The following is a 115,343-nucleotide window of genomic DNA, read 5'->3' as shown; positions in this document are numbered from 1 at the left end:
AATCTATGGCTTAATTCAGTTGAATTTCGCAAAATTGAACAGCAATTACGCACGCATTTAAAACCTTATGAAGAAATCCGCTTCATTGTTGAAACAAATGACTATCTACTACGGCGATTACCCTGGCATCTGTGGAGTTTCTTTGATGATTACCCGCAAGCGGAAGTGGCTTTAAGTGCCTCGGAGTATCAACAACCGTATAGATTCCATGCAACAACTAAAAGAAATAAAATTAGAATATTAGCAATATTTGGTGATAGTCAAGGAATCGATATTAGTCAGGATAGGACTTTTTTAGAGAAATTATCAACTGATGCCGAAATTAAATTTTTAGTAGAACCGAAACTAGGCAAATTCAATGACCAGCTTTGGCAACAAGGTTGTGATATTCTCTTTTTTGCTGGTCATAGTTGCACTCAAGAAAAAGGTTACCTACAACTCAATCAAAAAGACACAATTACCCTTGACCAATTCAAGTATGGTCTCAAGCAAGCCATAAGCCGTGGATTACGGTTGGCAATTTTTAACTCTTGTGATGGCTTGGGGTTAGCACAGCAGCTACAGGAATTGCACATTCCACAAGTCATTATCATGCGCGAGCCTGTGCCGAACGTGGTAGCTCAAGAATTTTTAAAGCATTTTCTAGCTGAATTTTCCCAGGGACAGTCTTTGTATACTGCGGTACGTTCTGCACGCGAAAGACTGCAAGGATTGGAGGGAGAATATCCCTGCGCTACTTGGTTACCCGTCATTTGCCAAAATCCTGCTGAACCGCCGATGGTTTGGCATACTGAACGTCAGACTGAACGTGTATACAAAGTAGGCTCTTTAGTAGCGTCTTCCATAACCAAACAGCCCACATCTCGCTACTTTGGAAGCCATACTTTTTCCAGAACAGCAAAGCCGAAGTTGTTCGTTAAACATCGCATTCCTGTTACAGCCACCCGTCGTCTCTTAACCTTAGTGCTAGCAAGTGTACTGGTAGCTGCCAGTATCATGGGAGTGCGCCATTTTGGGATACTACAACCTTGGGATCTGCATTCTTATGATTATTTAATGCATCTGCGACCAGCAAATGAAAAGCCAGATCCACGCCTATTAATAGTCACTATTAACGAGTCGGATATTCAGTATCAAATCCACAAAAAGATGAATATGCGTTGGTCGTTATCAGACCAAGCACTTAATCAACTCTTGCAAAAATTGGAGCAGTACCAACCAACAACTATTGGTATAGATATTTATCGTGATTTCCCCGTTGATCCCAACCATCTAGAGTTAGCCACTCGTATGCAGCAGAACCAGCATATATTTACAGTGTGCAAAGTTTCTGCTCCCAATGATGGCGCACCTGATGGTGTTTCCCCCCCTTCTGAAGTCTCAAAAGAACGCCTAAGTTTTAGTGATTTTGTGGCGGATGCAGATAGAGTTGTTCGTCGCCAACTTGTGCAATTAACCCCTCCTTTGGAATCTCCTTGTGTAGCAGAATATGCTTTGAGCTTTCAGCTGGCACAGCACTACCTAAATACACAAGGTATAAAATGGGATATTAATCCAGAAAAAAACTTGCAAATTGGCAAGACTGTTTTTAAGCCCTTACAACCCCATTCAAGTGGCTACCAAAGAGTGGATGCAGCAGGATATCAAATCCTACTCAATTATCGTTCAGTGCCCTCTCTTCTCAATATTGCCCAGAAAGTCTCTCTCAAGGAGGTTCTCAATGACGAGATTATTCCTGAGTTATTGCAGAAGTTGGTGAAGAATCGAATCGTCCTGATTGGCGTTACCGCCACCAGTTCTCCTGATGATTGGGAAACTCCATATACTGCAACAGCACCAGATACAGAAAAGCAAATCCCAGGCGTGTTTGTACAGGCGCAGATGGTGAGCCATATTCTAAGTGCTGTTTTGGATGGTAGACCTCTGATGTGGTGGTGGTCTGGATGGATGGAAGCACTGTGGGTATGGGGTTGGTCATTGCTGGGAGGTATTATAGCTTGGCGGATTATACAGCCACTCCATATAGGATTAGCTATTGTAATGGCGCTTTTGACACTTTTTAGTATCTGCTTTGGTCTATTTACCCAAGCAGGGTGGATTCCGCTGGTTCCCTCATCATTGGCATTGGTGTCATGTGCGATTGTATTGAAGATACAACCGTGCTCTCATACAAGCAATAGCAAAAAACGCAGGATCTCTCAAATATGAGCAAAAATAAGTTGCCTCAAAGACACCATAAACTAGCTTGCGCTCTTCCTTTGTTGGTTACTGGGCTTGTGAGTTACCCACTAGAAGTACAAGCAAACGCAGCGCAATCATTCCGTAACAGAGTCACTAACACACCAAACCTTTTTGTCCGAAAATTTCCTGATAACGGCGCTCCCACTGGTCGCCGTCGAGGAGGGACAAGCCGTCGTTCTGGATGTCCACACCTGAAAACCCCCATAACAGCTTTAGTCCCTGGTGAGGAAAATAACAATAAATCTTTTTTGGGATTAACAGTTGCTGAGTATCCAACCTTTTGGGTTTATGTTCCTGATTTACCCAGCAACGTGCGTTCAGGAGAATTTGTATTGCAGGATGAACAAGGTAATGATGCCTACCGAAAATCTCTCACATTATCAGGGAAGCCCGGTGCCATAAGTATTAGCTTACCATCAAGTTCACAATACGCTCTCAAGCAAGACTTGAAGTATCACTGGTTCTTCCGAGTTTACTGTAGTGACCCACAAACTCAACCCGAATATTTTTTTGTTGATGCATGGCTGCAACGGGTAGCGCTAACTCCTGACCTTCGGCAACAGTTAAATAGTAAAAAATCACGGGAATACACCGTCTATGCTGCCCATAATCTTTGGTACGATGCCATAACAAATCTAGCTGAACTGCGCGGCACTCATTCGGAGCTTAGTGTGTTCGCTGAAGATTGGATGAGCTTGTTTAAAGCTGTTGGCTTGGGAGAACTTGCCCAAGCGCCCATTGTGCAACATTATCATTTGCAAAATTGATACTCTCAGAAATCCGGTTTCTCAAAAAAACCTGATTTCTCCTTCTAGAGCCAATTCCCTACTAACACAAAAGGTGCCCAAAAATATGGACTTTTCTCCTGAGCAAAAATAGCTAGTTGGGCACGCTGGAGTGCTTCGGCTTTATTCACTCCAGCGTTTAACTGTTGGTAGAACTTACTCATCAAATTGGCAGTAGACTCATCATCCACTGACCACAATGTTGCCAGTGTACTGCGTGCGCCAGCCTGCACTGCAACCCCAGCAAGTCCCAAGGCGGCTCGCTTGTCTCCAAGAGCTGTTTTGCAGGCACTTAGGACGAGTAATTCAATACTTCTAGACCTATTGGTATCACTGACTCGCAGTAAATTATTAAATTCCTTCACCTTCAGTAGTTTATCCCAAGTCAGAATAAAGGTTTTTTCTGGGTCGGAACTAAACTCACCGTGAGTTGCTAGGTGAACCACTGAGAAGGGAGCAGATCCCAACTTGTTTTGCAGGTTGTTTTCGGTGAACTGGTGATTTAAAAGTTTTTCACTTTTGGGGACTTCTGACTGGATTTGTTGCAATTCCCGTGGTACGTGCTCAAGCGGAGGAAACTCTCGGTCTTCAATAACTCGTTCTGCCGCGACTCCAGCAGCTAAAGTGTTTAACTTGACCTGTTGCAACGGTTTGGGATCAAGGAGTTGCATACCAGGGCTTACGGCGATCGCATACTTTTCGACCAAATATTTCTGCTGTTGTTTGTCATAGAGAATTGCCATTGGTATATTTCGCAACTCTCCATCTAGTACAAAAACTAGAGTTTTGATGCCACTTGTGCTTAACTCTGCTTCAGCAGGTCGGATTAACCAATCGTATATCTGTTGCGACAGCTGCTTGACCTGAGAAGTCCGGGTTACATCCCGTAAATATCCTCTCAGTTCTTCGACAACACGTTCTACTTGATCTTGGGTTATTAAAGTTTTGTAGTGGCGCAACTTCTGGTTAGGCAACTTGAGAATAACATCTAGACGGTCTGGCAAAATAATTGGATAGAGAACAGCTGCTTGTTGGTCTTTTTTATCAATCACTGGGTCAAGTTCCTGCTTGGGAGTTAAACAAGCTGAACGAAAGAAGTTGTCCAGTTCTGCTAATTGCAGAGATTCCATCACCAAACGAGCTTGCCGTAAATTCTTTTGACTTTCTGGGTATTGGACATTGAATCCTTTTACTCCCCCCTGTGTGCTCTGTTCCCCGTTCTCTGTTTGCAACAGCAATGCCACTAACTCCCGATACACGGGTTCTACACTTTCCCGGAAGGAAAACTGAATGTCTGGATTGACAGCAACTAAATCACTACGTAGAGACTGGAGAGTGTAGAATGCTTCAAAATAGTAGGCGATTGCTCCTTTTATATCTCCCTGTAGCTTGCGTATACGCCCTAGTTGCCATTGCCATTGATAAACGATGTCCGATGCATGAATACTTTTAGCTATAAACAAACTTCTCTCAGTCACCTTTTGGGCATCAGTGAACTGCTGATTGATTTCATACAGATTACCTAGAGTACCAAGGGCATAAGATTCTGCTCGCTTGTCAAGCAAGCTTTGCGCCTGCTGGACTGCGATAGCTAATATTTGGGCAGAGCGTCCCAACAGAGAGGGAGATGTTGCTTTATCTTCCCCTTTTCCATCTGCCAGTTTCATCAAACTTTCAGCAAAGTTAATTTTGGCATCAACTGTCATCCGGCTTGGGGGCAAGTTGTTGATTTCCGACTCGATTTGGGACGACAGTACCAATGCATCTGCAAATTGCTTTATCTGTATAAGTAGGCTCAGTTGATTAAGCTGTGCCTGAGTACGCGTGATTGGTTCAACAGATGCAGTTGCAGCCTGCTGGTAGTAATGTAGCGCAGTTTTCGTATCTTGCTGGGCGTGGGTTGTGGTGCCAAGGCTGAAGAGAATTGCACCAACAAATTGATGGAATGACAAGGCTTTTGCAAGTGCTAAACTTTGCTCCAACACATATTGGGATTCCTTTAAATCACCGACAACTTGTAGAATATTGCCAAGGCTTAGTAACCCTGAGGCTTTCATAGGTGAATCTGGTTGGTTTTTGAGGGTTTGTAAAACCTCAGTTAATATCTTCTTTGCCTGACGGTATCGCCCCAAAACTTGCAGAGCTTGAGCCGAGTTAATGCGGTTACGGGTTAATGCAGCACTTTCTTTTATTTGTTGATAAATGTCAGCAGCTTGTTGCCAAGTGATGAGTGCTGTCTCGCCTTGTCCCTGCGACAATTGTAAGCGTCCTCGCACATCTAGGGCTTGTGCCAGAATTTTAGAACGCTCTTGAGAATTATTCATATCATTTAATAAACTGAGACTTTGAGCGATCGCTTTTTCTGCTCGGTTCCATAAACCCAAATGCTGAAGAGCTAACGAGAGATTACTCAACGTCATAGCTTCCCACAAGCTATCTCCTTGAGTTCTAAAAGCAGCAGAAGCCTGTTGCAAAAATTTAACTGCAAGGGTGAACTGTCCAGCCTCATAAAGTTTTTTACCCTGTTGCACAAGGTATTGCGTCTGATCCTGGCGAATTGTGGAGTCTTGTGCAGCAAAATTGACAGGGGGAGCTTGTGCCAATACGGGTGATATGATCACGCACAGAAACACAGCTATTAGCGCCAGTAAGGGTTGACCTTTCCAATCCCTACCTGAGTACTTAGAGGGAAAAATGGATTTTAGAATACGGAAAAATACAGGCTTTTTTCTCGCCACGCTCTTTCCCCTCAGCTACAACTCAAAATCTTCTTTCACCTTGAGAGTCTCTCCTAAACTTAATTCAACACTGAAGCGTTTTCCTGATTCCCCCTTGAAAGGTTTCAGTTGAATGTAGTTATCTTGAGATCTTGAAGCGACTTGCTGAAGAGTTTTCCCGGCTTTAGATAGTAAAGTCAATTTCAACTGAGACGGCAAATATCTTTCTCCGGCTGTAGGATGTAACTGGATCAAAACAGCCAATTTATCCTCAGATTCCTGTGTGATATTTACCAGGAGCGCTACATTTTGATGACCTAGTTGCACTCCCAAGTCAATGAGTTTGGCTTTCTTAGGACCTTTGTGTGTAATCCTGGTACTTAAAGCTAAATTGGCTTGTGGATTGATCAAGGTGTCAATAGTCTGCCAGCCTTCTTCAAAGACTCCCTCTAACCATTGACTCAACTTGGTTTTGGTCTTGTGCAAAGATGTCTGGAGTGAAACAGTCGAAGACTCGATTGAAGCTACAGGTAAAGGGATAGCTGAGGGTTCTGAGAAATGATGATAGAACAACAGGTGATTGAGTTCTGCATCAAATAAAGACAGCGGTAGCTGATAATAACCATCACGTAACGTTTGTAAATTGACTTGACTGTGAGAATCAAGAAGTTGGTCGTAACGTAGCAAGCCTCGAAGAATAACTTGTTCTTCCTCTTCTAAGACCTCAACCACAACATAGAAATGAGCTGCCAAATCTGGTTGTTCAATAGCATCTCTTGGGATATTTACCACTTCATCTAGCAGGTGCTCTGTGGCAATTGGACAAATCTTAAATTCACCTACTTTGAGATGACAACTAGTTTTAATAATATTCGTATCTCGATGGATTGGTTGCTTTGGCATACGTGTACTTAGCCATTTTTCACAGCCAAGTATTGCCAGTGTATTTAGATAGGTTTGCCACTGTTGTGCTTCACCAGTCACCCGTTGGCTAATATTTCTTGCCTGGTCAAAATCTTCTGGTTCTAGCCAAATAGCTTCTGAGAGCAGAAGCCTTATATCAGTTGAATTCACTGAGGAATTAAGCATTATTTTACTCCTTATACCTTATATGTGTTTAGCTCTCAGTCCCCCTTTGTCCCCTTGGAAAAGAGGCAATAAGGGATCTGTATGTACGTTCTATTGCTGTCTTATGTATTCGCGTAGTTGTTGAGCATACAAGCTATTCATCGAACGGCTCTTCCCCACTCTGATTTCTTCTGCTGCTTCTCGAAAGATTTCGTCATCAGCAAAAGCTTCTATATACTCAGCCAATGTTTTGAGATAGTCTGGTTCAGGAGGCATTTTGGTCAAACCCTTCTCAAGAGCCTTCTTTAAAATGCTGTCAAGAAGTTGTTGAACTGTTAAAGTGCGTATCTTACTGAGCAGATCTCCTGGATTCAATACTCTTCTGGCTTGGTCCCAACTCGTCATTCCCAACTTAGGAGCAATATCCTTAAGAGATAAACTCTGACCATAATAGAGGTGCAAACCAGGAAGAAATTGTTGAGCAAAGGCAGCATATTTTTTGCTTTTTTCCAAGCTAGTAATGCGATCGCATATTTCTTCGTCTATCGCATTGGTCAAAGCTATGCTAAGTTGCTCATGCAAGAAATCTAAAATTTCCTGTTGTTCTATATCTAACTCATCGAGATTATCAACAGATAAATCTGATCTAAAGGTATAACCTCCACTATCAGGGTCATGGATTTCTAAAGATTCTCGATAACTCCAGATATCATAGTGTCTCAATTGTGTGGCTACCTGTTTGAGTTCTTTCATCAACTCTACGCTCGAGTTAATGATGACATCTCTTTTTCGTAAACCGTTAAGCATTTCTTGAAGTTGAGCGCTTGATGGATCTGGGCATTTTCTTCCTCCCTTACGGTTCCCTTGAAGTCTGTCACGCCGATAGACAGCATGAAAGACTTCTAATAAATGGATATCGCGCTTTGATAAACGTTCAATTTGTTTATTTCTAACTCTATTGAGAAGTGCCCAGTCGCTAAGATGCTTAAATCCAAATTCTGATAAGTAATTTTTTAGTTCCGGATTTTGTCTAGTTTGTAAGTAGACCCAATTGTCTAAGCTCATTTTAGACTTGGAGTCTGCATTAAATGTTTGCAAAATCCTCACAGAAAAGAATTTGTAAGCTGTTGTCTTAGCTTCACCATTGCTATCTACAATGAGTTGACTTTTCCCATCCCGGTCTATGATAACGAGAGTTTGTCCATCATCATTCAGGACATAGGATAGCAAATCCTGGTAGGTGAAATGCTTTTCACCACTAAATAGACCGTCAATTTTTTGACAGGCTTTTAGGATGGGTTTAGAAACGTAGCATCTTAGACAAAGTCCCGCCTGAGCGCGACTTGTAGCATTAACAACAGAATTTTTAGCGAGAAAATAAGACAGCAGAACAGCTTGCGTGTCTTTATAAGCAGGATTGCGAACCTGTTGGTTTAGGAACTCCTTTGCTGGAGGAACTGAACAGTATTCGTATCCTACCGTTTGACTGGCGCTGATTCGGCAAATTTTCCAGTATCTCAATGATACATCCATGGTAACTGTCACGCCCCAGAATAACTAATCTTTTCAGATAGTTGCATTCAATATCTAGATGCCAGCGTTTTCAACTTATGCAGTTCTCCCAGTCTGCTTGGAAGTTGTCACTCTAAGCAACATATTTTCTGGAAAAGTGCATAAGTTAATTTCGCTTACATCTACTTATAGATAGAGCAAGGCTGGTAGGTAAGCTAACACAACCAGCAGTGAGCTAACTTTGTTGTTTCACCATTACCTATTATCTGACATCAAGTTTTCATGATGCAAGATTAGGGAACCGAGTGGAATTTAGGTGTAAAAATTATCTTCTTTGAATAAGAAATATAGCTATGAGAAAAAATATTCATAAAACGGTAGCAGTCTTTGCTGTCATAGCAGCTTTAACTAGTGGTTGTCGTTCTAGCGCGGAGTACAAAAAACTGACACAAGCTGGAAATGAATATGCTGATGCTGTTAATAAGCTACTAACCTCTGCTAGTGACATGAGAATCGAAGCCACTTCCGAGATGCTCTTAAAAGATGATCGAATATCAAATCAAAGTGTTGATAACTATACTACGCTTTCTAAACAAGATGAAGAAAGGTTAAGGATTATCGACGACATTCGCAATCACAACCAACTTCTACAGGCTTATTTTTCCAAAATGCAAGAGTTGGCGACATCTGATGCACCTGATCAGGCTAGGACAGAGATTGACGGTATTGCAGACAACCTCAACACTATTGGTAATAGGCTTTCTGGAAGCGATTTGATTACTGATAAAAGTCTACTTCAAAATGCCACCAATCTCGTTATTAACTCTCGAATTCGTGGTGCGTTAAGAGAAGAGTTAGAAAAACGCCACGAGGTTCTTCTTAAGGAGTTAACAATCCAAGAGAAGGTATTACATGCACTGAGTGATTCTCTACGGGAGGATGTGAAATCGATAAAATTAGCGCGAGAGTTGCGCCTTGTTATTCGACCTCTCACTCAGCCTGAACAAATAAAAGATGAGGATGAATGGATTCAAAACCGCAAAAACATTCTTCTCATGGATGCAAAGATAGAAGAAATTCAAAAGGCAAGCACAGCCTTACAAAAATTTAGAGAAATTTTTCAGGCTTCTGTAGAAGGGAAATTAAACATAGCACGTCTTAATAATCATTTAAAAGATATTGATTCATTTCTTGCACTTGTAGAAAACGATAAATAAGCTGATTAAGGAGTATTAACATAATGGCTCAAAATCAATCTCTTGAAGAACTGCTCAAGAAAATTAGAGAACAAGAACAAAGACTCGATTCAACAGAAATTCAACTTGCTTTTGAAAAGGAGCCAGACCAAGCGAAAAGAAGGGCTTTTATTAAAGACCGAGGAAGTTATAGAAATGCCCGTATACAGCTAGAGAATAAAATCCTAGAAAAGACTGCCAAAAACCTGAAACCTCTTGAATCTCAGCTTGAAGAGGGTATTAAAGATTTAGAAATTTCTTTGAGAAAACTTGACAACACAGTTGCGATTTTGTCAAAAATCGAGAACGTTACCAACATCTTGGGAAGCATTGTTACAATTCTTTAAAATTGGTTCCTGATTGGCACTCTAAAAAATCAAAACCCTAAATCTACAGCAATGCGATGGGCGCACGCAAACCCCGAAAAGGCCACTGCATTCAACCCCTGACCTGGAAACGTACTATCACCCAAACAATAAAGTCCTGGGATAGCTGTTCTATCTTGGATGTCGCAAGAGGACTCCCGTTACAGGCTTCGCCTTAACTTGTGACTATAGAGTCCCTTCCGGATCTGCCATCCTTTCCCAATCTTCTAAGATAATGTGATGACACTCCGTCCCCTCAGGCAGAACTTCTGCCTTCACTCCCATGTGTAAGCTGAGAAAACTGGGCGACTTTTGATAGCGTTGCTGCCACTTTTTTTCATTAATAGGAATTGCTTGTTGACTAAGTAATTTCTCAAATGTGTCCCAGCGCGTAGCATTTGAAACGATACGTTTGGCACGGTAAATTTGACCGTTTGCCAGTTGTATACCTACAGATCGTCTATTTTCATAGCGCCTTGCCACATCTGCGGCATTTTGGGGCAAATACTTCACCAAACCAAGACACGCTAAAGGATGCTGAAAAAATACACGCATTAAATATCGGGGTTCTTCTAGAGACAGCAAGTCTATGCTGTTAAGACAATGAAATACTTTCTGTGCTTCATCATAAAATCTACGAATCCCTTGGCTCTGATTGGGAAAATAAGCAGTCAGATTTTGCAAAAATTTATCATATACTCGGTCAACTTTCAGGTCTAAGCCATTAGGCAGATGATAGTGAATCTGCACTGAATCAGGAATCACTTCTAAGCTAACGTTGACAGCTTCCAAGGCACGAGAAAGTAAGTTGGTGGTGCCGTTCTGTCCGAACCCAAAAATCATCGACGCCCCAACATCGAAGCGATAGCCTTGCCGTTCAAAGTCACCGGCACTGCCTCCTGGAATGAGATAACGTTCCAATACCAGCACTTTAGCACCTTTTGCTGCAAGGGCGATCGCTGTCACTAAGCCGCCGATACCAGATCCAATGACGATAACATCACTCTGCATACATTTTGTTAGTTGGGAGTTGGTAGTTGTTATACCAATTCCATTTAAGGCTGCAAAAACTCTGTTGCTCAAACCCTTAATCAATAAGGATTGCCAGCGTCGAGCAAACTTTGTAGGTACAGAGAAAATTGGTATTAACTACTATCTACTATCCACTAACCACTAACTAATTACAAAAAAGAGGGACAAGCCTGCTACCGCTGGCCAATCCCGTCTGCCGATCCTTAAAGAGAGGAGAACACTGACCAATAATATAACCCTGATTGAGAATAAATGTCAACTATAACTGCAAACTATTATCAATAATTTTTAGTTAGTACCAATTTTAGCTGTCAGCCGCATCCAGGAAGTATTATTATGTTTCAGTTGTTATACGATATGGAAAAGCCTATTTCCGGCTATGACGCTACAATTGCGTGTTTATGTCCCACCCCATCCCCTCATTAAGCACTGGTTGGCAGTCGCCCGTGATGCTGGCACACCCTCAGTATTATTCCGCAGTGCAATGACTGAGTTAGGACGGTGGTTAACTTATGAAGCAGCTAGAGAGTGGTTGCCAACTCAAGAGACAACCGTGCAAACTCCCTTAGATTCATCTCCAGCGACTTTAATAGATCCAACAGTTCCAGTGGCGGTAGTGCCAATTCTGCGGGCTGGGCTAGGATTGCTAGATGGAGCGCAGACAGTGTTGCCTTTGGCGTCGATTTACCATCTTGGCTTGGTGCGAGATGAAAAAACACTGCAACCCTCTTGTTACCTAAACAAACTACCAGAAAAATTTTCACCACAAACGCGAGTGTTAGTCACCGATCCGATGTTAGCAACGGGAGGGTCGATGATGAGTGCAATGGCAGAATTAACACAACGAGGTGTTGACCCAGCCCTCACGCGGATTGTTTGTGTAGTAGCAGCTCCGCCAGCTTTACAAAAACTGAACGATGCTTATCCGGGTTTAATAGTTTACACTGCTACCATTGACGAAACGGTCAACACTCAGGGGTTTATTGTACCGGGATTAGGAGATGCAGGCGATCGCATCTTTGGGACATAAGCTAGTATGCAGCTAAGACAGCATAAGCGACAAAAAAAATCCTAGAGGTGCAGCGTTTCTTCAAGGCGGTAAAGATATGAGTCAAAGAGATGGTTTTGCAAGCGGTTTTTTTGCTGGAGCAATTTTCGGTAGTGTCGTTGGTGGTATTGTCGGTGCGCTAGTTGTAACCAGACGAGATCCAGAACAAGCAATAGAAGAAGAGGCTCAAATGACCACTAACTCAGTAGAAGCTAAAAAAGCAGCGAAAAGGCGTCAGATAAAAGCCTCGGAAAATGAGAGCATGGAAATGGAAATAGCGCGGCGATCGCTTGAAGATAAAATTGCCCAGCTCAATGCCACAATTGATGAAGTGCGGCAGCAGTTAGGGAATGTGAATAGCAATTCGGATCAGATCAATCACGAGCGTTCCTCGCGCAGTGAGGAGTTACGCTAACAGATAGTTTCGGATTTTAGCAAGTGCCAACTACAAGCGTGAGATTGGCACTCATGGGGTAGCAGAATCCGCACCCGTGATGACAGAGGCTAAATTAAAATTAATGATAAGACCGCATTTAACACTTAGCAGGAAATCAACCAATCCATGAATCTACTGATTACCACACTGCTTACTTTCATACAGATTTATAGCACTCTACTGATTATTAGAGTCCTGTTGTCATGGTTCCCCAGTATTAACTGGTATAATCAACCATTTGCTGCATTGAGCCAGATTACCGACCCCTATCTGAATATGTTCCGTTCCATTATTCCCCCATTAGGCGGCATGGATTTTTCCCCGATATTGGCGTTTCTGTTACTCAGCTTATTGAGTACTTTGCTCTCCTCCCTCAGTGCTGTTCCATTACTTGGCTAACTCTAGACCAAAGATATAGCAAGCTTTGTAGAGACGCTCGTAGAAAACGTCTCTACAGGTTCATAACGTCCAACTACTTACGCACTGCAGCACCAAATCCAGCCGCCTTGAACTGTTTCAACTTCAACGGTAAAGGCTGGTTTGCCGGCACAGAAATTCTCAATTCAAAATCACTCACACCAGGTGGGATTTCCTCGATAGAACCAAGACGGGTACGGTTTTGCATCACTGAGTCATTGTTGGCATCATAAATCCGCCCAAAAATATCTGCATCGTAGACGGTTTTGTTAGTGCCATTTTGAGCTTTGCCTGTGACAATAAAACAGTTTGCTGCCATCGTTGTACCACCACTCGTCACGGCTCCTTGTGCTAGTTCTTGTGGACACTCATGATAGGAAACATCCGATAGTTTAATCTGTGTCAGCGCCCTAGCGCTTGGAGGAAACACCCACGATAGAAACCCAATGACACAGGAGATGAAAATAACCTTAAGTAGTCCTGAATACTGAATCCTGAGCCTTGAGAAGTTCATAATAGCTAAAGGCAGGGCGTTTAACAACGTTAGTAGGGTATTTTTCTTTTCCATATCTTAAATAACAAGAAATAAACAGACTATGTAACAACAGAAGGGCTGCGGCTAACTCAGCGCTGGCGAAAAGCTTCTCATAACTCTTTTCAACCTCAGCTTACCTGAAATTCACTCTCAAGGTATTAGCGCGTTCTTTTTAACTTTTGTAATATTTATTAAATATTAAACCCTAAATTGCTACGTCACTTATGAGTCCAGATGAGATTAAAGTAGCCTTGCAAGCAGCGTTTTATCGTTGTGATGTGGCAAGCTGCCCTCTCACTGATACACAAAAAGAGATATTATTGCAAGTCTTGGAGCAAGTTAAGGGAAATCCTCCTGCTGAGGAGGACATTGCCAATCCCTTAGACGAACTGACGCCAGAGGAATTGCAAGCATTTTTAGAGTTCGTCGAAGCACAAGAGGGAAAAAACTGCTCTTGGAAAGTGCAATTACTTAACGACTGGCTGCATGAAAATGACTCTGGAGCAGTACAATTTATCCGCGAGCGCTATGGCTTGCTGTGGTTGAATCGTGTTGAACCATATCATTTTGATAAGTATTCTGCTAAGGATGTACTTAACCTGAAAGTAGGCGATCGCATTGAAATTTGCAATGCTCTTTGGGAATGGGTACAAGATAATGGTCCTTGTCCCCGGGAATGGTATTCCTGCATTGTCATTAAAGTTGATGAAATGAGCAATGGTGATCACTCCTCAACCAACTGCATCATCCGCTTCAACAACGGCTCTGAGTTTGAAATTCAAGGTATCTATGAATGGAACCGCTTTAATTGGCGAAGACCCCAGGGGTGAAGAGGAAACGGGGAGGGGAAGAATGGGAGAGGCGGGGAAGAAGAGTTAACTCCTCCACTCCTCCACGCCCCACTCTCTTGTCTTCCCTCTACTCCTCTAGACCCAAATGCTGTCGCAGCGCTTGGCGCATCACGTCTACAGGAACTGTGTCCCGTTGCAACCAGATTTTTAATGCTGCTGCGCCTTGTTGAACAAGCATTTCTAGTCCATCAATGGTAATGGCACCTACTTGTTGCGCCTGCTTAAGAAATTGCGTTGGGTTAGGGGTGTATATCAAATCGTAGGCGATCGCTTGCCGTGGCAAATGCGCCATTTCCTCTGCACTCAAAGGCGACTCCTCAACTTTGGGATACATCCCGATGGGGGTTGTGTTTACCAGTAAGTTTGCTTGGGGAATGAGTTTTGGCAATGAATCCCAAGTGTGGACGTGCAAATTCTTGGCTTCGCGCGAATTGCCCCAACTGTTGCGAAATTCTTCTAATTTTTGGGTGTTGCGTCCAATGACCAAAATCTTGGCACAACCTAATTCAGCACAACCTGCGACAACTGCCCTGGCTGCACCACCATTGCCTAAAATGACCGCTACTGTCTGGCTCCAATCTCGGTTATACGTTGTTAATAGAGGAGCAAGGAATCCTTCAACATCGGTGTTTGTCCCTACCCATTTGTTGTCTTTACGACTTACTGTATTCACAGCCCCCACGGCTTTGGCAATAGGTGAAATTTCTGATAGCAAAGGTAGTATCGCCTGTTTGTGGGGAATTGTGACGTTAAAGCCAACAACACCAACAGCGCTAAAGCCTTGAATAGCTACTTCTAAATTCTGTGGTTCTATTGGAAAAGGGACATAGACACAATCTAATCCCAACTGGGCAATAGCAGCATTATGCATCACTGGTGATAGCGAATGTTCTACCGGATACCCAATCACTCCAAGCAGTTTAGTTTTGCCTGTAATCATTTGTTTGTCATAAGTCCTGAATTATTAGTCATTATTCACTGATACACAGGACAAATGACTCCGTTAGAATTATTAAAAGGTACTTAACATTTCTTCAGATCATGCAGGCAACGACAGCCCCCTCTAGAACCCCAATTCCTGGTCAATATTGGCAGTGGCGAGGGCATAGCATTTATTATGTAAAAGCGGGAGAACCACAGCCCCATCGACCTCCCTTATTGCTGATACATGGGTTTGGAGCTTCTACCGACCACTGGCGTAAGAATATCACAGGACTGTATAACGATTTTGAAGTCTTCGCCATTGACCTTTTGGGATTCGGACGTTCCGCAAAACCTAAATTAGAATACAGTGGCGACTTGTGGCGCGACCAACTTTACGACTTTATTACTCAGGTAATTGGTCAAAAGGCAGTGTTAGCAGGCAATTCCCTAGGAGGGTATGCCAGTATGTGTGTTGCAGCACAACGCCCTGACGCAGCAGCAGGCTTGGTATTGCTTAACAGTGCTGGTCCTTTTAGCGAAAATCAGCCTTCAGCTGAACCGGAAGCTTTGCAAACTCAAATTGAACCTCCAAAGGCGAACGATCAGTTGCAAAAACTACTAGGTGATGTTACCAAGTGGATTTTTCAACAGCCTTTAGCCCAGTTTCTCTTATTCCAATACATAAAACAACGTTGGGTGATTCGCCAAACTTTAGAGAAGGTTTATCTTGACAAAAGCGCGATTACAGACCAATTAATAGAAGAAATTTATCGCCCTGCTTGCGATTCGGGTGCTCTTGATGTGTTTTCCTCTGTGTTTAGCACTCCTCAAGGGGAAAAAGTTGATATGCTACTGAAGCAATTAACTTGTCCTCTGTTGATGTTATGGGGAGAAGCTGACCCTTGGGTGAATGCTAGAGAACGTTCAAACAAGTTTAGGCAATACTATCCTGAACTGACAGAATACTTCTTGCGGGCGGGTCATTGTCCCCATGACGAAGTACCAGAACAGGTGAATCTTCTGTTGCGGGATTGGGTTTTATCAAAAGTGATAAAATAAGAGTTATGAGTGAGGAGTACCTAGAGTTTAAAGGTGTCGCTTCTCTCAAGCGGATATGTGGGACAACACGCTTATCCTCAAGGTCTAAAAAGCTTTAAAAAACGCGAAAACCTGGTCAAGGGGACCAGGTTTTTCTAAAAAAGTTTGTAGTGATCAAACTGCTTTTATGGTTCAGAAAATATCAACGGTCAACAACTAGGGTGGACAGAAAAACTAGCAAACTCAACATATCTTTGTTTTTCCGCTTTAGGATTTGGCTTCGCCTCTCAAATTAAGGGTTGAGCCACATATCATCACGCTTATGCCGACGTTTGCTCGGGCTTGTGACGGGAGACACCGAGTCATTTGCCCTTCTCAGTTTGGTTATGCCTTGTTTGGTGTCTTATCTATTAAGATATCACCCCTTTAAGGAACCACAAGCAGTTCTTAACCTAAGTTAATAAGTTGTAGAAGTTCTCAATAAGAGGGGTGTAGCACAATTCAAAATTATCAAAACCGCTGTAAAACCGTTAACCTAAGCATAGGAGTCACCCTCCCCAAAGAAGCACCCATGACGATTTCTCAACGAGGAGTTCCATAGGCAGACTCATGTGGCAGCATGGCATAAAGCCTGCTTAGGTTCTCTACATCGTGCTGAAACCAATTATGAATCCACTGACAATAATGTTGGGTCGTTTGTGCAGGGGTGAGATAATCCAAGAGTTGGGCTGCAATCAAATGTCCAGCCATCATCCCAGACATGATTGCTTTGAGCACTCCATGACTTGATGCCGGGTCGAGTACCATCGCTGCATCGCCAACGATGAAATAACCAGATCCCGCCGGTTGCGAAACGATACGCCAAGTCACATCCGCCGCCTGCATTTTCCGGTGAATCTTGAGTTCGTGGAACTCTTCGGGGAGCCAGTCTTTTTGGATTTTTTGACCAATCAACGATAAGCGCGTCCACTGGTAAAGTTGGGGTTGCACTCTAGCAGTCCACGTCCAGCCACCAGAGTCAGCAACGATCGCTGGAGCATCATCTCGCGTCGGACATTCTCCAGTTGCGTAACCGTAGTATGCAATCAAACGAGGAGAGTGATAGTTAATTTGCAATCCTAATTGTCGAGCTAACCAATGATGACTTCCCGTAGCATCAACCACTTGAGATGCCCTGAAAGTTCCTTGGCTTGTCTCAACACCCACCACTGTGCTCTCTTCCACAAGCAGGCGGGAAGCTTGGCAGGGTTGAATAACCGTCACACCAGTCACTCTTGCTTGATTAAGCAAAATTGCATCAAAATCGGCTCTCCAAGCTTGAAATCCTAACCACGCTCCCGAATCATCTCCTCCAAAGGGGACAAACTGTCTCTCGGTTTCCCACTGTACCCAATTTCCCATGTGGCGCACAAAGCCAGCTGCTAACACTGGCTCAAGCACGCCTAACTGCTTCAAAAGCGGTTCTACACCAGGGTGCAAAGTTTCACCGGGGTGAGAGCGAGGAAATAAGTCTCGCTCAATTAAGACAACTTGTAAACCCCTTTGAGCGCATGCGATCGCAGTAGCAGAACCAGCAGGTCCGCTACCTATGACAAGCACATCAGGATTAAGCACGTTCCCAGATACCATTGTTACGTTTCAACAAAATGTTCAGCGGTGTGACAAACAGCGTTGTGGTTTCTTGAATTTCAACCAAGCGTTTTTGAGAATTATCTGGATTTAGGAAAGAATTTCCATGACGATAGATTTCAAACCGATAGATGCTGCCAACAAGCGTCATTCCTGTTTGAGTTTGTGCCTGTTGCAATTCTGAATCAGTTGGCTGCACTTGACGGAATGAAAATACGCTCCACTCTCCTCTCTGGTTAGGAGTAATATTTAAAACCTCATAAACCTTTGCCATTGTTAAAACTCTGGCTTCATATTCACGCACATCAACCCGACCCGTTAGCGATAGCGAGAATTTGTTCTGCAAAGAATTCTCTACATAATCCGCATGAGCCAAATCTGCATATTCTATAAAGGTTGTGCCATTCCTCGTCACTCTTTGAGGACCTGCGATTCCGTCCCAAGGTAAATTACCAACCTGACCAATTTCTTCATCCGTCAAAGGACTGACAGTGGGCCATGCGGGATTTGGCTCAAATGTCCGTGCGGCATCGGGAGCAACTGCGGGCCAAAATGTACTCAGAGCAGCACACAGTTTGGAATCTTCAGGGAAAGGACTGCCTAACCTGTAAGTGGCTAAATGTTCCTCTCCACTTTCCGAAACAACTGTACCGACATCCCAACCAGGAGCAAATAATCCAGCAGCCGCATCTGGGAGATAGGCATGGCGTATTGTTGGTGATCCATTCAGCGGCATTTGTCGCACCGCACCTTTCAGGGGTAACGAGACAATTGCAGTGACGGTTTTATCTTCAGGACGGAAATTAGCACCTTTTAACTGAAGGTTAGGAGCAACGCGATTGTCCGATAGCGTCTCTGGCGGAATTCGCCAGAGATTCTCCCTTAGTGTCTGAGGGACTGACTGCTCTGTCCACTCCAGTAACTCTCGCTGGTCACAGTTGGGGAAGAAATCTGGCGCTGTCACCAGGGAATAAGCAGGTATACGGCGAGGAATTGCCACAGCTAACTCTGGACATACCGCTTCAACCCAGCCATCGCCTGTAAAATCGATGTAGTGTACGGCATCATAGCCACCTATTTGTACCGCACCCTCTACATCCTTTTGATTGTTGAGATTTTCTACTTGACCATTCTCTGATACTTTGTGGCGAACATGAACATATTCAGGACCATTTGCAGGAATTCGCAGGCTGGAGGATAATCTCTCACCTTCTTCCTCCCTGTTATTCTGTGGCACCCTAAAGGTTAGCACTTGTCCTTTGTACGTTGCTGCTTCCACTAGATTGGATTGAGCGACTGGAATTAAAAGCCCATTGCCAAAATCCGGCTTGGTTGTGAATTCAGCAATACCTTCTGTAAGAATGAACGGGGGATTGCTAAGATCCGGCTCACTCCATCCTGTGTTCCATCCCGTTTTTCTCAACTCCAAATGAATTCGCCGCAGTTTCTCATTGACATGACGGGCATTGAGTGTCACCTGTAAATTTAAATCGCGAATGCATTCTCTACCGTTGAACAGTTTATGGAGAGGAACCCAGAACTGGTTGCTGTTATCTCCTGGCTGAAAACGCATAGGACCGAAAACACTACGATTACCTCTGCGTTGAACTGCAATATAGGCAGAATATTTAGCTGGTAAGACTCGAAATGCATGGACATCTCCCTCAACAAAGGGTAAAAATCCGCGAAGTTGAGCGTCATACAGTGGTTCAGAGGTTCCGACTCGCGCTACACCAGTACGCGAAAAGCACATATCAGCGTGCTTGCGGTGAACAGTTTCTGCACCAGGGCGATACTCTGAGGCAAACACGACGATCGCCAAACGTTGCCCTTGTGCGCGAACTTGTAAATCTTCCCAAGAAGGAGGTTGCACACCGTAAACGAAGTTTTCAATGATTTCGAGTTCTGCTAATGTCGGATATGCTTGTGAATTTGTACTTTGAGCATTTAGGACAACATTAACTGAAGCAAAGGCATGAAACAGCAAGCTCCGAGCCGGATTTCCGGCTTCTATTCCTCTTGTGCCTTCACCTGCAAAATCTTCAAATCCTGGAATATTACGATTAATATTTGGCAGTTCCTTGGTTAATTCCTGCTTGAGGTTGGTTGCAGTAATGTCAAGTCCATGTGCTAGCAGTAAGTCGCGCCATCCCAAAGGAGCAAGGCGATCGCAAACTCTTTTGACTTCTTCAATTAAGGACATAACTTACAATAAACTCCTTTTTTTAGAGAATATTAGGACTCATTTCTTGACAAAACATCAAATTTGTGTAAACCCAGCACTTGATTTATGGAATGGAAGTTAAGCTGAGAAAGCTTAACTTCTACTCAGTAGGTATAAACAGAAGCAACTTATGCACTTCCGGATAGGAATGGGAAAGAATGCTAGCAAATTGTAAACATATGCGGCTTTTGAGATTATCCAAAACTACCTGAACAAAAAAGAACTCAGGAGTCAGGAGCCAGAATGGCAAGTGTACGACTGGCAGATGAGTAGAGGGTATAGCCCATATCCGGAATTGCATAAGCTCATTGTGTTTCCACTTAATTAGAAGGCACACAGCTTTCTAAGCTGAGTTTCGGTGTTGCAAATCACTAAGACTTTCGTGCACATAATGCGATTTATGTCAATCTGTAAGTTCTATTTGAATTAAAAAGGGAAGCAAGATGTTTGCATACGCAGACCCAACAGGGTCAGATTTTCTCAACCGCCAAAATGCGCTCGAAATCTATAGATCTGAAATTGATATATTCTACAGACGCTCTGCTCTACAACGTAATTCTGCTTTTACCTTCTTAGAGGCTTTTGAGGGACTGACCCCGGAAAAAGGGCTACGAGTAGTCACAATTCCTTGGCTTGCTTTTCCTAAACTAGCGAATAGACCATTTGAAGTTATTGATGCTAATAGATTTGATTTACAAGATGAATATGTTGAATGGCTTACTGAGACTAGAGATGGCAAGGTTACTCGCGTAACTTTCACCACTGAGTTTCCTGAGTATTACCAAGCCTTAGCAAAAGTGAGTGCTGATGCTCTCATTGCAGGTATTCAAGACACTATTGCGGGAGCAAATCCCACAATTGAAGAACTATTTGGTTCTGGATTTAATCCTAGAACTGCCTCACCACAAAGTCGTTCAGATCAATTCCGCAGGCATTTAAGACAAAATCCCTGGAACAATGGGCAGAAGGGAATTCTTTGCTTAACTCAAACGAACAACACAGCGGGCGCATTATTTGGCTTAGTCGAACCTTGTGCAATATCTAGACTTGACATCCCTGCAGCAGCAGTCTGTGGGCAGGTTTCTTGTGTACCTGAACGTAACTCAGATCCAGCTATTTGTCAAGAGGCTCAAAATGCAGCCCGAAACTCTCTTGGTTTAAGCTTGCAAGACCCGGTAGGCATCAAAATGCTCAGGCTGGAAGGTCTTTGGAACATCAAAGGACAACAAATCGATATCAACGATCCCAGCGAAAATCAAGGTGCTTGGGTTATCAGTCGCAATGGTCGCCGCGCCGTGCTTGATGTGACTCAAGAGGTAACGATTGAAAACACAACAATCACCACTGGAGCGCAAGTAGCAGCCAAATTAACAGTTGGTGCAGATGTGATTGCAGCGCCAGAGTCAGTGCTTCCTGATTGGGCACAAACAGGGGAAGAATCCTCGCGGTTAATAAGCCAAATTTAGGAGATTAACAATAATGCATAAACTTATAACAGCAGCAATCATTTTTCTACTCAGCTTTATGATGTCTACGAAACTTGCGTTAGCTCAAGCAGCGCCAGTTTCTCTATTAGAACAAAGAAGAGACGGGGGAAGAGTTCAGCAGATATCACCAACAACCATTACCTCTTTAGGCGATCCGTTTTTTAATCTCGTGCTGAAAGACCATGCAGATGCCGTCAATCTTGCTGATATAGAACAATTCATTAAGGGTGAACGAGGGCAAGAGCAAACCTTCGTTGTAGATGAGACTATTGTTGATACTAGTCCAACAATTGGCACTCAACCAGCCTCCAGAAGAGCAGTGTTAAGCTTTACAGGAAGGAATCAAGAAGAACAGCTAGATCGCAATGTCATGCTTTCTGTGTTCTTTACCTCAGAAAACTTTCCCGATGTACAATCTATTGAGGCTTTGGGCTGGGATGGTCAACGAGGTCGCTACAATTACTACAAGCTCGATCAGCAAGGAACACCAGGAAGATTGTCTTGGAAGTTTCGCAACTCATCCGTTGAAGCCGATTTACTACAACCAGCGCAACGCACAGGAACTTGTCTGCAATGCCATATCAATGGTGCGCCAGTTATGAAAGAACTGGCTTTTCCTTGGAATAACTGGCACTCTATTGCATTTAACGCAAGTTACTTAAAGTCAAATTGGAGGGTTGGTACAAATTCTTCCAGAATTGCCCAAAACTTAGGAGGAGCAGAACGGCTGGAAACAAACTTCATCCTTCCAGCAATTAACCAATTTAATGAGAAAAAGATGGATGAGAGCCTTGCTCGTAATAACGGTAGCCCAGTCATTAATCCTGATGGAACTCAACAAGTCATTAGAGGAAAACGGCTTTTACGCTCCCTATTTGACACCACCGAGTTTAACCTGATTAGTAGCAATCAACAGGTAGGCAATCTTCATCCTTTTTCCAATACTCCCACATCAGGACCTTTTGCTAACGTTCAAATTCCCAATACTTTCTTTCTCAACGCCAATTTAATCAGTGGTAGCACACCATCCATAGCACAAGGCTTAAATATTGCTGAAGGTTTGAGATTTAGCAATATAGCTCAGGTTCAACCTGATGAATACAGACAACTGTTGAATCAATCGGGAGTTAAACTTGATGGCAAGCCAGGAGATGCCAATTTTGCCTGGTTTGTGCCAGAACCCAGTCATGTTGACAATAGTATGGTTGAACAACTCATGAAAAGAGGAGTTGTCACACCTGAGTTTGTCGCGGCTGTAATGGCGATCGATTTGGAAACACCAGTCTTTTCAGAAGAACGGAAAAAAATGTTAGAGTTTATTCCAGAGCAATTTAACTTCCAGCCCCTACAGTCAGGTACAAATCCTCTAACTCTCACACGACACCCAGACGATTTGACTCAAAAAGTCATTGCTGCTTTGGAACAACAAAACCCAGCAAGTGATTCAACCGCAGGTCAATTCTTAGCAATTCTTAAGAGTAACAATCCCCTGCAAGTCCTCCAGGAACGGGTTCAAGCTTATAGTAACAGCATTGATCAAAAGCTGAACAAGAGCGGTCAACAAACTCGTCAAGCTGAACTCAATCGGCTTTATGATTTAGCGATCGCCAGAAGGAGGACAATTATCAGCGATCCAGTATTGGCAGCACTTAATGAAACAGGAAACGAACTTTTCCCTGTTCCTGATGTAGGAATCGCATCTGCGACAAGCAGTCAATAAGCGTGAAGAAATCCAATAGTTAGGAATTAAAAATCCCTGGCTTATTTATGTAGAGACGCGAAATTTCGCGTCTCTACAATCTCATTTCTGCATCATTTGACTTTGGCTTCATCTGGTGAAGTTGGTTTCAATGACCCTATATTTTTTGGGCAATGTGAAAAGCTGAGAGATATGAAACCTGGATATTCCTTGAGCAGTTCCTCTCAAGCGCTTCCCGCAAGCCTTCAAACAAAGAATTCCTCTTCTGCGGCTCTAGCGCTATGTAGGGCGAGTAAGTACTTAAAAGCCTAAGATAATCATCAATGCTATAGGTAACTTCACACGCCAACTGTTCGGACACTAAGTCCTTGAACTGACCTGAGTTAATGACATTTTGTCCAAACCTTCTGAGGCTCTGTTCCTGAGTTGCTCTGTCTTCATATCGTCCAAGCGACGGAGCCAGAGTTTGATAGACCTCATTCAACACTTGGTAAACTTCATACTGAGGTTGAAGTGTCATGTTCCACAGTAAAATCAGAGAACCGTTGTCTTGCAGGGCAGCAGCAGCTTTTGGATACCCAATCTCAGGTGTAACCCAATGAAAAGCAGTCGCAGACAAAACGGCATGGAATCTCTCAGTCTCTAGCTCCCACTCTTCAAAGGTGGTATTCCTAATCTCTACATTTGGATACGGCGCACAGTTCTGTCGCGCTAGCTGGCAAGCTTCCTGGCTTGGCTCAAGGCAGACCATTGAGAAGCCCAATTGAGCAAACGATGTAGTTGCAGTCCCAGGACCGCATCCCACTTCAAGAATGATTGCGTCCTTTGGGAGTTGGGCTAACTCTACAGCACGACAAATTAGCTCTTGAGGATAACGTGGTCTTACCTTGTTGTAGGCGTTTGCTACTTCACTGTACCAGTTTTTTCTTTGTTCCAAATCTTTCATGATCTGTATTGAAAGTAAGCATGACTCCCTGTACACCGAAAAAAGCTATATCAACTGGATTGTTGCTGTTTGCGGTATAGAAGCTCTATTTTACAAAAACTAGGGGGGTAAGGGTGTGAGGAACAGTGAACAGTGAAGAACTGATAACTGATAACTGGTAACTGATGTGTGAGGGGGTAAGGCAAAGAATTCTTTTTTAACTCGTGCATTAAAAACACATTCTACCCCTACACCCCTTTGAAAATCTAGGTGTATGGCGAGGCTGTACTGCACGGTTAAACAATCCATCTTATACTACAAATTGTCACTCATTCAGACAAAACCATGCCAACGAACCTCATCATTCTCATTGCTGCAGTCATTGTCGCGTGGGTAGTGTTCCGGGCTTTGCTCAGTCTGCTGAAAACAGCTATTAGTACGGCGATCGCCATTTTTGTCATCGTCGTTATCTTGATGGTTTTTGGTTTTAGTCCCCAAGACCTTATGCAAGAAGTCGAGAAGCTACCTCAAATTCTGAAGCAATTTATAACAGAGGTGAGAAAAATACTAGGCTTATAATTTTCGACGATTTTCAAACTTCATCGGTTTTAGAAACATTGCTGCTAGTCTTTCAATTCGCACTTGCTTAAATCCTTGTAGCAGCCAAATTAAGATTTCTACATTTCGTCACTCATTCGCACTTAGTTAATTTTGAAAACAAGTGAGATAAAATTGAAATAGTATTTTAATTTTGTCGGTATTGTTGACAACAGCAAGCCGAGATTTTTTTCCACATTGCACCCCCATCCTTTCACAAAAGCTTTCTTTTTGCTTGTTATCCCATCCGAATAGCCTCTGAAAACTTATAATTAAATACTCCAAATAATTCAAATACGACTTTTATGAAATTTCCTTCTTCAGATAAGGTTAAAATTTATTAACTTATTTCTTTAGGATGATTGGCTTATTTAATTAGGAGTTGGAGAATATTGATGACTGGCACGATTAATTCAACATTTGCTAATCACTAAATGTTAATCGCTTTGAGCCATTAATCATTTAGTCACTAGCAACCTTATAATTTATTTTCATTTTGCCAGCAGATTTCCTTATATCTCAATCTACTTCTATGGCAAAGCCAATTGAATTTAATTTATTCGCACCCTACAACGAAGCCGCTGCTGTCATTGGTTCTTTTTCCGACTGGGAACCAATCTCAATGGAAAAAGGTGATGATGGTTATTTTCGCACAACTGTTGAATTAGAAGACGGCGAGTATCAATATAAATTCCGCGTTCAATCAAAATCTTGGTTCTTTGAACCAGATCAATGGGTTGATGTTACAGATCCCTACGCCACTGATATTGATGAATTGAGTGGAAAAGATAATGGTATAGTACGGGTCAAAGATGGAGAGCGTATTGTCGATACCTACGTTTGGCAACACGACGATAAACCCTTACCCGCAGACCACGAATTAGTTATTTATGAATTGCACGTTGCAGACTTTTCTGGTGGTGAAGATGACCCTTATGCACGCGGAAAGTATAAGCACGTAGTTGAAAAATTAGATTACCTTTGTGAATTGGGAGTCAACGCCATTGAGTTGATGCCACTCAAAGAATACCCAGGTGATTATAGTTGGGGTTACAATCCACGTCACTTCTTAGCCACAGAATCAAGTTATGGATCTACACAGGAGTTGAAAAAACTAGTTGATGAGTGCCACGCCAGAGGTATTCGCGTTATCATTGACGGTATTTATAACCATTCAGAAGCATCAAGTCCGTTAACACAAATTGACCACGATTACTGGTATCATCACTCTCCCCGCGACCCTGATAATAACTGGGGACCTGAGTTTAATTATGAAAAATACGATGAAAATTTAGATACCTATCCTGCTCGTAGATTTATTGGTGATACGGTACGTTTTTGGATTAGTGAATATCATGTTGACGGTATTCGTTACGATGCGGCGCGGCAAATTGCTAACTATGACTTCATGCACTGGATTGTGCAAGAAGCCAAAAAAACTGCTAGCATGAAGCCTTTTTACAACGTAGCCGAACATATTCCTGAAACGACCAGTATCACCAATGTCGATGGACCGATGGATGGGTGCTGGCACGATAGTTTCCGTCATGTGATTACTGTACACATTTGCGGTGACACTTTTGATTTAGAGCAACTTAAAGATGTCATCGACTGCAAGCGCCAAGGCTTCATAGGTGCCACAAATGTTGTGAATTACCTCACAAACCATGACCATGATCGCCTAATGGTGGAACTGGGGAACCGCAATATTTTTGACGAAGAAGCTTTTAAGCGGCTTAAGTTGGGAGTCGCTATTCTCATGACAGCCGTTGGTGTACCTTTGATTTGGATGGGTCAAGAGTTTGGCGAGTACAAACCCAAAACCCAAGAGTCATCCAAAATTGAATGGGCATTGCTAGGCAATGACCTAAATCGCGGCTTGTTTGAATACTACAAGGGCTTAATTGAGCTGCGTAAAGACAATCATGCTCTCTACACGGAAAACATTGACTTCATCCACGAAAATCCAGAGGCAAAAGTGTTCGCTTACAGCCGTTGGAATGAAGAAGGTTCTCGTGTTGTGGTTGTGGCGAATTTCTCAGAAAATTTCCTTGCTGGCTATCACGTTCCTAATTTCCCTAATGGTGGAACATGGCACGAGTGGACTGCCAATTATGATGTGGAAGCTGGCGATGATGGAATTATGACTGATTTAGGACCGTACGAAGCCAAAGTGTTTGTTTGGCATTAGTATAATCTAGTTCCTCGGAAACATCCCAGGAATTAGGAAAAGGAACCACTGATAAACACAAATGAACACAGATAATGAATCATCTGTGTTCAATATGCTCAGATAAGCAAGATATTTTGCCGATGTGATAATTTGTGTAGAAACGTTGCAGCTTAACGTCTCTACACATATGAAATTGTCACAAATAACCCTTACCTGAAGAATATTTCATCATCTGTGTAAATCTAGTGTGCATCTGTGGATTAAAATTGCAGATTGCATCGCTGCCTACAGCATATCACAAAACTGTTCCGATTTCTTTCAAATAAACCCGTGTAAATGGTTCATCTGCTCCAAGAGTGTACTCTTCAATCAAACCTTGGCGTCTAATGGAAATATGGTCTCCATTTCTAATAACAACAGTTGAGTTATCAAAAACGTCCCGCGCCAGCATCATCTCGGTTTCTGAGGGATTATCTAAAACGACCATGTTACTCCCGTAATAAAACATTCCCTCCTTTTCCAGGACATCTTCTTCGTATTCAGTAAGCAGCAGGTCAAGTTTGGGATTACGCAACAAAGAGAGGACGTTGGTTTTGTAATCGTTACTCAAGATTTTTTCTGATCGATTGATGAAAATAGCATCACCACACACAGCGCCTATTGTCCAGTCGGGGTGTTGTAAAAGAATATGGTCAATTGTTTCTTGAAGTTCGTGAACTGATATGTGGTTGAAGGTGATTATTGGTATCCTGGCGTCTGTACCCGATTTATAAAAGGTTTCTAAAATATGTGAGGGGACATCAACGCTTTCACCTATTGCAGGGTTAAGATGCATCAAAATTCCTGGTGCAGCGTTGATTTCCAAAATGGAAAAGTCGCCAGACTTCCAAGATTCGTTAAGACTTCGAGCAATGACATCGATCCCTAAGCAAACGAGGCGGAAGTGTTGGGCAATATCTTGCGCCAAGATAATATTGTCGGGGTGAACAGTGCGGGTTGCATCAATACTCACACCTCCAGCTGAGAGGTTAGCAACTTTGCGAAGATAAACCTTACGCTCTTTCTCAATAACGCTATCTAATGACAAACCCTGTTGTTCAAGATACTGTTCCATCGCCTCGTCACACTGAATTTTGGTCATAGGCGAGGTCGGTGTATCCAAACGTCCAGGTTTTCGGTTTTCGTCTCGGATTAACTCTTTAATGGTTGAGTAACCATCACCCACAACCCATGCAGGACGACGTTCGGTAGCAGCAACAAATCTGCCATTGACACACAGCAAGCGAAAATCTGACCCAGCGATGCTTTTCTCTACAATGACTCGCGTTGGCTCGTTTTCTGGAATTGCCTCAAGTGCTCTTCCGAAAGCAGATTCCAATTCATCCTCGTCTCGCACTTCAGCAGTCACTCCAATTCCTTTGTGACCCGCGACAGGCTTGACTGCGACTGGGTAGCCAATATCTCTTGCTACTACGAAGGCTTCCCTTTCTAGAGCGACAATATCACCTTTAGGCACTGGGAAGCCTAAGGTTCTTAAAAATGCCTTACAGTCATCCTTGCGGGTGGTAAAGTCCGAATCTACATGGCTATCACAGTCAAATGTGGTTGCTATGCCACGAACTTGTTTTTTTCCAAACCCATACTGCGTTAGTCCTTCGTCCCACAAATAGAAGGTGGGAATACCTTTTTTGTATGCTGTACGCAATAAAGCATAAACTGTAGGACCACCGTAGACAGATTGCCGAAATCTACTTTGAAGGATCGAAAGCTGCTCCTCAAAGGCAATGTCTTCGTCTTGAGTTATGGCTTCAAACCAATCCCAAACCAAGTAAAGTACACCTCGATTCGTACGTTCATGAAGTGATTGCACAGCACACGTCGCAGAATTTTGATAGGGCTTGACACTCCAACGGTCGAGGTGCAAACCCATATCTAGTTTTCCCACTTCTGACACAGTGCGAGCAAACAGATGAGCATGGGAATCGTATGTTTCATCGCGCAGGTGTGGGTAGCGATCGCTAATGATGGCGATGTAATCCTCAATAGGCAGAGGTCTAGTAAACCCAGTTAAAGCAAAATCAAATACTAACGCCCCTGTCTCCAAGTAAGCATTCGATCCAATGTAATGCTTAAAGTTGAAGACGTCGAATGCATCATTTTTTCTTGCATTGATGCGGATTGCATCATTAATTTTTTCTTGCACCATTGACTATAGACCTTCTGCTAAACACCCTGGAATCTAAAGGCAGTGCGTTGCAAAGCGTAACCGCCTAGAGGCTTTCCCTGTTAAAGCAACTGCCATAACGCTTATTTACTTTTCCCCAGACGTATTTACTGTCTATGAACTCAAGTATTTTTTGGCAAGCGTGGGCTAAAACCTACACTTCGCGGTTAACTTAAGCATCTATTCTAACCGTTACTATCGGATCTGTTTAGCCACCACAAACATCATATCACTGAATATCTCCGCAATTCTCTAGAGATTTGCCCAGATATGCAGAGTTTTTAGTGAACAGCAGCCAACCCTTATGCTTACTGAGTCTAACTCTATTGCAAAGCATTTTCAGCTATCTAAAGGTATAATCATGTTAAAGTGCCAAGTCAGTAGCCAAAATTATAGATGAATTAACTTGGATCCTTGACGATTGACTAAATAGATAAATATATAACTTTTGAAAGGTGTAATTAGACATTAGCAGCTTTTATAAATAAATAAATATTATGAAGAATTTAAGGAGACAGCAAAGTATGAGTAGCACAAAAGCTGTTCTCAGAAAAGAAGTTCAAAATCTAGCTGAGGAAGCTTTTCACCATAAGCTTATTTCTGGATATGGCGACGGTCCAGAAACTAACGAGTACCAAATTGTACTTCAGGGCAAACCTAGACATTTCCCTCTAGAATACGCACGTTCTTTTCTACGTGACCTACTCTTTAACAGTCAGGTTGGTAAATATTCGAGATTTCGTTTTTAGCGTCAGATGTAGAACATTGCATTTTATAGATAGTCAGCAGCACTTACTCAGATAGTCCTCCCGATAAGCCAAATGAAATCGGGAGTTTTTTTGTTTGAGGCTCAAGCATTTTTGATTATTTTATATTAAATGTACTGTTTTTTCAACTTATTTTTACAGCACATTGTAAGTAAATGAAGTACAACGCGCTTTGTATAAAAGCCAGACACAGAGCAAATTTTACTTCTGTGCCTCCTACGGAGGAACTGCGTTAACGCGCAGCGTATCCGGGGGGCATATTATGACTTCTGACGGATGTCTTCAATAAGGTAAGCTAAAGGGGATCGTTATATTGTAAACATTTGCTGAGATGATGTATCCTGAATAGACTCGGTAGTATACTTTTTCAAAAAGATAAATCAAAACTATTTAAATATATTCATCTACCTGTGGATTTATTTATTTTTTTAAGAAATGTTGAGAAAAATATCTCAAAAGGGGGATGTGACTAATTTAACACTCGCGAACAATACAAAGGACACATTAATTCAACAACAAGGCAGTAATTATGCTTAATGTTGGCGATTGTGCAATTCACCAAAAAACAGGCGAATTTGGCGTAGTGATTGGTTATGGTCATGAACTCGTTAATAATGCTTACCAGACAACCCTCAAAGTACTAGTTTCCAATCAGAACAACAATAATCAAACGAGTTCAATTAAGGAAGATTTGTATTCGGAGTGGAGCAAGACTGATGACAATGGACACGTAGTCCATAATTAACACTCTTCTTTGTTTAGTTTCAAAAATTATTCAACACAATAGCGCCTTTCGAGAACTTCTTTAGAGGCTTGTAAATTACAAACGCTGCACTAAAGACCAATAAAAAAGTGGATAAAAACCCTCTCTAAGTCAAAAGTTAAAATTTTTTTAACTACTGGGACTTTTGACTTTTTATTTGTTTTTATTTTGTTTTTATCTCAAGTGATGAAATAACTGTTGTTTTTACTCTTTTTTATGTAGCGCTGTTGAGTCGATGAACTCTACTATATTACATATTTCGTTTTTGTATTTTACTCTACCAAATGGGAGTTTTTCTATTTTTAATTATGATGTTTTATATAAATAAATAAATCTTATCAGGAGTCTGTATGGTAGCGAGTGAAATCAAAAGGCAGCTGGTAATTATTGGGGGAGCGGAAGACAAGGAAGGGGATTGCCAAATTCTTCGTGAGTTCGTTCGACGCGCCGGAAGTACCAAAGCTAAGATTGTCATTATGACAGCCGCAACGGAGCTGCCTCGGGAAGTAGGAGAGAATTATATTAGAGTCTTTGAACGGCTAGGAGCCGAGGATGTTCGTATAATTGATACCGAAACCCGTGAAGATGCGTCTTCATCTACTGCGTTAGACGCGCTTAATAAAGCAACTGGTATATTTTTTACTGGAGGAGACCAAGCCCGCATAACTAGTATATTGAAGGATACTGATATTGATGCTGCTATCCACAAACGCTGCTCAGAAGGCATAGTTATAGGAGGCACAAGCGCTGGAGCCGCTGTGATGCCCGACATAATGATTGTAGAAGGCGACTCAGAGACAAACCCTCGGATGGAAATTGTGGACATGGGTCCTGGTATGGCTTTCCTCCCTGGGGTGGTTATTGATCAGCATTTCTCGCAACGCGGACGCTTGGGACGCTTAATTGCAGCTTTGGCGCAGCAGCCTGTTGTTTTAGGATTTGGGATTGACGAGAACACGGCGATGATAGTAACCGATAGCCAGTTTGAAGTGGTTGGTCAAGGTTGTGTTACTGTTGTTGATGATTCAGAAGTTATTCACAGTAATGTTGATGACATCCTCAAGGATGAGCCTTTGGCAGTTTGCGGAGCAAGGCTTCATATTTTGCCAAATGGTTATAAGTTTGACCTGAAAACCCGTAAACCTATCCTAGATAATCGCACTGTGACAATTGCTCCTGCGCCAGCTGCTTAAAAAAACACTTATCTTTTCATAGACGCATCTCAATAGAGTGGGAATGAGTTGATGCTAGTTCCCACTTTTTTATAATTTAGTATTTCCTTGGAAGTAAGAAAAATAAAAATTAATACTCTTATTACAAAATTTATCATCTACTATAGCAATACTATTACTACTCCCGAGGGATCTCTAGATGCTTGTTGGCATGAAAGTTTTCATTATTTTGTGATTCCGCATATTTGCGGTGAGATGTTTGAACCTGAAAAGCTTAAGGAGGTTTTAGACCCAAGGCGACAGGGTTATGAGAGGACTATCAACGTCATAAATTACTTGGCAACTCACGATCGCGAACGTGTTTTCCGAGAACTAGGCGATCGCGGTATCTTTGACGAAAATGCATTCAAACGAGCTAAGTTAGGAGCAGTGCTTTTAATGACAGCAATGGGTACACCTATGCTGTGGATGGGAGAAGAATTTGGGGAACACAAACGTAAAAGTGAAACTGTAACTCAGCCGAAGAAGATTGCATGGTCTTTGTTGGAGAGAGACCTGAATCGTGATTTATTTGAGTACTATAAAAAATTTATTGCCCTTCGCCAACAAAATCCTGCTTTGCAAAGTGATAATATCGACTTTTTCCACGAGAATAGAGACACAAAAGTGCTAGCGTATGTTCGCTGGAATGAAGAAGGTTCTCGTGTTGTCGTTGTGGTAAATTTCTCAGAGCAAAATCTTAGTGGATATGGCATTCCTCACTTTCCCTGTGCTGGCAGGTGGCATGAGTGGACAGGAAATTATGATGTCGAAGTTGAGGAAGATAGCATTGTGATTGATATAGAACCAAACCACGCTAAAGTATTTGTTTGGCAGTAGGAAAAATTTTTGATTTTGCTTGTGAATTTTTTGTCTTATGGGGTACGCGTTTCGCCTTCCCTGTTTCTACTGAATTTATGCCCATCTCCTTATCAACAATAAACTGTAACATCCTCACCACATTCATCTGCAAGATAGGCTAAAGACTTGAAGCGAAGCATAACTAATTGTTCGTAGAAAGGATTCAGTTTACACAATGGAGGAATGTCCAAAATGGTTCGATTAAAAAGTTTAATCTTCCGTTCAAAGGGACATTGAGATGGAATAATTTTGCATAATAGTTGAGCCACTTTGTAGTTACGAATTTCCAAAGATTCAAGCCATTGGCGTAGTAAGTGCAAAGGATTTATTCCGAAATTTAGCAAATTTTTGAGTTCCATAATCGAGATTTTCCAAAAATGAAGAACAACTTTTTATTTCCTACAAAATTCTTCGTGGTTTCACCATTATATTGAATTAGTAAAAGACCACTTGTTCATTCACTTGAATATTTTCTTCTATCAGAATTAAATCTTTATGAGAAAGACTTTGAAATAATGCAGATTTCGCTTTCTCATTAATCAGTATCTTACCGTCAGCAGTGGCACTAAAATCTTGACCTAAAACGAAACCTTGGCTAATTAATTTTTGTATGGCAAGCGCAGTTAGATATTCATTTAATGAAATGCATGCCTCAAGATAAGTGAAATTTTGCCAAATCCATAGGCAAGTTTCAGGAGCAGATTCAGCTAGCTGAAACATTGCTGCATTCATTATATTTGTTGTATATTTTAAACCCAGTATACTTATTAATGTGTGCTCACAAGTTTCGACTAATGCTTTATCTCTAAACTTGAAAATATATGCGAACAAAGCGACAGCAGAATTAAATTCCTGATATTCTTTTTCAAAATCCTGGTCGTACATGAATATTTTCCCTTCTCTAAAAATTCTTTCTTGTCTTAAAAAAGCTGCAATAATTAACTACCAAAGCTAAATTCAGTAAATTCACTGTTGTCGTTAATTTATTGCAGTTGGTGATTTTCCAAACCGAGTTCACCTGATACTTTTAAAGTTAAAGTCTAAAAATGAAGAACCCGTGGAGAAGAGAAAATTTTTTCAAATACCTAATACCAACCCAAAGCTTTTGTCAGCTGGTCAGTTAAAGTCATAGGGTCGAAGGGTTTTGCAATCATCCCCGTCACGCCAAGTTCAGCAAATCGGCGCTGATCAGTAGACTGTACTTTAGCAGTCAGTAAAATTACGGGGATATTTTGGGTAGCAGGGTTTGCTTGCAGTCGCCCAAAAGTAGTAATACCATCCATATCCGGCATCATTACGTCTAGGAGGATAGCGTCTGGTTTTTCAGCTTCAGCTAACTGCAACCCCTCAAAACCTGATTCAGCAGTAAAGACTTGCCAACCGCCTACGGCTTCTAAGGTCAGTTGAGCGACTTCTCGGATATCTTCTTCATCATCAATTATGAGAATGCGTTTGGCTATCACTACCGTTGCCTCCCTTCTTGGCTGGAATAATCTGGTTAAGCAGATTCATCACACGCTGTTCAAATTCCTCTGGTGTCACGCGACCTTTTGTCAGGAATAGAGTTTGTCCAAGTTTTAGTCGTTCCCGGTCAAAGTGGTTCAGGTCTTGAGCGCAATACACAACCATTGGCACTAGGCACAAGCGCCTATGGTGTCGTAGCCAGTCCACTACAGCAAAGCCATCAACCTCTGGCAGTCCTAAATCTAACACCAATAAGTCAGGGAGAAGTCGCTGGCTCAAATGCAAGGCTTCTCGTCCTGTCCTGGCATGGTATGTTTCAATGTTGTAGCGCTCGAATATGGCAATCAAGACCTGTGCTAGGTCTAAATCATCTTCTACGATCAAAACTTTAAGGCTCTGGCTATGTTCTCCTGCCAACGCCCGCTCCAAAGCCTGAAACAACAACTCCTCATCCGGTGGTTTAACAATCCAATCGCTTACCCCAGGATGGGGAGTAACTCTAGCATCCGGCATTAAACCGCTAAGAATGATAACTGGAATATCTTTAGTATGCGGCTGTTGCTTCAAAACGGCTAGAGTTTCCCAGCCATGCATACCAGGCATCATCAGGTTAAGTAAAATCACGTCAGGCTGTAGTTGTTCTATGACTTCTATTGCCTCTTCCCCCGAAGCCACGCTGGTCACTCGGTAGCCTCGTTGTTCAAGCATGGTTTGCATGACAGTCCGAACTGAAGAGTCATCATCGCAGACTAACACTAATGGATAATTGGAATTAGACTCAGTTGGCGGGGCAATAGGTTCCTCTTGTTCTTGCTGTATGGGCAGCAAAATGTAAAAAATACTCCCTTCCCCAAAAGTGCTTTCTGCCCAAATGCGTCCACCATGATGTTGTACAATACTGCGACAAATGGTAAGTCCCAACCCAGTACCACCTTTCTTACGTGCATCAGAGGCATCAACCTGCTGAAAGCGTCCAAATATAGTTTCGATTTTATCAGCTGGAATACCCCGTCCTTGGTCGCGGACTTGAAACAGGATGTAGCATTGCGATGATGGGGAAGTGGAGGGAGTGGAGGAAGACAGAAGAGTATTTTCTTCCCCAACTCCCCCAACTCCTCTTATCCCCTTTTCTTCGATAATTTCAGCACTCAACCAGACAGTACTACCTGGGGTTGAAAATTTAACAGCGTTGCTCAGTAAGTTGGTGAAAGTCTGGACAATCCGGTCGGGATCTGCCCAAAGCTTAGCTGATATGGGACAAACAGATAAAGTCACCTCTGCCTTATCTGCCATAGAACGCATTTCATCTGCTGATTGAAGCATCAAGCTGGCAGCATCACAAGTTTGTTTTGTCATTGTGACTTTGCCTGAATCCATGCGTTCAATATCAAGGATGTCGTTAATCAACCGGATTAAACGGTCACTGTTATTGACTGCAATTTCTAGCATCCGTTGAGCCTTTTCGGGTTGGGTATGCAGTACACCACTAGCTACCAAGCCTAAGGAACCGCGAATAGAAGTGAGGGGAGTCCGCAATTCGTGACTGACGACAGAGACAAATTCATCCTTGAGCCTTTCTATTTCGCGGCGATCGCTAATATCCTTCATGAAGCAGTAATGACCGATGTAATTCTGCTGTGGATCGTAGGCTTTGACCATAACCACTTGCGTATCAAACACCGAACCGTCTTGACGCACACCCCTAGCTTCTACTTCTGCCCTACCGTTATTGAGCATTTTTTGATGTGCTGCCATTACTTTTTCCCGGTCTTCTGGATGGATACTCAGTTGCCATTCCAGACTCACCATCTCCTCTGGCTGATAGCCCATCATGCTGGCATATGCCTGGTTGACATAGATGTAATGTCCTTGTTCATCCATCCGGGAGACGCCTTCTACCGCACTTTCCAAAGCAGAACTCAGGTTACTTAGTTCTACTTCTGCTGCTTTGCGTTCGCTAATATCAAAAACTGTACTCCGACTCATGAGGTACTGACCTGCCGCATCTTTGATGGCAGTTGCACTCAAAAGCACTGGCACAATTGTGCCATCCTTGCGAAGGATTTGGAATTCCAAATCATTTACCCAACCGCGCCGCTTGAAAATAGGGAAACATTCTTGGAAAGTTGCTCTGCTAGACTCGGTTAGCAGGTCGGAAAACTTTTTCTTTCCAATCACTTCGTCTCGTGTATAACCCAACAAATTGAGTTCGGTATTATTGATGCGAATGAAGATACCCTCTGCGTCTACAGAGTGATAGCCGCAAGGTGCGTTATCATATAAGTCTTCAAATTCTGCCGCATATTTTTGTAATGCCGCTTCTGCCTGCTGGCGTTCGGTGATTTCATGGGCTAATTCCTGGTTGATAGCCCTTACTTGCTGGGCATAGCGTCTGGACTTCTGGTTAAGATAAACTCCCCATGCCAGTAACATAGAGGTTGCCAAGCCCCCACCCAACACCACTGTGGGGAGAGGGGAGCGTTCCTGAGCTAACAATGTTGTCGTTGGCGAAACGCGCACATCCCATGTGACCCCACCCATTGTGATTTCTGTCTTGTGTGCCCATTGAGTTTGAATCGGGCTGTTAAGAGGTTCTTGATGAGTAGCGTAGATTTGTTCGCTGCCATCAAAAATAGCAATATTATATTTCTGCGTTAGATTCTTGTCTAAGATACTATCGAGCAACGACTGGGTGCGAAAAATGCTGACTATGAATCCATCAAAGTCGTTGTTTGAAAACAAGGGTACCACCACCAAAAATCCCTTGCCTCCTTGAGCCAGGGTTAGTGTGCGTGTCATTGTTATCTTCCGGCTTTGCTTCGCCTTTTCCAAAGCAGTTCGACGGCGTTCCTCAAAAGTCAAGTTGAGATTTTGTACTACTTCATTTCCTACTAAAGGAACAATCCAACGCACATAAGATGATTTGTCTACCCATTCAATGCCTTGGAAACTAGAAAAATCCTGATAATAGTTTAAGGCATCTGCTTCCCACTCTCTTTTAGGAGTCTCACCTCGTACCTCCCAGCGTTTAGCCATGCGATCCAATGCCTTTGTACGAGTTTGAATCTGAGCTGTGATGTCATGACTAACATTTGCTACTGCTAATTCAACATTTCTCCTAATATGAATGTCTTCTTGAGAGAGTAACTCCTGCCAAAATAACAGAGTGAGAATGAAAACGCTGATGCCTACTAGTACAGGCATAAATAACATTTGCCAAAACTTTGTTTTATTTGTGCTCCTGTATGGTTTCATGGCTAGATGAACGCCCCATTGATTAATAAGTTTTGAAATTGGGTATGGGGTGTGGTGAGTCCCCACACCCTGTCCTCTCGAATTACTGAGTTACTTCGTATTGAGTGGCGATTATTTTGTACGAAGTTGCGAGTGGTAACGGGAATTTCCACTGCTCCGATTTCTCTGTGATAACACACGATTGCATCTTGCCAATGCTGCTTGATACATTGATGGCAAGTCAATACCATCGTAATTATACTGAGAAAATCCACTACTGAGTACTACTTGAAATTGTTTCCCATCAGGGGCTAAAAACTTCTCTTTACTTATCCTTTCTAATATTTCCTCTACCCACTGCTTCCCTTCTTTTTGTGTCATTCCGTACATTGCCACAATAAACTCAGCACCACCCCAGCGGCAAAGAATTTCACTTTGAAAGTTTCGGCGTAACAGTCTTCCAAATCTGGACAATACTTCATCTCCCACAGCATGACCGTACTGTTGGTTAATTTGCTGAAGATGGTCGATTTTGAGGACAGCAAAGCACAAAGACTGATTGTGGCGATGAGCTAAGCTCATTAGCTGGTTAAGTTCTTGAGTTGATTGGCGACGATTAGTAACTCCAGTCAAAGCATCGATTTCAGACAGACTCCGTAGCATACGGGTTCTATCTAAACGGTTGAGGATGCGAGTCACCAGTTCTGGACCGACAATAGGCTTGCTGACATAATCATCCGCACCAGCAGCAAACACGCGGCGCATCGTGTCTGCATCAGTGTGTGCGGTCAAAAACAGCACTGGCAAACCACAATGGCGGGGATCATTACGCACGACTTGGCACAGGTCAATCCCGTTCATTTGGGGCATTTCCACATCTAAAACCAGCAAATCTGGTGCTGTGGCTTCCAAGCTATCCCAGAAATTCAAAGGATTTTCCAAAGTAGAAACTTTCAGACCCCAAGGTTGTAATAAAGAAGACACAGCTGATAGTATCAGCGGGTCGTCGTCCACAACCATCACTTTAGCTGTAGCCTTGCGCGCTCGCTGTAGCAGATTTGCGACTGTTTCTAGCACCAGATCTGAAGCCACGGGTTTTTGTAAACAACCCTGTCCACCCAGACGGGCTATTTGTACTCTGTCGAGTAAACTATCTTGATTTGTAAGCACCAATACTGGTACTGGAGGTGTAGAACAGTTGAGTTCTGCTAATAACTTCAAACCTTCCTCAGTTGTGTGACGACAAAGGTCAAGAACTACCGCATCGGGGCGATTGTTAACAAGCTGCTCCCTAGCGAGCACTGGGTTTGAAGCTATCTGCGAACACATTCCCCCATTTGCGGCTGACCTAACCAACTCCTCAGCCAATGAGTTATCCTGGCTGACTACCAACAAAAAGGGACGTTCATCAGCTGATGATGGTTCGGGGGTAGGGTTTGTCATTGCAAGTTGCAACTCCCGGCGCAGCGCCACAACCAGTTCTGACAAGTGCAGTTTTTGCTGTTGAACCAACGGTTCCTCAGCTTCGAGCAACTCTTCTATTTGTTGAGCTAGGTGCGAACCATAGCCAAAGCCAAATAAACCTAAGGAACCCGCCAACTTGTGAGCTTCTGCGTGTGCTTTGAAAAGCAGTTCATCCTCAAGTGCATCTTGAAGCAATGCTGTCGTAGCCTGTTCAATGACCGTAACTCGGTCGCTTAACTTGTCTTTGGTACGCTCCCAAACGCTAGCAGTTATTCTCTGAGTATGCTGTTTGATCTCTTCGGGTGTGAGGGATGAGGGCGATGAGGGCGATGAGGAAGTATTTTCTCCCCCTGCTCCCTTTACTTCCCCTACTTCCCCTACTTCCCTCTCTCCTGCTGCTTTCAGGCGGTAGCCAATACCATACACCGTTTCAATTGGATCGTTGGTAACTCCCGCTTTTCTGAGTTTCATCCGTAACCCTTTCAGGTGTGTCCTAACCGTATCTTCTCCTGGAGGTTCTTCAAAAGACCACAGATGGTCTATGATTGCGCTACAGCTAAATATGCGGTGGGGGTTGCGAAGGAAAAGCTCTAGCAAACCATACTCTTTTGGAGTCAAGTGTAACTGTTGATTATCGTAAGTAACCTCACAAATACTGGGGTCTAGCCGCAAGTTTTCCCACTTTAGAAGTGGAGGTAAGGCAGAACTTCCTCGTCGCAGTAAAGCGCGGATACGAGCCAGTAACTCTTGGAAATCAAAAGGTTTAGTCACATAGTCGTCGGCTCCAGCATCTAAACCAACAACTTTGTTGGTACTGCTATCCTGAGCTGTCAACAGGATAATCGGTACTTGTATACCGTGCGATCGCACTCGCCGACAAAGGCTGATGCCATCTAGCTTGGGTAGCATCACGTCTAGTACAATTAGGTCATAAGTGAAGGCTTCTGCTAGCTCCCAACCAGCTTCACCATCACACGCAACATCGACAGCATAGTGCTGGTCTGTAAGCAATTGGGTTAGGGGATTGGCTATTAGCTCATCGTCTTCAATGAGTAAAATTCTCATAGCAGCGTGCGGACCTCGCGCTCCTCTAAAGAATTGACTGTAAAAATGAGAACTAACTGAACTGCAATTAGCCGCACACACTACCATAACCTACCTTAAGGAAGATGGTAGTTTTCTGTGTATTTAGTAAAAAAAATCCGAATTTCTACGTAGAAAGGTCTAGGAAAATACGGTTCAGATAAGATTTGTAGGTGCGATCGCCTATATATAGACGCTTCAAGTGCAACATCTCTATATGCATAAAATTGTCCAATCCCATTTAGTTAATGGGATTGGACAATAGGGGGTGAATAAAGAAAAGAATATCCCTTACAGCGTTATCCCACATCCCACACCCTAAAAATGATGGCTATGATATTATTGAAAACTGCTGCATAAATTAGAAATTAATTAATTAGGTCATGACTTTAACGCAACAGCGCAAACAAGAGATAATCTCACAGTACCAAGTTCACGAAACCGATACTGGCTCCTCTGATGTCCAAGTGGCTATGCTAACGGAGCGTATTAACCGTCTTAGCCAACATCTGCAAGTTAACAAGAAAGACCATTCTTCACGACGGGGATTGTTGAAGCTGATTGGTCAACGCAAGCGTCTTTTGTCTTATATTCAGAAGGAAAACCGGGAACGTTATCAAGGTTTGATTGGTCGTCTCGGTATTCGTGGATAGAGAATACTGCTTATGTCTGCTGAATCTGAACGCAGTCGCTTGCCTTTTGAACCAAACAAAAAGCGCCAAAAATCAGCGAAAGCAAAAAGCAAACAACTAGATACCAAGCAGGAATCTGGGAAAAAGGATGAAAAGCCTCGTTTGACCAAACAAGAAATGGCAATCCCCCAGGTCGTTAGTCAGCGAATGATTCGCCGAGTTGCTGGTTTCTGTGGTATACCAACAGCTTTGGGTATCAGTAGCTTAATTGTCAGCTACCTGCTGTTAACCTACACTGGTATCAAATTACCTCCCATCGCCGTGTTACTGATGAACATGGGACTTTTTGGTTTGGGGGTGTTGGGGATAACTTATGGTGTTCTCTCTGCTTCCTGGGATGAAGACAGAAGCGGAAGTCTACTGGGCTGGAATGAGTTCACAACTAATTGGGGACGAATGGTGGCAGTTTGGCGAGAAACTCGGCAAAAAAACGTTTCGTGAGCAGCGCTCAGATAGCAAATAACTGCGGTGTTGGGTAGATTTGAGAAAAAATAATGTTGAAGTTTAAATTTTGTAACTTCAACATTACTCATTCAAAATTTATGATTTTTTATAAACCCAATATTTCAGTTACAAAACTGTTGAGCGCTCTATTGAAAAATTAATTTTCGTTGCTAGTGGAGTTATTACAAATATTTCGGCTTTATGATTTTGAACCACAGATGAACACCAAATTTTGTCTGTGGCTTCATTTCTTTTAAAAAAGACTTTGTAAAAGGTCTGATAACGGATTGCCATTTAGCAATTTTTTCTAAAATAGAAATCATTTAAGCAGGAACTTTAGCATGATTATAGTCATGAAAATCGGTTCCCCTGAAGCGGAAGTCAACCGCATTGGTGAGGAACTAGGAACTTGGGGGCTGACACCAGAAAAAATTGTCGGTAAGCACAAAGTAGTCATTGGGCTTGTTGGTGAAACCGCCGACCTAGACCCGCTACAAATTCAGGAAATTAGCCCTTGGATTGAGCAGGTATTGCGGGTAGAAAAGCCTTTCAAACGGGTTAGTCGCCAGTTTCGTCATGGGGAAGCTTCTGAGGTGGTGGTCAACACTCCCAACGGAGCAGTTGTTTTTGGTGAACATCACCCTGTGGTAATCGTTGCTGGTCCCTGCTCAGTAGAAAATGAAGAAATGATAGTGGAGACAGCGCGGCGAGTTAAGGCAGCTGGGGCACAGTTTTTACGAGGTGGCGCATACAAACCCCGGACTTCGCCTTACGCCTTCCAAGGACACGGCGAGAGTGCTTTGGATTTGTTAGTAAAGGCGCGGGAAGAAACCGGACTGGGCATTATCACAGAAGTCATGGATAGTGCAGACCTGGAGAAAATCGCCCAAGCAGCGGATGTGGTCCAGGTAGGGGCAAGAAATATGCAGAATTTCTCTCTATTGAAGAAAGTGGGAGCGCAATCAAAACCAGTTCTTTTAAAGAGAGGAATGGCTGCAACCATTGAAGATTGGTTAATGGCTGCTGAGTATATTCTGGCAGCAGGAAATCCAAATGTAATTTTGTGTGAGCGGGGAATTCGCACCTTTGACCACCAGTACACCCGGAATACCCTGGATTTATCAGCAGTGCCAGTGTTGCGAAACCTGACTCACCTCCCAATTATGGTTGATCCCAGCCACGGCACAGGCTGGTCTACACATGTACCTTCCATGTCTCTAGCAGCCATCGCATCTGGATGTGACTCTTTGATGATTGAGGTTCACCCCAACCCAGCAAAAGCTTTATCTGATGGTCCCCAATCTCTGACTCCAGAACGTTTCGACCGCTTGATGCAAGAACTTGCAGTGGTTGGTAAGGCAGTTGGGCGTTGGCAGAACCCAGCTGTTGCCATAGCATAAATGAATGATCTAGAGACGCGCCATGATGGCGAGCCAGCGCTGCAGGAGGGTTAGCCCGACCCAGGCGACTGGCGTCGCGTCTCTACAATTATCTACGTCTACCAAAACCAGTTGAGCGTGGGGTTCGAGAACGACCGCCACTACCAAAACTACTACCGCCAGGACTGCGTCTGGTCGTGCTGCTACCAGAGGGTCTTAGGGTACTGCCGCCATAACCGGAACCAGTAGCGCGGCTGCCCGTATTGGTATTTGGGACAGTGCGCCGGACAGTGGAAGAACCACCAGGATATGACCTTCTAATTGTCCCTGTACTGCGGAAAGCTGTGCGGTTTCTCTCTACTGTAGGCGGCGCATTATAGCGTGTGCGATAACTTTGAACCGCATCTCCATAGCTGCGACCATAGCCACCGTAGCCAGTTAGGACTCCACCAGGCTGATATGCAGGAGGTACGTAGTATTGGGGTCTAAACAACATACTACCAATCGCCTGTCCAGCCAAAGATCCGGCAACAGATCCGGCAAAGGGTGCCCAGAAGCTATTTTGTTGACGGACGACAACAGTTTCCTGTTGTCCGGTTTGGGGATCGGTTCTCGTCTCAGTAACGTTGTGGACGTACTCAATTTTGAAGTCTTCTGTTAGGTATAGCGCGGGCTGTCCATTCTCTACCTTCAGGTAAGTTTTCTTGCCTTGCTTGATTTCGTCATCGGTCAGCCGCGCCATTTGTAAATTTTGGGTTCTCAAAGTTGGGGGTGTAGCGTTGAGTAAAAACACCGTGTACTCCCCATCAGCATCGTTAAAACTTGCTTGCTGCACCGGATACTGACCATCAGCTAGCTTGGTAGTAGCGTTCGTGGTAGCAGTAGTTTGATTGGTGTTGCTAGCTTGAGGTGTCGTTTGGCTAGACCCACCGCCACCACAGGCGACAGTGGTCAAGGACAAACTTAAAGCTAAAAAAACGGCTGTGAATTTACGCACGATTGTCATTAACATTTGACTATCATCCTATCTCCGAGCTTAACAATTTCTCAGTTGGGTGGTAGGTGCGGACGACCCAACCAATTACAAGGGAATTAATTCCGGGTAATATTGTAATAGCTGGTCGTTGGTGAGTTCGTCACCTAAGCGAGCTGGTGAAAAATGCACCTGAATTGCTCGTAGTTTATGTTTGTAGTGTAAGCTTATTAAAGCTTTAAAGCCTTCTTTGAGTGCAGTAATGTTCGCCAGGTCAGCTTCCAAATCTGGGACTTCTCCTTCATAAGCCACTGTAATCATCACAACGACATTGCGCGTGACAGGAATAGATAAAGGTTCATCATATCCGGAGTCAGAACCAAAATCTGGTTCACTGAGATAACGTTGGGCAGAGTCTGTAAATAATTCATTCACATAATCTCCCGCTTCCCCTTCGCTCCAAAATACATCGCCTTCATTAGCAACAGAAAGCCAATATTCATCGTACTGTAGTAGAGTTTGGCAGATTTCTACCAATCCTTCTCCCAAAACTTCTATGTCACCTTCGGTATCTATGGCTTCCCTTGCAGCACGATTCAAAACTCCCAGAATTGGTGCTACCTCAGATCCACCTAAATGCAGCATAATGCGACAGACCACATACCGAGTCCGACCCATCATTTTATTAAAGGTATCACGCATCTTTTTCCTCCTTTTAAAAGGTGTGAATTATGAGTTTTGGCTCACTAAATAGATATTAGTATTATCAGAGTTATTAATAAATTGTTTACCCAAGTTAGGATAGTCATAAAAAAATAAATTCTGATGACTAGAATTAGTTAAAATTGTTTATGTATATATTTGGAAAAACCTGAATTAATCTGCTGTATTCCAAATTGTTTCGTTTCTTTTATCATAGCAGCGTTATTCCTTACTTGCTCTACTAGAAAGCTGAAAAGCCGCATAAGTTGAAGAGCTTTTAGACAGAGCTTAGAAATATCTTCGCCAGCCACCATTTTCAGTACAGGACAAAATATTTTTCTATGTAGTTCCCCTGCACCTTTCAATGGAAGAATAATTATATAAGCTATGGTAAATAAACTTTCGTCGCTATTTAGTCGGAAGGTAAAAACCATTCGGCGACACCCAATTTCTATATTAGGAGGTTGTTACACTTGCGGGTATTGCTTGGCAAAAGAGAATTGAAATGATGAGATTTGGTACAGTATGCAGAAATTATGTAACAGACGGAATGTCACAATTAGATGAATATAGGTATTTTAGGACTTGGACTGATAGGCGGCTCTTTGGGTTTAGATTTGCGATCGCAAGGATATCATGTCTTAGGCGTTAGCCGTCGTGAATCAACCTGTGAGCGGGCAGTAGCCCTAGGCAGCGTAGATGAGGCGTCAGTTGACATAAGCCTGCTAGCAAAAGCAGAGGTGGTGTTTATTTGTACACCTATAGGGCTGATTATTCCCACTTTTAAGCAACTCATCGCTCATCTGCCTTCCAATACAGTCATAACTGATGTTGGTTCGGTAAAAGCACCAATTGTTAATGCGATCGCTCCCCTGTGGGCCAATTTCATTGGCGGGCATCCAATGGCGGGTACAGCCGACAGTGGTATAGAAGCAGCTATGAGAAATTTATTTAAAAATAAGCCCTACGTCCTGACACCATTGGCATCAACACCAACTGCGACAATGACAGTTGTAGAGAAAATAGTACGCGACCTTGGAGCTACTCTCCATCATTGTTCCCCAGAAGACCACGACCGAGCAGTTAGTTGGATTTCACATTTGCCCGTCATGGTGAGTGCTTCATTAATTGCTGCTTGTATGAGTGAAACTGACCAGAATCTATTGCAACTAGCCCAAAAATTTGCTAGTTCTGGTTTTCGAGATACGAGTCGTGTGGGTGGTGGCAATCCAGAGTTAGGAGTGATGATGGCACGCTACAATCGAACAGCATTGCTCAACTCGCTTCAGCAGTATCGCCATAACCTCGACAAATTGATGAATTTGATTGAGCAAGAAGACTGGGCAGCTTTAGAACAACAGCTACAGTCTAACCAAAAGGCAAGACCTGAGTTTGTTGACGGGTGTTAACTTTCTAGTTTGTAAAGTGCAGTGAGATGAATTCAGCCGAAAAGTGAGAGGTTCGCTGACAGAAAGATACGGGAAAACAAAGACAAAAATTTGCCCTCCTCTGTCTCTACATGTCTTCACAACCTTGCTCTTCATCCCTTCATCGCCCTATTCTCTTACTAGCTTACGGGTGCTAATTTATCAACGATGAGGGCTTTATCAACTATCTAAAGAATGATTTTAATATTAAGATTTTATGTAATTATTAACACTAGGGAGTACAAATACCCAATTTTTGTCTACCCTACTTGATCGATAAGGATTTGCATTTATGCAATCTTCTCAGCGTCGTCGAATATTGGTTGTGGATGATTTTGCGCTCAATGTATTTTTGCTTCAAACTGCTCTAGAAGCAGAGGGTTATGAAGTTGATACAGCAACAAATGGGAGTTTGGCTTTAGCTAAGATAGAGGCTTCGCCACCAGATTTATTGTTGGTAGATGTGATAATGCCTGGGATGAACGGTTATGAGTTAACCCGCAACATCCGCCAGAATGAGAAGTTACCTTTTATTCCCATTCTGCTAGTTACTGGGACTGAAGAGGCTAGTGTTATAAAAGAATTGGACATAGGATCAGACGATTTTATCCGCAAGCCCATTAATTTTGATAAATTACTGGCACGAATTCAGGCGTGCTGGAACTAAAACAAATCAAACACAAGAGTGCAGCGCAGTCTGTTTTCTGTGCTTTTTTGTTTATAAAATTCCCAATATAATATTTTGATCGTTCCCTAACAGAAAATTCTTAGAAATTTGTTAATTATTTTTACAGAATGGCTTTATCCTTCCTCCGACAGATAAAAATAAAGGGACTAATCCAATAAAGTTCGGATAAGATAATTTACCCAGTGCCAACCTTTACCCAAACAGTATTGGGACTAATCTAGTTTTATTAAGTGAGCACACCAAACAAATGAACGCTCATCTAAGTCACGTTTAATGTTTGCGATTCATATTTCCGAGATCAAGTATGAGGGCTAGAAAATTGTCAGTATAATTGTAGCCTAGATAATTCCAGTTATAAGAATTAACAAGGCTTTTAATATATGGAAAATTTGCAGAATTTGGATGGGTTGCAGTTGTTGGTAGTAGATGATGATATCGATTCTGTTGAGTTAATTAGGGCTATTTTTACATCATATTATAATGTGCAAGTCCTGACTGCAACATGTAGTGAAAAAGCATTTCAACTGATTACACAGTTTAAACCAGATATTCTCATTAGTGATATTGCCATGCCTGACGAGGATGGTTATGTACTAATGCGTAAAATTAGGACTCATTCAGACGAACAAATCAGACAAATTCCGGCTGTCGCTTTAACAGCGCTCCCACCAGAAGAGTCATATAATTTAGCACAAGATGCAGGCTTTACTGCACATATGCCAAAACCTTTTGATACTGATGATTTGATGACAACTGTTAGTAATGTTGTTCAATACACAAGAAAATGTAGCACCATCAGTGATATCTAGCACAGCTTCTGAAAAACACCAGACTGGGTGCTTGTTTAGAATCCAATATGAGTCACAAGTGTCAACGCATATTACCCCAAATATTTTCTGTTTTCGGGATAACACTGCTCGCACTTTTCATACCAAGCTGCGAACAGGCTATTGAGTATTTGCCACCTTTGCCTGAACTGCCAACAGGCAAACCTCAAAAGCCCCCAGTTCTCAGCCAAACTTCTGCAACTGCCAAAATTGAGGCAGCAGTTAGGCAAAACATTAACGATGTGCGCGTTAAATACGGATTGAAACCCCTACAAAATAACGATAAGCTAGCAGAGGTTGCCCGGAGATACAGTCGGCAGATGGCTGAAAAAAACTTCTTTAGCCACACTGGCGCAGATGGCAGTACCCTTGTCCAACGAGTACACGCGAGGGGCATTTCTTACTGGGTGGTGGGTGAAAATCTATTTAAAAGTACGAATATTCCTCAACCTGTACCTGCAGCGGTGGAAGGCTGGATGGAAAGCCCAGGACATCGAGAGAATATTCTGCGTCCTGTTTTTCGAGAGACTGGTATAGGTGTTTGGCGCACTGGTAATACTTACTACATTACACAATTGTTTTTGCGGGGTTAGTGATATTTTGATTTTGTAGATAAATCACCCTATCACCCCTTCTTCCTTGGATACCTGGGAACACAGGGATTTCCCCAGCAAACTTGCCCAGAGGGCATGTCACTAAAGACACTACTACGAGCGCCAATCACGGCATTAGCTCGAATTTGCACTCCCAATCCAATAAAGCAATCTGCAGCAATCCAAGCTCCATTGCCAATGGTGATACTTGCCGTTTTCAACCTAAAGGCTGGGTCTGTTATATCATGGCTACCAGTACACAGGTAACTCTTTTGAGAAATGACGCAGTGTTCACCAATGTTGATATTATCAAGACTGTATAAAATGACATCATCTCCAATCCAGCTGTAGTCGCCAATTGTGACTTTCCAAGGATAGGTGAAGCGGGCAGTAGGTCGAATTAATACACCTTTACCAATACGAGCGCCAAACAAACGCAGCAGGGCACAGCGCAGATTATTGAATGGGTGAGGAGTCAGGGGAAAGGCGATCGCCTGTATAAACCACCATAACAAAATATACCAACCTGCTCGCCCTCGGTCAAACCAGGATTGGTCATATTTACGTAAATCTACAAAAGGTTCGTCATTCGTCATTTGTCGTTAGTCATTTGTCATTAGTTGTAGAGACGTGCTGAATGAAAGCGTCTCTACTCCCCTAAAGCACCGTCTGCCCTACTTCTTGAGAAAGAGAAGGTTTTTCAGCAACGGGGGTGGATGTGGACGTGGATGTGGTATTAAGCTGTCCACCATATTTGCGTAATTCGTAGAGTTTGACGCCTATTTGATACTCATATTGACTTAAAAGCCGTGCATAAATATATCCTGCTTTGCCATCTAAAAAGCCACGTTGAATAATGTAGAACAAAACAAACCGCAAAAATGGTTTAAATGGCAGTCGTACCCATAGTTTTTTCAAAAAACGCTTGCGTTGCACGGCATCACCAAAAGGATTCGCGCCAATGGTACCGCTGTCATCTTTACCTGTAAGCAGATTAAGATAGACACGAGCCTCCCAATTGGAATAACGATTATGCCGTTCTATCCAGTGATAAAGGTCACGGAAATCCTCATGTATCATATCATTTTTCAGATATCCCACTTTCCCATCTAAAATAACGTGTTCATGAACTTCGTTATCACCAGTGTTGGGAATATCCTCAGTGTTAAGGTTTTCGTAGCGACCTTTTTTGTGTTTAAACAAACGCAAATTCCAATCGGGATATTTACCGCCATGGCGAATCCATGTCCCTAAGAAAAAGACTTGGCGGTTGAGGTAGTAACCATTGTATTCAGGATTTTGAATTGCTTGGGCAATTTCATCCCATAGTTCGGGTGTAATGCGCTCATCGCAATCAACAATTAACACCCATTCGTTGCGGAAAGGTAAGTTTTCTAGAGACCAATTTTTCTTTTTAGGCCAGCGTCCATTAAAGTAGAATTGCACGACATTTGCACCGTAACTTTTAGCAATTTCGACGCTTTTGTCACTACTTTGAGAATCTACAATAAACACTTCATCAGCTCTTTGGACGCTTGTCAGACAAGCAGGCAAGTTTGCTTGTTCGTTTTTTGCCGGAATGAGTACGGAAACTGGTAATTTGGAAGACATATAAGTTATTATTTGTTATTCTTTCTGAGACTTGAACAGAAGACCCTGAATAGCGGCATTTAAGTAACCAATTTGACCATATGCATACACAAGTTTATCAAAGCGTTCCGCCGGGTCACTAAAATACTGTAGTGTTTTATACAAGCCACGCAAAAACCGTTCACTGCCACGCTGCAATTGACCTAAACCAGCTTTGCCGGCAAGTTGTTCCCGATAGCACTCACTAATACCTTGCCACCAACCTCGGTTGAAAAACCAGGAGCGTTTGAGGCGTTCTGGGGCGACATTGTGAGCAACAAGGGCGTTGGGAAGATAAGCAACTTGCATTCCCCGTTGGAGGGCAAGTTCGGTCATTTGCAGTTCTTCATTTGACAATAATTTTGTACCTACTCGACCAAGATGGATATCAAAACCCCCTATTTCTTCAAGAAAGCTGCGGCGTATAGAGTAGTTCAAACCTCTGGGGGTTTGTCCTGGGTTGTCGATGTAGACAATACTCTCGCCTAAGTCATATGCCCCTAAATTGGCAGCTAATCCCGTTGATAGCCAAGGTGGGGGTTGAATTCCTTCGGGCCATAATAGAGTCACTTTGCCACCCGCAATCACGAGTTTAGGGTTATCTTGATAAGCCGAGTACAAAACCTGTAACCAGTTGGAGTTTGCCTCTGCATCGTCATCAAGATATGCCAAAATTTCAGAACTAGCAACTCTCGCGCCAGTGTTGCGGGCAACAGATAAGCCAATGGCTGGTTCAAAGACATACTTAAGGCGAGGATTGTGGCTTCTATGTTCTACAACTTCGCGAGTGCGATCGCTCGACCCATTATCCACGACCACGACTTCAAAGTCACCGACAAAATCCTGCGCCAAAAGGCTATCTATAGCAGCGCCTAAATAAGTATCTCGATTGTGAGTGCAGATAATGGCAGAGATTTGCGTGTTTGGCATAAGCTTTAAATTTGGGTTTTTGGACTTTATTCGTCGTTGGTTGTTAATTATTGGTTATTTTAGGAACCATAACCATTAACTACTAACCAATAACCAATAGCAAAGTCCAAACGTAGCCTGCTCTTCAGCTAATCTATACCAAAAATTTCCGACTCACCAACCGAGTTTTTTCGGAAAAAGGAAATTATATTAATTTTTTATACAATATTTTTGTAGAAGAATTCAGAACTCAGAATGTCCCTAACGTACAATGCAGAGGATTTAGCAACCTCACAATGATTGATATCTTAAATCCACAAAGAGGCTGTATCTCGACTCAACACCGAGTTGCAAAAGAACCATAGCTGGTTTGGTGACTCCTGAGTTCTGTGTTCTTTCTTAGTCAAATTTCACTGCAATTGAATGTGACCATGCAAAATCACAAGAGTTTCTGCCAGTTGAGTGAGACGGGTTTCTAGATATTGCTTTCGCCCCAAGAGTTGACGCAACTTTTGGTAACGCGCAATTGCCATACTTACGCTAACAACCTGTTCGGGTGGACACGGACGCGACCACACTTTACCAGAAGCATCCAAACCATACAGATGATACCCAGCACGGGGCGATTGGCAGGATACTTTGCTATCAGGCGCGCAAATTTCTTCTACGTAGTCCATCAGGCGGTCAACTTCTGCATGGCGCAGTGTTGCCGTTCCTCCTGATTCTAAACCATGTTCGTGGGACTCTAACCAGCCATTAACAATCGGTCCTTCTAAATAAATATCTTGAATCTGCCGCACGATTTTTTGCAGTTCTCTTTGCCACGAGGCAACACTTTCCTGAATTTCTTGCAACAAATTCATCGCCAAGGCAGGATTTGCTCCGTTGCGATGGCTAGTAAGGCTAGGAGTTTTGAACTTGGGTAGGCTTGGTGCTTTGCAATCGCTCTCTTGTGCTGGAAAAGTCTGCACAGAGGTATCGTGGATGGCTGAGTTTTGTTCTGATTGGGTAGAAGGTTCCTCCTCAGACGGCTCAGGATGGGTTGCTGAGCTTTCCGTTCCCCCAACGCTGATCCGAAACGATAGAGACCGCTTTGTCGAACCATCCAATTCCTCAGATCCAGCAGTGTTGCGAGTCCCTAAATCGTGTAGAGTTGCCTCTATGCGTTTTATGCCTGCTTTCATAACGGATATCTCAAAAGTGTGCTGTGCCTTGTGGTGTTCAAGGATGAAGGCAGCTATGCTGAAGGATAAAGGATGAAAAATTAATGACACTTAATTACTTCATACTTTAGACTTTTTGCTTTATACTCACTTTATACTTCTGCCTTCTGATGATGCTGGTACTAGTCTTACTATTAAAAGTTATTTTGGCGACAAGTTGCCAGCCTTATAGTGAAAAATTTTAGTCAAAAACTTTCTGCACTCAGCGTTTAGCCGTTACTTAACTCAATAGCTAATAGCTGATAGCCTAGTAGAATTGCAACCCCTCTCAATTCAACATACTTGGTAAAGAGCTTTGAGTAAAGTCATATTAGTGACCGGACCAGCACGCTCTGGCAAAAGCGAATGGGCAGAAATCCTGGCAATGCAGTCACAAAAAGAGGTTATTTATGTGGCAACGGCAGTGGAAAGCTCAGATGATAAGGAATGGCAGCAACGTATTCAACAACATAAACGACGCCGTCCTCAAGATTGGGTGACATTAGAAATGCCATATGAATTGTCTGCTGCTCTTGCTGACGCTAAACCAAACATCTGCCTTTTGGTAGATTCTTTAGGCACTTGGGTGGCAAATCTTTTGGAACAAGACGAGTTGACCTGGCAAAACATCGTCCAAGAGTTCTTAGAAACAGTCCAGTTAGTTGCTGCCGATATAATTTTTGTAGCTGAAGAAACTGGTTGGGGCGTCGTCCCAGCTTATCCTACTGGTCGAACCTTCCGCGATCGCCTAGGTCAGTTGGTGCGTCAGTTGGGAGTTATCTGCCAAGAAGTTTACTTGGTCACTGGGGGTCACGTTCTCAATTTGAGTATGCTGGGTTCCCCTTTGCCAAGCCCAAGAGAGTAGGGAAGTAGGGAGAATGACTAAAAATAGTTCACAACTAATAACTATTCTTAATTGTTTATTTAATATTCCTTATTTAAAAACCAGAATTTACAATCTAAGATTTTAGTATGGCATCACAAAAAGACGTAAAAAAATACTTAGCTTACTGGTTCCAGCTGGGTAAGAAAGTTGTAATTAACAACGGTACGGCAACCTTACAGCCGCAAGAGATCATCAAAAGTGACCGTTACAGCGATGAGTTTGAAGAGTGCTGGCAGAAAATTATTTCACCTGAATCGGGGGATTGCTACCTGGAAGGTACGCAAGAAACCATAGCAGAATTGCTAACTCCTGCTTGGGATCTGTCTCCTTGCGCTCGTTGCAGTATGCCAGTACCTGTAAGAAATGTGGGCATGCCCCCGTTACTATGTCCCTGCTTTGATTTAACCAACTGGCCCAATACAGAATTGCCGGCACCGCGATCTCCAGTCAACAACCAAGAGCAGCTGATGGCAATTCGTGCTCGGCTTTTGAACAATCTCTGATGAACAAGCAGTTAAATACATAATCAATAATCTCATGCAAAGACGTTAAGAAGCAAACTTTTCTTAGCGTCTTTGCGTATATACGTATGTCAAAAAGCAAGTTTATTTACAAAATCGGCTTTCCACCTATTCTTTTTATGTATTTTCCGGAAATAACTTGCTTGGTCAGCCTACAACTTTTTCTTCTTGTCATTTTCCTTAGATTTGCAGATAATCTTGCCCTGAGAAAAAGAGACTTTCTGCCAAAAGAATTTTGCTTTTTTCCGTGCCACTATAGAGAATAGAGAGCCAAATTCAGTAAGAGGAAGGCAGAATAAGGCTGTGCAGATAACATTTCTAGGGACAAGTTCCGGTGTACCTACGCGATCGCGCAATGTTTCCAGTGTCGCTCTAAGATTACCACAACGAGCTCAGATGTGGTTATTCGATTGTGGCGAAGGTACTCAGCATCAAATTTTGCGGAGTGACCTAAAAAGCAGCCAACTCTCCCGAATTTTTATCACCCATCTGCACGGCGACCATATATTTGGCTTGATGGGTCTTCTTGCTAGTTGCGGTTTAGCTGGAAATGTACAACGCGTTGATATTTATGGTCCACCTGGATTAAATGAGTACCTGCAACTTGCCTCGCGCTACTCCCATACCCACTTTTCCTATCCTGTTAAAGTTCACGTCGTACAACCAGGGGTGGTTTACGAAGATGATGAATTCACTGTCACCTGTGGTCCTTTGCATCATCGCGTGACCAGCTTTGGCTACCGGATTTGTGAGAAAGACCGACCAGGACGTTTTGATGTAGAAAAAGCTAAGGCGTTGCAAATTCCTCCTGGTCGTATTTACGGTCAACTCAAACGTGGTGAAGTCGTGACCCTTGCTGATGGGCGAGTGATTAACGGTAAGGAACTATGTGGACCCACGGAAATTGGACGCAAAATTGCCTATTGTACAGACACAATTTATTGTGATGGTGCGGTGGAATTAGCGCAGGATACAGATGTGTTAATTCACGAAGCAACTTTTGCCCATCAAGATGCAGATATGGCTTTTCAAAGGTTGCATTCCACAACCACAATGGCAGCGCAAACGGCTTTAGCCGCTGGAGCACATAAACTGATCATGACACATTTTAGTCCCCGCTATGCTCCTGGAAATGTAATAGAGTTGAAGGATTTGCTTGAAGAAGCTCGTGCTATTTTTCCCTACACAGACATGGCATATGATTTTATGACTTATGACGTACCAAGGCGGCGGGATAAGGAGTTAAATAAGACGGAGGCTGTAGTTTAAATACAGCCCTTATAACCAACTTTACATCTAGTCCCTTCAAATGACATCTTGCACCAGATGTAATAGCCGCTTACCAAAGCTTATAAAGCCTTAGCTGATAGCGAAAATCCTCGCGCATAGAATTTACTACTGACGCCGTAAGAATTTCAGTCCATTTTAAGGAACTTGATACTAGAAATTCCCTCCACACAAGCGTATTTGTTTATTTTCCGCTCATTTTCTGTCATCTTTATAAAATCTTTAATTCTCAGAATCAAGAGAATTAAAGATTTTTCGGTGTTTTATCTCTTCTTAAGTAAGCTAATACACAAAACTACAAGTTTAGACTCACAAAGAGGCAGCTTCTAAGCAGCTTGATATCAAACATATTGTATACAATTGTTATTTTTATCAAAATGTTACTTACAAAAAAATCAGGCACAACTTACTTAGGACTCTTGAACCACTAGTTCTATTTTTGTCAAAACATAAACATTCAAGGTTTTCTCTTTACTTATCTTGTTCTCATAAACGTTGAGAGTTAATAACTACCTAGAAAATTATAGATACGTGTTTGTAAAAATAGGTATTTTTCTACACAAAGAAATATATCGTCCTACAAAACTTAGTGTTTTAGTTACCTATAACCGTAGCAAGATTTATTACCTACTTAAACTCAGCCGAATCCTTGGATAAAAAGCTTACCAAATTAGCACAAAGTTCAAAGAACTCAACTATTAACGATATGGTAAAGATAGACGGACAGGGTTGACTATCTCAATAGTGTCATTTAGCTTGAAAAGAAACCGAAAAAACTCAAAAGATGTTAAATCCTGTAAATATTGTCGTCTTAAACCAATTTTTCTTCCTATGGTTAGATATTTTTTAAAATATGAGTCATCAGTCATCTATGTCTAACTTTTTAACTCATGAATGAAAACTAAGCTGAATCTTATCCCCAAGTTGGAATAGTGTATGATGTAGGGATAAAAGAAAAAGTTTAGAAGTTATAGAAGTTCAAACTCAATTTGTTGTCTTTTAACGAACTCCCTGCTGTAGATGCTCGTAGGACAGCTTGCCGTAGGGTACTCCCTTGAACTCCAAAACGCCTCAAAAAAGTTTTTTCACAATCTTGTAGGAAAAGTCATTCAATATAATTTAAGAGGGCTTGAATTGTGGCTGACATGAGTCTGGAGCATAAGCAAATAGTTATTGCTTCTCCACAAAGCAAGGTTAAGGGCAGAAAACTCTCTACAATTCTGCTTCGCCGACGCTTACAAATTCTGGGTATTTCTGGCGTAATCATGTCGGTTACTAGCCTTCTAACTTTAACTGCAAAACCGATCCACCAGAGTTCTATGCAGATACTGGTCAGTTCCAAGCTCTTTGAAGGGGTAGGGTCAAATCATATCCAAGAAGGTGCAGACAGCAAGTTTAGTGATCCTAATTTTGAGAGCGTTGACTACACTGCTCAACAAAAGCTGATGCTGAGTTCCAATTTGATACAAAAAGCAGTTAATTTGCTTCGTTTTGAGTATCCATATTTGACAGTAGAACATATCAAAGGCAAGAAGGGTCAACAAGAACCTTTGGTGATCACTCCCTTAGAGCGGCAGACAGTAGGTCATAAAGTAATCAGTCAAGTCTTTGAAGTTTCCTTCAAGAATGACGATCCAGTAAAAGCACAAAAAGTTCTGCAAGCCCTACAAAAAGTCTATCAGGAACATAATATAGAGTTGAGAAAACAGAGCCTTTCTAGAGGGCTTTCTTTCATAAACGAAAGACTGCCCAAGGCCAAAGACACAATGATTCAAGCTGAGAAAAATTTAGAACAGTTTCGTAAAACACATCATTTACTCGACCCAGAAGTACAAGGCAAAATTCTTCTGCAATCTCTTGCTGACATTAAGAAACAGCTGAGAATCACTCGTGCTCAACTTAAAGACTTACAAGCTCGTTACGACAACTTGAAACAAGAATTGTCATCTTCACCCAAGAACGTACTCCTCTCCTTTCATGTGAGTCAGTCAACCCAGTACCAAACACTACTTAATGAGATTCAAAAGACCGACCTAGCTTTAGCTCAGGAGCGATTACTCTATACAGATGACTTCCCAACAGTCCAAAAACTGATACAGCAGCGACTTAGTCAAGTGGCGCTCCTACAAGAAGAGATTAAACGAGCGCTGGGAGACAAAGCTGTGCAAGCACTCTCGGATACTTTGTTCAAAGAAAAGCCGTCGGGAACAGAAGTCTCATCTGATACAGAAGAACCTCTACTGACAGGAGGACAAGTAGCACAGATTGACCTGAAGCTTTTGGAAGAGTTAATTCAGATGCAAACAGCAGTCTTGGGACTGCGTGCCAATGAAAAGAGTCTTGCTGACTCAGAAGTGCAAATGCAGGAGGAACTCACTAGATATCCAAGTTTGATAGCAGAATACAAACGTCTGCTGCCAGAGGTGGAAACAAATCGCAAAACACTTGAGCAACTGATGGCAATGCAACAATCTTTAGGATTGATGATTGCTCAAGGAGGGTTTGATTTCCAAGTATTGGAAGAACCTCAACGGGGAACTTCTCTGGGTGACAATAAGCTATTCATATTACTTGGAGGAGTGCTATTGGGACCGATTTTAGGTGTTGCCGCAGCCTTGATATCGGAAATCTCTAACGATGTTATCTCTTCTCCAGAAGAGTTACAGAGGCTAACAAACCTCCGTTTACTAGGAACAGTCCCAAAACTTTCACTGCTTAGTACGAAAAAGAAGTTGTTCCGCCTGTCTTTGCAACGAGTACTCGCTGGCTTCTCATCAGAAGCAATATCTGGTGAAAAGCAGCTTAACGTCTACGCCTTATTGCCTTCTCACGAAACGCTTGATATGGCGTACCAAAACATTCAGATATCAAAGTCTTTTGTTCCCTACAAATCTTTGATGTTCACTTCAGCATTGCCAGGAGAAGGGAAGTCAACCTTGGCGCTGGGACTGGCGATGAGTGCTGCTCGTATGCATCAACGGGTTCTATTGATTGATGCCAGCCTGCGACAACCCAACCTACACAAAATCTTGGGTTTAACTAATGATTGGGGACTATCCCTATTATTAGTAGAGGAAACAAATTCCTCAGTTAAGGAATACATCCAACCCATTCATCCCTCTATTGATGTTTTGACTGCTGGACCTACACCTGAAGATACAGTTAAGCTATTAACCTCTGCGCGGATGAAAGAACTGCTGAAGTTTTTTGAGCAAACTTATGACGTTGTGCTCATAGATACTTCTCCTATTCTTGGCACAGTTGATGCCAGAATTATGGCATCTCTTTGCAATGGCATTGTCATGGTAGGGCGCATGAATCGAGTGACTCGGAATTCCCTAATTCAAGCGACAGAAATTTTGAGTAACTTGAATCTGATTGGGATTATTGCTAATGGAACGAACCGTTCCCTGTAACTATCTCAGTCCAGTGGTCAAAAATTGTTACAAGCCAGGGATTTCATTCCTTGGCTTGTAGCTTAAAGTCCAATACGGTTCAGATAAGATTTTTTTAGGTGCGACACTTAATGTAGAGACGTGCCATGGCACGTCTCTACACGCATGAAATTGTTACAAATACCCCTTAACTGAACCGTATTGGCTTAAAGTCTTAAGTTGCCTTTTTTTCCACAAATGCAAGCTGTCCTTCCTTGTAAGCTTGCCGCAGAGCTACAGCTTCAGCCACAATTTTCTGTGCGCTCAACCCCTCCTCATCCATCATCTTTTGCAGAGTCGTTCCAGTCCGGTCATCTGTTTCGTGAATCGGCGGAACTTGGCAGTACCTCCCTCCATTCTTTGTGCGCCGCCAAATACTTGGTTTTTCAAGTTTTAGTTCCTTAGGAACGCGCTGTTCTTTAATTAGGGAACGCACAGCTTCTTGGGTGATTGCAGTTAAGTCTAGCAGCCTATCTATGACTTGCTTGTACTTCTTGCTATTCTCCGCTAGCTGATATACGGTACTTGGCTCAATTTGTGCTAACTCTTGCGGCGAAAACTTTTGAAATGCTGCTGCAACCTTAAGATATCTTTTTTCCTCACCTTTCCAACCCTGAGCAGCAAGGAGCTTTCTATACTCTTTGAGTGAGCGCTGCTGTTTTTGCTTGGCTAACCAAAAGGCATGAAGCAGAATTGTTTCGGTGGCATCAGCAAGCATTTGAAAGGAAATACTGTTGTCAACAAGGCTTTTGACAGCAGTATTTCTTTTTTCTAAAAATTGTTGCTCAAAATCTGATTTTGCAATTGCTTGTTTGTCATCTTGGGCTGCAATTGCGCTCTTTACTTGTGTCATCATGGTGTTAAATACTACTATATTTTTATCTGTTCCTTGTTCCCTCAGACCCTTGCTCTTTGACTTCTTTGAGGGCTTGCTTAACTCAATTCTGTGGTTGTTCTACCAAGACATGAGTGTTGCCGTACAAGCCTCTCGTTCTACTAGAGAAGAGCCTCATTATAGTCTTTCACAAGCACACTAACGTGGGTCAAACGACTGAGCATTTGGAACTCCTATCCTAATTAAGGGCGATTGCGCGGAGCGCAGCGCCGCAAGCGGCGAATCGCCAAGATTCAAAGGTTTCTTACTAGAACAATTGTACTACTTTAGATAAAAGAAGAACCCCCAAATATACTCGATTTTTGGGAAATATTATGAAACCTATTTGACATTCACACTACGGTCATCCAAAGCTGTCGTTCTGTTAGGGAACTTTAATGTTTCTTTTATAAGTCTTTATTATTTCCTTACATTCTAAAGCGACATCATGATTCTGTCTGTTGCAACTCAATTCCCGACAAAGAGACCAACCCTACAATTTGGTGCCTGTGGTCAAATTGTCAAAGAAATGCAAAAAGCCCTAAACCAGCGGCTCGTTCAATTAGATACCGTATCAGCATATCCTTTATCGGTTTCTACCACAGGTTACTTTGACCGAGAAACTAGGGATGCTGTAAAATATTTACGTGTCTTACTTTCCTAACGATAGACGGAGTTGTGGGAGAAAAGACTTGGGCATATTTGTGCCACGGATCTGCTAGCTTACCAAAACTTTGTGTTGGCAGTAGTGGAACTATAGTGAAAGCTGTTCAAGAAGCCCTTAACGTTGGTGGCTACTACTTTGGTGTTATTGATGGTGTTTTTGGAGCAAAAACTGACGAAGCAGTCCAGGCTTTTCAAGCAGAACACTATCTAGTAAGTGATGGCATCATTGAACCACTGACTTGGTATGCATTGAGCAAGTTAGATGTCTATGCCTCTCGTTGCAGCGTCAATATATTTCGTGAGTATTGAATGTTGCCGTTGCTTTAATTTCAGTTAGAGACAAAGTTAGAGACATGAATAATCAATCGCGCCATGGGACCACAGGGGCGGGCGCTGTGCGCCAATGCCCTTTGGGCGGCTCCTTCAGCCCATCATGCCAGTGTTTACTGTAGTGTAACTCACTAATTTAACTGTTAATTAACCTTTTTTAAGGAGAATTCAGAACACAGTACGCAGGACTCAGAATAATACTCTTTCTCCTGAGTGCTGAGTTCTTGAGTGCTGAGTTCTTTTTGTTTATACAACAGAGTGGAGTATATCAAGCAGTAGTGTTGTCTCTCCAATCTAAGTAGCATAAGCAAAACTTAACTTTGATTGTAGTAGAAATGTCAGCAGTTTATCTGAAAAAAGGAGGTTCATTCAGATATGAATTAAAAAGCACTTTTTAACAAAAAACTGATGCTAATGAAAAATTTTGCTTACGGCGTAGTGCTAGCTTCTTGCTGGCTGACATCATGGGTTGTATCTTCTTTAGCTGTCAATGACATTGTATCTTCCGAATCAGTCAATACTAAAACGATTTCTGTTAAGAAAACGGAGTTTGGGGTTTTAAGAGACGATAGTAATGGTAAAGTAACCTTTATCCCTACAACTAACGTGCCACACAAAGAGGGAAATCGGTACGGATGGCGAATTCAGCTTAAAGACTCTCAAAGTGAAGTGACATGGAGAGAAGTTCTTCGCTTACCCAAACTCCCAGAAACTTGGAGTACTGCGAGTGGTGAAAATTTTTCAATATCAGCTGATGGCATGGAAGCAGTGACGAAGCGTACACAGGTGGCAAAAAAAGGAGTGATTGAAAATTTTTGGACTATTGCTTCTGGCGACCCTACTGGTAAACATACGATCACAGTCTATATTAATGATCGTCGCATTAGTTTTTTTGAGTTTGAGGTTGTTCCTACTAAGAAGTAACAGTTAGTTGATTGCGAGTAGCGATCAATATTTTGTATAGGAGTTCATAAATTTTGACTGTTGACCTGGGGCAAAGCAAAGCGTAAAGTAATAGCGAGTTACGACCTTGCACCAGGTCGCATCTATATTAAATTATCTTGTATGTCACCACATCTTACTCCTCCAACAACAAAACCACGAGTTCCTCATTTTTCGTCTGGTCCTTGTGCGAAACGTCCGGGTTGGTCTGTTTCCAAATTAGAAAACGCTTGTGTAGGTCGCTCTCACCGTTCTGCGGATGGCAAAGCTCGGATAAAGGAAGTCATTGAGCGCTCCAAAAAAATTCTCGGTGTTCCTGCTGATTATCGCTTGGGTATCGTTCCAGCTTCCGATACAGGCGCAGTGGAAATGGCATTGTGGTCATTGTTGGGAAAGCTCCCCGTCGATATTTTGGCATGGGAAAGCTTTGGTTTGGAATGGGTTAAAGATGTCGTAGATGAGCTGAAGTTGTCTGATCTCCAGATTCTCAAGGCACCTTATGGCAGTTTGCCAGACTTCGACCAAGTTGACTTTAGTCATGACGTAGTGTTTTTGTGGAATGGCACGACATCAGGTGTTAGGATACCCAATGGCGATTGGATAAAAGGCGATCGCCAAGGTCTGACTATCTGCGATGCCACCTCGGCTGTTTTCGCAATGGAAATACCGTGGGAAAAGTTGGATGTTGTCACCTACTCTTGGCAAAAGGTTCTGGGAGGAGAAGCCCAGCATGGAGTTATCGTACTTTCACCCCGCGCTGTCGAACGCCTAGAAAGCTATCAACCTGCTTGGCCCCTACCTAAGCTCTTTCGCTTGACACAAAAAGGCAAATTGATTGAAGGAATTTTCCAAGGGGACACCATTAACACGCCATCAATGCTGTGTGTAGAAGATGCGCTTGATGGATTAATTTGGTCAGAAAGTATTGGTGGGCTTCCAAGCCTGATTCGTCGTAGCGAAGCGAATCTAGCAACAATTGCCCGCTGGGTTGAGCAAAGTGATTGGGCAGCCTTCCTGGCAGAGAAGCCAGAAACTCGTTCTTGTACCTCCATTTGTCTCAAGATTGTTGATGATTGGTTTACAGCCTTAAGTCCGGAAAAGCAAGCAGAATCTGCCAAGAAACTGGCGAAACTTTTGGAAAAGCAAGAAGTGGCTTTTGATATCGCATCCTACCGCGCCGCACCGCCTGGGATCAGGATTTGGGGTGGAGCCACAGTAGAAACAGCGGATATTGAAGCGTTGCTACCGTGGTTGGATTGGGCATACGCTACTGTGAAACAAGAGTAGGAATTTTCACAGTTTCAAGAATGCTGTTGTGCCCATTTTTCCCACAGAGGATGCACATCCTCTGGCTGTCCTTCATAATTGAGCATCTCGTCTGAAATCATCACCCAAGGTTGGGCGCTACGTGTCCAAAGGTTACCCACGGGACGTAACCAACTTGTGTCATCTAGCGTTCCGGCTTTGACGTTGATGGTTTCTTGACTGTAAGTCCGCTCATGGAACAGCCGTGTCCCACAGTCATCACAGAACAGACAAGTCACCTCACGTCCACTATCGGCTTTACGTGTCCAAGCTTTCGGTTGTCCTTGGACAATGACAACAGTATCTCGTGGCACAGTGAGGGACATTCCAAAAGCACTGGAAGATTGTTTCTGACATTCTTTACAGTGGCACAGATAGAGAGTTAACGGTTCAGCACAGATTTCATAACGAATTTGTCCGCACTGACAGCCTCCGGTGTATGGAGCGCTCACAGCTTTTCTCCCCTTTGCAATTTGGTGCTGCCTGATTGTACCTGAAGCTGCTTTGATTTTGAATCTAAAAATTCTCTGTTGACTTTTCCGGAATTGGCATGCCTCTTGTGGTAGTTTTTATTAACGTAATCACTTATATCTAATCTCTTATAATTAGCCAACCGAATATAACCCCTCTGTCTATTATTGAAGCCCAGTCACAACGACTGGGCTTTTGGCTATGGGCTGATGCATCGGCTTCCCTTGAGGGACACGCACCGGATGTGGAAGTCGATTTCATTTGAGAGATTGCAAGCCTGACAAGTTCAACCCGATTTTCCAGATAGGGACTTCCAGTCTAGTTGCTTTATCTGGCATGAGCGTTTTGTTAAACACGCTATGCCTTCTTCACTCGGCAGGCAAAGCACTTAAATGCTTGCTGTCCTGAAAGATTGTCATAGTACTGGTTGTCTATCAACTGGTTAGCTGCTTCGTAGTAGGGGGTACGGAGTTCTTGGGCCATTTTCTGCTCTTGACCGAACCAATTAGGCACAAAAATTGTATCCTCTCGAATCCCCTCCCAAATCAAAGCTGTACCTCTGATAGACCCTCTGGGGCTTTCGACAATGATTTCATCAGCGTTGTTAATACCTGCTGCTTGTGCTACTTTCGGGTGGATTTGAACGAGGCGAACACCGTTCATTTGTTTGCCCGTATAAGTCCAGTGTGTAACCGAGTGAAAATGAACCACACTGGATCTGCCAGTCATCCCCATCAGCGGATACTGCCGATGAACCTCGCCAGAGGAGACCTTCCCTAATTTGACCTTGTGGGTGAATGCCTGCGGGTTCACCGGATTTTTCACCAGTTGCTCTGTATACTCGATGGTCGGATGGCGACCAGTAACTTCCGGATGGGTGTAGAAGATGGGTAGGGCGGCGTGTCCAGCACTGGCTAGCTGCTTTTGCATCTCGGGCGTATAAATCTCTACCTTCCCACTGGGCGTGAGGAATCGCTTGCCTTTGTTCTGAGGATTGAGCGCCTGTGCTGCACTATACCAAGAAGCATGATCCAGGTAAAGAGTACTGACACCGGGATGATCCACTGATGGGCAGGGCCAGCGCAAGGGTTCTGAACGCTTGGACATCCGTTCGGTCGTCATACCGCCCATACCGGGAGTGTTTGCCACGAAAGTTGCCCAAAGATTGCCGTAATCTTTCCATGCTAGAGGAAAGTTCTCTGTCCAGTATTGAGGTCGATTGCGTTTATCTAACTTTGCTGTGGCGTGTGCCAGATCAATCCAGATGTGCCAGTCTGGTTTGGACTCTCCCACTGGGGGAACAACTTGCTTTTGCCAACGGATTGCGCGGTCATCTCGCCGCATATAAACGGTTTCCATTTCAAAGCCACTGGTAACAGGTAGGATGATGTCGGCATAGTAGGCAGACTCCTCCATAAACAATCCGGTGTAGACGTAAAAGTCCAGTTTGCGGTAAGCCTCCTGTACTTTACCTGTCTGCGAGGAGGCAAGAAGAGGATTCCCCTGGGTGACAATGGCTTTTAACTGGTATGGTTTGCCTGTGAGGATAGATTCAGCAAAATAATCTGGTCCTACGGGCAGCGCAACATCTTTCTTTGGTGTCTTGCCTTTGATTGATGGCAGATTTAGACCACCGGGCCAGGTGTTGTGCATGAAGTTGCAACCCCCACCATTGATGCCAATGTTACCTGTGATGGCGGCAAGGAACGCCAAAGTGCGGTAGGTGTCGAAGGCTCCCAACTGGTGAGAAATACCAGCATTGCAGAAAATGGCAGCGGGCTTAGTTGTGGCGTAAGCCTTAGCAAGGCTCTTAATTTTAGTTGCAGGAATATCCGTAATTGCCGCAGCCCACTCAGGTGTATAGCCGTTACTGACAAGGTGCTTTTTTAGTTCATCAAAGCCCAGTACCCATTTTTGCACAAAGGCAGCATCGTACAGGTTGTTGGTGACAATGTGGTGAAGCATTGCCAACACGAGAGCCAAGTCAGTGTGCGGCTTAGGTGCAATCCATTCATCTGCTTGCGCTCCCGTAGGAGTTAAGCGGGGGTCGATGACGACTAGCTTGGCTTTGGTAGTCGCGCGGCTTCTAAGAAGATAGGCGAAGGTCACTGGATGAGTTTCCGCCTGGTTAGTCCCCAAAAAGAGAAAAAATTTGGCAGACCCTAGGTCTTCTTTGCCAGTTGCGCCATCGATACCGTAGCCGTTCGTGAAATTCCCTAGACCAAAAGTCCATGCCAAGGCATTTCCACCTGCATCATTGCAGACAGGACCCACATCGGTGTCGTTGGGACTGCCTAGGAGAGTGAAGTAGCGTCCGACCAGAGAACCGGTGCCGCGTGGTAATCTGCCTGAGGTTTTATTGGCGATCGCCCTAGCATCTCCTGCATCCCTCAACGCCAGAAACTTGGCGGCGATGGTCTCTAACGCTTCCTCCCAAGAAATCGGCTCAAATTGAGAATCGGGTGAACCCTTTTCACCTGCAACCCGCTTCATCGGGTGAGTGAGGCGGAAGCGGTTATAGACCAGTTGGGTCATCATCGGACCCTTGACACACAAGCCTCCTGCCTGTACTGGATCATCCGGTTCGCCCAAGACATTTATAATGTGTCCGTCTTTTACATGAACCTTTAAACCGCACAGAGAGTTGCAGAATTGGCAGGCACTATCCACAATTTTGTCTGGCTGGAATGCAGCGGATTTCTGGGTAAAATCAAATTCAGTTGGTTGGAGATTGACTGCGCTATTGTGATTTTCCTCAGCAGCATCTGCCTCCTGTTTTTTCAGTAACTCTGCTGTGGTGACAGTGGCTGCACTGACTGCTACCCCTGTGAGAAAACCGCGCCGTGAGGTCTTTTTCCTGCGTGACATCATTGGGATGCTCCCTATGAGTTAGTAAGAGGGTGTTGATAATCTTCTTATTAAGTACTTGTTGATATCCTTATACAAATGGAGCCAGCAACACCAGCTGCTTGTCCAAACTCATCTCCATGTTTTGCTCCAAAGTTGAGAAATATCTGCTCCATCCTCTGCCGTTTTGCAGCATTCGCGTCTTAGGAAAAGTTAACTATGATTCTCTATTACCTTGTCGGTTCTAAATTTGAACTCTAGCTGTGGAATTCGCCAAAAAAGCCGCTTGAGTTGTAGCTATCGTTTTGACACCACTTGCAAGTGGTGATATATTAATTATGACACCACTTACTGTGGTTACACAAAAAGTGGGAATTGCAATAGGTATTTAGCAGTGGTGGAAAAGCAAATTGCACTACTCAGTGAACTGGGTTTAACTGGATATGAAGCTGCGGCTTACCTAGCACTGCTTGGGCGCAGCAGCTTCACCCCTACAGAACTGGCGGCGCGTGCGAAGATTCCACGACAACGCATCTACGATGTCCTGGAATCTCTTGAAGAAAAGGGGCTGTGTATCTCCAAAGACACCTCCCCACGCTCCTATTTCGCCAATGCTCCCGATTTAGCGCTGGAAGCACTCAGTGGACAGCGTGCAGAGGCTCTGGAGCGCGAGCGGCAACAAATGGTTGCTCGCACAAAAGAGCTGATTGAGGATCTATCTCCTGTTTATCAAGTTGGGCGCGGTCAAAATGACCCCCTGGAGTATATTGACGTGCTTGGGAATCCATCTCGAATCGCTAGCAAGGCGCTGGCGCTGGCGCAAACGGTTCGTGTTCGGGTCAATTCCTGCATCAAACGCCCCCTTATTGTCACCCAGGAGCAGAATTGGCGTCTCATTCGTGAGCCGCTCTCGCGCGGAGTTTCATACCGCGCCATCTACGAAACATCTGCCCTTGAAGACGAAGAACTTCGCATCTGGCTTGCCACTTTTCATGCGTGGGGTCAACAAATCCGTTTAATTCCCGAATTGCCCATTAAGATGCAGGCGTTCGACGACAATATTGTACTCATTTCCATGCAAGACCCGGTCGGGAGTCCACCTAGCTTCACCGCTCTTGCTATTAGGCACAGTGGCATGGTGGCGATGATAAACCTGGCATTTGAGCAACTTTGGGAGCGCAGCGAGCCATATTCTGGCTGACACCATTACTGAGGAAAGCGAGTATGTTAACTGACAGCAATACAATCTACGCTGAAGGATATCAACCCGGCTGTATTGGACGCATTACCGAACTACACGGACTCTATTACAGTCGATGTTGGGGTGTAGGTGCAGATTGGGAAATTATGCAGGCTCGTGAACTCTGTGACTTTTGGGAGCAATACGATACGGAACGTGACTTTCTGCTGACAGCGCTTTGGGATGATCGTCTCATTGGGTCTGTTGCTATAGTAGGGAATGCTGACAACTGTGACCCTACTGATGGAGCGCGGCTGCGTTGGTTCATTGTTGACCCTGCTTATCAAGGTCGAGGTATTGGTAAGACTCTTCTCAACCAGGCGATGGACTTCTCCCACCGCAAAGCATTTCCAAAAATCTATTTATGGACAGTTGATGGGCTTCCTCAGTCTCGACACCTTTATGAAAGTATAGGATTCCGTGTCGTTGCACAGGAGGTGGACACACGATACGCCACTCCCCTGCTGAACTTAAAGATGGAGAAAAAACTTACTTGTAGCAACTTCCAAAAATGAAAGCCTGACGCAAAGATCAGCTACAGCTTCCAGAACAAAAACAAAAAGCACTCAGGAGTGTTACCGTGTTTCCACCCTAAGTGCTCTTTGCTTTACACTTGCTCCTCACACACACAAATAGACAATAACACCCTCTTAATCCAAAAGCAAGTATGGTAAGTGACACTTTAAAAACTGAACCTCTTGCTTCTGGACACAGATAGCAAAAAGCGCCTGGACGTCTTGCCGTGTTTCGACTCCAAGCGCTTTTTGTCTTCAACTTACTCCTCACACCATCTAAACAATATCACGCGTTAAATTAGATGCGATATATAGTAAGTGACACTTTGGCAACTGCTCTACTATCTTAAGGCGTATGGCATAATTTGTTTTCTATCTCTCATGGCTTGTGTTAAAATCCACATCCGTCATAAGGCAGAGATTTTTAATGTAGAAAGTGACGAATACCTGTCAACACCATGACTAAACCTAGTTCATTAGCAGCTTCAATGGAATCTTGATCGCGCAAACTTCCCCCTGGTTGCACAATAGCCGTAATTCCTGCTGCTGCGCCTGTTCTGACTGAATCGTCAAAGGGAAAGAATCCATCACTGGCAAGAATTGCACCTTTGGCTTTTTCTCCAGCTTGTTCTAAAGCAATTTTAACTGAGCCAACGCGGTTCATCTGACCTGCACCCACACCCAAGGTTGTGCGATCGCTACTCACAACAATTGCATTAGACTTAACGTGTTTGCAAACTTTCCAAGCAAACAGCAATTCTTCCAACTCATCATCAGTAGGTTTCTTTTCGGTGACGACTTGCCATTGATTAGTATCCGCAACCACATCGTCTGAAGCTTGCACAAGGAAACCGCCTGCAATAACTTTTACAGTTTCTTTCGGTCCACTGCTCAATTCTGGTAAAATTAATACGCGCACTTTTGATTTAGCAGCCAGAATTTCCTGTGCTTCGCTATCACAACCTGGTGCAACCACGCATTCTAAAAAGGTTTTTGTTAACTCAGTAGCTGTGACTGCATCAATTGGACGGTTGAGTGCGACAATTCCACCAAAAGCAGAAACAGGATCAGCGTTGAATGCTTTTTGGTAAGCTGCTTGCAAAGTATCTCCTAAGGCGACGCCGCAGGGATTTGTGTGTTTGATAATTACTGCTGCTGGCGTATCGGGGAATTCAGAAATGATGCGCCTTGCTGCTTCTAAATCAACTAAATTATTGTAACTAAGTTCCTTACCTTGAAGTTTCGTAGCAGCTGCCCATCCAGTTGAAGTCGTACCAGTTTGATACCAAGCTGCGCTTTGATGGGGATTTTCGCCGTACCGGAGAGATTGTAGTTGTTTGCCCGAAAGGGAGTACTGTTGAGGTAATTCCCCCTCTTTACTAGTGGGGGTAAGGTGACTGCTCAGGTATGCAGCTATTGCCTGGTCATAGCTCGAAGTATGCAAAAATCCTTTTAAAGCGCACCTTTGCCGAAACTCTAAGGATGGTTCACCATTTGAGCGGCGCATTTCCTGTAAATATTCTTCATACTGCCCCGGTTCACATAAAATTGTCAGATGGGCAAAGTTTTTTGACGCTGCCCTGAGCATAGCAGGACCACCGATATCAATTTGCTCGATCGCCTCAGGTAAAGTCACGCCTTCTTTAGAGATCGTTTCTGCAAAAGGATAAAGATTCACCACGACTAAATCAATGGGGCGAATTTGGTTATTTTCCAAATCTGCGATATCTTCAGGGACATCCCGCCGTGCTAAAATGCCGCCATGTATCCGAGGATGCAAGGTTTTGACTCTACCACCTAGAATTTCTGGAGAACCTGTGTAATCAGCAACTTTCGTCACTGGTAGTCCTGCATCTTTCAGTGCTTTGGCTGTACCTCCACTGCTGATGAATTCAAAATCAAATTCTTCTACTAAGCTACGGGCAAGGTCAATTAATCCTGTTTTATTAGATACACTCAGCAGTGCTAGACGCGCCATATTTCCCAAGCTTCCTTTGGTGTATATACAGTTAGTGCAGATGTCTATTGTACAAACCGGCAAGGCACGTAGACGCAAAGCGGCTTGAACGGGTGCTTGGCGTGAAGACGAAATGAGTCTTGCTACTGGTAAGCATGGTGGAATTTTCAAGTTTTTAGAACGAACCTTCGATGATGAAAGTGCCAAGATGGGAAGGAATTGGACAGCACAAAAGTTTTCCGTCGGTATTCGTTCGCCACGTGGAGGACGCTGGGACACTTCGCGGGTTCCAGACGTGGTAGTTTTACCGATAGAGCAGTGGGAAGCGCTCTTCAACAGGGAAGCAGTCATTGAACTCAACGAACCTCCCCCCATACTCGTGGTAGAAGTCGTCAGCGAATCGACTCAAACCACAGATTACCGCAGCAAGCGTTCCGAGTATGCCGTCCTCGAAATTCCCGAATACTGGATTGTTGATCCCATTCAAGAGGTGGTAACGGTATGCACCTTAGTAGAAGGGTTTTATGATGCTGTTGCATACGTAGGAGAAGAACGCATCATCTCTGCTACTTTCCCAGGATTGGATTTGAGTGCCAAGCGAGTGCTGGCTGGGCGGAACTGATGCGCCGTCTCTGCGAGAGATTACTTTACCTTAAATAGGGTACTTATACGGATAGTTTCCGTCTAATGTCGGAAAAAGAGCCAAGAAAATTCAGTGTAACTAATCCGAACAGGGTAATTATACGGAAAAATCCCCTATAATAAATACTTAGGCTGCTAGTTATCTGTTGACTTACGAAGTTGTGCTAAGCTGCCCCTTAAAATAGCAAGATTTCAGTTGATTCTATGAGTCAGCAAACTTACTTGAAAGTCCCCTTTGTTTGGGAAGGGTCTAAACCGTTGATTGAGGTTCCTTCTCGATTGGAGTTCAAACCTGCTAAAACGCTGAGTCATGAAGTGTTAGTTTCAGCAGTTGCTCAGGTTATGGAGTCATCGATTGATGCCAGCGATCAAAAACAAGTCATGGAACGTGGTTCTCGACAAGTTGCGGAGCAGTTTCTAGCTGAGTCGAAAGATGGATTCTCGTATCAAAATGAATGGTGGCAGATTGGAGTTACTAGCGATAATAAAGCCGTTGGGTTTGTTTTCCCTGTGATCTATCAGGGCTGTGCTAAAGATGGTTTGGAAGAAGCAACTATCTACTACATTGGAGTTTTGCCAGAATATCGTGGACAGGGCTTTGCAACCGATTTATTGTTAAAAGGAACGAGGGTACTGCAAGATGTAGGAGTTTGGAAGGTGTTGTGTGATACAGATGTGAACAATATCCCGATGATTTCTACTTTTAAGCGAGTTGGATATCAGCAGTACAGTGAGCCTTGGCAACGTCCCCTGTAGGTATGCAAGTCTTAGAACGTCAACGTCAAGCAGCAGTGATCCGACAAGAAGCTGAACAACGTTTTAATCCGGTTGGAATACGCGATTGCCCAAGGGGCACTGCGCTCCGCGCGATCGCTTACTGGCTAGACGAAGTCAGCACGAGTAATTCAAAATGCTACGATTCCGAAGTAATGAAAATTTCAATAATCAGATTGTTCGTGGTGTTCTTCGGCAGAGTCCTAGTGTTGATATTTTGCGTATTCAAGATGTTGACTTATCGGGAGCCAATGATCCGACTGTTCTAGAATGGGCAGCGCAACAGGAACGCGTTGTCCTAACTCATGATGTTGCTAAGATGATAACCTTTGCTTACGAACGGATTCAAGCAGGATTATCTATGCCTGGATTATTTGAAGTCAGCCGTCGTGTCTCAGTAAGTGCTGTTTGGCTGTTTGCCGCGGCACAACAACTGTGTTGCAGGGGACGATATCAAGGTTACTGACCGCCGCTGAACACAACCGTTGCGCTGTTTGAGTTTCTGGTTGGGGCAGTAACCTGAAAGTTAGTTGTGGCTATTCTAAGGTTCAGTTATTTGCAAACCCCGAGAATGTGGAATTGGTGGTCAATTTCAAAGTATTGTCAGGTTTCGAGATAAACTGAGGGCTGCTCACCTGTAGCAGCTTTTCTATGCTCATTCCAAATGCAGGGAATGCCGTTGTTGATATTCGTAAACTTCGTGACTACTGCCTGAATCCAGAACACGACGATGGTAAGCACAAAGCCCGGCTTTTTGCGTCAATTCTTGGAATGACGGCTGATAATGCTGAGGAGTTACGTCAGATTTTGCTTGAAGTCGTCAAAACTCAGGAAGCCCACTTGGGAAGGCGAGATGAGTTTGGGCAACGCTACACTTTAGATTTCACGATTGAATGGCAAAATAGAAGTGCAACCTTGCGGAGTGGCTGGATCATTGAGCATGGTTCGGAGATTCCAAGATTAACGACCTGCTATCCTCTGTAGTCAGTGGAGGTAATAAGTATGATGAATAATACAGCCAAGTTGTTAGATGTTGTAGCCTTGACGGTTGACCTGCCCCAATACAACCTGTGTCGGGGACAAGTTGGAACGATAGTTGAGACATTAGCAAATGGCACAGCATTTGAGGTTGAATTTAGTGACCGTAACGGGCGTACCTACGAATCTCTAGGATTGCGTCCAGAGCAAATCATGGTGTTACGTTTCGAGCCAGCAGCACCTGATACAAAAGCCGAAACGGAAATTTTTCGTAGAATAAAGAGTTAGCTTGCAAAATTCAGTATTGCATCATGGATGTATACTCTCATCCAAGGCATGAAGATCCATGAATGATAGAACCCAATATCTATTGGAATTAGCAAAGCACAACGTCAAAGCTTATATCGCTAATCCAAAAACCAAAGCCGCAATGGTCGCGGGTTCAGTCGCAGAAGGGCTGTGCGATGAATATTCCGATTGCGACATGAGTATCTATTACGATGAGTTACCTTCTGAACAAGAGTTGCAAGTTGCGCGTCAGCAAAATCAGGGTTCAGAGCGCCTTTGGATTTTGGGAGATAGAAGCGACGGCGGTTTTGCCGAGAGTTACATGGTCAACGGTGTGGAGTGTCAGTTTGGTCACGTCACGATCGCACAATGGGAGAAGGATATTTCAACCGTTTTAGAACAGTTTGATATTCGCTCTCCGATGGTAAAAGCGATGTCCGGAACATTGGTAGGGATTTCGTTATACGGCGAAACTCTGATTCAGCAGTGGAAAGCCAAAGTTGCGAATTATCCTGACGCACTGGCGCAGACTATGGTTGAGCATTACCTCAAGTTCTTTGCAATCTGGGGAATGCAAGAAAAACTTGCCAAGCGCGATACAACGCTTTGGTATTATCAAATCCTAGTTGAGTCAGCCCAAAATCTCCTTGGTGTGCTGTCTGGATTAAACCATTTGTATTATTCGACGTTCCAATTCAAACGGATGAGCAGGTTTATTGAGCAAATGGAGATTGCTCCTGAAAATCTTGCCTCTCGTCTCGAAGGCTTGTTTCATACTGAAGCTCATATAGCGGTCAATCAACTTGAAGCGTTAGTTCGAGAAACTGTAGAGCTTGTAGAAATTCATATGCCTCAAGTTGATACCTCATCAGCAAAACGAAGATTAGGGTGGAGACAACAGCCGTGGGAACTCGGCACAGGGAATCGGTAAGGACTTGGCTGATACAAAATTTTTTATCTTATCAGTGCAGACTTTTTATGCTTGACTGTCCTTGATCCCTAGTCATCTTTCCTGTCATAAATGACTAAGGACAAATGACTAATGACCGTTGACAAATGACTAATACTCTAAATTTCATTAGCGTACCTCCAAAAACGAACCAACCACCAAAAGGTTTAATTGTCACTTTGCACGGTTGGGGTGCAAATGCTGAGGATGTGGCATATTTGTTGCCGTTTTTTAATTTGCCGGATTATCAGTTTTTGTTTCCTAACGCACCTTATCCTTATCCTTATTCTTCTATTGGTAGGGCGTGGTATGACCTCAGGATGGAAAATATGTATCAGGGCTTAACAGAAAGTCGGCAAATGCTAACAGATTGGTTGCAATCTTTAGAGAGTAGCACTGGTGTGCCTTTATCGCGAACAATTTTGAGCGGATTTTCTCAAGGCGGGGCTATGACGTTGGATATAGGATTAAAGTTACCCTTGGCTGGTTTAGTTTCTCTAAGTGGTTATTTACATCCTGGTGCAGGAAATGTCGCAACGCAAGATGTCGCATCTCTACCACCCGTTTTAATCATGCATGGTAGACAAGATACAGTTGTGCCATTGCAAGCTGCTCTCTTAGCACGGGAAACTCTTGAATCTTTGGGGGCTGCGGTACAATATTATGAGTTTGACATGGGTCATGAAATCCGACCGGAAACGCTAGAGTTGTTACGGAATTTTGTTGCTGTCAACGCCTAAATACCCAGAAGTTGTCTTCTCTTGAAACAGCGCTTAGTGTGGGTTACAAAATTTTTACAAATATCGGTAGAAATCTTGAAAAATTTCACGAAATCATTGCTCGCAAGTGAGTAATATATATTGGGTGGCTGCGTCAAGCGCAACTCAACCCATGCTGGATGCGAATGCTGGTAAAGGGAGGGGCGAGCACAATGAAAACTCTAAGCATTTCTAAGACAGAAATTGCTGTCATGACTCCACAAGAGGTGGAAATGTTGGCTGTACGTCTGGAGCAGGATAATTACAGTAATGCTTTTGAGGGTTTGAATGATTGGCATTTACTCAGAGCGATCGCGTTTCAGCGTCCGGAGTTAGTTGAACCATATATCCACCTCCTAGATTTAGAACCCTACGATGAGGCGTAGATGGTTCTTCGTAAACGGGTTCTAATTGCAGTAGGCGGCGGTATCGCCGCCTATAAAATCTGTGAGGTCGTTTCCACTTTGTTTAAAATAGGAGTGGAAATAAGAGTTATTCTTACTCGTTCGGCACAACAATTTATTACGCCTTTAACTCTTGCAACACTTTCCCGACATCCAGCTTATACAGATGAAAATTTTTGGCAACCAACTCACTCACGTCCATTACATATTGACTTAGGTGAGTGGGCAGATTTAATTGTTATTGCACCTCTAACAGCAAATACATTAGCAAAGTTAGCTTACGCAATGGCGGACAATTTGCTCACAAATACTGTTTTGGCTTCGACTTGTCCTGTGCTGCTAGCGCCAGCAATGAACACCGATATGTGGGAACAGCAGGCGGTTCAGCGCAATTGGCAGCAGCTATTGACGGATAATAGATTTTATGGTATAAGTACAGCATCGGGGTTATTGGCGTGCGATCGCGTCGGTGCTGGTAGGATGGCAGAACCTCAAGAGATTGTTACTTACGTCCAATCGTTGTTATACACAGCAGGTAAGCGAGATTTGGTAGACAAGCGGGTGTTGATTAGTGCTGGGGGAACGCGAGAGTATCTTGACCCAGTCAGGTTTATCGGCAATCCTTCGACAGGGAAAATGGGGTTAGCTTTAGCACAAGCAGCACTGCACCGAGGCGCAAGCGTGACATTAGTACACGGTCCAGCGAGTTGGGAAGTCCCATTGGGGGTGCAAGCAATTCCCATTGTGAGTGCTCACCAAATGCGAGCGACCATGGTGCAGTATTTACCAAATGCAGATATAATCGTCATGTCGGCAGCAGTAGCGGACGTGAAGCCACGAGAGTACAGTAAACAGAAGTTGGCAAAAAAATCACTACCGCAAGCCTTACCCCTAGAACCTGTACCAGATATCATCGCGGAATTGGCACGTCTCAAACAGCCGCATCAGCGTTTAGTTGGGTTTGCTGCACAGACAGGGGACATCGTTACACCAGCCTTAGAGAAATTGCACAGCAAAAATCTCGATGCTATTGTTGCTAACCCTATAGATGAACTTAATAGCGGTTTTGGCAGTGATAATAATCAAGCTATATTTTTAGATAAGCAAGGACAAAAGATAGAAATTCGCCCTTGTTCTAAATTACAAATGGCTCATCATATTTTTGATTTCTTAGTAAATAAATAAAGTGGGAGGGAATGTGTCCTCTGTTTACCCCTACACCCTAGCTGAGGTCAGTAAGCTTTCCCTATTAAGAGCTTTTGAATGAATCGCAAACCTCTTTAGTTCCTTAGATTATCAATATCGGCGGTTCATATGTTAGTCGCTTCAAGTCAAGTTAAAGCAGGTTGATTGCCAACGTCAAGCATCAAAGAGCAAACGTGCATTAAGCTTATCCTGAAATCCTTCCGCTCTTCAGGAATAAATTACTATGACTTGGTCAAGTAGAAATTAATAGGTTAATACTGACACATAGATACGGAGAAAAATGAGTTGTTAATTAAAATTAAAAAATAAAACTAAATTTAATTTTTCGCTTAAAATCCTACTAATAAGGTTTTATTCTTATCTTGACTTTCATGTCAAAAAAAGTATCAGAAATAATTTCCGTAATGATGGCTAAACTAGTAACTCATCTACTAGGGTCAGTTGACAAACTGTCACTCACTAGATTCCGCGTTTCATTGTAGAAGAGATATTCTTTATCTGTGCAAGGAGTGATACCACTTCACCATATGTTTGCCACAGGTTATATTCGCGATTCGTCTCTCCAAGAGAGTTTTGCGAGTTTCAAATGTTGCACAAATAAGTGAATTGGTATAAAATTATATAGAAGAAGCGCTTGAGTGAGACAAATTCTCAAGCGCTTTTTCATGTACAAATAAAACAGCATGATTCTCTAGGTAAGAATCAATTGCCACCATAGAGAGCAGCCAGAGGTATAGTATAATTACTTACCATCTAGTCATAAATATTTCTGAAGCATATTCTCCAACTGCTCTACTGTTGCCCTGGGAGAGGGACGAGGTAAGGGTCGCTCTTTCCCCTCTTCCTCTGTACCACTACGGCTTGTAATATAGAGTACTGGTACCTCGTATTGATAAGCTTGAAACCAATCTTTACGAGTAGTAATGTCCCGGATTTCTAGCTGTAGAGACGCGAAATTATTTCCTTCCTCTGTTGAAGGCGCTGCACCAAGGGGAACACTCTGGGAACGCTTCTGTACAATCTGTTCTAGCTTTTCCTGCAAGCCCTCACACAAATGGCAACCGGGCTTGCTATATAAGATGATTCGCATATGCTTCAACTCTGTATCTATATACAATGAACAACCCCAGTGTAAAAACCCCTCTCAGTGTTGAGAGGGGTTTTGTAAAGTTATTTTGCTAAAAATTGCAGTTGTTGTCTTAGAAGAAGTTCATGATAGTAATGATGCTAGCACTGGTCAGCATAACCAATGCTCCCATAACTACAGACTGGCTGAATGAATTTGGAGTTTTGAAATCGTTCATTTGTCGCACCCTATTAATTTTAAGGATTCTATTGACGATATCAGTATTGCCATATATATAAATAAAAACATAGTAAAATTTAAACAACTGTAAACTATCTTAGTAAAGGCGAGAGTTTTGGCTCAACTTAAGATAGATGGTTTTGTAACACAGTTTAAAATATAAAGTTTTGTAAATAACTTATTGCTCTTTTAACTTGCCTATTTTCACTTCTGTGGGAAAACCTATTAATTCTTCCCCTACTCCCTCTACACCCCCCCTCTTGGCAATGGTTCCCAAATATGATATGTACATAATTCCGACCGATTTATGTGCCTTTGTGATGTAAAATTAATCATATTCAAGCAAGGAAACCATCGGACTGGAAGATAATGATGACTGGTTCAACAACAATTAGACCCCAAACTGCCGCTTTTGACTTGGAACAACTCAATCAAAAATTTGAGAATGCCCAACCAACAGAGGTACTGGCATGGTCTGTAGAGAATATTCCAACTGGACTAGTGCAAACCAGCGCCTTTAACGTAGATGACTTAATCATCACTGATATTTTCTACCGTGACCTCAAGCACCCAGTTCCTGTGGTATTTCTCGAAACGCTGCACCACTTTCCCCAAACTCTAGAACTGGTTGCTAAAACTAAAGAAGTTTACAATCTGGATTTGAAAGTTTACAAAACTCCAGATGTAGACACTCGCGAAGCCTTTGCCGCAAAATACGGCGAAGCACTTTGGGACAAAGATATTGCCAAATTCCACGAACTCACCAAAATTGAACCATTGCAACGGAGTTTAGCCGAACTCAACACTGTCGCTTGGATCACTGGACGTCGCCGCGACCAAGCCGTCACCCGTGCCAATATGCCCGTATTTGAACTAGATAGCAACAATCGCCTAAAAATCAATCCCCTAGCTAACTGGACACGCCAAAAAAGCTGGGAGTATGTAGCTGAACATGGGGTGATCTACAACCCTCTGCACGACCAAGGTTATCCCAGCATTGGCGATGAACCCATCACAACCCCAGTAGGCGAAGGTGAAGATGAACGCGCTGGACGTTGGCGGGGAACTGGTAAGACTGAGTGTGGAATTCATATTTAGTTATAGAGACGTGGCATACCACGTCTCTACATTAGTCATTAGGATTTAGACTAAGGACAAATGACCAATGACTAATGATTAGTTATGATTAAAATCCTCCACCTTTCTGACATCCATATGGGAAGCGGATTTTCCCACGGACAAATTAATCCTGAAACAGGATTGAATACACGATTGGAGGATTTTGTCAACAGTCTGTCTCGATGTATTGACCGAGCATTGGTAGAACCTGTGGATCTGGTTCTATTTGGCGGTGATGCTTTCCCTGATGCCACACCGCCGCCCTATGTACAAGAAGCTTTTGCTGGTCAGTTTCGCCGCCTTGTAGATGCAAATGTCCCCACAGTGCTATTGGTAGGTAACCACGACCAACATTCCCAAGGGCAGGGTGGAGCCAGTCTATGTATTTACCGTACCTTAGGAGTCCCGGGAGTTTTTGTAGGTGATACCTTAACCACTCATCGCATTCAAACACGCAATGGAAGCGTGCAGGTTCTCACCCTCCCTTGGCTAACCCGTTCCACTTTGATGACTCGCCAGGAAACTGAAGGTTCATCTGTGGGAGAAGTCAACCAATTGCTTATTGAACGTCTGCGGATTGTCTTAGAAGGAGAAATTCGCCGCCTTGACCCTAACTTACCAACTGTTCTTGTGGGTCATTTGATGGTGGACAATGCTTGCTTAGGAGCCGAACGCTTGTTAGCAGTTGGTAAAGGCTTTACGCTTCCCCTATCTTTGCTAGCGCGACAGAGCTTTGACTATGTAGCCTTAGGACATGTTCATCGTCATCAAAACCTGAATAAATCTAATGACCCCCCAGTGGTTTATCCAGGGAGTATTGAGCGGGTGGATTTTAGTGAAGAAAAGGAAGACAAAGGCTATGTGATGATAGAACTGGAAAAAGGTCGCGTTCATTGGGAATTTTGTCCTTTGCCAGTGCGGGCTTTCCATACTATTGAGGTGGATATCTCTAAAGCTGAAGACCCACAAGCGGCGATTATGAAAGCGATAGCCAAGCGCGATATCCAAGATGCTGTCGTACGGCTGATTTACAAACTTCGCTCTGAGCAGTTGGATTTCATTGATAGCACCTCACTGCATAGTGCTTTAAGTCCAGCGCATACCTACACCATTCAACCAGAATTGGTCAGCCAGTTGGCTCGACCCCGCATTCCAGAATTGAATGCGAGTAACAGCATTGACCCACTAGAAGCGTTAAAAACTTACTTAAACAACCGCGAAGACCTCAAGGACATCGCAGCATCTATGCTGGAAGCAGCGCACAATCTGTTAGCAGATAATGCACAAGTATGGCTCGAACCAACAACTCATGAGCAGGAGCCTCAAAATCATCTGTCGGTGGAAGGTAGAGATACTCAGCTACGCCTGCTTTAAAATTTAAAATTAATTGCTCACTAATCTGGCAAAATTGCAATATTCCTTGCTCGGTGGCAAATTTTTATTCCCACAGAGTGATGACAAAAATAGTTGCCATCTGGACCTTGTATGTCCCTCTATCCACAGATTAAACAATTTTTACTTGGTAAAACATTACCAACAAGCGCTCACGCTGAAGAAAGATTGAGTAATGCCGCTGCTTTGGCGGTACTTTCATCGGATGCTCTTTCCTCAGTTGCTTACGCTACAGAAGAGATTTTACTGGTTTTAGTGGCAGCGGGGAGTAGCGCTCTTAGTTTGTCTCTGCCTATTGCTATAGGGATTATCATCCTACTCTTGGTGGTAACGCTTTCGTATCGACAAACTATTCGAGCCTATCCCAACGGTGGTGGAGCTTACACCGTTGCCTACGAAAACCTAGGCGTGTATCCGGGATTGGTCGCTGGTGGTTCCCTGATGATTGACTATATCCTCACTGTTACCGTGAGCATTTCTGCGGGAACAGCCGCCCTCACCTCAGCAATTCCACAACTGCAACCCTTCACAGTCAGCCTTTGCTTGATTTTCATTTTCCTGTTGATGCTGGCAAATCTTAGAGGTGTAAAAGAATCAGGCAACATATTTATGATTCCTACTTATGCCTTTATTGTCAGTATTTTTGTGTTGATTGTCCTTGGGTTATTTAAACAAGCTACTGGGCAAGTTCCGACAGAATCACCCAGCATTCCCGTTCAAGAAGGACTCAGTTTGTTTTTTATTTTGAGGGCTTTTTCTGCTGGCTGTACAGCCCTTACAGGGGTGGAAGCAATATCGAATGGTGTCTTAGCTTTTAAAGCACCAGAGTGGAAAAATGCCCGTGTCACACTGCTCTATATGAGCGCAATTCTGGGGGCAATGTTTCTTGGCATCACCTACGTGTCACGCGTTTATCACATTGTGCCAGAAGAGGGACAAACGATGGTTTCTTTATTGGGGCGTCACATTGTAGGGACTAGTCCATTTTACTACTTTGTCCAAATTGCCACACTGCTGATTTTACTTTTAGCAGCTAATACAAGTTATGCAGATTTTCCCAGGCTTTCTTCCATCTTAGCTAGCGATGGATATTTGCCCCGACAATTAGCACTGTTAGGCGATCGCCTAGTCTACTCCAACGGGATTATTCTCCTCAGCGTCTGTGCAGCTATTTTGGTAATTATCTTCAAAGGAGATGTTAACGCGATTATTCCCCTGTATGCGGTGGGCGTATTTACTTCTTTTACTTTGTCCCAAGCTGGGATGGTACGCCACTGGTTCCAAGAACGTACACCCGGTTGGCGTCCTAGCGCTGTGATGAATGGTTTGGGAGCCATTGCTACAGCGGTCGTTCTAGCTGTCATCATATCAACGAAGTTTTTAGGGGGAGCTTGGTTAGTGGTGGTAGCAATTCCTATAGTTGTCAGCATCTTTTTAGCAATTCACCGCCACTATCAATACTTCGCGGAACGTTTGAGCATTGAGGGATTACCACCTCGCAGTTATATTCCCAGACCTAAACCGGAAGTTGTCACTCACCCTGCGGTAGTTGTGGTAGGACAACTGAATCGCGGAACGGTAGAGGCTTTAGACTACGCACGCACCGTTGCTGATGAAATTGTTGCAGTTCATGTAGATATCGGTTCTACAGAGGTAGAAAAACTGAAGGAACAATGGAGACAATTGGAGGCAGACATTCCTTTACTCATTATCGAATCACCCTATCGCTCTGTAATATCTCCAATTGTCGAATTTGTCAGTCAGCTTGAAGAGCGTTATCGCGATACTTACACAACTGTTGTTATTCCTGCTTTTGTGACTCGTAATTGGTGGGAAAGTCTTTTGCACAACCAAACAACTTTGTTCTTAAAAACAGCTTTAAGAGCTAAGAAAAGTCGAGTAGTGACTACTGTGAGGTATTACCTGTAACAGTGGGTTTTTCTAATTGGATTTGTAATTAAAAAAACAGGGCTTCTTCGCTTATCACTAGAAGAAGCCTTTTTTGCTACTTAAAATTTTGCTTGATTCACTCTATTTTTCAGGCAATACTGTTCATTTAAGGTTATTGGCAGGATTTTCTGGTATGTAGAGACGTTGGATTATAACCTCTTTACATACGTTATGGAGTCGGCAAATTATCTTATTTGAACTGTATTGCATTTTCAGGTGTTTACATAGACTATTCTCAATAGTCCACATCTATTGCATTGAGCAATTACACCATTTTCAGGTGTTTACATAGACCATTCTCAATAGTCCACATCTATTGCATTGAGCAGTTACTGCAAACCTTCTAACATAAAGTAGGAAATCTTCATAGTTCTTAGTATTTAAGTTGGACGTCGTGTATGAAAACCACATATCAAAGTTGGCACAAACAAACTGCTCTAATTACAGGGGCAGCTAGTGGAATTGGTTACGAATTAGCATGCATTTTTGCCTGTGATACTTACAATCTTGTCTTAGTAGATAAAAACGGACAAAAGCTCTCTGAAATAGCGGATAAATTCCAGCAAAAGTTTGGTATTTCTGTGAAAAATATTGTCAAGGATTTATCTATTGCATCTGTTCCAGAAGAAATTTTCACAGAATTGCAACAAGCATCCATTAAGGTTGATGTACTGGTAAATAATGCTGGATTTGGTAACTATGGCTTATTTAATGAAACCGACCTGACTGCTGAACTGAAAATGCTACAGGTCAATTTGGTGTCTCTCACCCATTTAACTAAATTATTCCTCAAGGATATGGTCAACCAAGGCGATGGAAAAATATTAAATGTTGCCTCAACAGCTGCATTTCAACCAGGACCTTTGATGGCGGTTTATTCCGCTACTAAAGCCTATATCTTATTATTTTCAGAAGCGATCGCCAATGAGTTAGCGGATACAGGTGTCACTGTGACTGTTCTTTGTCCAGGACCTACAGAATCTGCTTTTCATGAAACAACTGGGATGGCTGACTCGGAACTGCTTAGGGAAAAGAAGATGATGACAGCAGAAACCGTAGCCAAAATTGGTTATCGCGGCTTAATGGCGAACACAACTGTTGTGATTCCGGGTGTGAAAAATAAGATATTGGCTGAATTAGTCAGATTTGCGCCCAGAAAGCTGGTGACACAAATAGCGAGAAGTACGCATGAGGTAAAAAAATAATGTAATATAATTTACATTTTTCCGACTCAAAACGTCATTTGTCGTGTTAGGCTGAGGTATTCAAATCTATCTTGATTCTATTTCTAAGTTTCAGTTTAAGAAGAAATTCACTTAAAACCGCCTGACTCCCGGAATCTCCAGCACCAAATCCGCCCCATAAACAGAGGCGGGAGTTTGGAATCCTGCCTTAGCCTCGCCTTGGATTATGCGTTTCATTATTGCCACAGCGGCTAAGGCAGTAAAATCGTAGGCTTCCGGACCTTCCAGCTTTGCCGTCACTTTTTGACCGATTTCGTCTTCTACAACGCCAATGGCTCTTGTCTTGCCCCTTGCTCGTTCTGCCGCACTTGGTCCGGGCGGTAAAGTTTGAATTAGACGTGCTAAAGTGCTTTGGAACAATGATGAGCTAAATAACCATCCCAAATACTGATTCATTTGCATAAGTAGGCGCACAGGAGTTGGAAACACGGTGTATACTTCAATATTGGGGATGTCGGTACTGCGGAACGCGGTCAAAATATCGGCTCGCCAAGGGTTGGTGACTGCAACCATCACAGCAGAACCAAAATCAATTTTGCAACTTTTCCACGCTGGTCGAGCGGGGATGAGCTGACCTTCTTTTCTCACTACACCCATCACATGTAAGTTGGGCAGAACCGTATTTGCTGTTCCCTGAGATACACCACCCTGTGTTTCATAAGCTAACATGAGTCGATTGGCTGTCGGTAACTGATGTTTGAGGTAAACCGCTAAACAATCGGTTGGGACAACTCCAAACCCTACGCCAGGCATAAGCATGACTCCTGCATTTTTCGCCTCAGTGTCTCGTGCAGCTAAAGCCTCAAATTCTGGGACTTCTCCAGCTATGTCTAAATAATGGGTTTTGGTTTGCACACAGGCGTCTACAAGTGGCTTTGCGGTTTTTGAAAAGGGTCCGGCGCAATTTAGCACACCTGTGACATCCTCGATACAGCGAGCGATCGCATTTGGATTGTCTAAGCCAACAACTCGAAAGTCCAGACTTAATTTATCAGCGACTGCTGCCAGTGAACTCTGATTTCGTCCAGCTAAAATTAACTCCAGACCATTACTTTTAGCTGATGCAGCAATCAGTTTTCCAGCGTAGCCAGTTGCACCGTACAATAACACTTGTGATGTCATTTTTTTACCAATTTTCCTTGATGATGCTACATATTCGATGGCATTCCACATATGTGGAATGGGCGTCAAGTGTGAGACAGGCTTTACAGCCTGTCTGCTTGAATTTTTAGAGCCAAGACTTTAAAAGCCACTCTCAACTAGCTGTTATGAACAACCTGTTGCCATAAGAGGACTTCAGGAGGTGCAACCAAAAATTCTGCTGCCTTTTCTGATAAGGCTTTGATATACGGCATTTCTAGGTGCTGCTCCAAAATTTCCTTGCTCACCCAGTTTTCGTGCAGCATAAATAGGGATGGATCATCAACGGATTGATGCAAGTCATAATTCATACACCCTTTCTCAGAACGAGTGGTCTCGATTACGGTTTGAAGTTCCTGCTTGAATCTGTCCTCCAGACCCTGCTTAACCTTCATGCGAGCAGTAACGGTCACTTGCTGATTTGACATTTTTTCATCCTTGTTTTTGGTAGTTACTAACTCAAAACCAACTCAAGTATTGATGCTATTAATAATTTCAGAAGGCTTGAGGTAGTTATAAGGTATTGGACGAGATTGGTTTTTAATTTCTATTTGTCGTTCCACTTCATGTAAATTTTGTTGAAACTGCACAAGAATTTCCTGAGCAATTGGGTCGGCAAATTCTTCATCATAGTGACCCAATTTGTCGTAATGGAAGGATGTCAAAATATCCGACCACATCACCTGATCGGCAGCGTGCTTAAAGGGTGGAAGCATCTTCATGATCGTTTGCATATCCACACCCTTTGTTTCTGGAACAGGGTGGTAGGCTGCATACGGCATATTGGGTACAAAAGCCATGTATTCGTACTGGGAAAAATTCAAAGCCGAGTGGAGAGGAGCGCAGGTGAAGACGACTACAGTCACAATGTCAATGAGTTGCTCTATGGTCTCAATTTTCTCTGGCATCCCCTTAACACGACCACCATCTTGGGCAGCCAATTCTCTCGCCCAATTTTGCAATTCATAATCCTCACTCAAGTCTTGGGGAGTTTTGTAATAGAGTTGGATGTATTCAGTGACAAACTTTTTGACCGCATCCCAGACTAACATCCCGTCATCCCGGAAAGGATAGTGCGGCAAAATTTCTGGATCATCCATTTTGCGATTTTTTATTTCCGTCGCGAAGACAGCATTGTCTAAACTCCATTCTTCGTAGGCTTTGCCAACGAAACCAAGAGACTCCTGCAACGTACCTGCCATAAATTCATCAACTGGACCTCCTGGTTGTAAAAAGTGAGTACGCCCCAAATCGTTATCATAGAGCATGAACCGGAAGTGGGGTCTCAGGAGTAAGGAGAGGGGATGGTTTTCTCCGAGTTGTCGAGCCGTGACGACTGCAAACGGACCCATAACTGCATGAGTTCGTGCAAAATGACTGCCCAATTCCTGATGGTTCCCATCAGCCATTTGTACGCAAGTTTTTGCCAAAAACCAATCTAAATGGGGGTCATCTGGTGTGTAAATTAGGCTATCTCCGTCAGTATCATTATGGAGCTGAATGGCAATAGGCATCAGAGAACCACTATTTTTATTGCCATTGCTTTGCCAGTAAAATAGAGCCTGCGGCTTGGGAAGATACTTTTTAATGTTTTGGTAGGTACCGCCTTTAATGTCAAATAGCAAAGGATAATCTAATAAATAGAGTTTGCCTTCTTTGAGTGCCGCCTCCAGATCGTGAGCTGCACCTACGGCTTTTTGAAAGTGGTCGTTTGTGACAGGGAAATTTTCCGGGAGCGCGTCAATCCTGTGCATTGCCATCGGGTTTGCCCCAGAGAGTCTTTGCTCGGCGAAACACGAGTCTGTTTTATAATTTTTTATGACAGAGGGCTTTGGTAATATCGGCAAAAGGTCTTCATATTCTTCTAATTCATCCAGCGGATCGAAGAAATTTCTGGCTTTGGCAGCAAGCATATTAGGTACGAGATTCGCCATACTTGCTAAGCGTTTAGCAGTATATTTCGGCGAGAAGAGTTCTTGATGAGGCACCTTATCAAGTATTGGTATGGGAGCCAGATAATTATGGTCGAATTTATAATCTTCTCGGTTTTGTTCTAGCCAATTTCTCCGAGCTTCGGGATTTGGCTCGTGTTGCGGTAAGTTGGGTTTCATGGTTACCTCTAAGCAAGAACGGTAATTTTTTGACATAGAGCATTATTTCGGTACACCATTCGCTATGAATGTACCGAAGATGTTATTTGGCGTTTTAGTCAACCCACGCCTGGTGCTAGCTTTGAGTGAACATAGGCGCTTCTTTCTTCAAAACACCGGAGATTTCTTGAACCACTTTGTTACTGGTGAAGTAGCTGCCATGAGCTTTACCACCTTGCGCTAAGGAGAAAACCGACTGTGCAGTCAAAAAGTCTAAAAATGCAGGTTCTTGGGTGATGACGTCTTGAATATCTAGGTATTTTGTGTCACCATCCACAAGATTGGTCATCAGTTCTTTCAGTGGGTAAGCGATCGGATCGCCAAGATGAATGTAATTCCTCCAAGGTAGCTTTTTGTGATTTCGCGCTACGTACAGGGACTCCAGTAGTTTCTGTAGTTCGGGTGTAATGTCGTGGGTGCTGGGCGAATCGATGCCATCTTTACCAGGCACTATATTAGTCAGAGTGAAGATGGCAATAGGTGAACCCAGAGTGTGAATACTGGCAATTTTCAACCCCTCTTGTTGATGGGGACCTATGCCATAGATAGCATCGCGAATAGCCATGACATCTTCGTGACCAGGTATTTTTGGATCATCCCAGCGACGGGCAAACAAAATGTCAAATAGGATTACGGTTCCCCAACTGTGTGTCACTAAGTGTAGGCAGTCATCTGGTTGAGCATTCTTTAACCCTTCAAAAGCCTGTGTTTTCAGCCTGTTAATAACCTTGGAGCCTACATGACGGCTAATGTAGAGTGCAGCATCTCCAGCAAACTGGAGAATTTGTTGTTCGCGAAATGTTCTAAACCACATCTGTTCCCAAAAGGATGAAGCTTGGAGTTGTTTGAGGAGATCGTCTTCTGCCGATTTATTGACATCACCCCAGTAAAGAGCTATCTTGTTGAGGTCTCGTTTGTCATTAGAGACACCTTCTTGAAGGCGTTGGAACAGTTGATCGGCGTATTGAGGTTGTTCGCGCACCTCGCGGGTGTTAACGCCGTGTATAAACAGAATATGATCACTAGCCATTGCAGCACCTTTTTATAAGGTTTTTAGATACTCAATCAATGCTTTTTTGTCGTCACCAGACAAATCAGTTCCATAAATATGTCCCTGATTTGAATTAGCAGTAACGGTCGTATCGTATTTAAAACCTACACGTTCAGCTTCCGAGCCATCAGAAACAAAGCCCACTTTTTTCGGATCGTAGACATCGTATCCCCGGTAGAAAACTTTGGGACGATTCTCTGGTTTTTCTAACAAGTCTTCTAGCGATGGCACCGAACCATTATGTAAATATGGCGCTCTTAACCAAAGTCCATCAAGGGATACAGATTGATAGCCATTTGTCTTACGCAGGTTGTCGAAGTCCCAAGAGTAGCCTTCAGCAAAGTTGTTGTAAGTCTCTGCGGCTTGTTGCGTCCACATATCTAAGCGGTGACGGTCAGTTCCCACCTCTTCGGTGGGAATAACTGTTCCTGTCCTTTCGCCACCAAAAGCGTGACAAGATGCACAGGTGTTGGCAAAAATTTGACTTCCTTTTTCTGCCGATTTCTCATCGACAGCAAAGGGATACTTGGGAGGTGGTAGTTCTGTAATATAATTCTCTACCCGCTGCAAATCAGCGACAGGAAGAGACTGTTTAGTCGCACCGTCACCAATTGCGCCAGTGTTAACAGTTTCCGTCAATGAAGTTTCTAACCCATCCCAATGCAGCGCAAAGTTTTTGTGCATTTTTTGATTCCACAATGGCATCATATCGGAGTTGCCAACTGTGTCATCTTTAGGCAACTTTAAGGTGTTGAATTTAACGGGGTTAAATGGATCGATACGACCAGGACCCCAGTTGGGACGAGAATCCATCCAAGCAAAGTCTTCTTTTTGTTGCAGCAGTGCTTTTTTGGTTTGAGGAATGATCAGATAGCGATAAAGCAGGTTCTCCAACCAGGAAAACTCATGGTTATATTTGATTTCGTCAAGGATATAATCTGCTGTAAATCTCGGGTCGCTAGCAGCATTACCTAAAAAGCGAGTATAGCTTTGAGGGTCAAATTTATTGGTAGGACCTGCAGGGATAATTGTGGGTTTATCTTTCTCGCTTTTTCTATAGGTAGCAGTGTGGCAAACAGCACAAGTTATACCGACACGGGGAAAGCCAATTGTTTTTTTGGTAAAGCCAACCGGCATTTCTTTACCCTCCTCCCATGTCATTCCTAGGGAAGTATAGCCACCCGGTCCTGGCAGTTTGTCGGGAAAGATGCGCGGCAATACTAGCCAGATCCAATAAGGTACACCTTGCGCCTGTTCTGTGCCGATAGAACCATATTTAAAGTGTTCTTCACTTGACTCGTAATATGTGGGAACTTCTCGGAAAAGGTTGTACCATCCAACATAGCCAACCACTCCAACGAAAAGCAGAACAATCAGCACAACACTTGTGATAATTCTGCCTAATTTATCTTTGAATATGTTCATGACATTCGCTTGCTCCTTAGCAAGGGTATGAGTTAGGTCAATTGCTTCACGGGTTCCGCATCAATTGAGTTTTGATTTCGCATGGCAAGAGTCAGAAAAATTGCCTCAATTAATCCGAAGAATAAATCTACAAAGGCAATGGAAAGGAATCCCTTATCTTGACCAAATAAAAACACCGCAGCCATGAAAAATGTTGCACCAAAAGTTCGTGAGGGAAATATTGAAATCCAGGCAGTTGCTTGGTATTGATACGGATCAATTGCACCAGGGATGTAAAAAACAGTGATGATAAACAACAGCATCCCAGCAGCCCGAACCCAGATGATGGGGAAAGGGATATGCATATCAAGCAACGAGAGGAATTGCTCTGGAAAGAAGCAAGATGGAATGACAAAAAACATATTAACGATAATGCCAAGCCAAGTCACCCGACTAAACCATCTAGCGTAAGTGTTCATGCTTTTACCTGCGTGACAAATTTCAAAGCTTCTTCATGTATTCAACTAGAGCATCTTTGTCTTCTGAGGAAAATTCAGTTCCGTACAAGTGACCGCTATTACTGTTTCCAGGCAATGTGGTGTCGAACTTAAAGTATTTCTTGCCGTTCTCCTCAGCTACATCAGATACAAAGCCTACTTTTTCCTTGTCGAAAACGTCGTAACCCCCATAAAATTCCTTTGGTCTTTTCTCTGGAACTTCGAGTAAATCTCGTAGAGTTGGAACTGAGCCATTATGTAGATAAGGTGCGCGTAACCAAATGCCATCTAATGGCGCGTTGGCATAGCCATTTGTCTTGCCAAAATGTGAGAAACGCCATGGATAACCTGCATAAAGGGTATTTTGGTTAGACAGCGTTTCATACGTGTATGAGTCGAGGCGATGCGGATCTGTACCAATTTCTTGTATTGGCACGACTTTTCCTGTTTGTGCTCCACCAAAAGCGTGACAGCTAGCACAATTATTTTGAAAAAGCTGCTCTCCCTTCGCGGCTTTAGTCTTGTTAACCTCGTAAGGATAGACTGGTGGTGGTAGTTCCCAAAGCCAATCTGCGACTCGCTGAATTCGCGGCAAATCAATGCTTGTTGGTGTGACGCCAGCACCTAATGCCGCACTTTTATTACGTTCATCAACTGACGTGTTATTGCCATCCCAGTGCAACTGCAATCCCTCACGGGGTTTTTGATTCCAGACTGAGGGAAAATCAGCAGTGCCAATCAGTTCATCCTCCCGCAATTTATCCATCGGGAAATGGAACTGAAGTGCTTTATAAGGATTAAAAGTATCCACTCTTCCAGGACCCCATTCAGGATTATTGTTGAGGAACGAAAGTCGGCTTCCTTGATTAATAAGTGCGTCTCTGGTTTGGGGTATTGCCAAGAAGCGATAAATTAATTTTTGGATCGGGTTAAGACCGCCACTGATTTTTTCAATTTCTGGTAGCATCCGGTTAGCAGTAAAGCGCTCATCCGTAGCTACTGTTGATACGAAATTGATGTATCCCTCTAGGTTCACCACGTTAGCAGGCATTGTTGTGATAACTTGATGTTCGCTGTTTGCTGTCTCTCGCAGTGTGCCTGTGTGACAAACAGCACAATTCAAACCAACGCGGTCAATAAATACTCGGCGCTTGGAAAAACCAATTGGCAAATCTTTCCCCTGCTCTTCAATAAATCCCAGTGAAGAATAACCTTTACCAGGTAATTTATCCGGAAAGACTTCTGGCAGAACTTTCCAGATCCAGTAGGGAACGCCATTTACCGGTTCGCTACCAATTGAACCATACTTAAAGTGGTCTTCAATGTTGGCATAATCAACTGGGGAGTTGGATAAAATAGGCCAAAGGAAAAAGATAGCTACTGCTACAACTCCCACAATCACAACCCAAATACGCTTGAAAACTGCTTTCAGCAGTGTCGGGAGTAGGGTCTGGCTTGTTTGTTCGGTCATGCGGATGTGACTAGTTATGTTGTTGAGATTATTTACAACCGATGTCTGACAAATTCATGTAGAGATGTAAAATCGTACGTCTCTACTATGCGTCTACGCTATCCAAGTGGCATGGAAACGTTAGATGATTCTTGTTGATCGAACTAAGTTGGATGAAACACTGACATGACTTCTTTCATCATCTCTTCGTAGTCGTCATTGAACCGTGACACTTCGTAGCAACCAAACGGATTTTCCATGACATTGAGCAAACACTTGTTGCAATAAGTACAGGGTTTGTCTGGCAAGTCTTTTCCTACAGCAAAATCGTGAACCAAGTTGTTGTTAGCAACCAGAGGACGGGCAATAGTAACCCCATCACAAAATCCTTCGCTAATGGCTTTACGAATGTAGGAAGCTTGTTGAAAACCACCAGTGCATAAAATGGGGATGCTGACGTGCTTTTTGATTTCACCCGCTTCCCGCAAATTGACTCCTTGGTAAGCCTCCAACAACTTCGTCATTTGTTTGTCTTTCACTTCATCTGCGTTAATCGGCTGAGGTGGCAAACTATTTTTCGCCCGGTTCCACAACAAGGCGAAAATTGGTCTTAACAGCCAGTATCGAAACAATAGATAGTTACGGAATGCGTAGATGCCACTAGACAGCATGGCGTCATAGGTCTTCCTGACAATTTCAAATGGAAAATCGCCGATAGGATTGAGTGGGTGAGGAAACAAGCTCCCGGTTGACACATGCACGGCATCAGCTCCAGCCTCTTGTGCCCACTGGCAAATCTGGATAGAGTCTGCGAGGGTATTCCCTGCGTTCTCCCAAAAAGTTACGGCGTTGTTATAGTCGATCGCACTGATTTTGAATTGCAAGTGAAAATCGTTTCCCACTTCGGTGCGGATTGCCCTGATCACATCTAGCAAAAATCGTGCTCGATTCTTTAAAGAGCCACCATACTCGTCTTGGCGGTCATTAATACCTGAGCTAAGAAATTGTGTAAATAAATACCCGTTCGCACTATGTAATTCGATACCATCCAAGCCTGCCTCACGAACACGTCTAGCACCATCAGCAAAAAGTTGAATCGTGTCTTGAATTTCCTCAACCGTCATTGCTTGACATCGAAATCCGTGCAATGGCTCAGTCTTGTTTGTGGAACTTAAAGCTTTCAGGTTCTGGTTTTCCACTCCAGCAATATCCTGCTGTCGCCCGGAATGACTCAGTTGCAGGATAAGTTTACAGTCATATTCGTGAACTTTTTCGCCAACTTGGCGCCAAAAAGGAATACGCTCATCGCAGTCAATGGTGGCGTAATTAGGCATTATTCGCCCCCGAATAGCGACTGGTACAAAGGAAGTAATGATTGCTCCTACACCACCACGAGCAAATTTTTCTTCCCAGTTAATACGTGCTTGCGTACCTGAACCATCATAGTTATCCCAACGTCCGGAGATACTAGAGCGAAAAATCCGGTTTTTTACGGTGAGATTACGAAATTTCAGGGGTTCGAAGATAATATCGTTTTCCATATTCTATTCTCTTTTATTTTCTGGGGTGTGTCATAAGAGCAGCCATCAGAATATCGGTTGTTCTCCGCATCAATCTATCGACCACCTCTGTAAACATTCCTCATACCTATAAACTCAAGCTGCAATACTTTTCGGATGTGCTCTTTAGATTTAATAGTTAGTTGATGAATTTACTAGGCGTGCAATAATAAACCAAGATGTTTCCACTCATTGGTCTTAACCATTTTGAATTGGTAATGGGAGAATTGAAAGAGTTTTAAATTGCTTATTTGAGTTTAGTCAGTAGTTTGGATAAGTTTCACCAAATTGTATGCACTAAATAAATAGATGCCAGGGTTTTGAGCTTATGCAGTTCATCCAAAGCGCTCAGGTCAACTCAACCTAAATCGCATTTTCAGTCTTCTGTTAAATATAGGTGGGGTAACTTTGTATGTCTTTGAATGGAATTGACAGATAACACCCAGCTAGATTATTCCTCAGAGTTTGTGAAATAAACATAGCAATTTTTTCTCTGGATTGCCCCTAAATATTTACAAATTTTGAAATAAAAAATTTGAAATAAAAATCTAAGAAAATTAATCTTAATCTCCCATCTTTTGTAGTAATGTCGTAGATGATGGGTGTGCGTTTTAAATTGCCAAAAATATCATAAGACAATTCTGGAAAGCGGTGAATTGGTGTTGAAGTATTGATGACTCACTGTAAAAGTGAGACGCACATAAAAAGGTTTCGCTATTGCGACCAAAGAATTTTATGAACAAGACACGTCTAATTTGTACGTGCTGTCTGATGCTCCTTGCCGTGATTATGTGCATAGTCGGCGGCTTTTATGGAACACCTACAGCGGTGGCAAGCACGTATAGTGAGTCTATACCTGTTGCCAGCGAATACAATGAAACACCAGGGACTGAGTATACAAATAACTGTGACGGTATTGGATATCTGCCACCCGACCCAAATTTGACGGAGGCAGAGAATCGGGGTCGTTGCACTTGGTACTTATGGACTGGCGGTAACGATAAGTACTATCGAGATGTAGCAAAAAGGACAGAAGGAGAAGTAGATTTACTGAGTTTGCTTGACGGGAAGATTGTAGATCGCGACAAGCGGTTCGAGGAGTTTGGCGCAGTCAACGATCCTGGATGTGAAAAGGCAACAGAACCAGATGAGTACGGTTTGTTGTTGGATAAGTGCAAAGACCCGGAGTCAACTGGCATCATCGGGTTGCGTAAGTTCAAGAACCCGAACTTCGACCCTGTCCAATGGAACCCGGAACAGTATCAACAAGACGCACAAATCGAGCCTCCCTACCGAATTGGCCAGTCCTGTGCTATCTGTCACGTAGCGTTTAACCCCCTCAAACCACCCAAAGATCCGGCACACCCGAAATGGGAAAACCTAGTGCCAGCGCTGGGTAACCAGTACATCAAGGAAAACGCATTATTTGATGCCAGACTCAAGCCAGATGATTTTAGATGGCAAGTGCTGAACACACAGAAGCCGGGTACCTCCGACACTTCTCGCATCGCCACCGATCACATCAACAACCCAAATGTGGTTAACCCCATTTTTAATTTAGGCGATCGCCCCAAATACCCAGAGGTGATGAACGATGGTTCGACCCAGGAGGTTAATCATATCCTCAAGGATGGCGCGGACTCTATAGGTGTGGCAAATGCCTCACTGCGCGTCTACGTCAACATCGGCATGTGCGGCGATTACTGGTTGAGTCTCCACGATGCAGTGTTTGGCAGAAAACCGCAACGACCCTTTGACATCGAAAAGGCTAAAAAGGAGTGCCAAGACTGGAACAACACAGAAGCACGCATGGCAGATATGGAAGCATTCCTGAAAACTATCGAGCCGATGCATTTAGCGAATGCGCCTGGAGGTGAGGTGTTCCTGACCAAGGACGAGGAGGTTCTCAAACGCGGTAAGATTGTTTTTGCCCAGAGTTGTGCAACGTGTCATTCCAGCAAACAGCCTCCTGCGGAAATCGCAGCTGACCCTGAAAAGGCGAAGCAGTGGTACGTGGAATCTGTCCTCAGTAGTGATTTCCTCGATCACAACTTCTTGTCTGATGACAAGCGCTATCCAGTCACACTCATTGGCACCAATGCCAGTCGTGCTTTGGGAACAAATGCAACCAAAGGACATATCTGGGAGGAGTTCTCGTCTAAGACGTACAAGGAACTGCCGTCACCAGGCACACTGACGCTGGAGAATCCCTTGGACAAAAGCAAACCCATCGAATTTGAGGTGCGTTCTGGCGGTGTGGGATATTACCGCACACCTTCGCTGATAAGTGTGTGGGCAACAGCACCGATTCTCCATAACAACTCTTTAGGAAAATACAACGAAGATCCATCAGTTGAAGGGCGTGTAGATGCCTACAACGATGCGATGGAAAAACTGCTGTGGCCTGAAAAACGTGAGGGAATTATCAGCAGGACAACTCAGGAAAGCACGTTGGCGCTTTCTCAGCGGGGAATCATTCAGATTCCCGTTCCTAAAGGAATGCCTGTTAACTTGTTGGCAAACATCAATCCAAGAGAGGCAGTCACAGATCTCAATCTCGTAAACCTGTTTAAGGACTTGAAGCCTGAAGGTGGACTCAAGGGCAAGCTTGGACGGGTGCTTTTAAGAGCAAACAAGTCTCCCGACTTCATTGAGGACAAGGGTCATACTTTTGGCTCAGAACTGCCAGATGAAGATAAGAGAGCGCTGATTGAGTTTGTGAAGACTTTCTAAGACAACTTGTCTTTTTGCAGAGCATCCAAAAACTCGTTCCTAATAGGTTATCAAGTCTAAAGGGATGGGCATAATTCCTTCGTAGTTGCGCCAAGCGCCTGGACAGCGCAACTACAAACCCATCAGTTCAATCTTGCCAGAGTACTAGGGAACGAGAATAACAACTCTTTTGAACTATCGTGAACCCAACTACCAAGCAAGAGTAGTGGAATTGAATGTCCCCGCAATACAAATTTTCTGCAGTTTTTTAAAATCAGAGTGTAATTATACTCTTAAAAGCTGATTTTGTCAAAATAAGGACAAGATGAAATGGAGCTGATAGTACTACAAAACTGGTTGGATAATGGGACTTTTTGCGTCCTATTTATCACTATGCTGCTTTACTGGGTAGGGGCAGTATTTAAGGGCATACCTTATTTATCAACTTTGGGAACAGCAGGGATGGCGATCGCTAACCTGTGTATTGCAACTTTACTAGGGGCGCGATGGCTAGAAGCAGGCTACTTCCCTTTAAGCAATCTTTATGAATCGCTGTTTTTCTTGGCTTGGGGCATCACAACGATCCATCTGATTGCCGAAAACAGGAGTGGTAGCCATCTTGTGGGAGTAGTAACAGCACCTGTGGCAATGGGCATTACTGCATTTGCGGCATTAACTTTGCCCCAATCAATGCAGAGAGCAGAACCCTTAGTGCCAGCCCTCAAATCCAATTGGTTGATGATGCACGTCAGCGTGATGATGCTCAGTTATGCGGCTTTGATAGTGGGTTCGCTGCTGGCGATCGCCTTTTTAATCGTCACTCACGGTGAAAATATACAACTACACGGTAATTCTTTTGGCACTGGTGGCTACCGCTTGCACAAAGCCGGTCAGCCAGTTTCTCAAGCACAAGTAGCTGCTGTGGAAAACACCACCGACACCACACCTAGTTTTGCAAGCGGTAGCAACGGTGATACCGCAGCTGCCACCGCAGTACTCACTGCCCCAATCCCAAAACCCAAAACCCAAAGCCAAAATCCTCAACCCCTGTCGCCACAGCGCCTTACCCTCGCCGAGACTCTCGACAATATCAGCTACCGCGTCATTGGGCTGGGTTTTCCCTTGCTGACGATTGGAATTATTGCTGGTGCAGTATGGGCGAACGAAGCCTGGGGTTCTTACTGGAGCTGGGACCCCAAAGAAACTTGGGCTTTAATCACCTGGCTAGTCTTCGCTGCTTATCTCCATGCCCGCATTACTCGTGGTTGGCAAGGGCGTCGTCCGGCAATTTTAGCTGCTACAGGCTTTGTCGTGGTGTGGATTTGTTATCTAGGAGTGAATATCTTGGGTAAAGGGCTACATTCTTATGGTTGGTTTTTCTGATCTGACAACGCTCGTAAAACTTGCCCATCTACCGAATTTGTTGAGTTTTTTTGCAAAATTCTTGGCTGTTTTTATGTAGTTATTCACTAGTCATGAGTCACAAACCACAAATAACTCATGACTTATCTTAGGAGGAAAGTTATGACCGCAACATACCAGGGTAATCGACAACAAACCGCCCTTATTACTGGTGCATCTGGTGGAATTGGCTACGAATTGGCTAAATTATTTGCCCGTGATGGTTACAATCTGGTTTTAGTCGCTAGAACCGGACAAAAGCTCGCTCAAATTGCAGATGACTTCAAACAAAAATTTCGTATCACAGTCAAGGTGATAGCCAAGGATTTATCTATAGCAACCGCTCCAGATGAAATTTTTCAACAGCTGCAACAAGAAGGCATCAAGGTTGATGTGCTGGTGAACAATGCTGGCTTTGCTACCTATGGATTTTTTCATGAAATTGACCTAAAACCTGAACTGCAAATGATGCAGGTCAATATGGTGTGCCTCACCCATTTAACTAAGTTATTCCTCAAAGACATGGTCAAGCAAGGCTTTGGCAGAATATTAAACATTGCCTCGACTGCTGCATTCCAACCTGGACCTCTGATGGCAGTTTATTACGCCACAAAAGCCTATGTCTTATCATTTTCGGAAGCGATCGCCAATGAATTAGAGGATACAGGTGTCACCGTGACTGCTCTTTGTCCAGGACCAACAGAATCTGGTTTTCAACAAAGAGCCGCGATGGAAGACTCAAAGTTAGTGAGCGGTCAAAAGATTATGGATGCAGAAACCGTAGCCAAGATTGGCTATAGCGGCTTATTGGAGGGCAAAACTGTTGTCATTCCTGGTGTTAAAAATAACATATTAGCCCAATCCGTAAGATTTACACCCAGAAAGCTGGTGACAAAGTTAGTCAGAAATATGCAGGAAAGCAAAGATTAGGTAATAGGATTTACACACAAGGGGTCTCAAAACGCCATTTATGGTGTTAGGCTTGGGTACTAAAATCTACGCATCTAGCACCAAACTGTGTAAATCCTGATTCTATGTCTAAGTTTATATCTGTAGCCTTCATAGCAACAGCCCTTATCCTGACAGCAACTGAATACCCAAGCACCACACTCGCTGGCACCTGTGCCTCCAAGTGTGGTTCACACCCAATCGAGTTTAAACCTGGTCAACTCATCAGAGTGGAAGTAGTCAATAGCACACCTAACTTAGTTAAATTCGAGAAACCGTATGATACTGGTTCACTTTCCCTGCAACCCGGACAAAAATTACAGTTAAAGCAAGGAGATGGTACAGAACCAAACGTGTCTCTTGTGTTTTGGAATGAAGCAGGGTTATCTTTAAAGGCAATTGTCTCTCAACCAAACTTTGCAACGTTGCGGGTGGAACTCCGTCCTAATTGGCAAACTCCAGGTCATCGTAGTGTCTACATTCGTGACGATGGTCGAGTTAACGTGTTTTAAAGTTATGAGACTTTTTGAGGATAGATGAGTTCTTCTTTGCCAAACCAATCATCCCTATTTTTTCAACACCATCGATCCATCTGGCAATGTATTTCCATCTCCATTAACAAAAGCCCAACGACTGATCACTCGTCCTCCGTTTGCTAAACCTCCTGATAACCATTGTGGTATAAAGCCATAGCCCCCTTCTTCCCATTGCCCTGACTCTATAGTCCAGAATTTTTTCCCTTGATTTCCTCCATTTACGCGCCATGCGAGGTTAGGGAAATAATAATCTCCTGGTTCCAACCTGGTTAATTCTGACTTTAATTCAGGAATTGCATTTAAAGAAATTGCTCCCTCATAAATTGTTTTGTTACCAGAACGAGCAAATTGTATCTGACCTTCTGCTCCACCTGATGGACTAGCATTCATCTTCATAAGAGCCGGATTAAGAGTTGCATTGGTTGGATAATATCCCTGATGATTTGTACCAGGAGCACGATATCTCCACAACTCACTTTTATTTCCGGTGCTATAGGTAGCAAAAAATTCATAATCTACATCTGCAGCCAAAGCCTTTTCATAAAGCAAGTGCCCTTTGAGCAAGTCATCAGGATTATTTTTTGTGCAATCGATATTAATAAATAATCCATCTGTATTATCATCACCTTTAGCGCCATCGACTCTATTTTCTCTGAACCACTCAAAGCTAGGATTAAATGGAGGGAATGGAGCATGATTATCGTCAGCAATTTCTCCGGCAAAATATAAGTTATTTGAATCCCATGCTACTTTGAACTTATACGCTCCATCACCCATATTTGTGGCAATGACATCAGACCAATCATTCAAATTACCATCTACATTTATGGTTTTCTTTAGGGCATACGCTGATTGTATCTTCCAAGAACCAGTTTGAGGTGATGATTTTCCATTTATTGATAAGGAGTAGCTAATGTTGTAATTATTCTCGCTATTTGTAGAGAAAGAATTTATTGGAAAGCTGAAAATTCTCTGTTCGCCTGGTTTTAAATTTTCAAATGCTATTTTATTTGTAGATAACGTCCATCCATTGGGAGGAGTTATTGATAACGTTCCACGACGAGGTTTATTGACGACATTCTCTAGTTTTATGTCGATTGTTCTGCCTTTTATAACAGGTCCTGATAAAGATAATGCTGTTACTTTTATTTCTGTTTTTAATTTAAAATCAGCCTTCTGCAATATCTGCTTTAATTTTGAAGCAGGCATATCAGCTACTATATATACGACTTCTACTGGAGTCAAAGGAATGTTACTCAAATTGTTTATCTTATTTCCTCTGTAATCGTAGACTTGTATGTTTGAACCATTGATAGACATAGTCCCAGAATACTCATCAGAGGGAACCTTACCTTTAGCCTGACTACCTCCATTTGGATTCCATGGATTACCTATATCACCATAAAATGGACTATTAACAAATACCGCTGCTCTAGCACGATTATCTGCTGAATAATCGTTTTCAAACACGATTCCCCACATTGATTTTGAATTAGGAAAGACATCATCCACTATTTTGGTTCCTTCCAAGACCCGAGTCATCGTTCTATATGCATCCTTCGCAGCCTCATTATTTTTTATATCGTGCATTCCATGTCCACTCCAGTTAAACCAAAAAGCTCTTACGGGTCTTTGAGCATAATGACCTGCTAACATATGTAGCAAGAAGCTGGAGGGTATCGTACGAGCGACCCATATATCCTGATCTGAGGAGAACATATCACGAAATGTTCCAAACTCTGTTTGCCACGCTCCTGCTCTACCTTGGGTTTTAGAAAATTTCTTATCTAATGTTAATTGCATCAATGTACTATGGAAGGAATGGGAACCAGGAAAAGCATATGCATGGTTTACAGATCCATCCACATATCCTATGTCATTTCCCTTAGGATACATGACATCTCTGTTATAGGCTAAAGAACCTCCACCAATTAAATTAACTTTTGGAAAATCAGCTTTTACCTTGTTCCAAATTCGTTTAATTATGTCTCTGTATTCCTCAGCAGTACCACCGTTCCATGCCCACTCATCAACCCAGGGTTCATTCCAATGCTCATAATAAGGCATTAAATCATGGGTAGCCGCTACCCAGTCATAAAATTTTTGTACATATGCATCTATATTTTTTGGAGGTCCTAATTTATCACCCTCTTTCCAATCTCTCGGATAAAAAGGAGTTTGTAATGAAGATATGCCATAGCTTTTTAAGGTGTTTATCCTGTCTCTAAGAATTTTAGGATCACCATTCCAAGTCCCAAAATCCACTTTTATACCGCGAATCCATTTAACTCCCAAATCTTTAGCTATTGGACCTATGGTTTTTGGATCAGTATAACCAAAGTCTAAACCAAAGGGAGAATTAGGAGCTAATCCAGTGTATTTTGGAGGTAATTGTGCATAACTTTTTAGACTTAATAATAAGCACAACAATCCCACCAGGAAACTTGTTCGCAAGTACCTAAAGCATAATTTTAAATTGAAAATTTGTTGTTTTTTCATACAATGAAAATATTATAACTTTGGCAAAAGTCAATTTTTTTAATAGAAAACCACAGATAAGCAACAGATGCTCACAGATCTGTGGGCATAATTTACTCAAACACTACTGTTCTATTCCCATACACCAATACGCGATTCTGCAAATGCAAACGCACTGCCCTTGCCAAGACAACTCGCTCCAAATCCTTACCTTTTCTTATCAAATCCTCAACTGCATCACGGTGACTGACTCGAACCACATCTTGCTCAATGATTGGTCCTGCATCTAAATTATCAGTTACATAATGAGAGGTCGCACCGATAATTTTAACACCACGTTCAAAAGCTTTTTGATAAGGATTTGCACCAACAAAGGCAGGTAAAAATGAATGATGAATATTAATGACCTGTGGAAATTTTGCGATAAATTCTCCACTAAGAATTTGCATATATTTTGCCAAGACAACTAAATCTATTTTGTACTGCTGTAGTAATTCCAGTTGCTTGATTTCCTGTTCCTGTTTGTTTTCCTTAGTGATGGGAATATGGCAATAGTCAATACCAAACTGCTCTGCTACGACTTTTAAATCAGGATGATTGCTGATAATCAAAGGAATCTCAGCAGTAAATTCTTTTGCACGTTGTCGCCAAATCAAATCAAATAGACAATGGTCTTGACGACTAACCCAAATGGCAATGCGGCGGATAGTATCACAAAAGTGCAATTCCCATTTGGCTTGCAATGGTTGAGCAATGGCATTAAATGCTGGTGCAATTAACTCACGGGGTAAGTTAAAATCATCTAACTGCCATTCAATGCGGGTGAGAAATAACCCTGCAGCAAAATCTGTATGCTGATCTGCATGAATAATATTGCCCCCATTAGCATAGATGAAATTGGCAATTTTCGCCACCAATCCTTTTTGATCAGGGCAGGAAATGAGCAATGTTGCTGTTGGACTTGTCATGGACACATTGAAAGACTAATGATACTTTGTTGTATGGAAAGTTTTGTCTGGCAGCCTACTTCCATAATCCCATAGGTCTATAAGTGTGGGTAGGTAAAGTATCTATACAACAGTTAGCTATTCACTATAATTGTATTGTAATGAATTTTATAATTATTCTCCCTTGCTCATCGCAAAGGGTCAGCACCTGTAGCTAAGAGTTAACTTGATAAAAGGTAGTAAAAATACACGACAATTTATTTTATATAGAATATAGTTAAATAGTTCTTTAAGCTAAAGGTTAACAAAAATCACTAAGTATAATATAAGACACAGTTATCTGATAATAATCACGGATATTTTAAATACATAAACCCTAGAATTGATAGATTCTTGCCACATTCTATGAGGTTAGTTTACCTTGGCACTGAGTATTATTTACAACAAAATTATTCTCATGGCGCAAATACTTTTTATTCATTTATCAACTATAGTTTACTTGGTAATGGCTTACTGTTTCTTCAATGAATGGCTAGGATTTTTTCTAGCAGATGAAGATATCGATTCAGATCAGCGCTTAATTTCTATTGTAATTTTGGTCATAGCTACTATTTTATGGCCAATAGTCGTCCCTTTTGCTTACTGGGAATTACTAAAGTTCCATAAGAAGCACAAGGACATCATAGATTTACTCATAAACATACCTAAAACTGGCAGTAGTCATGAAGAGTGATATCAAGTGACAAAGTGCTTGTGCCATCAGGTTAAATCAAAATAAAGCTGCTATTTGCTGTTTGCTGGAGTAGGTTGAGCAGGATTGGGCGTAGCTTTTTTCACATTATCATCTATGGGTTGGAGTTGTTTCCACTCTAAGAGTTCTCGATTCACCGCATTTTCAAAATCCGTAGATACCAACAGCACATCAATCTTCCCATCAAATTTTGCAGGAGGGTCAGCTTGAGCATACATGAAACGCCGATTAAAGTCAGGCTTACCCAAAATCAACTGATGTGTTTTCTGATTTTTGAGTTTTACATTGATAGTTGCTTGAGGCTGCTCTAAACCGAATTCTGCAAGCTGGTTAGCTGAGGTTGATATTATGCGATCGCTCTTTCCCTTCACGAGCAAATTCATCAAATAACCCACAACGGCGTTACTTGCTGGGGTAACTTCAGGAGATTTTATTAACCATTTGGGTTCATCAGACTTACCACTACGTTCCACATTTAAAGTCTGATTTTTAGTTTTTACCGTCAAAGTTTGTACATCATCCTCCTTAAAGGAGAAAATTTGCTGCTTCTTCTCCTTTATTTCCTCTCGCTGAGGTACACCTTTAATTTCATAAAAGTAAACAAAACTACCTAAACTCAGCGCCAGCAGTATCAAAATTAAAGTCGTCTTTTGTAGCTTCATAAATGAGTAAGAAAGAGGATTTATGAATTATGAATGATAAAATTTTCATAATTCATAATTTTTCTATCGTCGTAACCACCAAAGAATAGCCGCCGCCACCAACCCTATCAGGGGTAAAATCAGCAGAGACGACAACTCTAAAAGATTGGCTTGTGCTGCTGATAGGTTGATGCGACGGTCTTTGGCTTCCTTAGGACTAATCGAAAGGGGTTGCCGATCCTGCTGACTCAACCAAGTGACTGAGTTAAGGAACACATCTCCATTCAGCTGCTTATCAAACAAGCCATTGATAGCGAAATCTGAGTTTCCTAATACGATCATCCGTGACTCAGCCGAAGGAGTGGAGGGAGTAGGAGAAGCTGTGGGGGTGGGGCTAGCCTTAGTTTCAGTGGTTCCCGCTGTTGTAGGTGTCGCAGTAGGCTTGGCGGTAGGAGTTGGGCTAGCTTTGCTCTCAGTTTTGGGTGCTGTGGGTGTCGCAGTAGGCTTGGCGTTAGGAGTTGGGCTAGCTGGGGTTTGAGTGGTTGCTGCTGTGGGTGTGGGGGTGGGGTTAGATTTGGTTTCAGATTGAGCTGATGGTTTTCTTGTTAATGCTACACCCAAGGTTAAAGGACCTTTGCGATCGCTTTGGGGATTAAACTGCAAGTTTTCACTTTCCTGGTCACTTTCTGCCCAGCTATTAGGATATGGTTTGGTGAGCAACAAGGGAGTCGCCTCAATCCCAGTTACTGGGGTTGTGTCAATTGGTCGTGCTAACGGATAAAAAGAGATGCCATTGCCAAAATCTTTAGTGATCGGGTGTTTGCCGTATTGAGTCACTAAAGGTGCCGCAGGACCAAGTCCAACGTTCCCAGAGACATCAACCGCCAGACGATTCTCTAACTTTACACCCCACTCAGCCAATAAACTCTCTAGTTTGGGGTCGGTATTCGGATCAATCATCAGCAGTAAGTTACCACCTCGATTCAGGTAGTCCCGCAAAGCTTTGATTTCGCTTTCAAACAGCGATCGCTTTGGACCTGCAACTATCACAACAGCCGCATCTTGGGGAACACTAGACTTTTCTGCCAGATTTAAAGCAGAGGTCGTGTAATTTTTGTCATTTAATGCTTGAACCGCTTGCGATATTGCACCCTCTCCCCCTGAAAGTTGGTGTTCGCCGTGACCTTGAAGGAAGTAAACTTTAGCGGTACTTAAGCTGATGATTTGTTGTAGACGATTCGTTAACCTCACTTCCGATAGGCGTTCGGTGCGACCTACCACTTGAACCAGCTGCCGTCTATCCCCAGATTCCAAATAGACTTCTCCATAGTCTTTGACACCAAACTTGCGTGCCAATCCTGGTCTACCCTGCGGATCTACGTACTCAAAATTAAACTTTGAACTTTGCCGACGATAATTTTCCAGCAAGTCCCGGTCTACGGGGTCTTGATTGACATCAAACACCCATACCTTTGTGGGTACTTGCAAGGAACGCACTAGTTCCCGTGACTGGGGAGCAAGAGTAAACAACTTAGTTTCTGTTAAGTCAACTCGTGTATGGTAGCGAGTCCCCAAGAAGTTAATGAATCCTAAAATTGCCAAAACTGCCAAAGTTGCAACCAAGGCATTAGTACCAGCTTGGGTGGAACGTTGTCCCCACCAGTGATTCTGTTGGTTTTGCCATACTAGCCACAATCCAATGATGACCGTTCCCAAAATGATCAATGTTAACGGGATTAGCCCCCAATTATTTGATACTAACCCAGACGTTAAGCCCGCAGCTACTAGAAACGGACCGAACCAAAACAAAAATTTCCAGGGATTCCTTTTAGCAATAGTCTTCATTTTTTTAGTCATTTGTCCTGTGTCATTTGTCATTTGTCATTTGTTAGTTGGTAGTTGTTGGTTGTTACTAACCACTAACCACTACCTACTACCTACTCCCTACTAACGTTGACTCATGACTCATGACTATGAACGTTGAAAGCGGAGTGCATCAATTGATTGAGCAGTAAGAAAGATGCCTAAAATGATGTAACTGGCAAATAAAATTACGCTGCTGGTATCGAAAATCCCTTGTACTAAGGTGTTGTAATGTTTCAGCAACGATAGATAGCCTAGAGCTTCTCCTAGAGAACCACCAATATTTTTAGCAATTAAATCAACAAACAACAGTAATAAAATTAATGCAAATGTGAGGACGGCAGACAGCATTGTACTGTCTGTTAAAGAGGAAATGAACATTCCCAAAGACAAAATTGCTGCTGCTAGTAAGATTAATGCCAAATGCCCCAGCAAGGGAATGGCTGGCGGTATGGGTGGGTTGGACGCACTCAAAGCAATGGCTTCTAATGCCAGCATAGGCATCACCATTGTTGTGAAAAAGGTTAACACTCCTAATAATTTACCTACAGCGACTGCCCAGTTTGTGACTGGTGATGTGGCTAAAAGTTCCAAAGTGCCGCGTTTGCGTTCTTCGGCATAAAGTCCCATAGAGAGAATTGGCAGCACAAACAACAACAGCCACCCCATCCGATCTAAGAATGCCCTGACAAATTCGTAAGGAACATCTATTGGTGGGACTGGCACTCCAAATTGTTGTCCTTGTAAATCTAATGCAGCTACTGTTTGCAGAATGCCCTCTGGTCCCATCAAAATGAGCACGAAGAATAACCCAGATAGAAACCAAAAAACGCCAGCAATTGCATATGCCAGAGGTGAGACAAAATAGCTCTGTAACTCTCGGCGATAAATGGCAATAATATTACCCAGTACAACACCCATCTAGGCGGCTTCTCCTTCCTTGGCTTCTGCTGTTTGTGTCTCAGTCTCCAAATTTTTTTCTTCTGTTGTCAGTTGCAAAAATACATCTTCCAGAGTAGCGCTAACACGCCGCATTTCGTGTAAACCAAATCCTGTACCTATCAACGCTGCTGCAATATCTCCTCCCGGTTCAGTTCCCAGTTGTGATATCACCCGCAGGTAAGCTCGGTTTTCCCTTAAGGGGCTATGACTATGCATTCCCACTGTAGGAATTGATTCAACCAAACTTACCCCTGGTACATTTTGCACTACTTGTTTGGCTAGAGCAGGTTCTCCCTCAATCTCTATTTCATACCCAGAACCTTTTGTCAACTGGAGCATGAGATTGTCTGGGGTATCCGTTGCTACTAATTTGCCACGATTGATGATTGCCACGCGGCTACAGGTCATGCTCACCTCTGGCAAAATGTGGGTAGAAAGAATAATTGTGTGGCTTCCAGCAAGGCTTTTAATTAAATTTCGTACCTCGATGATTTGCCGGGGGTCAAGTCCTACTGTGGGTTCGTCCAAAATGATGGCTGGTGGATCGTGAACAATAGCTTGGGCAATGCCAACTCTCTGACGATATCCTTTGGAAAGTTTGCGAATCAGGACGTGGCGTTTGTCTTGTAAATTGCAGCGTTCCATAGCTGCTGTTACTTTCCTCGTGCGATCGCCTGCGCTTACTCCCTTGATCCGCGCCACAAAATACAAAAATCCCTCCACCGTCATTTCTGGATATAACGGCGGTGTCTCTGGTAAATAACCAATGCGTTGGCGCACTAGGAGAGAATTTTCATGGACATCGAAGCCAGCTATCCGGGCTGTACCACTGGTTGCTGGTAGGTATCCAGCTAAAATCCGCATGGTTGTCGTTTTGCCAGCGCCATTCGGTCCTAAAAACCCCAAAATCTCTCCGGGTTCTACATTGAATGTGACATCAGTAATTGCTAAGGTAGAGCCGTATATTTTACTCAGATGCTCAACTGAAATCATCCGCTTTAGCCGATTGCAAATGATAAGGTATCAAACCATAATAAATCACTAAAACAATCCTGAGTCTTGAGTACTAAGTATTGAGTGTGCCATTGTTTATTTTCCCCTAAGTACTCGCTGTTTCAGGAAAATGTTTCAAGCTATGGAAATTGATTCGTGCAGATCGCCTTGTTCAATCCCCCAAAACAGTTTTGAGTGTTGAGTTATGAGTGCTCACTGCAAAGGAACACCGAAAATTTGCCGTGAGAGTATCTCCTCAGGACTCAGCAGTGATCAACATAATTTTTTGGCGCAGGAATATTCTTGTGTAAACACAGTTGTAGAGTTATCTATATCTAAGATTGTGATTATTTAAAATTTGTCTATTAACAACTAATGGTCAACTCTACCGTCGTGGCCACACTCACTGTTTATGTCAACCCTGCAATTGGCAATGATGCCAATGCTGGGACACGATTGAACCCATATAAAACTATCTCCCGTGCCTTAAAGGACATCACAACACCCAAGATGATTCTGCTCGCACCTGGAGTTTACAGCACTGCTAGTGGTGAGGTTTTTCCACTGGTGATTCCACCGGGTGTAAGCGTGGTGGGTCACGAAGCAACCAAAGGTCAAGGCATTGTGATTTCCGGGAGTGGGCAGTATAAGAGCGAAAGTTTTGGTGTGCAAAATATGACACTCCTATTACTTACTAATGCTCAACTGTTGGGTGTCACTGTTATAAATCCTCTGGAAAAAGGCACTGGCGTCTGGATTGAATCCACAGTACCAACTTTAGCTAACAACACATTTATCAAATGCGGTCGCGAAGGAGTGTTTGTCAGCGGTACTGCCAAACCACTCATTCAGGACAACGTGTTTGTGCAAAACGGTATCGCTGGGTTGGTCATGGCAGGCAATAGCAAAGGGGAAGTGTTGCGGAATATTTTGCAAAAAAATGCTTTGGGAATAGCCATAAGTGACTTTGCTGCCCCGTTGGTTGCAAATAACACTCTATCAGAAAACCGAAATGCGATCGCTCTTTCACGAGATGCCCGGCCTGTGGTGCAGAATAATCTCATCGAAAACAATATTCAACGAGGACTATTGGTTAATGGTAACGCCACTCCCGACTTAGGCAGCACTCAAAACCAAGCGGGTAACATTTTTCGCCATAACGGGCAGTTTGATATCCAAAATAACACCTCAGTTCAATTGATTTCCGTAGGCAACCAGTTGAACCCTACTCAGGTCAAGGGGCTAGTAGAGTTAATCACTGCAACAGAGAATACTCCCAGACCCGTATTAGTTAGCACGAGTTTTTCCGATATGGCTGGGCATTGGGCAGCGGCTTTTGTGGAAGCGTTGTATCAACGGAATTTGATGAACGGCTTTGCTGATGGGACTTTTCAACCAGAAGCCTCCATCACTCGCGCCGAATATGCGGCTTTAGTTGCTGCTTGCTTCAAGCCCATTTCCAAACGCGCCGTACCTGTTTTTACAGACGTACCCAAGGATTTTTGGGCTTATAGTGCCATACAAATTGCAGCCCAAGGTGGCTTTGTTGGCGGATTTAGCGATCGCACTTTCCGAAGCGAGCAAAATGTACTCCGATTACAGGTCATCGTCTCGTTAGTGAATGGACTTGCCCTAAAAGCTGCTAATAACAATCCCTTACTCGGCTACAGTGACCGTAATACGATCCCTAACCATGCTCGCACTGCGGTCGCTACTGCCACCCAAAACAAAATTGTCGTGAATTATCCCGACCCCAAGCTACTCCAGCCAAATCGAGAGGCGACACGGGGAGAAGTGGCTGCTATGGTTTATCAGGCGTTAGTAGCGATTAGGCGAACTCCTAGTATTAATTCGCCCTATATCGTTTCCGCTTCTTCATTTGAAAAGTAAAATGAAAAGCACTTCGCCTATATACTTGGAAGCACTTAACAAAAAAACTGTAGCTAAAAACACGATAGGGTGTATGAGATGGGAGCAAGATTTATGCGTATTGGCTGAAGCTGAGAGTCAGATGTTTATACCAGCCTTGGACACCTCTGCCGACTTGGCAATAGCTCTATTAATTCACTATAGTTTCGACCTCAGTGGTTACAGTGCCAGTGAGCTAGTTGACCTTTGGCAAAAACAATACCCAGGAAACTGGCTACACTTGGCAGTGATTGAGGCGCTCTATCAAGGTCGCTACAAAGCTATTTCGGTGCAACAAATATTAATATGTTGGCAGCGGCGAGGACAGGCGATTTTTCATTTCAATATGGAATTTGAACGCCTTATTTGCAGTAAGTTTCCCCAAAGTTTAACCTCACTGCATGAGGACACACAGATGTGGGGAACTGGGGATTCCCACGTTAGCGAGCCGCGCACATTAAGTGCAAAGGGTACGCCACGCGAACGTGTTAGCGAAAGCTCCTCGCGGAGCGAGGCACCCGTTCGAGAAGCATATCCCACCACGGACTCAGCATCTCCTTCCAGTGCCGTGCCGCAAGCACAGGACATGGTGGAGATTAGGGAGGGCTGGCTCCTCCGTCAAGATCCCAAAGCCCCCCGTAGTAACAACTGCCGTTCCGTTGAGGGGACTGGCGTACGACTGCCGATCACCGACGGGGAGGCGGAAACTGAAAACATGGAGATACGGCAACGCAAAGATGCCAAGACGCGGGGACGTGAGAATATTTTTGCTCGCCCCTCCGTCCCTCCCTCGTTCTCATCTCTGACTCCTCCTACCTCAGTTCCTCACCAGGAGGAGAATTTGCCCCCAGTGGCTACCAATAATCCCCCGATAGAACAATTCACACCGCAAACGAGCACTTGCTCAGAGTCATTTACATCAAAACTCAAAGCTATGTCCAATGACAAGCTGCTTTCTCACGGGCAGTTGCCCGATGAACGTCTAGCCATCCACACCCAAGAAGAAATCAAAGAGGAAAGTAGTTTGCAGTAAGCTGAATAGTTGCGTATTCTTCAGCAGCAATTAATTCATGATTGTTGGGTGTCGGTTTGCTGTAGGATCATTGCTTGGGTTTTGCACCTATAAGACCTATAGCAAATTGTCTTTGCTTATCATCCTTCTGAGTGATTGCAAAGTATCTGCTGAGATTATACATTCAATGTATGTATAATTCAACTCTACTCTCCCTTAAAGCCGCTATGCGCCCCAGGCGCACGCTACGCTCAAAAGGAGCATGCTTATAGTTGCGTTCTCAATGCATAAGCTCTACTTATTAATTCATTTGCAACTATTACTTAATACTATTTATATTGAGATTGTCTAAACGGTCTCCCTACTGAAGCATCAAAGCAAAATTGCTATCTTGTCTCGTTAAGATTGTTATACTATAATAATACATAGATAAACTTTATAGTTACGATACTAGGGTTTTGAGTAAGGCTTAGAGTTTTCTTAGCCTATACTTTGTCAGGTTAAGTGACGATAGTTTACTCAATCTACCCCAATTTACTTCTTAAAAAATTTTTTCTATAAAGGTAATATATATGTCTGCAAATTAGCCTTTTAAGCAGAGTGATTCTTGGCGAGAATGGAAGTTGCTGAATCGAAATATGATTCAATAACTCCCGGTTCTGTCAGCTTGTCAAAATTTCGAAACAGAACAAAAGGATTTCATGAGATGGAAGCAACATATAAAAGAAAAAACTCAGTTTGCTCAAAATTCTCTTTTTACATTTAAATAAACTATTAAAAATTCTAGGATTAAGCATTTTTTTTTGTAACCACCTCAGCTATAATCGTGGGTGTGCTTATTAAGTATTGAAAGGTTGAATGTTTAAAATGACAAAAAACTTTGGGGGATATTAAGGATTGAACTTTTCCAATTCTCTTTCAACATAAGCTCCAGTGGAATTGTAGAAAAAACCTTCTCACTTTTTCTCACGAATTTATAGATAGTTAGATATGAAATATCTGCATTGCTGAAACTGCTGGCTACAAAGTAGTTTGAGGCAAAACCTTGAAAAGTGCTATCTGCCGTTTCGACAATGCCGTCTCTCAAGGAAGCTGTGAATTATGAGGATTTTGCTAGCAGAGGATGATAAGCACATTGCAGAGTCACTTGCAGAAGCTCTTGTTGAGCAACACTACATTGTTGATGTTGCTAGCGATGGTGAAAAGGGCTTGGATTTTGTAAGGACTTTTGCTTACGATTTACTTTTGCTGGATATCATGCTACCAAAGCTTGATGGTGTTAGCCTTTGTCATCAGGTACGCTCTCAAGGTTACCTTATGCCAATTCTCCTTTTAACTGCTCGAGATGCCACTACTGATATAGTTGCAGGCTTAGATGCAGGTGCAGATGACTATGTGATCAAACCATATAAGCTGCAAGAACTGTCTGCTCGTATCCGAGCTTTGTTGCGTCGTGGACATACTACTCTATCTCCTGTGATGGAGTGGGAAAACTTGCAACTTGACCCTAATATTTGTCAGGCAATTTATGAAAATCAGCCTTTGCAGCTCACTCCTAAAGAATATCGTCTGTTAGAGCTTCTCCTTCGCAGTAATGGTAGCGTTTTGAGTCGCAGCAAAATCTTAGAAAACCTTTGGTCTTTTGACGAGCCTCCAGAGGAAGATGCAGTCAAGGCTCTTGTCAAACGTTTAAGACAGAAGCTCAAGGCAAATGGCGCACCGGATGATTTTGTGGCGACAGCTTATGGTATGGGATACTATCTCAAACAGTATTCACAAAATAAGCCACTTTACCATAATGAAAATCCCAACAGCAGCCAGTGCAGCCAGAATAAGGAGATGAATAATACTTCTGGAAAGGGCAGACAGAAGTTTTCAGGGGAAACGTTTTCCACTCTCAGTCGTTGGAAGTATTAAAAAAATGTGGACAACAAATTGACCAGTTCATTTAAGTTAGAAATTGCATTCTGCCTAGTTTAATGTTTCAACCTCTGCACAAACGTTTCCCTGTTTAGTCTCTACACAAACGTTTTCTGCTGCTTACCTTAACAGCAATACCGACAATACCCCTGTTATTATCAGTAACTCAAGAATCTAGGAAATTTAGATATTCTGTCGTTCAAAACCTATATTTGCCACAGAATATAGAGCATAACGTCAAGCAAGTGTTGAACAAGGGCTTGCTGACCTTAGCTCAGACTGCTTCTCCTAGTTTAAAGTGCCATTAGCAGTGCATCCACTTAACAAAAATGCTGCTCTCGAAATCAAACTTGAGATAGTAGAAATCGTGGTCGTATTTGTGGGTATTTTTGCCGCCATAGGTCTATTCTGGTTTATTTTCAAATCCCTGAAACTGAATATTTAAGAATTCCCAACTCTTACACTCCGTTAGTTCAGGAGCCTTTTGGGAAGCATCATCGCGAAAAGCCGGACTCTGAGGAAATGATCTCAGGTACACAGGGGCTGGATATTGCATCAGTACTGATAGTCTTCTGAATACGGTTGGAATTCACCTGTTGTGTTAGGTTATGGTGTATGTTGTTATTGGCTACAGCGTCTTGGGATGAAAATAGTGCCCAAGAGCAAGCTCCTCCTGCAAATCCCGCAGCAAACACGATTGAAGCCAGCCCTATTTTCTGTGCCCTACCTCCAGTTGAAGGAGTTTGTGTTTGTGGCTGAATGTCCCTTATAGTGGGAGCTTGAGGCTCTAGGGTATTTTCTTCTGCAAAAGCAGTATGCAATTGTGGATCTCCAGTTAAAGGAGTATACAATTGTGTTTGTGGCTGAATGTCCCTTGTAGTGGGAGCTTGAGAGTCTAGGCTATTTTCTTCTTGTTCTATAGGCAGATAGAAGGATTCCAACAATTGCCACTTACTACCTAGTTGGTTAGAAATTTCTTGCTCAAAAACACCTGCTATTTGCTCCCCTACCAAAGCAGAACTCTCTGCTGGTATTGACATATTGGTTTGCTTTGTAGAATGACGAGTCAGGACTTCATTGATGAATTTCAGCTTCTCTAAGGTCATGCTGGATTCACCTAAAGTATGTGGACTCACATTTGAAGTGTCAATGATAGAATAGCTTGCCCTGAATTCCATCATTCTGATTTCGATAGTGAGCCGATATTTTTGGGTTTTCAAATCAAAATATGTGGCTACACTATCACTGGAATTTGAAACTGAAGTGATTTCAGATCCAGCAAAATACTCATCTTCAATTTTGTTAAGAACTAGCGCAGCCTTGTAAGCTTCGTCTAACGCTCTTTCAGGTGTTTCTAGGAGCCATTTTTTAGCTATATTAACATATTTTTGTACTTGCGATGTGCTTGAACTGAGATATTTTTTCTCAGATTCAAATTTTCCTATCACTTCCGCAGTTTTATGGACTTCCTCTAATACCTTTTCAGACGTTTGTGATATCCACTTGTTGCCAATATTGATATATTTTTCAACTTTGGCAAACATAAGTATATTGCGGAATTCTGAGCCTTGAGTCATTTTCATAATTAAGCACGTCGAAAATTTACAAAACACTTGCGAGGCTGATATGGTTTTGAATTGAATCTCCAAGTCTCGAACTGTTTCCTAATCAGGACTTGGAGACTTTTTTAGCCTATTCTCCTGCAGTTTACGATCGCTTTAATTAAGTGCCATTCCTACTAGGAAAAGTTTCATTTCATCAGGGCAAACAGGCATTGAACATCAATCATCCATTTCCTTCAAGGTAGCCATTGTCGAAGGAGACATCCGGCTGAGAGAACGGAAGATCCAGTACTTAACCATTGTGTCAGCGACAACTGGGACTGTTGCTATGAACAGAGAGATCGCACTGCGATTGGCTGCAACTCCCAGATGGGCTGCCAAGCTTTCAAGCAGAACCTCCCACCCATGAGGAGAGTGGAAACCCACGAATATGTCAGTTGTTAGAATGATGGCAAACGCTTTAGCACTGTCGCTCAGACCATACACAATATTGTCTATGAAAGATTTGAGCACAGCAATATCTTGTCGTCTGAACAACAAGACTAGGGCGAAAGCGAAAAGCGCCACTATATCAGCAAAAACGTTGCTGACAGCACTATGACTCTTATGCCGAAATTCCTCTGCAATTTCAACTGCTTTATGTTTAACTTGCTCCTCCAGCGCTTCTGCACTAAGCCGAGGAGCAGAACCGATTAGGCTTTCCAATTCGAGCTCTTCTTTGAACATGTGTAGTTCCTCGAGAGCTTCCTCCTTCATCTCAGAGTTTAAGAAGACTTGTGCTTCCTCTCCTCCCCTGTACTTCTCTACAATCGGAAGAATCAAGAAATTTTTAGATATCTGTTGCGTCAATAGGGGGACAATAATTAACAACGCCAAAAGCCTCAGAGCAATAACTGTTTGTGCTCTAGAGCGGCGAAATGCATTGACGACGTCTTCTTCAGCTCCAGGACTCAGATCGTTTTTGACTTTATCGAGCGTCTTCTTGATTGACTTTGGCAGTACTCCAGGCTTACCATTGTCTGACTCAGTGTACCCTTGCAAGTCTAAATCTTTTGAAGTTTGTTTTTTTCTCTTGCCAGAGGGGACTGGTTTTACGTTAATGATATTTATGGGCGATGGATATGACTTGTTATTGACGACTGGGCTGGAAGTTGTTGGAGATGAGACCGGAGCCAGCGCAGAGGTGTCTGGATTGGTAGTAGTATATTTTGCTAAGATTCCCTCTACAAATATCAGCCTCATCAAGTGATCTTGTCCGAGCTTGCCAAGTGTAGATCTGCTGCCATTGAATTCTTTCATTCTTTGTTGAAGAATGTCCAAATTTTTCTCGAATTCTTCTTGGGGAAACTCAATGTGACCATTATTACGTATCTTGTCACCATTGAAATATCTGCCTTCAATGAATTCGATTTTCAACGCAGCCTGATAAGCTTGCTCTAGTGATTGTTCTGGTGTTGCAAAGAAGCGGTCTTTGAGCCAAGAAGACATAACAAAACCCTAGTAAGTAATGCGTTTTTTGCTTGAATTCTATGTGATAAAAAGCCGTATTAGTTGATATGTTAAGCCTAATAACACAGCAACAAGGAAGTTGCCGGGGTCAGTGGCAGCAATTATCAGAGCAGTTGGTCTAACCTCAGAGCTAACCTGCCATCGCTAGCTGGCTTAAGCTAGCACTACACCAGACAACAGCTTGAAGGCCGCAGAGAACACGAAGAAGCTGATTCTTAGAACGCATTGATAGTAAAGATATTGAAATTCTAGATGAATAATGTAGATTGTTACCTTTAGTTAAGCAAAAGAAGATAGACAAATCAGGGACAAAAAGGTGACAAACTCGGGACAAAAGATAGATCTGTGAGTTCAACTAGCTAGCGAAGGCTAATAAATCCAGCATTCTTAATCAACTCCTGACCCTGAGCGCTCAATAACAGAGCGGCATAAGCTCTACCAGCCTGTTCATCCTCTTGACCGTTTTGCTTAATGATCACAAATAATCGGCGAGTAATGGGATATTCTCCACTTTGTATGGCAGCCCTGTTTAGGAGGTTGCGCCGATTTGGACATTGAGAAAGCTCCACAAAAGGCTCCTGATAGGGAGGAACCAGTTGATCAGGTTGATAACCAATCGGCAAAGGTTTAACATTACACTGTGGCACTACCTGGGTAGAACTGGCATAATAGATACCACCAGAATCTGAAGCCACTTTCCTCAAGCCACTGGTTGTGTCAGAAACAATCTTGACGTTAGAACCAAGCTTCCCACCCTCCAAAACATTTTCTATAAAGAATTCAACCGTACCACCAGCTTCTCGAGATCGAGAGTATGGAGTAACAGGGAGGTCTGGACCACCGACTTGCTTCCAGTTGTTAATTTTGCCTGTGTAGATACCTTTGATCTGGGCGACAGTCAGACCAGGAATTTTCACAGATGGATGAACGGCGATCGCAATTCCATCAATCGCCACTGGTATCTCTTTGAGGGTAAAACCGCGTTGTCTTGCCTTTTGGTATTCTTCGTCTTCGATTGGGCGGGAGGACTGAGAAAAAGCAAGCTGATCCTCTAACAGCATCTTGATGCCGGTACCAGAGCCAGGCTTATCACTGGCTGGATTTGTGTAGCGCAATTGAAACTGTGACCAGGTGGTTGGAATAATGGGGTCTACTATTTTTCGGATGGGTGCCCAAGTTGTACTACCTCCATAGTTAAATAACCCCGATGGAACATTTGGCACTTCGGCAAAGGTTTTAGCCTTCCCTTGGGCTTCCTGTAGTTTCTCCCCGCTACCAACCTGGGAACCCACGAACAAGTCGCTAACATTTTCAAGACCAGACCAACCACTAGCCCACCAAAATCCTGCACCGATTAGTCCTGCTGTGATCAGGAGGAGTGAAACTAGGATTGCCGTTTCTCTTGTTTTTTGAGACATAAGGTCTTTGCCAATTTATCAAAAGCATCCTTTAAAAGCAATGCCTTCTATAGCGACCCCAAATGATTCGTGAAAAGAGTGGATTACTGTCATTCGTCATTGGTCAGTTGTTATTCATTGCCTCACTAGACCAATAACCAATGATCAATAACAATTACCACAATCGTTTCCCAAGTCAAATCGGATTGCTATAGCCGTGAGTGCTCATCACAATCAAAAATGGTCTTGTTTTATTAACAAGACCATGTGATTAAACAATATCATTGATTTTTAGAAAATATGAATTTTAACTCATATCATAAGTAACCCGTATTTTGAGGCGCGTCCTGACCAACAATGTTTCTGAGTGCCGATAGAAACTCTAATTCTATGTAAGGCTTGGTGAAGTAAGCGCTAGCGCCTAAATGCATTGCTAAACTGCGATGTTTACTGTTACTACGGGTTGTTAGCATTGCCACAGGGATCTTTGCCAACTGAGGGTCTTGGCGACGGTAGTCAAGAAACTCAAACCCATTCATCTTAGGCATTTCGACATCACAAATCATCAGTTGCACCATTGAACTGTGCCGCAGTTGTTCGATGGCTTCCCATCCATCCCGCGCTTGCAAAACTCGATAGCCAGCTTTCTCCAAAGTGAAAACCAAAGCTCGCCTAGCGGTAGCAGAGTCGTCAACAACAAGCACTGTAGGCGTTGTGTGTGTCTTGTTGGGAGCTACGTTCTCGTGTGCCGAAAATTGTTTATCAGTGGCTAACGACTCGGTTGCAGGTGCTATGGCGGATATGGTAGTTTTG

Annotated in this window: 97 protein-coding genes and 2 pseudogenes (2 of these 99 running past the window's edge); 54 read left to right on the top strand and 45 right to left on the bottom strand. The window is 43.1% G+C overall.

Features of this window, described 5'->3' with window-relative positions:
• Together MAS10914_RS0124325 and MAS10914_RS0124320 are read left to right on the top strand one after the other, a co-directional pair.
• On the top strand, positions 1-2,208 hold the 3' portion of the coding sequence (locus tag MAS10914_RS0124325) for a CHASE2 domain-containing protein (RefSeq protein ID WP_017318555.1). The gene continues 327 nt to the left of window position 1, outside the view; 2,208 of the gene's 2,535 nt are visible here — the last part of the coding sequence; its start codon lies off the left edge, out of view; the stop codon is at positions 2,206-2,208.
• Positions 2,205-3,008, top strand: a complete 804-nt coding sequence (locus tag MAS10914_RS0124320) for a DUF928 domain-containing protein (RefSeq protein ID WP_017318554.1) — start codon at positions 2,205-2,207, stop codon at positions 3,006-3,008. The genes MAS10914_RS0124325 and MAS10914_RS0124320 overlap by 4 nt, the downstream gene beginning before the upstream one ends.
• Before the next feature lie 44 nt (positions 3,009-3,052).
• Here the strand turns inward: MAS10914_RS0124320 and MAS10914_RS0124315 are convergent, their stop codons facing one another.
• The 3 genes from MAS10914_RS0124315 to MAS10914_RS0124305 all read right to left on the bottom strand — a co-directional run bounded on the left by MAS10914_RS0124315 (position 3,053) and on the right by MAS10914_RS0124305 (position 8,344).
• Positions 3,053-5,764, bottom strand: a complete 2,712-nt coding sequence (locus tag MAS10914_RS0124315) for a CHAT domain-containing protein (protein ID WP_017318553.1) — start codon at positions 5,762-5,764, stop codon at positions 3,053-3,055.
• A gap of 15 nt (positions 5,765-5,779) precedes the next feature.
• Positions 5,780-6,832, bottom strand: coding sequence for a DUF1822 family protein (locus MAS10914_RS0124310; RefSeq protein ID WP_017318552.1), 1,053 nt, complete (start codon positions 6,830-6,832; stop codon positions 5,780-5,782).
• Positions 6,833-6,922: 90 nt separating this feature from the next.
• On the bottom strand, positions 6,923-8,344 hold the full coding sequence (locus MAS10914_RS0124305; RefSeq protein WP_017318551.1) for a sigma-70 family RNA polymerase sigma factor: 1,422 nt from the start codon (positions 8,342-8,344) through the stop codon (positions 6,923-6,925).
• A 332-nt stretch (positions 8,345-8,676) separates the two neighbouring features.
• On the opposite strand from MAS10914_RS0124305, the gene MAS10914_RS0124300 reads away from it, so the two are divergent.
• Entirely contained in the window at positions 8,677-9,540 is an 864-nt protein-coding gene (locus MAS10914_RS0124300) for a hypothetical protein (RefSeq protein WP_017318550.1), read from the top strand.
• A gap of 23 nt (positions 9,541-9,563) precedes the next feature.
• Positions 9,564-9,905 carry a hypothetical protein gene (locus tag MAS10914_RS0124295; RefSeq protein WP_017318549.1) on the top strand — a complete coding sequence of 114 codons (342 nt, stop codon included), beginning with the start codon at positions 9,564-9,566 and terminating at the stop codon, positions 9,903-9,905.
• A 29-nt stretch (positions 9,906-9,934) separates the two neighbouring features.
• Here MAS10914_RS0124295 and MAS10914_RS31765 read toward each other — a convergent pair.
• A pseudogene (locus tag MAS10914_RS31765) lies at positions 9,935-10,934 on the bottom strand (FAD-dependent oxidoreductase).
• A 400-nt stretch (positions 10,935-11,334) separates the two neighbouring features.
• Here MAS10914_RS31765 and upp point away from each other — a divergent pair.
• The 3 genes from upp (at position 11,335) to MAS10914_RS0124275 (ending at position 12,838) form a co-directional block, all read left to right on the top strand.
• Positions 11,335-11,985, top strand: coding sequence for a uracil phosphoribosyltransferase (gene upp, locus MAS10914_RS0124285; protein WP_017318547.1), 651 nt, complete (start codon positions 11,335-11,337; stop codon positions 11,983-11,985).
• Positions 11,986-12,061: 76 nt separating this feature from the next.
• Positions 12,062-12,418 (top strand): hypothetical protein, encoded by a 357-nt coding sequence (locus tag MAS10914_RS0124280; RefSeq protein WP_017318546.1) that lies wholly within the window; start codon positions 12,062-12,064, stop codon positions 12,416-12,418.
• A gap of 147 nt (positions 12,419-12,565) precedes the next feature.
• On the top strand, positions 12,566-12,838 hold the full coding sequence (locus MAS10914_RS0124275; protein WP_017318545.1) for a YggT family protein: 273 nt from the start codon (positions 12,566-12,568) through the stop codon (positions 12,836-12,838).
• Positions 12,839-12,911: 73 nt separating this feature from the next.
• Here MAS10914_RS0124275 and MAS10914_RS0124270 read toward each other — a convergent pair whose 3' ends face one another.
• Positions 12,912-13,370, bottom strand: coding sequence for a hypothetical protein (locus MAS10914_RS0124270; RefSeq protein ID WP_071599855.1), 459 nt, complete (start codon positions 13,368-13,370; stop codon positions 12,912-12,914).
• Between the two features lie 245 nt (positions 13,371-13,615).
• On the opposite strand from MAS10914_RS0124270, the gene MAS10914_RS0124265 reads away from it, so the two are divergent.
• On the top strand, positions 13,616-14,221 hold the full coding sequence (locus MAS10914_RS0124265; protein WP_017318543.1) for a hypothetical protein: 606 nt from the start codon (positions 13,616-13,618) through the stop codon (positions 14,219-14,221).
• An 88-nt stretch (positions 14,222-14,309) separates the two neighbouring features.
• Here the strand turns inward: MAS10914_RS0124265 and MAS10914_RS0124260 are convergent, their stop codons facing one another.
• Positions 14,310-15,182: a shikimate dehydrogenase gene (locus MAS10914_RS0124260; protein ID WP_017318542.1), complete on the bottom strand. Its 873-nt coding sequence runs from the start codon at positions 15,180-15,182 to the stop codon at positions 14,310-14,312.
• Positions 15,183-15,283: 101 nt separating this feature from the next.
• Between MAS10914_RS0124260 and MAS10914_RS0124255 the strand changes: the two genes are divergently transcribed.
• Positions 15,284-16,225 carry an alpha/beta fold hydrolase gene (locus MAS10914_RS0124255; protein WP_017318541.1) on the top strand — a complete coding sequence of 314 codons (942 nt, stop codon included), beginning with the start codon at positions 15,284-15,286 and terminating at the stop codon, positions 16,223-16,225.
• 561 nt (positions 16,226-16,786) lie between these two features.
• Here the strand turns inward: MAS10914_RS0124255 and MAS10914_RS0124250 are convergent.
• On the bottom strand, positions 16,787-17,833 hold the full coding sequence (locus tag MAS10914_RS0124250) for an NAD(P)/FAD-dependent oxidoreductase (protein WP_017318540.1): 1,047 nt from the start codon (positions 17,831-17,833) through the stop codon (positions 16,787-16,789).
• Positions 17,811-20,036 carry a hypothetical protein gene (locus tag MAS10914_RS0124245; RefSeq protein ID WP_017318539.1) on the bottom strand — a complete coding sequence of 742 codons (2,226 nt, stop codon included), beginning with the start codon at positions 20,034-20,036 and terminating at the stop codon, positions 17,811-17,813. The genes MAS10914_RS0124250 and MAS10914_RS0124245 overlap by 23 nt, the downstream gene beginning before the upstream one ends.
• 464 nt (positions 20,037-20,500) lie before the next feature.
• Between MAS10914_RS0124245 and MAS10914_RS0124240 the strand changes: the two genes are divergently transcribed.
• Positions 20,501-21,523, top strand: a complete 1,023-nt coding sequence (locus MAS10914_RS0124240) for a hypothetical protein (protein ID WP_017318538.1) — start codon at positions 20,501-20,503, stop codon at positions 21,521-21,523.
• A 13-nt stretch (positions 21,524-21,536) separates the two neighbouring features.
• Entirely contained in the window at positions 21,537-23,264 is a 1,728-nt protein-coding gene (locus MAS10914_RS0124235) for a hypothetical protein (RefSeq protein ID WP_017318537.1), read from the top strand.
• Between the two features lie 136 nt (positions 23,265-23,400).
• Here MAS10914_RS0124235 and MAS10914_RS0124230 read toward each other — a convergent pair whose 3' ends face one another.
• Positions 23,401-24,189 (bottom strand): class I SAM-dependent methyltransferase, encoded by a 789-nt coding sequence (locus tag MAS10914_RS0124230; protein WP_017318536.1) that lies wholly within the window; start codon positions 24,187-24,189, stop codon positions 23,401-23,403.
• A 324-nt stretch (positions 24,190-24,513) separates the two neighbouring features.
• On the opposite strand from MAS10914_RS0124230, the gene MAS10914_RS0124225 reads away from it, so the two are divergent.
• Both MAS10914_RS0124225 and MAS10914_RS0124220 read left to right on the top strand, forming a co-directional pair.
• Complete coding sequence (locus tag MAS10914_RS0124225; RefSeq protein WP_017318535.1) at positions 24,514-24,747, top strand: hypothetical protein; 234 nt, start codon at positions 24,514-24,516, stop codon at positions 24,745-24,747.
• 550 nt (positions 24,748-25,297) lie between these two features.
• Positions 25,298-26,956, top strand: a complete 1,659-nt coding sequence (locus MAS10914_RS0124220) for an alpha-amylase family glycosyl hydrolase (protein ID WP_017318534.1) — start codon at positions 25,298-25,300, stop codon at positions 26,954-26,956.
• Positions 26,957-27,233: 277 nt separating this feature from the next.
• Here the strand turns inward: MAS10914_RS0124220 and MAS10914_RS0124215 are convergent, their stop codons facing one another.
• Positions 27,234-29,144 carry an ATP-binding protein gene (locus tag MAS10914_RS0124215; RefSeq protein ID WP_017318533.1) on the bottom strand — a complete coding sequence of 637 codons (1,911 nt, stop codon included), beginning with the start codon at positions 29,142-29,144 and terminating at the stop codon, positions 27,234-27,236.
• Between the two features lie 542 nt (positions 29,145-29,686).
• On the opposite strand from MAS10914_RS0124215, the gene MAS10914_RS35875 reads away from it, so the two are divergent.
• The 4 genes from MAS10914_RS35875 (at position 29,687) to MAS10914_RS30975 (ending at position 32,743) form a co-directional block, all read left to right on the top strand.
• Entirely contained in the window at positions 29,687-29,911 is a 225-nt protein-coding gene (locus MAS10914_RS35875) for a hypothetical protein (protein ID WP_017318532.1), read from the top strand.
• A 547-nt stretch (positions 29,912-30,458) separates the two neighbouring features.
• The gene (locus tag MAS10914_RS0124205; RefSeq protein ID WP_017318531.1) at positions 30,459-30,674 is read left to right on the top strand and encodes a hypothetical protein; all 216 of its coding nucleotides are present in this window, start codon (positions 30,459-30,461) and stop codon (positions 30,672-30,674) included.
• Between the two features lie 368 nt (positions 30,675-31,042).
• The gene (locus MAS10914_RS0124200; protein WP_017318530.1) at positions 31,043-31,885 is read left to right on the top strand and encodes a cyanophycinase; all 843 of its coding nucleotides are present in this window, start codon (positions 31,043-31,045) and stop codon (positions 31,883-31,885) included.
• 234 nt (positions 31,886-32,119) lie between these two features.
• A complete protein-coding gene (locus MAS10914_RS30975; RefSeq protein WP_084786404.1) occupies positions 32,120-32,743 on the top strand; it encodes an alpha-amylase family glycosyl hydrolase in 624 nt (207 codons plus the stop codon).
• Positions 32,744-32,835: 92 nt separating this feature from the next.
• On the opposite strand, the gene MAS10914_RS0124190 is transcribed toward MAS10914_RS30975, so the two are convergent.
• The 5 genes from MAS10914_RS0124190 to MAS10914_RS0124170 all read right to left on the bottom strand — a co-directional run bounded on the left by MAS10914_RS0124190 (position 32,836) and on the right by MAS10914_RS0124170 (position 39,991).
• Entirely contained in the window at positions 32,836-33,123 is a 288-nt protein-coding gene (locus MAS10914_RS0124190) for a Mo-dependent nitrogenase C-terminal domain-containing protein (RefSeq protein ID WP_017318528.1), read from the bottom strand.
• A gap of 76 nt (positions 33,124-33,199) precedes the next feature.
• The gene (locus MAS10914_RS0124185) at positions 33,200-33,649 is read right to left on the bottom strand and encodes a hypothetical protein (RefSeq protein WP_017318527.1); all 450 of its coding nucleotides are present in this window, start codon (positions 33,647-33,649) and stop codon (positions 33,200-33,202) included.
• Positions 33,650-33,849: 200 nt separating this feature from the next.
• A complete protein-coding gene (locus MAS10914_RS0124180) occupies positions 33,850-34,227 on the bottom strand; it encodes a response regulator (protein ID WP_017318526.1) in 378 nt (125 codons plus the stop codon).
• Entirely contained in the window at positions 34,199-37,432 is a 3,234-nt protein-coding gene (locus MAS10914_RS0124175) for a response regulator (RefSeq protein ID WP_017318525.1), read from the bottom strand. Before MAS10914_RS0124175 ends, MAS10914_RS0124180 begins: the two co-directional genes overlap by 29 nt.
• Positions 37,433-37,594: 162 nt before the next feature.
• Positions 37,595-39,991, bottom strand: a complete 2,397-nt coding sequence (locus tag MAS10914_RS0124170; RefSeq protein WP_017318524.1) for a response regulator — start codon at positions 39,989-39,991, stop codon at positions 37,595-37,597.
• A 401-nt stretch (positions 39,992-40,392) separates the two neighbouring features.
• Between MAS10914_RS0124170 and rpsO the strand changes: the two genes are divergently transcribed.
• The 3 genes from rpsO (at position 40,393) to aroF (ending at position 42,545) form a co-directional block, all read left to right on the top strand.
• Entirely contained in the window at positions 40,393-40,662 is a 270-nt protein-coding gene (gene rpsO, locus MAS10914_RS0124165; protein WP_017318523.1) for a 30S ribosomal protein S15, read from the top strand.
• 12 nt (positions 40,663-40,674) lie between these two features.
• Complete coding sequence (locus tag MAS10914_RS0124160) at positions 40,675-41,142, top strand: PAM68 family protein (RefSeq protein ID WP_017318522.1); 468 nt, start codon at positions 40,675-40,677, stop codon at positions 41,140-41,142.
• Positions 41,143-41,486: 344 nt separating this feature from the next.
• Positions 41,487-42,545 (top strand): 3-deoxy-7-phosphoheptulonate synthase, encoded by a 1,059-nt coding sequence (gene aroF, locus MAS10914_RS0124150; RefSeq protein WP_017318520.1) that lies wholly within the window; start codon positions 41,487-41,489, stop codon positions 42,543-42,545.
• 88 nt (positions 42,546-42,633) lie between these two features.
• On the opposite strand, the gene MAS10914_RS0124145 is transcribed toward aroF, so the two are convergent.
• The 3 genes from MAS10914_RS0124145 to MAS10914_RS0124135 form a co-directional block, all read right to left on the bottom strand.
• Positions 42,634-43,536, bottom strand: a complete 903-nt coding sequence (locus tag MAS10914_RS0124145) for a hypothetical protein (RefSeq protein WP_017318519.1) — start codon at positions 43,534-43,536, stop codon at positions 42,634-42,636.
• 69 nt (positions 43,537-43,605) lie between these two features.
• Entirely contained in the window at positions 43,606-44,199 is a 594-nt protein-coding gene (locus tag MAS10914_RS0124140) for a DUF1517 domain-containing protein (protein ID WP_017318518.1), read from the bottom strand.
• A gap of 137 nt (positions 44,200-44,336) precedes the next feature.
• Positions 44,337-44,633: a hypothetical protein gene (locus tag MAS10914_RS0124135; RefSeq protein ID WP_017318517.1), complete on the bottom strand. Its 297-nt coding sequence runs from the start codon at positions 44,631-44,633 to the stop codon at positions 44,337-44,339.
• Positions 44,634-44,762: 129 nt separating this feature from the next.
• Between MAS10914_RS0124135 and MAS10914_RS0124130 the strand changes: the two genes are divergently transcribed.
• From MAS10914_RS0124130 to MAS10914_RS0124115, 4 genes are all read left to right on the top strand, one after another.
• Positions 44,763-45,608, top strand: coding sequence for a prephenate/arogenate dehydrogenase (locus MAS10914_RS0124130; protein WP_017318516.1), 846 nt, complete (start codon positions 44,763-44,765; stop codon positions 45,606-45,608).
• Between the two features lie 310 nt (positions 45,609-45,918).
• Positions 45,919-46,293: a response regulator gene (locus tag MAS10914_RS0124125; RefSeq protein ID WP_017318515.1), complete on the top strand. Its 375-nt coding sequence runs from the start codon at positions 45,919-45,921 to the stop codon at positions 46,291-46,293.
• 401 nt (positions 46,294-46,694) lie between these two features.
• The gene (locus tag MAS10914_RS0124120) at positions 46,695-47,123 is read left to right on the top strand and encodes a response regulator (protein WP_017318514.1); all 429 of its coding nucleotides are present in this window, start codon (positions 46,695-46,697) and stop codon (positions 47,121-47,123) included.
• A 47-nt stretch (positions 47,124-47,170) separates the two neighbouring features.
• Positions 47,171-47,734 carry a CAP domain-containing protein gene (locus MAS10914_RS0124115; RefSeq protein ID WP_017318513.1) on the top strand — a complete coding sequence of 188 codons (564 nt, stop codon included), beginning with the start codon at positions 47,171-47,173 and terminating at the stop codon, positions 47,732-47,734.
• Positions 47,735-47,766: 32 nt separating this feature from the next.
• On the opposite strand, the gene hpsU is transcribed toward MAS10914_RS0124115, so the two are convergent.
• From hpsU to MAS10914_RS0124095, 4 genes are all read right to left on the bottom strand, one after another.
• Positions 47,767-48,330, bottom strand: a complete 564-nt coding sequence (hpsU, locus tag MAS10914_RS0124110) for a hormogonium polysaccharide biosynthesis acetyltransferase HpsU (protein ID WP_017318512.1) — start codon at positions 48,328-48,330, stop codon at positions 47,767-47,769.
• A 61-nt stretch (positions 48,331-48,391) separates the two neighbouring features.
• Positions 48,392-49,345, bottom strand: a complete 954-nt coding sequence (locus MAS10914_RS0124105; protein WP_017318511.1) for a glycosyltransferase family 2 protein — start codon at positions 49,343-49,345, stop codon at positions 48,392-48,394.
• A 15-nt stretch (positions 49,346-49,360) separates the two neighbouring features.
• A complete protein-coding gene (locus MAS10914_RS0124100; protein WP_017318510.1) occupies positions 49,361-50,293 on the bottom strand; it encodes a glycosyltransferase in 933 nt (310 codons plus the stop codon).
• Between the two features lie 389 nt (positions 50,294-50,682).
• The gene (locus tag MAS10914_RS0124095; protein WP_017318509.1) at positions 50,683-51,456 is read right to left on the bottom strand and encodes a hypothetical protein; all 774 of its coding nucleotides are present in this window, start codon (positions 51,454-51,456) and stop codon (positions 50,683-50,685) included.
• 334 nt (positions 51,457-51,790) lie between these two features.
• Between MAS10914_RS0124095 and cobU the strand changes: the two genes are divergently transcribed.
• The 4 genes from cobU (at position 51,791) to MAS10914_RS0124075 (ending at position 57,584) form a co-directional block, all read left to right on the top strand.
• On the top strand, positions 51,791-52,339 hold the full coding sequence (gene cobU, locus MAS10914_RS0124090) for a bifunctional adenosylcobinamide kinase/adenosylcobinamide-phosphate guanylyltransferase (protein ID WP_026082781.1): 549 nt from the start codon (positions 51,791-51,793) through the stop codon (positions 52,337-52,339).
• A gap of 107 nt (positions 52,340-52,446) precedes the next feature.
• Positions 52,447-52,863 (top strand): hypothetical protein, encoded by a 417-nt coding sequence (locus MAS10914_RS0124085; RefSeq protein WP_017318507.1) that lies wholly within the window; start codon positions 52,447-52,449, stop codon positions 52,861-52,863.
• A 321-nt stretch (positions 52,864-53,184) separates the two neighbouring features.
• Positions 53,185-54,150 carry a ribonuclease Z gene (locus MAS10914_RS0124080; protein ID WP_026082780.1) on the top strand — a complete coding sequence of 322 codons (966 nt, stop codon included), beginning with the start codon at positions 53,185-53,187 and terminating at the stop codon, positions 54,148-54,150.
• 1,163 nt (positions 54,151-55,313) lie between these two features.
• Positions 55,314-57,584: a GumC family protein gene (locus MAS10914_RS0124075; RefSeq protein WP_033366498.1), complete on the top strand. Its 2,271-nt coding sequence runs from the start codon at positions 55,314-55,316 to the stop codon at positions 57,582-57,584.
• Between the two features lie 193 nt (positions 57,585-57,777).
• Here the strand turns inward: MAS10914_RS0124075 and MAS10914_RS0124070 are convergent, their stop codons facing one another.
• Positions 57,778-58,458: a hypothetical protein gene (locus MAS10914_RS0124070; RefSeq protein WP_026082779.1), complete on the bottom strand. Its 681-nt coding sequence runs from the start codon at positions 58,456-58,458 to the stop codon at positions 57,778-57,780.
• Between the two features lie 466 nt (positions 58,459-58,924).
• Here MAS10914_RS0124070 and MAS10914_RS0124065 point away from each other — a divergent pair, with 466 nt between their 5' ends.
• The 4 genes from MAS10914_RS0124065 to MAS10914_RS0124050 all read left to right on the top strand — a co-directional run bounded on the left by MAS10914_RS0124065 (position 58,925) and on the right by MAS10914_RS0124050 (position 61,701).
• Positions 58,925-59,140, top strand: coding sequence for a peptidoglycan-binding domain-containing protein (locus MAS10914_RS0124065; RefSeq protein WP_017318503.1), 216 nt, complete (start codon positions 58,925-58,927; stop codon positions 59,138-59,140).
• Between the two features lie 14 nt (positions 59,141-59,154).
• Positions 59,155-59,451 (top strand): peptidoglycan-binding domain-containing protein, encoded by a 297-nt coding sequence (locus tag MAS10914_RS32300; protein WP_071599854.1) that lies wholly within the window; start codon positions 59,155-59,157, stop codon positions 59,449-59,451.
• A gap of 429 nt (positions 59,452-59,880) precedes the next feature.
• Entirely contained in the window at positions 59,881-60,396 is a 516-nt protein-coding gene (locus MAS10914_RS0124055) for a hypothetical protein (protein ID WP_017318501.1), read from the top strand.
• Between the two features lie 141 nt (positions 60,397-60,537).
• Positions 60,538-61,701 carry a phosphoserine transaminase gene (locus MAS10914_RS0124050; RefSeq protein WP_026082778.1) on the top strand — a complete coding sequence of 388 codons (1,164 nt, stop codon included), beginning with the start codon at positions 60,538-60,540 and terminating at the stop codon, positions 61,699-61,701.
• A 14-nt stretch (positions 61,702-61,715) separates the two neighbouring features.
• Here MAS10914_RS0124050 and MAS10914_RS0124045 read toward each other — a convergent pair whose 3' ends face one another.
• Together MAS10914_RS0124045 and MAS10914_RS0124040 are read right to left on the bottom strand one after the other, a co-directional pair.
• Positions 61,716-62,171, bottom strand: a complete 456-nt coding sequence (locus MAS10914_RS0124045; RefSeq protein WP_026082777.1) for a GFA family protein — start codon at positions 62,169-62,171, stop codon at positions 61,716-61,718.
• 376 nt (positions 62,172-62,547) lie between these two features.
• Positions 62,548-65,061: a molybdopterin-containing oxidoreductase family protein gene (locus tag MAS10914_RS0124040; protein ID WP_026082776.1), complete on the bottom strand. Its 2,514-nt coding sequence runs from the start codon at positions 65,059-65,061 to the stop codon at positions 62,548-62,550.
• 370 nt (positions 65,062-65,431) lie between these two features.
• Here MAS10914_RS0124040 and MAS10914_RS0124035 point away from each other — a divergent pair, with 370 nt between their 5' ends.
• On the top strand, positions 65,432-66,238 hold the full coding sequence (locus MAS10914_RS0124035) for a TrmB family transcriptional regulator (RefSeq protein WP_017318497.1): 807 nt from the start codon (positions 65,432-65,434) through the stop codon (positions 66,236-66,238).
• A gap of 23 nt (positions 66,239-66,261) precedes the next feature.
• Entirely contained in the window at positions 66,262-66,792 is a 531-nt protein-coding gene (locus MAS10914_RS0124030; RefSeq protein ID WP_017318496.1) for a GNAT family N-acetyltransferase, read from the top strand.
• A 424-nt stretch (positions 66,793-67,216) separates the two neighbouring features.
• On the opposite strand, the gene purH is transcribed toward MAS10914_RS0124030, so the two are convergent.
• Positions 67,217-68,770: a bifunctional phosphoribosylaminoimidazolecarboxamide formyltransferase/IMP cyclohydrolase gene (gene purH, locus MAS10914_RS0124025; RefSeq protein ID WP_017318495.1), complete on the bottom strand. Its 1,554-nt coding sequence runs from the start codon at positions 68,768-68,770 to the stop codon at positions 67,217-67,219.
• Between the two features lie 112 nt (positions 68,771-68,882).
• On the opposite strand from purH, the gene MAS10914_RS0124020 reads away from it, so the two are divergent.
• The 9 genes from MAS10914_RS0124020 (at position 68,883) to coaBC (ending at position 74,727) form a co-directional block, all read left to right on the top strand.
• Positions 68,883-69,371, top strand: coding sequence for a Uma2 family endonuclease (locus tag MAS10914_RS0124020; RefSeq protein WP_017318494.1), 489 nt, complete (start codon positions 68,883-68,885; stop codon positions 69,369-69,371).
• A 224-nt stretch (positions 69,372-69,595) separates the two neighbouring features.
• Entirely contained in the window at positions 69,596-70,147 is a 552-nt protein-coding gene (locus MAS10914_RS0124015; RefSeq protein WP_017318493.1) for a GNAT family N-acetyltransferase, read from the top strand.
• Between the two features lie 154 nt (positions 70,148-70,301).
• Positions 70,302-70,631, top strand: a complete 330-nt coding sequence (locus tag MAS10914_RS30965) for a DUF5615 family PIN-like protein (protein ID WP_017318492.1) — start codon at positions 70,302-70,304, stop codon at positions 70,629-70,631.
• A 185-nt stretch (positions 70,632-70,816) separates the two neighbouring features.
• The gene (locus MAS10914_RS0124005; protein ID WP_017318491.1) at positions 70,817-71,149 is read left to right on the top strand and encodes a DUF6883 domain-containing protein; all 333 of its coding nucleotides are present in this window, start codon (positions 70,817-70,819) and stop codon (positions 71,147-71,149) included.
• An 18-nt stretch (positions 71,150-71,167) separates the two neighbouring features.
• A complete protein-coding gene (locus MAS10914_RS0124000; protein WP_017318490.1) occupies positions 71,168-71,431 on the top strand; it encodes a DUF4926 domain-containing protein in 264 nt (87 codons plus the stop codon).
• A 58-nt stretch (positions 71,432-71,489) separates the two neighbouring features.
• Positions 71,490-72,362, top strand: coding sequence for a hypothetical protein (locus tag MAS10914_RS0123995; RefSeq protein ID WP_017318489.1), 873 nt, complete (start codon positions 71,490-71,492; stop codon positions 72,360-72,362).
• Between the two features lie 125 nt (positions 72,363-72,487).
• Positions 72,488-73,120, top strand: coding sequence for an alpha/beta hydrolase (locus MAS10914_RS0123990; protein WP_017318488.1), 633 nt, complete (start codon positions 72,488-72,490; stop codon positions 73,118-73,120).
• 191 nt (positions 73,121-73,311) lie between these two features.
• Complete coding sequence (isiD, locus tag MAS10914_RS0123985; protein WP_017318487.1) at positions 73,312-73,524, top strand: protein IsiD; 213 nt, start codon at positions 73,312-73,314, stop codon at positions 73,522-73,524.
• Positions 73,525-74,727 carry a bifunctional phosphopantothenoylcysteine decarboxylase/phosphopantothenate--cysteine ligase CoaBC gene (gene coaBC / locus MAS10914_RS0123980; RefSeq protein ID WP_017318486.1) on the top strand — a complete coding sequence of 401 codons (1,203 nt, stop codon included), beginning with the start codon at positions 73,525-73,527 and terminating at the stop codon, positions 74,725-74,727.
• A gap of 778 nt (positions 74,728-75,505) precedes the next feature.
• Here the strand turns inward: coaBC and MAS10914_RS0123975 are convergent.
• The gene (locus MAS10914_RS0123975) at positions 75,506-75,838 is read right to left on the bottom strand and encodes a glutaredoxin family protein (protein ID WP_017318485.1); all 333 of its coding nucleotides are present in this window, start codon (positions 75,836-75,838) and stop codon (positions 75,506-75,508) included.
• A 588-nt stretch (positions 75,839-76,426) separates the two neighbouring features.
• Here MAS10914_RS0123975 and cysH point away from each other — a divergent pair.
• From cysH to MAS10914_RS0123955, 4 genes are all read left to right on the top strand, one after another.
• Positions 76,427-77,152 (top strand): phosphoadenosine phosphosulfate reductase, encoded by a 726-nt coding sequence (gene cysH, locus MAS10914_RS0123970; protein ID WP_017318484.1) that lies wholly within the window; start codon positions 76,427-76,429, stop codon positions 77,150-77,152.
• Positions 77,153-77,236: 84 nt separating this feature from the next.
• Positions 77,237-78,547, top strand: a complete 1,311-nt coding sequence (sbcD, locus tag MAS10914_RS0123965; protein WP_071599852.1) for an exonuclease subunit SbcD — start codon at positions 77,237-77,239, stop codon at positions 78,545-78,547.
• Positions 78,548-78,658: 111 nt separating this feature from the next.
• Positions 78,659-80,494, top strand: a complete 1,836-nt coding sequence (locus tag MAS10914_RS0123960) for an APC family permease (RefSeq protein WP_017318482.1) — start codon at positions 78,659-78,661, stop codon at positions 80,492-80,494.
• 419 nt (positions 80,495-80,913) lie between these two features.
• Positions 80,914-81,720 (top strand): SDR family NAD(P)-dependent oxidoreductase, encoded by an 807-nt coding sequence (locus MAS10914_RS0123955; protein ID WP_017318481.1) that lies wholly within the window; start codon positions 80,914-80,916, stop codon positions 81,718-81,720.
• A 111-nt stretch (positions 81,721-81,831) separates the two neighbouring features.
• Here MAS10914_RS0123955 and MAS10914_RS0123950 read toward each other — a convergent pair whose 3' ends face one another.
• The 8 genes from MAS10914_RS0123950 to MAS10914_RS0123915 form a co-directional block, all read right to left on the bottom strand.
• Positions 81,832-82,881: a saccharopine dehydrogenase family protein gene (locus tag MAS10914_RS0123950; protein ID WP_017318480.1), complete on the bottom strand. Its 1,050-nt coding sequence runs from the start codon at positions 82,879-82,881 to the stop codon at positions 81,832-81,834.
• A 137-nt stretch (positions 82,882-83,018) separates the two neighbouring features.
• Positions 83,019-83,327, bottom strand: a complete 309-nt coding sequence (locus tag MAS10914_RS0123945) for a putative quinol monooxygenase (RefSeq protein ID WP_017318479.1) — start codon at positions 83,325-83,327, stop codon at positions 83,019-83,021.
• 42 nt (positions 83,328-83,369) lie between these two features.
• Positions 83,370-85,010, bottom strand: a complete 1,641-nt coding sequence (locus MAS10914_RS0123940) for a lipoxygenase family protein (RefSeq protein WP_017318478.1) — start codon at positions 85,008-85,010, stop codon at positions 83,370-83,372.
• Positions 85,011-85,125: 115 nt separating this feature from the next.
• A complete protein-coding gene (locus MAS10914_RS0123935) occupies positions 85,126-86,079 on the bottom strand; it encodes a hypothetical protein (RefSeq protein WP_017318477.1) in 954 nt (317 codons plus the stop codon).
• Positions 86,080-86,091: 12 nt separating this feature from the next.
• A complete protein-coding gene (locus tag MAS10914_RS0123930; protein ID WP_017318476.1) occupies positions 86,092-87,525 on the bottom strand; it encodes a c-type cytochrome in 1,434 nt (477 codons plus the stop codon).
• A gap of 32 nt (positions 87,526-87,557) precedes the next feature.
• On the bottom strand, positions 87,558-87,983 hold the full coding sequence (locus tag MAS10914_RS30960) for a hypothetical protein (protein WP_017318475.1): 426 nt from the start codon (positions 87,981-87,983) through the stop codon (positions 87,558-87,560).
• A 22-nt stretch (positions 87,984-88,005) separates the two neighbouring features.
• Positions 88,006-89,472, bottom strand: coding sequence for a c-type cytochrome (locus tag MAS10914_RS0123920; protein ID WP_017318474.1), 1,467 nt, complete (start codon positions 89,470-89,472; stop codon positions 88,006-88,008).
• Positions 89,473-89,615: 143 nt separating this feature from the next.
• The gene (locus tag MAS10914_RS0123915; RefSeq protein ID WP_017318473.1) at positions 89,616-90,992 is read right to left on the bottom strand and encodes an NADH:flavin oxidoreductase; all 1,377 of its coding nucleotides are present in this window, start codon (positions 90,990-90,992) and stop codon (positions 89,616-89,618) included.
• A gap of 753 nt (positions 90,993-91,745) precedes the next feature.
• Here MAS10914_RS0123915 and MAS10914_RS0123910 point away from each other — a divergent pair.
• The 4 genes from MAS10914_RS0123910 to MAS10914_RS0123895 all read left to right on the top strand — a co-directional run bounded on the left by MAS10914_RS0123910 (position 91,746) and on the right by MAS10914_RS0123895 (position 96,583).
• Entirely contained in the window at positions 91,746-93,743 is a 1,998-nt protein-coding gene (locus MAS10914_RS0123910; protein WP_026082774.1) for a hypothetical protein, read from the top strand.
• 309 nt (positions 93,744-94,052) lie between these two features.
• Complete coding sequence (gene ccsB, locus MAS10914_RS0123905) at positions 94,053-95,105, top strand: c-type cytochrome biogenesis protein CcsB (RefSeq protein ID WP_017318471.1); 1,053 nt, start codon at positions 94,053-94,055, stop codon at positions 95,103-95,105.
• A 141-nt stretch (positions 95,106-95,246) separates the two neighbouring features.
• Positions 95,247-96,053 carry an SDR family NAD(P)-dependent oxidoreductase gene (locus MAS10914_RS0123900; RefSeq protein ID WP_017318470.1) on the top strand — a complete coding sequence of 269 codons (807 nt, stop codon included), beginning with the start codon at positions 95,247-95,249 and terminating at the stop codon, positions 96,051-96,053.
• Between the two features lie 104 nt (positions 96,054-96,157).
• A complete protein-coding gene (locus MAS10914_RS0123895; RefSeq protein WP_017318469.1) occupies positions 96,158-96,583 on the top strand; it encodes a hypothetical protein in 426 nt (141 codons plus the stop codon).
• 54 nt (positions 96,584-96,637) lie between these two features.
• On the opposite strand, the gene MAS10914_RS0123890 is transcribed toward MAS10914_RS0123895, so the two are convergent.
• The 6 genes from MAS10914_RS0123890 to MAS10914_RS0123860 form a co-directional block, all read right to left on the bottom strand.
• Positions 96,638-99,106: a DOMON domain-containing protein gene (locus MAS10914_RS0123890; protein ID WP_017318468.1), complete on the bottom strand. Its 2,469-nt coding sequence runs from the start codon at positions 99,104-99,106 to the stop codon at positions 96,638-96,640.
• 92 nt (positions 99,107-99,198) lie between these two features.
• The gene (gene purU, locus MAS10914_RS0123885) at positions 99,199-100,053 is read right to left on the bottom strand and encodes a formyltetrahydrofolate deformylase (protein WP_017318467.1); all 855 of its coding nucleotides are present in this window, start codon (positions 100,051-100,053) and stop codon (positions 99,199-99,201) included.
• A 762-nt stretch (positions 100,054-100,815) separates the two neighbouring features.
• The gene (locus MAS10914_RS0123875; RefSeq protein WP_017318465.1) at positions 100,816-101,445 is read right to left on the bottom strand and encodes a DUF4340 domain-containing protein; all 630 of its coding nucleotides are present in this window, start codon (positions 101,443-101,445) and stop codon (positions 100,816-100,818) included.
• A 63-nt stretch (positions 101,446-101,508) separates the two neighbouring features.
• A complete protein-coding gene (locus tag MAS10914_RS0123870) occupies positions 101,509-103,269 on the bottom strand; it encodes a GldG family protein (protein ID WP_026082773.1) in 1,761 nt (586 codons plus the stop codon).
• 126 nt (positions 103,270-103,395) lie between these two features.
• On the bottom strand, positions 103,396-104,208 hold the full coding sequence (locus tag MAS10914_RS0123865) for an ABC transporter permease (protein ID WP_017318463.1): 813 nt from the start codon (positions 104,206-104,208) through the stop codon (positions 103,396-103,398).
• Positions 104,209-105,222, bottom strand: coding sequence for an ABC transporter ATP-binding protein (locus MAS10914_RS0123860; protein ID WP_017318462.1), 1,014 nt, complete (start codon positions 105,220-105,222; stop codon positions 104,209-104,211).
• 375 nt (positions 105,223-105,597) lie between these two features.
• Between MAS10914_RS0123860 and MAS10914_RS0123855 the strand changes: the two genes are divergently transcribed.
• From MAS10914_RS0123855 to MAS10914_RS0123840, 3 genes and pseudogenes are all read left to right on the top strand, one after another.
• Positions 105,598-107,112, top strand: a complete 1,515-nt coding sequence (locus MAS10914_RS0123855) for a DUF1565 domain-containing protein (RefSeq protein WP_017318461.1) — start codon at positions 105,598-105,600, stop codon at positions 107,110-107,112.
• 121 nt (positions 107,113-107,233) lie between these two features.
• Positions 107,234-107,530: pseudogene (locus tag MAS10914_RS36465) on the top strand (hypothetical protein); the annotation flags it as partial.
• 1,713 nt (positions 107,531-109,243) lie between these two features.
• A complete protein-coding gene (locus tag MAS10914_RS0123840; protein ID WP_017318458.1) occupies positions 109,244-110,059 on the top strand; it encodes a response regulator transcription factor in 816 nt (271 codons plus the stop codon).
• Positions 110,060-110,556: 497 nt separating this feature from the next.
• Here MAS10914_RS0123840 and MAS10914_RS0123830 read toward each other — a convergent pair whose 3' ends face one another.
• The 4 genes from MAS10914_RS0123830 to MAS10914_RS0123815 all read right to left on the bottom strand — a co-directional run.
• Entirely contained in the window at positions 110,557-111,639 is a 1,083-nt protein-coding gene (locus MAS10914_RS0123830; RefSeq protein ID WP_232224225.1) for a hypothetical protein, read from the bottom strand.
• Between the two features lie 204 nt (positions 111,640-111,843).
• On the bottom strand, positions 111,844-113,112 hold the full coding sequence (locus MAS10914_RS0123825) for a hypothetical protein (RefSeq protein WP_017318455.1): 1,269 nt from the start codon (positions 113,110-113,112) through the stop codon (positions 111,844-111,846).
• 380 nt (positions 113,113-113,492) lie between these two features.
• A complete protein-coding gene (locus tag MAS10914_RS0123820; protein WP_017318454.1) occupies positions 113,493-114,551 on the bottom strand; it encodes a PstS family phosphate ABC transporter substrate-binding protein in 1,059 nt (352 codons plus the stop codon).
• Between the two features lie 296 nt (positions 114,552-114,847).
• Positions 114,848-115,343, bottom strand: partial view of a hybrid sensor histidine kinase/response regulator gene (locus MAS10914_RS0123815; protein WP_026082772.1) — the final stretch only. It continues 2,942 nt past the right edge of the window; 496 of the gene's 3,438 nt are visible here — the last part of the coding sequence; its start codon lies beyond the right edge, outside the window; the stop codon is at positions 114,848-114,850.

Source organism: Mastigocladopsis repens PCC 10914, assembly GCF_000315565.1.
In the GTDB taxonomy this organism is placed as follows: domain Bacteria; phylum Cyanobacteriota; class Cyanobacteriia; order Cyanobacteriales; family Nostocaceae; genus Mastigocladopsis; species Mastigocladopsis repens.
This window is presented reverse-complemented; position numbering and strand designations above follow the sequence as displayed.

Bases quoted from the DNA above. Each gene is read 5' to 3' on its own strand.
- MAS10914_RS0124320 (WP_017318554.1), top strand. From the start codon at position 2,205: ATGAGCAAAAATAAGTTGCCTCAAAGACACCATAAACTAGCTTGCGCT.
- MAS10914_RS0124310 (WP_017318552.1), bottom strand. From the start codon at position 6,832: ATGCTTAATTCCTCAGTGAATTCAACTGATATAAGGCTTCTGCTCTCA.
- MAS10914_RS0124305 (WP_017318551.1), bottom strand. From the start codon at position 8,344: ATGGATGTATCATTGAGATACTGGAAAATTTGCCGAATCAGCGCCAGT.
- MAS10914_RS0124300 (WP_017318550.1), top strand. From the start codon at position 8,677: ATGAGAAAAAATATTCATAAAACGGTAGCAGTCTTTGCTGTCATAGCA.
- MAS10914_RS0124295 (WP_017318549.1), top strand. From the start codon at position 9,564: ATGGCTCAAAATCAATCTCTTGAAGAACTGCTCAAGAAAATTAGAGAA.
- upp (WP_017318547.1), top strand. From the start codon at position 11,335: ATGACGCTACAATTGCGTGTTTATGTCCCACCCCATCCCCTCATTAAG.
- MAS10914_RS0124280 (WP_017318546.1), top strand. From the start codon at position 12,062: ATGAGTCAAAGAGATGGTTTTGCAAGCGGTTTTTTTGCTGGAGCAATT.
- MAS10914_RS0124275 (WP_017318545.1), top strand. From the start codon at position 12,566: ATGAATCTACTGATTACCACACTGCTTACTTTCATACAGATTTATAGC.
- MAS10914_RS0124270 (WP_071599855.1), bottom strand. From the start codon at position 13,370: ATGAACTTCTCAAGGCTCAGGATTCAGTATTCAGGACTACTTAAGGTT.
- MAS10914_RS0124265 (WP_017318543.1), top strand. From the start codon at position 13,616: ATGAGTCCAGATGAGATTAAAGTAGCCTTGCAAGCAGCGTTTTATCGT.
- MAS10914_RS0124260 (WP_017318542.1), bottom strand. From the start codon at position 15,182: ATGATTACAGGCAAAACTAAACTGCTTGGAGTGATTGGGTATCCGGTA.
- MAS10914_RS0124255 (WP_017318541.1), top strand. From the start codon at position 15,284: ATGCAGGCAACGACAGCCCCCTCTAGAACCCCAATTCCTGGTCAATAT.
- MAS10914_RS0124250 (WP_017318540.1), bottom strand. From the start codon at position 17,833: ATGGTATCTGGGAACGTGCTTAATCCTGATGTGCTTGTCATAGGTAGC.
- MAS10914_RS0124245 (WP_017318539.1), bottom strand. From the start codon at position 20,036: ATGTCCTTAATTGAAGAAGTCAAAAGAGTTTGCGATCGCCTTGCTCCT.
- MAS10914_RS0124240 (WP_017318538.1), top strand. From the start codon at position 20,501: ATGTTTGCATACGCAGACCCAACAGGGTCAGATTTTCTCAACCGCCAA.
- MAS10914_RS0124235 (WP_017318537.1), top strand. From the start codon at position 21,537: ATGCATAAACTTATAACAGCAGCAATCATTTTTCTACTCAGCTTTATG.
- MAS10914_RS0124230 (WP_017318536.1), bottom strand. From the start codon at position 24,189: ATGAAAGATTTGGAACAAAGAAAAAACTGGTACAGTGAAGTAGCAAAC.
- MAS10914_RS0124225 (WP_017318535.1), top strand. From the start codon at position 24,514: ATGCCAACGAACCTCATCATTCTCATTGCTGCAGTCATTGTCGCGTGG.
- MAS10914_RS0124220 (WP_017318534.1), top strand. From the start codon at position 25,298: ATGGCAAAGCCAATTGAATTTAATTTATTCGCACCCTACAACGAAGCC.
- MAS10914_RS0124215 (WP_017318533.1), bottom strand. From the start codon at position 29,144: ATGGTGCAAGAAAAAATTAATGATGCAATCCGCATCAATGCAAGAAAA.
- MAS10914_RS35875 (WP_017318532.1), top strand. From the start codon at position 29,687: ATGAGTAGCACAAAAGCTGTTCTCAGAAAAGAAGTTCAAAATCTAGCT.
- MAS10914_RS0124205 (WP_017318531.1), top strand. From the start codon at position 30,459: ATGCTTAATGTTGGCGATTGTGCAATTCACCAAAAAACAGGCGAATTT.
- MAS10914_RS0124200 (WP_017318530.1), top strand. From the start codon at position 31,043: ATGGTAGCGAGTGAAATCAAAAGGCAGCTGGTAATTATTGGGGGAGCG.
- MAS10914_RS30975 (WP_084786404.1), top strand. From the start codon at position 32,120: ATGTTTGAACCTGAAAAGCTTAAGGAGGTTTTAGACCCAAGGCGACAG.
- MAS10914_RS0124190 (WP_017318528.1), bottom strand. From the start codon at position 33,123: ATGGAACTCAAAAATTTGCTAAATTTCGGAATAAATCCTTTGCACTTA.
- MAS10914_RS0124185 (WP_017318527.1), bottom strand. From the start codon at position 33,649: ATGTACGACCAGGATTTTGAAAAAGAATATCAGGAATTTAATTCTGCT.
- MAS10914_RS0124175 (WP_017318525.1), bottom strand. From the start codon at position 37,432: ATGCCTGTACTAGTAGGCATCAGCGTTTTCATTCTCACTCTGTTATTT.
- MAS10914_RS0124170 (WP_017318524.1), bottom strand. From the start codon at position 39,991: ATGAGAATTTTACTCATTGAAGACGATGAGCTAATAGCCAATCCCCTA.
- rpsO (WP_017318523.1), top strand. From the start codon at position 40,393: ATGACTTTAACGCAACAGCGCAAACAAGAGATAATCTCACAGTACCAA.
- MAS10914_RS0124160 (WP_017318522.1), top strand. From the start codon at position 40,675: ATGTCTGCTGAATCTGAACGCAGTCGCTTGCCTTTTGAACCAAACAAA.
- aroF (WP_017318520.1), top strand. From the start codon at position 41,487: ATGATTATAGTCATGAAAATCGGTTCCCCTGAAGCGGAAGTCAACCGC.
- MAS10914_RS0124145 (WP_017318519.1), bottom strand. From the start codon at position 43,536: ATGTTAATGACAATCGTGCGTAAATTCACAGCCGTTTTTTTAGCTTTA.
- MAS10914_RS0124140 (WP_017318518.1), bottom strand. From the start codon at position 44,199: ATGCGTGATACCTTTAATAAAATGATGGGTCGGACTCGGTATGTGGTC.
- MAS10914_RS0124135 (WP_017318517.1), bottom strand. From the start codon at position 44,633: ATGGTTTTTACCTTCCGACTAAATAGCGACGAAAGTTTATTTACCATA.
- MAS10914_RS0124130 (WP_017318516.1), top strand. From the start codon at position 44,763: ATGAATATAGGTATTTTAGGACTTGGACTGATAGGCGGCTCTTTGGGT.
- MAS10914_RS0124125 (WP_017318515.1), top strand. From the start codon at position 45,919: ATGCAATCTTCTCAGCGTCGTCGAATATTGGTTGTGGATGATTTTGCG.
- MAS10914_RS0124120 (WP_017318514.1), top strand. From the start codon at position 46,695: ATGGAAAATTTGCAGAATTTGGATGGGTTGCAGTTGTTGGTAGTAGAT.
- MAS10914_RS0124115 (WP_017318513.1), top strand. From the start codon at position 47,171: ATGAGTCACAAGTGTCAACGCATATTACCCCAAATATTTTCTGTTTTC.
- hpsU (WP_017318512.1), bottom strand. From the start codon at position 48,330: ATGACGAATGACGAACCTTTTGTAGATTTACGTAAATATGACCAATCC.
- MAS10914_RS0124105 (WP_017318511.1), bottom strand. From the start codon at position 49,345: ATGTCTTCCAAATTACCAGTTTCCGTACTCATTCCGGCAAAAAACGAA.
- MAS10914_RS0124100 (WP_017318510.1), bottom strand. From the start codon at position 50,293: ATGCCAAACACGCAAATCTCTGCCATTATCTGCACTCACAATCGAGAT.
- MAS10914_RS0124095 (WP_017318509.1), bottom strand. From the start codon at position 51,456: ATGAAAGCAGGCATAAAACGCATAGAGGCAACTCTACACGATTTAGGG.
- MAS10914_RS0124085 (WP_017318507.1), top strand. From the start codon at position 52,447: ATGGCATCACAAAAAGACGTAAAAAAATACTTAGCTTACTGGTTCCAG.
- MAS10914_RS0124075 (WP_033366498.1), top strand. From the start codon at position 55,314: ATGAGTCTGGAGCATAAGCAAATAGTTATTGCTTCTCCACAAAGCAAG.
- MAS10914_RS0124070 (WP_026082779.1), bottom strand. From the start codon at position 58,458: ATGATGACACAAGTAAAGAGCGCAATTGCAGCCCAAGATGACAAACAA.
- MAS10914_RS0124065 (WP_017318503.1), top strand. From the start codon at position 58,925: ATGATTCTGTCTGTTGCAACTCAATTCCCGACAAAGAGACCAACCCTA.
- MAS10914_RS0124055 (WP_017318501.1), top strand. From the start codon at position 59,881: ATGCTAATGAAAAATTTTGCTTACGGCGTAGTGCTAGCTTCTTGCTGG.
- MAS10914_RS0124050 (WP_026082778.1), top strand. From the start codon at position 60,538: ATGTCACCACATCTTACTCCTCCAACAACAAAACCACGAGTTCCTCAT.
- MAS10914_RS0124040 (WP_026082776.1), bottom strand. From the start codon at position 65,061: ATGATGTCACGCAGGAAAAAGACCTCACGGCGCGGTTTTCTCACAGGG.
- MAS10914_RS0124030 (WP_017318496.1), top strand. From the start codon at position 66,262: ATGTTAACTGACAGCAATACAATCTACGCTGAAGGATATCAACCCGGC.
- purH (WP_017318495.1), bottom strand. From the start codon at position 68,770: ATGGCGCGTCTAGCACTGCTGAGTGTATCTAATAAAACAGGATTAATT.
- MAS10914_RS0124020 (WP_017318494.1), top strand. From the start codon at position 68,883: ATGAGTCTTGCTACTGGTAAGCATGGTGGAATTTTCAAGTTTTTAGAA.
- MAS10914_RS0124015 (WP_017318493.1), top strand. From the start codon at position 69,596: ATGAGTCAGCAAACTTACTTGAAAGTCCCCTTTGTTTGGGAAGGGTCT.
- MAS10914_RS30965 (WP_017318492.1), top strand. From the start codon at position 70,302: ATGCTACGATTCCGAAGTAATGAAAATTTCAATAATCAGATTGTTCGT.
- MAS10914_RS0124005 (WP_017318491.1), top strand. From the start codon at position 70,817: ATGCTCATTCCAAATGCAGGGAATGCCGTTGTTGATATTCGTAAACTT.
- MAS10914_RS0124000 (WP_017318490.1), top strand. From the start codon at position 71,168: ATGATGAATAATACAGCCAAGTTGTTAGATGTTGTAGCCTTGACGGTT.
- MAS10914_RS0123995 (WP_017318489.1), top strand. From the start codon at position 71,490: ATGAATGATAGAACCCAATATCTATTGGAATTAGCAAAGCACAACGTC.
- MAS10914_RS0123990 (WP_017318488.1), top strand. From the start codon at position 72,488: ATGACTAATACTCTAAATTTCATTAGCGTACCTCCAAAAACGAACCAA.
- isiD (WP_017318487.1), top strand. From the start codon at position 73,312: ATGAAAACTCTAAGCATTTCTAAGACAGAAATTGCTGTCATGACTCCA.
- coaBC (WP_017318486.1), top strand. From the start codon at position 73,525: ATGGTTCTTCGTAAACGGGTTCTAATTGCAGTAGGCGGCGGTATCGCC.
- MAS10914_RS0123975 (WP_017318485.1), bottom strand. From the start codon at position 75,838: ATGCGAATCATCTTATATAGCAAGCCCGGTTGCCATTTGTGTGAGGGC.
- cysH (WP_017318484.1), top strand. From the start codon at position 76,427: ATGACTGGTTCAACAACAATTAGACCCCAAACTGCCGCTTTTGACTTG.
- sbcD (WP_071599852.1), top strand. From the start codon at position 77,237: ATGATTAAAATCCTCCACCTTTCTGACATCCATATGGGAAGCGGATTT.
- MAS10914_RS0123960 (WP_017318482.1), top strand. From the start codon at position 78,659: ATGTCCCTCTATCCACAGATTAAACAATTTTTACTTGGTAAAACATTA.
- MAS10914_RS0123955 (WP_017318481.1), top strand. From the start codon at position 80,914: ATGAAAACCACATATCAAAGTTGGCACAAACAAACTGCTCTAATTACA.
- MAS10914_RS0123950 (WP_017318480.1), bottom strand. From the start codon at position 82,881: ATGACATCACAAGTGTTATTGTACGGTGCAACTGGCTACGCTGGAAAA.
- MAS10914_RS0123945 (WP_017318479.1), bottom strand. From the start codon at position 83,327: ATGTCAAATCAGCAAGTGACCGTTACTGCTCGCATGAAGGTTAAGCAG.
- MAS10914_RS0123940 (WP_017318478.1), bottom strand. From the start codon at position 85,010: ATGAAACCCAACTTACCGCAACACGAGCCAAATCCCGAAGCTCGGAGA.
- MAS10914_RS0123935 (WP_017318477.1), bottom strand. From the start codon at position 86,079: ATGGCTAGTGATCATATTCTGTTTATACACGGCGTTAACACCCGCGAG.
- MAS10914_RS0123930 (WP_017318476.1), bottom strand. From the start codon at position 87,525: ATGAACATATTCAAAGATAAATTAGGCAGAATTATCACAAGTGTTGTG.
- MAS10914_RS30960 (WP_017318475.1), bottom strand. From the start codon at position 87,983: ATGAACACTTACGCTAGATGGTTTAGTCGGGTGACTTGGCTTGGCATT.
- MAS10914_RS0123920 (WP_017318474.1), bottom strand. From the start codon at position 89,472: ATGACCGAACAAACAAGCCAGACCCTACTCCCGACACTGCTGAAAGCA.
- MAS10914_RS0123915 (WP_017318473.1), bottom strand. From the start codon at position 90,992: ATGGAAAACGATATTATCTTCGAACCCCTGAAATTTCGTAATCTCACC.
- MAS10914_RS0123910 (WP_026082774.1), top strand. From the start codon at position 91,746: ATGAACAAGACACGTCTAATTTGTACGTGCTGTCTGATGCTCCTTGCC.
- ccsB (WP_017318471.1), top strand. From the start codon at position 94,053: ATGGAGCTGATAGTACTACAAAACTGGTTGGATAATGGGACTTTTTGC.
- MAS10914_RS0123900 (WP_017318470.1), top strand. From the start codon at position 95,247: ATGACCGCAACATACCAGGGTAATCGACAACAAACCGCCCTTATTACT.
- MAS10914_RS0123895 (WP_017318469.1), top strand. From the start codon at position 96,158: ATGTCTAAGTTTATATCTGTAGCCTTCATAGCAACAGCCCTTATCCTG.
- MAS10914_RS0123890 (WP_017318468.1), bottom strand. From the start codon at position 99,106: ATGAAAAAACAACAAATTTTCAATTTAAAATTATGCTTTAGGTACTTG.
- purU (WP_017318467.1), bottom strand. From the start codon at position 100,053: ATGACAAGTCCAACAGCAACATTGCTCATTTCCTGCCCTGATCAAAAA.
- MAS10914_RS0123875 (WP_017318465.1), bottom strand. From the start codon at position 101,445: ATGAAGCTACAAAAGACGACTTTAATTTTGATACTGCTGGCGCTGAGT.
- MAS10914_RS0123870 (WP_026082773.1), bottom strand. From the start codon at position 103,269: ATGAAGACTATTGCTAAAAGGAATCCCTGGAAATTTTTGTTTTGGTTC.
- MAS10914_RS0123865 (WP_017318463.1), bottom strand. From the start codon at position 104,208: ATGGGTGTTGTACTGGGTAATATTATTGCCATTTATCGCCGAGAGTTA.
- MAS10914_RS0123860 (WP_017318462.1), bottom strand. From the start codon at position 105,222: ATGATTTCAGTTGAGCATCTGAGTAAAATATACGGCTCTACCTTAGCA.
- MAS10914_RS0123855 (WP_017318461.1), top strand. From the start codon at position 105,598: ATGGTCAACTCTACCGTCGTGGCCACACTCACTGTTTATGTCAACCCT.
- MAS10914_RS0123840 (WP_017318458.1), top strand. From the start codon at position 109,244: ATGAGGATTTTGCTAGCAGAGGATGATAAGCACATTGCAGAGTCACTT.
- MAS10914_RS0123830 (WP_232224225.1), bottom strand. From the start codon at position 111,639: ATGACTCAAGGCTCAGAATTCCGCAATATACTTATGTTTGCCAAAGTT.
- MAS10914_RS0123825 (WP_017318455.1), bottom strand. From the start codon at position 113,112: ATGTCTTCTTGGCTCAAAGACCGCTTCTTTGCAACACCAGAACAATCA.
- MAS10914_RS0123820 (WP_017318454.1), bottom strand. From the start codon at position 114,551: ATGTCTCAAAAAACAAGAGAAACGGCAATCCTAGTTTCACTCCTCCTG.